Source organism: Stieleria bergensis (assembly GCA_007745635.1).
GTDB classification, from domain to species: domain Bacteria; phylum Planctomycetota; class Planctomycetia; order Pirellulales; family Pirellulaceae; genus Stieleria; species Stieleria bergensis.
In genome coordinates this window covers 3,363,184-3,459,602 of record CP036272.1, presented here as the reverse complement: position 1 = coordinate 3,459,602, position 96,419 = coordinate 3,363,184, and the positions used below count along the sequence as shown (strand labels likewise).

Annotated in this window: 71 protein-coding genes, 2 tRNA genes and 4 pseudogenes; 50 read left to right on the top strand and 27 right to left on the bottom strand. The window is 55.0% G+C overall.

Features of this window, described 5'->3' with window-relative positions:
* Positions 1-808: 808 nt before the first annotated feature.
* Positions 809-1,999, bottom strand: a complete 1,191-nt coding sequence (argJ, locus tag SV7mr_RS11965) for a bifunctional glutamate N-acetyltransferase/amino-acid acetyltransferase ArgJ (protein WP_145272269.1) — start codon at positions 1,997-1,999, stop codon at positions 809-811.
* Between the two features lie 420 nt (positions 2,000-2,419).
* On the opposite strand from argJ, the gene SV7mr_RS11960 reads away from it, so the two are divergent.
* Positions 2,420-3,502: an ABC transporter ATP-binding protein gene (locus tag SV7mr_RS11960; RefSeq protein WP_145272266.1), complete on the top strand. Its 1,083-nt coding sequence runs from the start codon at positions 2,420-2,422 to the stop codon at positions 3,500-3,502.
* Positions 3,499-4,464: an ABC transporter permease subunit gene (locus SV7mr_RS11955; protein WP_145272264.1), complete on the top strand. Its 966-nt coding sequence runs from the start codon at positions 3,499-3,501 to the stop codon at positions 4,462-4,464. The genes SV7mr_RS11960 and SV7mr_RS11955 overlap by 4 nt, the downstream gene beginning before the upstream one ends.
* Before the next feature lie 79 nt (positions 4,465-4,543).
* Here the strand turns inward: SV7mr_RS11955 and SV7mr_RS11950 are convergent, their stop codons facing one another.
* On the bottom strand, positions 4,544-5,299 hold the full coding sequence (locus tag SV7mr_RS11950) for a hypothetical protein (RefSeq protein ID WP_145272262.1): 756 nt from the start codon (positions 5,297-5,299) through the stop codon (positions 4,544-4,546).
* A gap of 412 nt (positions 5,300-5,711) precedes the next feature.
* Here SV7mr_RS11950 and SV7mr_RS11945 point away from each other — a divergent pair, with 412 nt between their 5' ends.
* Positions 5,712-6,782: a DUF4261 domain-containing protein gene (locus SV7mr_RS11945; RefSeq protein WP_145272260.1), complete on the top strand. Its 1,071-nt coding sequence runs from the start codon at positions 5,712-5,714 to the stop codon at positions 6,780-6,782.
* A 12-nt stretch (positions 6,783-6,794) separates the two neighbouring features.
* Here the strand turns inward: SV7mr_RS11945 and SV7mr_RS11940 are convergent, their stop codons facing one another.
* The 3 genes from SV7mr_RS11940 to SV7mr_RS11930 form a co-directional block, all read right to left on the bottom strand.
* On the bottom strand, positions 6,795-7,595 hold the full coding sequence (locus SV7mr_RS11940; protein ID WP_145272258.1) for a polysaccharide deacetylase family protein: 801 nt from the start codon (positions 7,593-7,595) through the stop codon (positions 6,795-6,797).
* Positions 7,596-7,677: 82 nt separating this feature from the next.
* Complete coding sequence (locus SV7mr_RS11935) at positions 7,678-8,892, bottom strand: glycosyltransferase (RefSeq protein WP_419188425.1); 1,215 nt, start codon at positions 8,890-8,892, stop codon at positions 7,678-7,680.
* Positions 8,864-10,174: a sulfotransferase gene (locus SV7mr_RS11930; protein ID WP_145272254.1), complete on the bottom strand. Its 1,311-nt coding sequence runs from the start codon at positions 10,172-10,174 to the stop codon at positions 8,864-8,866. The genes SV7mr_RS11935 and SV7mr_RS11930 overlap by 29 nt, the downstream gene beginning before the upstream one ends.
* A gap of 682 nt (positions 10,175-10,856) precedes the next feature.
* Here SV7mr_RS11930 and SV7mr_RS11925 point away from each other — a divergent pair.
* The 6 genes from SV7mr_RS11925 (at position 10,857) to sugE (ending at position 20,573) form a co-directional block, all read left to right on the top strand.
* Complete coding sequence (locus SV7mr_RS11925) at positions 10,857-13,184, top strand: tetratricopeptide repeat protein (protein WP_419188424.1); 2,328 nt, start codon at positions 10,857-10,859, stop codon at positions 13,182-13,184.
* Positions 13,185-13,747: 563 nt separating this feature from the next.
* Entirely contained in the window at positions 13,748-17,593 is a 3,846-nt protein-coding gene (locus SV7mr_RS11920; protein WP_145272250.1) for an efflux RND transporter permease subunit, read from the top strand.
* Between the two features lie 2 nt (positions 17,594-17,595).
* Positions 17,596-18,228, top strand: coding sequence for a uracil phosphoribosyltransferase (gene upp / locus SV7mr_RS11915; RefSeq protein ID WP_145272248.1), 633 nt, complete (start codon positions 17,596-17,598; stop codon positions 18,226-18,228).
* A gap of 789 nt (positions 18,229-19,017) precedes the next feature.
* Positions 19,018-19,284, top strand: coding sequence for a hypothetical protein (locus SV7mr_RS11910; RefSeq protein WP_145272246.1), 267 nt, complete (start codon positions 19,018-19,020; stop codon positions 19,282-19,284).
* A 243-nt stretch (positions 19,285-19,527) separates the two neighbouring features.
* Positions 19,528-19,926 carry a hypothetical protein gene (locus SV7mr_RS11905; RefSeq protein WP_145272244.1) on the top strand — a complete coding sequence of 133 codons (399 nt, stop codon included), beginning with the start codon at positions 19,528-19,530 and terminating at the stop codon, positions 19,924-19,926.
* Between the two features lie 233 nt (positions 19,927-20,159).
* The gene (sugE, locus tag SV7mr_RS11900; protein ID WP_145272242.1) at positions 20,160-20,573 is read left to right on the top strand and encodes a quaternary ammonium compound efflux SMR transporter SugE; all 414 of its coding nucleotides are present in this window, start codon (positions 20,160-20,162) and stop codon (positions 20,571-20,573) included.
* Between the two features lie 123 nt (positions 20,574-20,696).
* On the opposite strand, the gene SV7mr_RS11895 is transcribed toward sugE, so the two are convergent.
* Positions 20,697-21,539, bottom strand: coding sequence for a hypothetical protein (locus SV7mr_RS11895; protein WP_145272240.1), 843 nt, complete (start codon positions 21,537-21,539; stop codon positions 20,697-20,699).
* A gap of 368 nt (positions 21,540-21,907) precedes the next feature.
* Here SV7mr_RS11895 and SV7mr_RS11890 point away from each other — a divergent pair, with 368 nt between their 5' ends.
* From SV7mr_RS11890 to SV7mr_RS11880, 3 genes are all read left to right on the top strand, one after another.
* Positions 21,908-22,108, top strand: a complete 201-nt coding sequence (locus tag SV7mr_RS11890) for a hypothetical protein (protein WP_145272238.1) — start codon at positions 21,908-21,910, stop codon at positions 22,106-22,108.
* Between the two features lie 62 nt (positions 22,109-22,170).
* A complete protein-coding gene (locus SV7mr_RS11885; protein WP_419188423.1) occupies positions 22,171-23,850 on the top strand; it encodes a serine/threonine protein kinase in 1,680 nt (559 codons plus the stop codon).
* A gap of 215 nt (positions 23,851-24,065) precedes the next feature.
* A complete protein-coding gene (locus SV7mr_RS11880; protein ID WP_419188422.1) occupies positions 24,066-24,890 on the top strand; it encodes a UDP-2,3-diacylglucosamine diphosphatase in 825 nt (274 codons plus the stop codon).
* 9 nt (positions 24,891-24,899) lie between these two features.
* On the opposite strand, the gene SV7mr_RS11875 is transcribed toward SV7mr_RS11880, so the two are convergent.
* Entirely contained in the window at positions 24,900-26,231 is a 1,332-nt protein-coding gene (locus tag SV7mr_RS11875; RefSeq protein WP_145272231.1) for a sulfatase-like hydrolase/transferase, read from the bottom strand.
* Positions 26,232-26,391: 160 nt separating this feature from the next.
* Here SV7mr_RS11875 and SV7mr_RS11870 point away from each other — a divergent pair, with 160 nt between their 5' ends.
* Together SV7mr_RS11870 and SV7mr_RS11865 are read left to right on the top strand one after the other, a co-directional pair.
* Positions 26,392-27,195, top strand: a complete 804-nt coding sequence (locus tag SV7mr_RS11870) for a sugar phosphate isomerase/epimerase family protein (protein ID WP_145272228.1) — start codon at positions 26,392-26,394, stop codon at positions 27,193-27,195.
* A 232-nt stretch (positions 27,196-27,427) separates the two neighbouring features.
* Positions 27,428-28,774 carry an outer membrane protein assembly factor BamB family protein gene (locus SV7mr_RS11865; RefSeq protein WP_145272226.1) on the top strand — a complete coding sequence of 449 codons (1,347 nt, stop codon included), beginning with the start codon at positions 27,428-27,430 and terminating at the stop codon, positions 28,772-28,774.
* A gap of 266 nt (positions 28,775-29,040) precedes the next feature.
* Here the strand turns inward: SV7mr_RS11865 and SV7mr_RS11860 are convergent, their stop codons facing one another.
* Entirely contained in the window at positions 29,041-30,159 is a 1,119-nt protein-coding gene (locus SV7mr_RS11860) for a hypothetical protein (protein ID WP_145272224.1), read from the bottom strand.
* A gap of 665 nt (positions 30,160-30,824) precedes the next feature.
* Between SV7mr_RS11860 and SV7mr_RS11855 the strand changes: the two genes are divergently transcribed.
* Positions 30,825-31,700, top strand: coding sequence for a 2-dehydro-3-deoxygalactonokinase (locus tag SV7mr_RS11855; RefSeq protein WP_145272222.1), 876 nt, complete (start codon positions 30,825-30,827; stop codon positions 31,698-31,700).
* Complete coding sequence (locus SV7mr_RS11850; protein ID WP_145272220.1) at positions 31,700-32,365, top strand: 2-dehydro-3-deoxy-6-phosphogalactonate aldolase; 666 nt, start codon at positions 31,700-31,702, stop codon at positions 32,363-32,365. The genes SV7mr_RS11855 and SV7mr_RS11850 overlap by 1 nt, the downstream gene beginning before the upstream one ends.
* A gap of 123 nt (positions 32,366-32,488) precedes the next feature.
* Here SV7mr_RS11850 and SV7mr_RS11845 read toward each other — a convergent pair.
* Positions 32,489-32,571: transfer RNA gene (locus SV7mr_RS11845), tRNA-Ser, on the bottom strand.
* 1,382 nt (positions 32,572-33,953) lie between these two features.
* Here SV7mr_RS11845 and SV7mr_RS11840 point away from each other — a divergent pair.
* Positions 33,954-34,372 (top strand): annotated as a pseudogene (locus tag SV7mr_RS11840) (IS256 family transposase); the annotation flags it as partial.
* 1,103 nt (positions 34,373-35,475) lie between these two features.
* On the opposite strand, the gene SV7mr_RS11835 reads toward SV7mr_RS11840, so the two are convergent.
* Positions 35,476-35,796, bottom strand: a complete 321-nt coding sequence (locus SV7mr_RS11835; protein ID WP_145272218.1) for a hypothetical protein — start codon at positions 35,794-35,796, stop codon at positions 35,476-35,478.
* A 565-nt stretch (positions 35,797-36,361) separates the two neighbouring features.
* Here SV7mr_RS11835 and lysS point away from each other — a divergent pair.
* A complete protein-coding gene (gene lysS, locus SV7mr_RS11830) occupies positions 36,362-37,939 on the top strand; it encodes a lysine--tRNA ligase (protein WP_145272216.1) in 1,578 nt (525 codons plus the stop codon).
* A 189-nt stretch (positions 37,940-38,128) separates the two neighbouring features.
* Positions 38,129-39,097, top strand: a complete 969-nt coding sequence (locus SV7mr_RS11825; protein WP_145272214.1) for a hypothetical protein — start codon at positions 38,129-38,131, stop codon at positions 39,095-39,097.
* 6 nt (positions 39,098-39,103) lie between these two features.
* Here SV7mr_RS11825 and SV7mr_RS11820 read toward each other — a convergent pair whose 3' ends face one another.
* The 3 genes from SV7mr_RS11820 to leuB all read right to left on the bottom strand — a co-directional run bounded on the left by SV7mr_RS11820 (position 39,104) and on the right by leuB (position 42,119).
* A complete protein-coding gene (locus tag SV7mr_RS11820) occupies positions 39,104-39,886 on the bottom strand; it encodes a TatD family hydrolase (RefSeq protein WP_145272212.1) in 783 nt (260 codons plus the stop codon).
* Positions 39,883-40,899, bottom strand: a complete 1,017-nt coding sequence (locus SV7mr_RS11815) for a phosphatidate cytidylyltransferase (protein WP_145272210.1) — start codon at positions 40,897-40,899, stop codon at positions 39,883-39,885. Before SV7mr_RS11815 ends, SV7mr_RS11820 begins: the two co-directional genes overlap by 4 nt.
* Before the next feature lie 149 nt (positions 40,900-41,048).
* On the bottom strand, positions 41,049-42,119 hold the full coding sequence (leuB, locus tag SV7mr_RS11810) for a 3-isopropylmalate dehydrogenase (protein WP_145278356.1): 1,071 nt from the start codon (positions 42,117-42,119) through the stop codon (positions 41,049-41,051).
* A 317-nt stretch (positions 42,120-42,436) separates the two neighbouring features.
* On the opposite strand from leuB, the gene SV7mr_RS11805 reads away from it, so the two are divergent.
* Complete coding sequence (locus SV7mr_RS11805; RefSeq protein ID WP_419188421.1) at positions 42,437-43,765, top strand: glycosyltransferase family 4 protein; 1,329 nt, start codon at positions 42,437-42,439, stop codon at positions 43,763-43,765.
* A gap of 133 nt (positions 43,766-43,898) precedes the next feature.
* Here the strand turns inward: SV7mr_RS11805 and SV7mr_RS11800 are convergent, their stop codons facing one another.
* The gene (locus SV7mr_RS11800; RefSeq protein WP_145272208.1) at positions 43,899-44,210 is read right to left on the bottom strand and encodes a Dabb family protein; all 312 of its coding nucleotides are present in this window, start codon (positions 44,208-44,210) and stop codon (positions 43,899-43,901) included.
* Between the two features lie 335 nt (positions 44,211-44,545).
* On the opposite strand from SV7mr_RS11800, the gene ligA reads away from it, so the two are divergent.
* From ligA to SV7mr_RS11780, 4 genes are all read left to right on the top strand, one after another.
* Positions 44,546-46,597, top strand: coding sequence for an NAD-dependent DNA ligase LigA (ligA, locus tag SV7mr_RS11795; RefSeq protein WP_145272206.1), 2,052 nt, complete (start codon positions 44,546-44,548; stop codon positions 46,595-46,597).
* A gap of 174 nt (positions 46,598-46,771) precedes the next feature.
* Positions 46,772-47,209, top strand: coding sequence for a hypothetical protein (locus SV7mr_RS11790; RefSeq protein ID WP_145272204.1), 438 nt, complete (start codon positions 46,772-46,774; stop codon positions 47,207-47,209).
* Between the two features lie 240 nt (positions 47,210-47,449).
* Positions 47,450-47,523: transfer RNA gene (locus SV7mr_RS11785), tRNA-Met, on the top strand.
* Between the two features lie 381 nt (positions 47,524-47,904).
* Entirely contained in the window at positions 47,905-48,480 is a 576-nt protein-coding gene (locus SV7mr_RS11780) for a hypothetical protein (protein ID WP_145272202.1), read from the top strand.
* A 302-nt stretch (positions 48,481-48,782) separates the two neighbouring features.
* Here the strand turns inward: SV7mr_RS11780 and SV7mr_RS11775 are convergent, their stop codons facing one another.
* From SV7mr_RS11775 to SV7mr_RS11765, 3 genes and pseudogenes are all read right to left on the bottom strand, one after another.
* Positions 48,783-49,337, bottom strand: coding sequence for a hypothetical protein (locus SV7mr_RS11775; protein ID WP_145272200.1), 555 nt, complete (start codon positions 49,335-49,337; stop codon positions 48,783-48,785).
* A 16-nt stretch (positions 49,338-49,353) separates the two neighbouring features.
* Positions 49,354-49,704, bottom strand: a complete 351-nt coding sequence (locus tag SV7mr_RS11770) for a cupin domain-containing protein (protein ID WP_145272198.1) — start codon at positions 49,702-49,704, stop codon at positions 49,354-49,356.
* 624 nt (positions 49,705-50,328) lie between these two features.
* A pseudogene (locus SV7mr_RS11765) lies at positions 50,329-51,690 on the bottom strand (IS3 family transposase); the annotation flags it as partial.
* Positions 51,691-52,687: 997 nt separating this feature from the next.
* On the opposite strand from SV7mr_RS11765, the gene SV7mr_RS11760 reads away from it, so the two are divergent.
* Both SV7mr_RS11760 and SV7mr_RS11755 read left to right on the top strand, forming a co-directional pair.
* Positions 52,688-53,674 carry a MotA/TolQ/ExbB proton channel family protein gene (locus tag SV7mr_RS11760; RefSeq protein ID WP_145272196.1) on the top strand — a complete coding sequence of 329 codons (987 nt, stop codon included), beginning with the start codon at positions 52,688-52,690 and terminating at the stop codon, positions 53,672-53,674.
* Complete coding sequence (locus tag SV7mr_RS11755) at positions 53,661-54,650, top strand: SlyX family protein (protein WP_145272194.1); 990 nt, start codon at positions 53,661-53,663, stop codon at positions 54,648-54,650. Before SV7mr_RS11760 ends, SV7mr_RS11755 begins: the two co-directional genes overlap by 14 nt.
* 193 nt (positions 54,651-54,843) lie before the next feature.
* Here the strand turns inward: SV7mr_RS11755 and SV7mr_RS11750 are convergent, their stop codons facing one another.
* The 8 genes from SV7mr_RS11750 to SV7mr_RS11715 all read right to left on the bottom strand — a co-directional run bounded on the left by SV7mr_RS11750 (position 54,844) and on the right by SV7mr_RS11715 (position 63,858).
* The gene (locus SV7mr_RS11750) at positions 54,844-55,293 is read right to left on the bottom strand and encodes a hypothetical protein (protein ID WP_145272192.1); all 450 of its coding nucleotides are present in this window, start codon (positions 55,291-55,293) and stop codon (positions 54,844-54,846) included.
* A gap of 117 nt (positions 55,294-55,410) precedes the next feature.
* The gene (locus SV7mr_RS11745; RefSeq protein WP_419188420.1) at positions 55,411-55,512 is read right to left on the bottom strand and encodes an ATP-binding protein; all 102 of its coding nucleotides are present in this window, start codon (positions 55,510-55,512) and stop codon (positions 55,411-55,413) included.
* 202 nt (positions 55,513-55,714) lie between these two features.
* Entirely contained in the window at positions 55,715-57,223 is a 1,509-nt protein-coding gene (locus tag SV7mr_RS11740) for a sulfatase-like hydrolase/transferase (RefSeq protein WP_145272190.1), read from the bottom strand.
* A 435-nt stretch (positions 57,224-57,658) separates the two neighbouring features.
* Positions 57,659-58,900: a mechanosensitive ion channel family protein gene (locus SV7mr_RS11735; protein WP_145272188.1), complete on the bottom strand. Its 1,242-nt coding sequence runs from the start codon at positions 58,898-58,900 to the stop codon at positions 57,659-57,661.
* 894 nt (positions 58,901-59,794) lie between these two features.
* Positions 59,795-60,517, bottom strand: a complete 723-nt coding sequence (locus SV7mr_RS11730) for a hypothetical protein (RefSeq protein ID WP_145272186.1) — start codon at positions 60,515-60,517, stop codon at positions 59,795-59,797.
* 352 nt (positions 60,518-60,869) lie between these two features.
* Positions 60,870-61,421, bottom strand: a complete 552-nt coding sequence (locus tag SV7mr_RS11725; protein ID WP_145272184.1) for a DUF4303 domain-containing protein — start codon at positions 61,419-61,421, stop codon at positions 60,870-60,872.
* A gap of 269 nt (positions 61,422-61,690) precedes the next feature.
* A complete protein-coding gene (locus SV7mr_RS11720; RefSeq protein WP_145272182.1) occupies positions 61,691-63,454 on the bottom strand; it encodes a M56 family metallopeptidase in 1,764 nt (587 codons plus the stop codon).
* Positions 63,451-63,858, bottom strand: coding sequence for a BlaI/MecI/CopY family transcriptional regulator (locus tag SV7mr_RS11715; protein WP_145272180.1), 408 nt, complete (start codon positions 63,856-63,858; stop codon positions 63,451-63,453). Before SV7mr_RS11715 ends, SV7mr_RS11720 begins: the two co-directional genes overlap by 4 nt.
* A 264-nt stretch (positions 63,859-64,122) precedes the next feature.
* Here SV7mr_RS11715 and SV7mr_RS11710 point away from each other — a divergent pair, with 264 nt between their 5' ends.
* The 6 genes and pseudogenes from SV7mr_RS11710 to SV7mr_RS11685 all read left to right on the top strand — a co-directional run bounded on the left by SV7mr_RS11710 (position 64,123) and on the right by SV7mr_RS11685 (position 72,769).
* Complete coding sequence (locus tag SV7mr_RS11710) at positions 64,123-65,121, top strand: alpha/beta hydrolase (protein ID WP_419188419.1); 999 nt, start codon at positions 64,123-64,125, stop codon at positions 65,119-65,121.
* 77 nt (positions 65,122-65,198) lie between these two features.
* Positions 65,199-66,296 (top strand): annotated as a pseudogene (locus tag SV7mr_RS11705) (DUF1549 domain-containing protein); the annotation flags it as partial.
* Positions 66,272-67,111 carry an aldo/keto reductase gene (locus SV7mr_RS11700; RefSeq protein WP_145272174.1) on the top strand — a complete coding sequence of 280 codons (840 nt, stop codon included), beginning with the start codon at positions 66,272-66,274 and terminating at the stop codon, positions 67,109-67,111. The pseudogene SV7mr_RS11705 and the gene SV7mr_RS11700, both read left to right, overlap by 25 nt.
* 174 nt (positions 67,112-67,285) lie before the next feature.
* Positions 67,286-68,083, top strand: a complete 798-nt coding sequence (locus tag SV7mr_RS11695) for an SGNH/GDSL hydrolase family protein (RefSeq protein ID WP_145272172.1) — start codon at positions 67,286-67,288, stop codon at positions 68,081-68,083.
* A 95-nt stretch (positions 68,084-68,178) separates the two neighbouring features.
* Positions 68,179-71,091 carry a right-handed parallel beta-helix repeat-containing protein gene (locus SV7mr_RS11690; protein WP_145272170.1) on the top strand — a complete coding sequence of 971 codons (2,913 nt, stop codon included), beginning with the start codon at positions 68,179-68,181 and terminating at the stop codon, positions 71,089-71,091.
* A gap of 151 nt (positions 71,092-71,242) precedes the next feature.
* A complete protein-coding gene (locus SV7mr_RS11685; RefSeq protein WP_145272168.1) occupies positions 71,243-72,769 on the top strand; it encodes a sulfatase family protein in 1,527 nt (508 codons plus the stop codon).
* A 272-nt stretch (positions 72,770-73,041) separates the two neighbouring features.
* Here SV7mr_RS11685 and SV7mr_RS11680 read toward each other — a convergent pair whose 3' ends face one another.
* Positions 73,042-73,779, bottom strand: a complete 738-nt coding sequence (locus SV7mr_RS11680) for a PEP-CTERM sorting domain-containing protein (protein ID WP_419188418.1) — start codon at positions 73,777-73,779, stop codon at positions 73,042-73,044.
* Positions 73,780-74,113: 334 nt separating this feature from the next.
* On the opposite strand from SV7mr_RS11680, the gene SV7mr_RS11675 reads away from it, so the two are divergent.
* Together SV7mr_RS11675 and SV7mr_RS11670 are read left to right on the top strand one after the other, a co-directional pair.
* Positions 74,114-75,952: a DUF3472 domain-containing protein gene (locus SV7mr_RS11675; protein WP_145272164.1), complete on the top strand. Its 1,839-nt coding sequence runs from the start codon at positions 74,114-74,116 to the stop codon at positions 75,950-75,952.
* A gap of 153 nt (positions 75,953-76,105) precedes the next feature.
* Entirely contained in the window at positions 76,106-77,116 is a 1,011-nt protein-coding gene (locus tag SV7mr_RS11670) for a DUF6807 domain-containing protein (RefSeq protein WP_419188417.1), read from the top strand.
* Between the two features lie 62 nt (positions 77,117-77,178).
* On the opposite strand, the gene SV7mr_RS11665 is transcribed toward SV7mr_RS11670, so the two are convergent.
* Positions 77,179-78,684, bottom strand: coding sequence for a sulfatase family protein (locus SV7mr_RS11665; RefSeq protein ID WP_419188416.1), 1,506 nt, complete (start codon positions 78,682-78,684; stop codon positions 77,179-77,181).
* A gap of 292 nt (positions 78,685-78,976) precedes the next feature.
* On the opposite strand from SV7mr_RS11665, the gene SV7mr_RS11660 reads away from it, so the two are divergent.
* The 16 genes and pseudogenes from SV7mr_RS11660 to SV7mr_RS25315 form a co-directional block, all read left to right on the top strand.
* Positions 78,977-81,454: a hypothetical protein gene (locus SV7mr_RS11660; RefSeq protein WP_145272160.1), complete on the top strand. Its 2,478-nt coding sequence runs from the start codon at positions 78,977-78,979 to the stop codon at positions 81,452-81,454.
* Positions 81,455-81,498: 44 nt separating this feature from the next.
* A complete protein-coding gene (locus tag SV7mr_RS11655; protein WP_419188415.1) occupies positions 81,499-82,524 on the top strand; it encodes a lysylphosphatidylglycerol synthase transmembrane domain-containing protein in 1,026 nt (341 codons plus the stop codon).
* A 295-nt stretch (positions 82,525-82,819) separates the two neighbouring features.
* Positions 82,820-83,449: a sigma-70 family RNA polymerase sigma factor gene (locus SV7mr_RS11650; RefSeq protein WP_145278350.1), complete on the top strand. Its 630-nt coding sequence runs from the start codon at positions 82,820-82,822 to the stop codon at positions 83,447-83,449.
* On the top strand, positions 83,446-84,990 hold the full coding sequence (locus tag SV7mr_RS11645) for an anti-sigma factor family protein (protein WP_145272156.1): 1,545 nt from the start codon (positions 83,446-83,448) through the stop codon (positions 84,988-84,990). Before SV7mr_RS11650 ends, SV7mr_RS11645 begins: the two co-directional genes overlap by 4 nt.
* Positions 84,991-86,290: 1,300 nt before the next feature.
* Complete coding sequence (locus SV7mr_RS11640; protein ID WP_145272155.1) at positions 86,291-86,692, top strand: hypothetical protein; 402 nt, start codon at positions 86,291-86,293, stop codon at positions 86,690-86,692.
* Between the two features lie 63 nt (positions 86,693-86,755).
* Positions 86,756-87,808, top strand: a complete 1,053-nt coding sequence (locus tag SV7mr_RS11635; RefSeq protein WP_473163688.1) for an ATP-grasp domain-containing protein — start codon at positions 86,756-86,758, stop codon at positions 87,806-87,808.
* Between the two features lie 22 nt (positions 87,809-87,830).
* On the top strand, positions 87,831-88,385 hold the full coding sequence (locus tag SV7mr_RS11630) for a hypothetical protein (RefSeq protein ID WP_145272152.1): 555 nt from the start codon (positions 87,831-87,833) through the stop codon (positions 88,383-88,385).
* Between the two features lie 122 nt (positions 88,386-88,507).
* Positions 88,508-89,740 carry a beta-agarase gene (locus tag SV7mr_RS11625; RefSeq protein WP_145272150.1) on the top strand — a complete coding sequence of 411 codons (1,233 nt, stop codon included), beginning with the start codon at positions 88,508-88,510 and terminating at the stop codon, positions 89,738-89,740.
* Positions 89,737-89,994 (top strand): hypothetical protein, encoded by a 258-nt coding sequence (locus SV7mr_RS11620; RefSeq protein WP_145272148.1) that lies wholly within the window; start codon positions 89,737-89,739, stop codon positions 89,992-89,994. Before SV7mr_RS11625 ends, SV7mr_RS11620 begins: the two co-directional genes overlap by 4 nt.
* Positions 89,995-91,246: 1,252 nt before the next feature.
* The gene (locus tag SV7mr_RS11615; protein WP_145272147.1) at positions 91,247-91,678 is read left to right on the top strand and encodes a DUF7832 domain-containing protein; all 432 of its coding nucleotides are present in this window, start codon (positions 91,247-91,249) and stop codon (positions 91,676-91,678) included.
* 126 nt (positions 91,679-91,804) lie between these two features.
* Positions 91,805-92,200, top strand: coding sequence for a hypothetical protein (locus tag SV7mr_RS11610; protein WP_145272145.1), 396 nt, complete (start codon positions 91,805-91,807; stop codon positions 92,198-92,200).
* A gap of 146 nt (positions 92,201-92,346) precedes the next feature.
* Positions 92,347-93,012: a DUF1963 domain-containing protein gene (locus tag SV7mr_RS11605; protein ID WP_419188468.1), complete on the top strand. Its 666-nt coding sequence runs from the start codon at positions 92,347-92,349 to the stop codon at positions 93,010-93,012.
* Positions 93,013-93,374: 362 nt separating this feature from the next.
* Complete coding sequence (locus SV7mr_RS25320; RefSeq protein ID WP_419188523.1) at positions 93,375-93,755, top strand: hypothetical protein; 381 nt, start codon at positions 93,375-93,377, stop codon at positions 93,753-93,755.
* Positions 93,655-94,158, top strand: coding sequence for a hypothetical protein (locus tag SV7mr_RS11595; RefSeq protein ID WP_419188467.1), 504 nt, complete (start codon positions 93,655-93,657; stop codon positions 94,156-94,158). Before SV7mr_RS25320 ends, SV7mr_RS11595 begins: the two co-directional genes overlap by 101 nt.
* A gap of 244 nt (positions 94,159-94,402) precedes the next feature.
* A complete protein-coding gene (locus SV7mr_RS11590) occupies positions 94,403-95,383 on the top strand; it encodes a leucine-rich repeat domain-containing protein (RefSeq protein WP_419188414.1) in 981 nt (326 codons plus the stop codon).
* A gap of 760 nt (positions 95,384-96,143) precedes the next feature.
* Positions 96,144-96,419, top strand: a pseudogene (locus SV7mr_RS25315) (hypothetical protein); the annotation flags it as partial.

The following is a 96,419-nucleotide window of genomic DNA, read 5'->3' as shown; positions in this document are numbered from 1 at the left end:
CGAACTTCAACGCAGGACAGTCCCGCGCTGTTTCGCGCACACCCAGCAGCCCGCGAGAACGACGCTTGGTCCGACTCGAAGTTCGGGGTCGATCGTGCTGCGAGGTGCTTATCTTGGCTGAGTCCCTTTCCTCGACAGACTCCGCGGCCGGTTCAGTTCCGGCGTTGTTCGCCTGTGTCGGCAGTACTATGGACTCATCCGACTTCCGATCAGCGTTCATGGCAGCCTTTCCCGCTGGACGGTTCGCTGCCCGCACTGGATACTTGCCAGTGGCCGATCGGATCTCCCGGTTCTCGCGATTGAGATTTCCACGCATGCGCAGGTTCTCGTGACTCCGCCGTGTCCGATGGGTTCTCGCCTAATGACGAACCCATCGGTGTTGCCTTCCCCATAGAGGGACCAGGTCGGCACACGGAAGTTCAGATTTCGGAGCTCAATAGCTGGCCTGCGTTTCCCCCCTTGTCGGACGCTCAGCACAGATCGGTTACCCTCTCTGCACCTCCGATGGAGGCCATAGCAGTTGGCTAGACTTTCTACGTAGGACACTTTCATTCCCTATCTCAATCCGGTTTTATCCCGGCACTCCCCTCACCTCGCTTAGGCTCGACTCTCCCGCCAGCGGGAGAGTGCAGTCGCGTCTGTTAACAACACGCTCCCGCTTGCGGGACGATGATGTTTCGCGGCCTGCGGTTGGCGTTGCCACATTTTTTTGGTGCGTGCAAGTGCGGCACCCTACGGTTTTGCGATCAGCCGTTTTGGCGGTTATCTTGCGTGGGCCGGGGGAATGACGACTGCGACCGGTGTCGCTCTAGGTTGTGTATTCGCTGTTGAACGTTACATAACTGGTGGTCAGATCGCTGGTGATGTGATTCGATTTCCCAGGTCCGCTGCCGACGATCAACTGCACGTCAACCTGTTTTTGATCCTTGATCGCCTGGCTGACAGTCGCTTCGTCAAATGCGGTTGGGGCACCGTTGTGGTACAGCTGATGCCCTTCGATCGTTAAACAGGTTCGATCGGGATCAATTTTTGGGCCGGCATATCCGGCGGCGCTGACAATCCGTCCCCAATTGGGGTCACAGCCCGTCAACGCAGTTTTGACCAACGGGCTGGCACCGACGGTGCGAGCAATCAACTCCGCATCTTCATCGCTCTGTGCACCGCTGACCTGCACGTTCATGATTCGCTCGGCGCCTTCGCCATCAGCAGCCAGTGCGATCGCCAAGGGCTGCGTCACCGAAATCAAGGCCTCTTGAAATGCCTGTTCGTTGGCCTCGGTGATGGCTACTTCGCTGGCTCCGTTGGCTAATAGTAGTTGCGTGTCATTGGTGCTGGTATGGCCATCGACGCTGACTCGATTGAACGTGGCGTCTGCCACGGACTTGGCGAAGCGGCTGGCTTGCTTGGTTGTCAGTTTTGCATCGGTGATGATCAACGCCAACATGGTTGCCATGTTGGGATTGATCATGCCCGCTCCCTTGGCCATCGCTGCAATGCGAATCGTTTGGCCATCCAGTGAGACCTCGGCGCTGGCCACTTTGCGCGAAAGATCAGTCGTCAAAATAGCGTCTGCAGCGCCTAGGAAGTCTTCTTCTTGGTCGCCCAAGCTGTCGTGGGCTTTCTGGATGCCTTCGGTGACCTTGGGCATCGGCAAGTGATGGCCGATCACTCCGGTGCTCATGACCAAAACAGATTCTGGCTTACTGTCTAGCAAACCTGCGACGTGTTGGCACATTGCTAAGGCGTCTGTTTGACCTTGCTGGCCGGTGCAGGCGTTCGCGTTGCCACTGTTGGTGACGACAGCGCGAATGGTTTCGCTGGGGGTTCGTTGACGGCAGATCTGAACAGGAGCAGCGACAACTTGGTTCTGTGTGTAGACACCCGAGGCAACGGCTGGGACATCGCAGACGACCAAGGAAACGTCGGGTTTTTCGCTGGCTTTGATCCCACAGGCCACTCCGGCAAAACGGTATCCCTTGGGAAGTCGAATCGTACTCATCAGTTACTCAGTATTCCGCAGGGGTGTAAAAGGCCGTCAAGAAAGAAGCGATGGTGTGAAACGCTTGTGAACAGACGCTCGCAGGCCCTGTTTTAGCTCATTTTTATCTTGGGACAAACCCGGGCCCGTGAAGGTTCGCAGACCTCCCCGGAGCGAAAATCATTCCCTGATTCCGGGAAACCAAGCCGCCGTCCCTGCGGCGGAGGTGCTTTCAAACGAGCCACGCGTTGCCTTGTTCGGATAATCTAGGTAAGACGGTCGTGCCGGTGGCGACCGATTCCCCCGTCTTTAAAGTCCGCGTGGGGAAGCTAAACTGTTTGCTCGTGCCACACTTTGTTTTGGTTACCCCGCCTTTGATCAGCTGCGTTTTGATCATTTGGGCTTTGATCACCCGGACACCCCGTAGTCCCACGAGTCACGATGAATTCAAATCCGGCGTCCGGTGATCTTCCAACTGCTGATACATTGGCACGTGATCCAGCTGACGCGTGCTCGACAGCGAATGACGCCGATGCTTCAGCAGCAGTGGTTTGCTGTCGTCACCTGAGCAAGCATTACGGATCCTATCAAGCACTGGCGGATTGCAATCTTTCCGTCCCTGCTGGGACGGTGTTTGGTTTATTGGGCCCCAATGGAGCCGGGAAGACCACGTTGATTCGCTTGTTGCTTGGATACTTATCACGCAGCGCCGGGACGGTCACTGTTTGTGGACACGATCCCGCCATCGATTCAGTGGCCATTCGCAGTCGCACCGCTTACCTGCCTGGGGATGCTCGCTTGCCGCGGCATATGAATGGAAAAACCGTCCTCAAGTTTTTTGCTGAGATTCATCCGGGGGGAAATCTAACACGCAGCCTTGAGCTCAGTGAACGATTGGAGCTAGACACGAAACGCCGCGTGGGTTTCATGTCCACGGGCATGCGACAGAAACTGGCGCTAGCGACTGTGTTGTCCTTGGACTGTGACTTACTGATCCTTGATGAACCGACCGCGAATCTAGATCCCACCGTTCGTTCGACGGTTCTGGACTTGGTCATGGAAGCCAACGCGGACGGGCGGACGGTCATCCTCAGTTCACATGTTTTGTCCGAAATCGAAGACACCTGCCATCAAGTCGCGTTTCTTAAAGCGGGGCGTTTGGTCAAAGAATTGCAAATGGCTGACCTTTTTCAATTGCACCGCGTCAACGGGTTCGTTGCCGATCAAGACGCGTTTGACGGACTCAAGCACAGCTTGCCAGCCTCGCTGGCCGAACAGATTCAAGTGAAGCCGTTGGGGATTCGTGATGGAATGGGGATGGCAGTTCAGATTGACACCGCTGGCGACCTGAATCCTTGCTTGCAATGGCTGGCAGATCGCAGTCTCCAGCGAGTGCGCATCGAGCCCTATGGATTGCGGAACGTCTACGATTCGGTTCATGGCATCCAGCCCAAGAGTTCAACGTTGTATCAAAGCCAAACCGCTGGCACTCCTGCGACTCAGACGGCCGGAGGAACCGAATGATCAATCGCATTCTGCTGAAGAGCTACATTGGCCAAGGACGCCTGCTGCTTTGCTCGCTGGGATTGGTGCTGTTTGCCTTTGCTTGGGTCCGAGTCTGGGTGGTGAGCTTGGTCAATATGGGGCAGTTCGAAGCCATCTTGGGGCAGCTCAAAGACTTTGAACGCTTCTCTCCTGTCCCCTTCGAGATGCTGGTCACGTATCGTGGACGGGTGGGGCTGACCTATGATGAACCCATTGTGATCTTGTGCGTGGTGGTATGGGCGATCTCCCGAGGCAGTGATGTGGTCAGTGGTGAGATCGGTCGCGGCACCATGGAGATGTTGCTTGCCCAGCCCATCAGTCGTTTGAAGCTGTTATTCACCCATGCGCTGGTGTCGACTGCGGGATTGGCATTGCTGTGTGCCGCTGTTTGGGCCGGCATTGCGGTCGGAGTGAACGTGACGACGGTTGATGCAACCATTCCTCCGCCCTCGGTCCAAGTGCCGTTCTTTGGAATCAACTTGCCGGTCTCATTTGGAGAACCGCAGATCGAGTCGTTCTACCTGGTCGAGAAAGTTGACCCAGCAACGTTTGCGGCATCGACGTTCAACCTGTTTGCGTTTGGCTTCTTCTTGCTCGGACTCTCGACGCTGTTTAGTTGCTTCGACCGGTTTCGCTGGCGCACCATTGGATGTGTGATGTCTGTGTACGTGGTCCAGTTGATCATGTTTGGGCTCGGAAAAGCAGCCGAGGTCATGAGTTGGTTGGTCCGTTGCTCGTTCTTCAACTGTTATCAGCCACAGATCATGTCCATTCTGTCGTCTCCAGAGAGCGAAGTGAGTCCCTGGAGTCTGACTGAGGTGCCTGAACAGACGATGATCCCACCGTTATTTTTTCCGCTGATTCTATTGACGCTTGGGATCGTCAGTTACCTCGTTGGCGCGGTTCATTTTAAGAGGCGCGACCTTCCCGCCCCGCTGTAATCGCATCGGTTAGACGGTGTGGTGAGTGCAAGCACGGCACCCTATCGAAGGACTATGAACCTTGCAGGCACCCAGGTGTCTACTCGGCGAAGGTGCTTTGGATCTGCACGGCCATTTTTCCGGCATTGTCACTTGGATCGATATCGTACATGCGAAAGAACAGTCGACCGGTCTTGGGGGCTTTAAACTCATGTCCTGGACGGACCAGAAAGGGGCGTCCTTTGGTAAGGTCCTCTGGGCTGGTGGCAATGATGCCGATCAGGCTGCCAAGTTTGACGCGTTGGTCCGGGACGCGCATCTCGTTGGGAATCTCGATGCCTTCGGGACCGGTTTCATGAACCAGTGTCCAGGTGCCACGCACGTCTAACATGGCTGGAATGCCTTCTTGCAAGGTCACGCCGGAGTCCTGCCAACCGAGATTGGCTTGCACTTCGGTAAATTTTTTGTCCTCTGTTTTCTGAATCTGCAGCATGCGTGCCAGTCCGACTTCAGCCTCCTCCAGGTTGGGCACCAGGCGATTCATGGCTTCAAAGACTTCGCGAGCCTTGTCGTACTGTTTTTTGCGCTCGTACTGCGTGGCCAGCTTTTCCGCTTTGATGATGAATTCGCGATGCAACGAGAGCAGTTCGGGATCGTTGGGCAATACAGGCGCGTTTTCGGCCGCCTGCTTGGCTTGCTGCTCCATTCGACGCTTCATTTCCGCCTGCTGTTGCTGCAATCGCTTTAGGTTTGGCGGCTGTGCCTGACTGGTCGATTCCCAACCAAAGGTGGCAAGAAAGCATGCAGCGGCTACAAAAACGCTAAGCGAGTGAGTGGACAAGCGAGAAACGTTCATAGAAATAGCAGTGGTGAGAGAGGATTCGTTCGGTTTGGGGAAGATGATGGCGCGTCTATAGCATTCTAACTCGCCAAAATAGCGATTGGGATGATGGAAAAGAACCCACCAAAAATGGAAGAATGCCGTGGTTGGTCGTCTGGTAAATGCTGCGTCTGGTAACGATTGCCCGCCCTTTATCATCAACCGTTGGATCACCCTGGCGGGCTATGCCCACGCTAGAGGGGCGTTTCTGGGGTTAAGCATCAGAAAACCGTTGGCAGCACGTTTCCTGAACTGCAGTGTTTGCTAGGATAGATTTTGGCAGAGAATGGCTCGCCGTTCATGGGGAGCTGTCACGACACCAAGCAAACTTGTCGTCGGGACGCCACGGCTTGCACGCTGAAAAGCAACATTGGAATAACAAACAGAGATGTCGAAGGGACTTTTCACTCAAGGGATGTGCGTTCTATTTGATCGCGCCGTCTCGCTGGAACAATTGCGACAACAACTCAAGATCTTTGAGTTCGTTGGTGTGCAGGAAGCGGGTGTTGGAGAACCGACGCAGCAGACACTTGTCTATCAGTTTGCCCCGGACAGCGCTGGTCATTTACTGGTCACCATTGCCGACACGCCTTGGGTTGACCCCATTGGCGATCCCACCGCAGACCCGGATCAATTTTTGGCCTGGTCACTCGGGCAACTCGGCCCGTTGGCCTATCCCGGATGTTTGGAACGTGCTGTTGAACAAACTTGGGATTGGCCCGAGGCAGAGAGCAAAATCGCCGGTCACACCTACCACGTTCGCCTGCTGATCAGTTATCTGATCGGAAGTGACGAAGACGCCGAGGAAGGTGAATCTCTGGAGGTCGGACTGGATGATTTCGACAGTGAGTTCTCGCTGGATACGGAAGATGACGGTATTGACCTGATTCCCGCTGCCTACGACCCGTTGAAAGAGTTGCAGTTCATGATGCGCGGTATTTCGCGGATCATGCAGATCCCTGGCGCGGTTTGCTACTTCAACCCTGGCGGTGAAGTGCTGGCCGATGAAAGCACATTGCGTCGCGGGCTGAACGAGGCCTGGAACCTGGAACGACCGCCGGTGGAAATGTGGACGAATGTTCGCATCTTCAATCTGGACGGTCCCTGGATTCTGATGGATACGGTGGGGATGGGACAACTTGATTGCCCCGACTTAGAAGCGGTGTTCCATCGCGATCAGCTGCAACCGGCTCAAGTCGAAGCCTTCCTGCGATCGGGGACAGGCCTGCAGATTCAGAACGCTGCCGACTTTTCCGATGGCGATGTGGCAGAGGGTTCAGCGGGTGTCGTCTGGCGCGCAATCGAATGCGAAGAAGGACTCTCCGATCCACCTCGTGAAACCGTCCGCTGGGTGCTGAACGAAGGCCCACAACCGCCGGAAACGTTGCTGAAATCAAAAACGGTGACGGAAGACTATGACGGCTTCGATCCCGATGATCTCGGTGAAATGCCTTACTAGCGTTCTGCGGTTCTATCGCGACAACGAACGCAGTGACGTATAGCCAATGGCGTTGATCGGGCGATCCAGATCTCGCTGCAAGGATCGCTTGAGTTTTAACTGATGGTCGTTGGGATGGATCGACACTCGAATCGGTCGTCCACTGGTCTTGCTCCACAACCAATTGATGCGATTGAAACTGGACACGCTGACGGCTCGGAACAGCGTGTCCGCTTCGTAACCGGTTAACGGCAATCGCAACAGTCGTTGCTGATTGACGTCGATGACTCCGGCCAGCGTCTCGACCATTTGGAAGGGGCACTCACGCAGTGCGTTTAGGCTGATCGAACCCAACGCCCAAGCGGGCGGCACGTAGAGTTCGGGCACTGGCAGCTGATGTTTAGAGAACCAATCAGCACAGTTATCAAGCAGGCGTTGAATGCCGGCTTCGTCGAGCGCCAGATGCTCGGCCACGTCACGCGAAATCAGCTTGCTGTGTAGCCGGTGGTACAACCCTTGAATCCTGTCACAGTGATGCACCCAGCCGTGCCCGGCCAGCTGGATTCCTGAATCGGCCCAAGCCTTCAATTGAGCGATGTCCGTTTCTGCCCATTCTTTCCCGGGCACAACCAACAGGGTCATCCGCTTCACAGCACTCTGGCGGCACATCAACAGCAGCTCAGTCACCTTCGCCAATGTCTCTGGCATCACATCGTGGATCGAAACCAAAGCTAACCGATCAGCCGTGGTTTCTTCAGCGGTTTCAAAAACCAAGTCACGAGAGGCTGTTGCGTGATCTAACGCGTAGCTCGAAGAGGACTCCAGATTTACCATAATAGTACATGCTAGCTACGTGCTGTCCCAGCATCTCCATGCTGCGGACTGGATCGCGATTCGGACGACTCGGTCAGCACGATTATAGTTCACTCTGGCTGCCGACGGATTCTCCGGCGGCTGAAGAAGCGGTGACGGACTCGCCGAACGCGGTATCGGCCAGGAAACGCAGCCAAACGCGGACGGTGTAATCGTTGAAGTCCCTTGTCGCGTCCCAGCTGCGAGCGGCGATTTGGTTACGACGTTCTCCATCCATCTCCATTAGTCGGCAGATGGCGTCTGCAATGGTCTCATTTTGCTCGATGAAAAACAGTCCCTTGCTGATTGAGGGCCATTTTGCGATCCCACATTCGCGGCGAACGAGCACATAGCGGCGGCGAGTCAAGGCCTCCAAAGCCACTGTGCCGAAGGTTTCCACTTGGGAAGGCAACAGCAGAATGTCCGCTCGATCCATCTCCTTGAGTACATCTTCACGGTCCTTCCAGCCCAGAACATCCAAGTTGTCCACCTCTGCGGCACAAGCATCGACACGGCCGCGCTGAGGGCCATCACCGACTACGGTAAAATGAGCATGAGGAACTTGGCGAACACATTCTAGTAAGGATGAAATGCCTTTCTCGGCTGCCAAACGGCCAACAAAGACAACGCGATTGGGTTTCTGTTGCGGTTCGGTGGCTGGCACGTTGGCAAAGCACGGTGCGATCGGCGTCCCCATCACTCGCACGTTGTCAGCCCCCATCCATTGAGCTTGCTCAAACGCGTCGCTGTTCATCGCAGCGACGGCTGCCGATTGACGCATCACCATGGCGTACACCTTGGACAATGCCCAACCGGTTGGTCGGGCAAAGATGCTAGGCCAATACATCGACAACAGTTGCTTGAAATTCGTATGGTGCACCACGACGAAAGGGATCTTGTTGGCAACGGCGTACTTCCAGGCAAAGTAAGAAAATGGACCGATGGTTGGAATCACGATCAGGTTTGGCTGCATCGCATCCAGCTTGGCTCGCAACGTTTTCTTGACGGGGAACGAAACCCGCTGGCTGCGATCGCCCGGCATGGGAACGCTCCATGATTCCAGCTGCGGATCTTTTTCGGGGCCAGGGCCGATGACTTCAACACAGTCAACTTCTGGCTTTAGGTATTGAATCAAATCCTGGTAGTAAGTGCCAACACCATTGCGTCCCGCGATGGCGTCGGAAATGATGGCGACGCGAACGTGCTGGAACACCTTGCTGCCGGGGGACGAGTCAATGGACTGGTCCGTGCTATGAAGAGATAAGGCTGAGTCTGTCATCGTCGTTCTCATCGTGGGGAATGGTCGTCTCTGGGCTCGTTTCGCTAGCCATGGACGACCGAGGGGACAAACGGTTGGTTGCGAAAAACTGCTGCTGCAGTTCCGTCGCGTTCAATCCAAACTCTGACAATTGGTAGTGATGCTGACTACGGTATTGCCGCGCGGCCGCACAGGCGGCCTCGATCCGTTCAACATCGTTGTCGCTGATGTCGTACCCAAAGCTCTGCAACAGGGACAGCAGAGCTTCCGAGTCCGCTTGGATCAGTTCCCGGTAAGGGATCAACTGGTACTGGTCGGGATGAACGGTGTCCAGGTACTGATCCAAGAGATGCCAGTCATCACGCAACAGTTTGACAAATCCTGTGACAATGCGGGGATCGGTCACATCGTGGCCGAACAGGGCAAACCCATCTCGCAGCGAACTGAGCTGCGAGGGAACCGATTCCACAGGGTCACGGCGAAGTCCAATCAGACGCATGTCGGGAAAGGTCTCCTGCAATGAATGCACCCAACCAGTGAAGCTAGGGTTCTTCGAAAGCACGGTTAGGTCGTGGCCGCGAAAAGCAAGGTGCCGCTGCAGCAAGCCTTTGTAAGCAGCCAATAACCGTTGACGCTGCGAATGAGACGCGTGGTCGATGTTTGCCAATCGCCAAACGCTGGGGTGGAACGGCCAGATAAGCACGGCAAGGAAACAGCCACCAAACGGAAGCAGGCCCAAGTAGTCTTCTTCCGGTGATTCCAACGAAGTCGCATGAATCGCGGATTGGGTTCCGCCGAACTTTCGCTCCGCAAACCTGATTAACTTCTTAGCAGGGCTACCGATCAGTCGGTCCATCCATGCCAGTCCGGCGATCAAGTATTTCTCGCAAAGCGCCGGTGCCAACAGCAGTTCCCAGAGCGGCATCGACGTGAACCGATCACTGGCCTGAGCCATTAAACGGTGACAAAGAGTCGTCCCACTACGAGGCAACCCAACGATGAACAATGGAGATTGGACTTGGACCCGCGCTAGCCTGGGGAAAAGAATGCGATCAAACGCAAAGGCAAGCCGGTGAATCACGATCAACGGCAATAACAGGGACATGACTGCGGCAGCCATCACGCGACCGCGAAATCTCTGCCGAGACTCATTCGATGGCGCTTGGTTAACGGCCGACACGGTGTTGTTTGTGTCGTCGGTGACTTGCCGATCAGAATCAGCCAGCGCGCTGGAACTCCGGTCAGTCCCAGACGCTGACTGCGCGATTCTTGCATTGTGATCGATAAGTGAATGGTCCGTCATCTTCTTCCGCCTGTCCCGCACACCGTCGCGGCATGCTGATCGCACGCATCGCTCGAATGCTGCATTGCCGTTGGCAGTGACGTCCAGTATCGCATTTTCTCCGTCCCTTGACTACCAGGATTCAGCGTCCGAACGCCGCTGGGGCACAATATTTCAATGCTCGATGAGAGGGCACTGCGGTGCTGCCTCTGCTTGATTGTTTAACCCCATGCTGTTTAGAGCCATCTGAATCACGGATGTTGCGCTGGTTTTCATCAATCCTTGTTGGATTGCAAAGAATTTCTTCGGCAAACTGCCGGTGCAAGAGGCGTCTTCCACGCGAGTAGGCGGCAAGCGAAGCAGGCATTGTTGCGGCGGCGTCGCACCCCGATCAGTGCTGTTGACGTTGCGGTTTAGCCGGGGTCAGACTTCGGGCATCCGCTGTCACCGTGAAGTCAGTTGCCGCCGGGAACCCTCTGACTCTGAGCAGCCCGCATGGTGAGGGTCGAAACAATTTGGCCGACCGTGCGCCCTGACAAGCGAGGGTAAACAGGCAGGCGATTCCGATTAGGTAGCCTGGTTGGCGGTGATCGCCGAAAAGCTGGGCATGTCGAAAAAAAACACCCACAGCCGTCGTCGTAAAGCTACACCCCCTCCCCGACGCCAACGTTCAGCGCAACCGTGCGACGCCGATCGCCAGGACGTGATTCGTTCCCTGGAGACGATCTTACATCGTCCCAGCGACACAAACGGACAGGAGTTTCTACGCGTGGATGAAGAATCGCTGATGCCGACGGCCATTACCTTGCACCAGCAAGGTGAACTCCGTCAAGCTGCCACGCTGTACCGTCAGCAGCTTAGCCTCGATCGCGACCATGCGGATGCCTTGCACCTGCTGGGCTTGGTCGAGTATGCGTTGGGCAATATCGATGAGGGGTTCCAGTGGATGGAACGTGCTGTCCAGGTGGACCCGAACTGCTCGAATTACCACCTCAACCGCGGTTTGGCGTATTTGGAGATCGGCGAAAACCAGAAAGCCGCTGACGCCTTTCGTCGCGATCTTGCGTTGCAACCAGAGTCCAGCGAAACCATGCATGTTTTGGGGCTGGCGTTGTGCGGGCAAGGACAGGTCCAGGAAGGGGCTCATTGGATTGAACGCGCCTTGCTGAAAGACCCTACCAATGCTGGATTCTGGGTCAATCTGGCGCTTGCCGCCAGCGAGATGGGCTCGATCGAACTGGCGGAGAAAGCGGCTCTTAAAGCCCGTTCCCTGGACACCAATCTCTCCACTGCACACGAAGCTTTGGGCGGGATCGCTAAGGCACAGGGTGATTTTCAGCGTTCCCTGGAGTCCTACAATCACGCGATCGAACTCGACGATCAATTTGCTGTTGCCTGGGCCAATAAGGGTGACTTGTTAGTCCAGCAAGCCAAGTACCAAGAGGCTTTGCCGATTCTAGAGCGAGCGGTGGAGTTGGCGCCAAACCTTCCTGAAGCGCGTCGTAACTTGGCGTATTCACAGTTCTTTGTTGGCGATGCCAAAGTTGCTTTCGAGAACTTCATTGAAACCATCAAGTTGGCGCCGGAGCAATTGGCCAGTTGGAACGTGATGATTGATGCACTGAGCATCTTGGGGGATTCCGACGGAGTCCGCGCGACGCTTTGTGAACTTGCTTCACAGCGACAAGAATCCATCCACTTGTTGGCCGCCGAAGCGCATTGTCCCCCGATTTTGCAGGATGCAGATTCCACGGAACAATACGCCGAGTCCTTGCACCGAGCGATTCGGCGGGCGCGTCAACCGCGGTTGCCCAGCGATCCGATGGACCTGACAACGACAAACCTGCAATTCCCGTATTACGCGTCTTATCATGGCACGGACATCACGCAACTGCGCTGTGACTACGCAGACTTGTTTACGGATCAGATACAGCCGCTTCCCGCCCAAAAATCGCAAGGCCCGCCCAAGGTCTGTTTTTCCGTTGGCTTGGACCGCGAAGGAGTGTTTTTGAAGTTCAACCAAGGATTGATTCAGCAGTTAGCGGGCAGTGAATTGAAAGTCTTGGTGGCCGCCAATCGTCGTAGCATTCCCACGATTCGTAAACATTTGGGAGAACACGTGAAGTTCATCGCTGTCACTGAAAACGTGGCCGAAGCAGCGCAAACCATTCACGCTCACAATCCCAACGTGTTGTTTCACTTTGAACCCGGTTGTGACGGGCCCTCGTACTTTCTGCCCTTCTACCAAGCCGCTCCGGTTCAGGTGACTTCCTGGGGATTGCCAATCACTTCCGGGAACGCTGCGATGAACGACTTCCTGACCAGTGAGTTGATTGAACCCAAGAACGGCTCGGATCATTACTGTGAACAAACGGTGATGCTGCCAACGCTGCCGGTCTATTACCAACATGACTCCAAGGTCGTCGCCATCGATCAGCCGGATCGCGCTCAGTTTGGCCTGCCCGAACAGTGCCATCTGTACGGCTGTGTTCAAAGCTTGTTTAAGTACCATCCGGATTTTGATCAACACTTTGGCCAGATCTTGCAGACGGACCCTGAAGCACATCTTGTTCTCGCGGGATCGATCTATGTCTATTACAACGAGCAGATCATGCAGCGTCTGCGGCGCTCGATTCCCGACGCCGATCAACGCATCACGATGCTGCCACGTTTGCCGTACAGTCAATGTTTGCACTTGATGCAGTGCTGTGATGTGCTGCTCGATACGATCTACTTTGCCGGCGGAGCGACCTCCTATGAGGCCTTTAAACTTGGCGTCCCGATCGTCACCATGCCTGGACAATTCATGCGTGGACGTGTGACCGATGGACTGTATCAAAAGATGGGCATCGACGATTGCAGCGTGTCCGATCGCGACGCCTACGTAGCCAAGGCGGTACAGATTGCCAGCCAGTCAGACTATCGCCAGCACATCAAAGAGCAATTGCTGGAACGAAACGATTGCTTGTTTGAAGATCAATCAGCGGTCCGCTTGTTGGAAGCCTTTTTCCTTGATGCCGCTTCCCGCTGATGGTGACACAGTGTCTTGTTTGTTTTGCCGGTGGCCTATGACTGACCGAACGGATGATGAAGCCTGCGTCAAGGGCCCGCAAAATCAGAAACAGCGGTGGGATCGTCAACGAAACTGGCCCTGGCTTGTCGGGTGGATGCATGTGGCTGATAAGAGCCATCGTCGGCCAGATTGCGGAGCTTCTGTCCGCTGTTGACTTCAATTTGCCCTCCCGCACCGCACTCGCTTCGGTGACTGAAACGCCTCGTTGCCGTGTCACCGCCAGGGCCGATGACAAGATTTAACGATTTCAAGCGTCGCAACGGTCGGCGAACCCTGACAACGCCCTAGCCGTGGCGTGCGTTTTCCTTACACTTTCACCTATCGTCAAAGAGTTGATCGCGATGCGGTTCCCAGCGGATGTGCCCGCTCATTCAAGTAGACTCGCAAAGCTCGAAACGGTATGGTTCACTGCTTGCAAATCTTGCGTGGGGCACCGCAAGCAGGCAACAACGGTCTAACAGGGTTCGCGCTGCGGACACGGTTGGGGTGTTGTTTTTGATCACCCACTTTTGCAGATTGAAATGTCCAAACCCCGCCCAAGCGACGGTGCAGCCAACGAATCTTCCGCTCAGCCTCTGCTTGAGCGGATCAGTCCCGTTGGAGTGACGTACTCACTGACGATTCTGTTGGCGTTCTTCTTCTTGTTGCCCTTCGCCTTTCGAGCGGCTCGGCTCAGCCTTGGCAATCGCTCCAACGATGTCAAAGATTGGCTACCAGCTGACTTCATTGAAACCAGCGAGCTGCGTTGGTTCGGCAAGTACTACGCAGGTGAAAGCTTCGTCCTGGCGACTTGGCCGGGATGCACCGAAGAAGACCAGCGTTTGAAAATGCTCTCTTCGAAGTTGCTGCATGAATGCGAAGGCAGCGATCCCACCGAGTTCATCAGCGATCCAGCTTTGGCGGCCAGCTACGCCGCGGCGCGAGAGTTCGGCCGCAAACATGGTCTCCTACCCGCTTCACGTCAGTTTGATAACTGGGGCGGTCAAAACGAAAAGTGGTTGGCCAGTTCGTCGGGACGGTGGTATTACATTTTGCCCGATGGCAAACTGTATCGTTGGGAAGGCAAAGAGAACGGTCCGGCGGGAGCTTTGCGCGCCATCAAACGCCAAATGGGCAACATTGAAATCGAAGGCACCTTCATGGCAGCTTTCGGAAGCGACGCGCAGAGCCCGTTGGCGAACCCGTTCTATAACGATCCATCGCTATTGGCCTTGCCATTGTTTCGCACCGTCGAAACGGGGCCGGGGATCGTTGCCGAACTCTCCAAAGAGGGCGGACTGCTGTGGCCACGCGGCAATTTGGTTGAACCAAGCCGTCGCCCTATCGTCGCTCGCCGACGCGCGATGGAACGCCTGACCGGAACCATGTTCGGTCCCGCGATCCCCGCTGACTTTGATTGGTCTGCCAAAGCGTTTCGAAATCTGCTCTCCGAAGAACAACAGAGTCAGTTGCCACCGCTGTTTGACGAAACCGTTGGCGTGGCGTTGCAGAAGTATGCCGATGAACACTTTGACGGGGAGACTGACGCCCTCGCACAAAGCGAGTTAAAGCATCAGACGGACGCGATGTACGCAGTCTTTGATGCGACGCAAGTGGCTCCGCCGCCGCGTCAAACTTGTTTGATTGTGACGTTGACCGATGCTGGCAAGTCGAACTTGCCTCACGTGTTGGGACGCGGCGTGCTTGGGGGGCCAAGAGGACGGTTGCTAGAGCTGGCCGGAGATTCGGGAGTCTTTCCCGCGCCGCCACCCTCGATGGCACCGCCTCCGTTTGATCGTGTTGCCTCCGCCGAAGGCTCTGGCATGCCTCCGCTGCGTCTGGGCGGGCCTCCGGTGGACAACTTGGCGATCGATGAAGAGGGCACGATCACTCTGGTTCGACTTGTCGGCTACAGCATACTCGTTGGCGCCCTGCTTTCGTATTTTTGCTTTCGCAGCTTAAAAATCACCATCATGGTGTTCGTCGTCGGTGGTTCGGCCGCGATGTTGAGCATGGCGATCGTCAGTTGGACAGGCGGCCATGTGGACGCAATCCTGATGAGCATGCCGTCCCTGGTTTATGTCTTGGGACTTTCCGGCGCAATTCACGTCGTCAATTACTATCGAGACGAAGTCCGGACGGGCGGGCGTCGCGGTGCGGCTGGTCGCGCTCTACGCTCGGCGTTGTTTCCCTGTGCGTTGGCAGCGCTTACCACAGCCATCGGACTGGGCTCGCTGCACACCAGTAACTTGGCTCCGATTAGCAATTTTGGTGTCTACAGCGCGATCGGTGTGATTGCCACGCTGGCGATTCTGTTCTCCTATTTGCCAGCGGCTTTGCAAACCTTTGTCACGGAATCCAAGTCGGTTGCTGCCGCGGACAAGGCGGCCCAAGCGGCGCAGAAAGATGATGCGGAGGAACATGGCTGGCTTTCCAATTGCTGGGCCGGTCTGGGACACTGGATCACCTCCCATCACTGGCTGGTCAATGTGACCTGCATGATCATCCTGATTGGTGCCGCGTTTGGTTTGCCAAAGATTCGCACCTCCGTACAGCTGTTAAAACTGTTTGATTCAAAGGCGCACATCATCCGTGACTATGAGTGGCTGGAGGCAAACTTTGGCAAGCTGGTGCCCATGGAGCTGGTGTTGCGAGTTCCAGAGGATTACCAAGCATCCGTCATTGAGACCGGGGACGATTCGCAGGACTCTGCTCCCGGTGCCACTGAGTCGTCGGAACCCGTCTCGGAGATGCCACTGGATATTTTGGAACGCGTTGAAATCGTTGCTCGGATCGGCCAAGTCGTCGAGTCCACGCTCGGTGAACAGGGCTTGAACGTTGTTGGCTCCGCGATGGCGGCGAACACGTTTCTGCCACCTCTGCCGGAGGTTTCTAACAAGTACAGTCCTTCGAGAAGTTTCATGATCAAGAAACTGAACGAAGGACGCGCGGATCTACTGGAAAGCGATTACCTGCGAATCGAAGACGATAAAGCCTTCGCTGACAGCGAACTCTGGCGAATCAGTTTGCGAGTCGGCGCACTGTCGGATGTCGATTATGGCAAGTTCATCTCCACGTTGCGGACTGCGGTCGAACCAGTGCTTCGTGCCTATGACACGCGTGACCAGCTGATTCGGGTTCTCGAGACCACTGAGGAACTCGCTGATGTTCAACGCCCCCGTGTCTTATTGCTTGGCAATGCGCCGCCGGTTTCCATCCAGTCGGCGACGCTCCTAAAACCGGCGACTGGCGAGGAGCCTGAAGACGAAGCAGAATCCAATGCGCGCATTGACACGCGGCAGATCTATCTTTCGACGCTTGCCGAACTCTTGCGTGGTGAGCGAATCAATGCCACATGGATCGACCACCACGACCCCAAGAACAAGCTGGAGATTGGCAACGATAAATGGGGACGCATGGTCGATGCAGTTGATGCCATTGTCTGGGTCGACACTGTTGCTGCTCCGTTGGATGATCTGGATAAGTGCTGTGCGGTCGTGGATGGATTCGAAATCGCCAACCGAACCGTTTATCCAGTCTTAGAAGACGGCCAGATTCCCGCGGTTGCCAATGCAGGTAACTTGCAAGTCGTTTACACGGGCGTCGTGCCAGTGGTTTACAAAGCTCAGCGAACGCTGTTGGGCAGTTTGGTCGAATCCATCGGCTGGGCCTGCGTGTTGATCGCTTTGGTGATGATCATGCTGCTCAATCCAGCTGCGTCGCCTTGGTCGATGCCCCGGCCGGATAACCTGGCGTATGGATTCGCTGCCGGTGCCGTGTCGATGATCCCCAATATGTTTCCCTTGTTGCTGGTCTTTGGCATCATGGGGCACCTCGGGCGAGATGTCGACATCGGGACGATGATGACCGCGTCGGTGGCCATGGGGGTTGCGGTGGATGATACCGTTCACTTCTTGAATTGGTTCCGGACGTACCTGGACAAGGGATATGACCGAATCAAGGCAGTCGAGTTAACCTATCGACGAGTGGGACCTGCGATGACGCAGACGACCATCGTCGGTGGTTTAGGGCTGTTCGTCTTCGCGCTTTCGACGTTCACGCCGACCCAACGATTCGGCACACAGATGCTGGTGCTTCTGCTCGCCGCCTTGATTGGTGACCTGATCCTTCTGCCGGCGTTACTGGCCAGCCCGTTGGGGCGATTCTTCAAGACGCGCGTCGTCCCCGAGACAAAGTCCGGTTCGAAGCCTGATTTAGGTGGCCCGGCGGGTGATCGACCGACAGATGAAGCATCGGCTGAAGCAAACGCTTCGGATCAAAATCCAGATCGCGCGAGTGTTTCCCAGGAGGCCTCCCCAGCGATCTCATTACGCGTTCATCCTGATAACGAAGACACTCAAACCCCACCGCGAGAATTTAGGGGCTGACCATGCTGCCTGACAACATTCGCTGCCTTGCGCATCCATTGGTTCAGCATCATGTTGCGATCCTGCGTGATCAGGCAACCGATGCATCACAGTTTCGCGACGCGGTGCGACGTCTTTCGACGGTTCTCTGTGTTGAAGCAACCCGCGATCTTTCCGTCACGCGGCGAACGGTGCAAACACCGTTGTCCGACTGCGAGGGGCAACAGCTATCACAGTCGATCGCCATCGTCCCCATTTTGCGTGCGGGCTTAGGGATGGTTGATCCGCTGCTGGATCTGATTCCACAGGCGGCTGTTTGGCACTTGGGTTTGTATCGGAGTGAGGAAACGGCTCAGCCCGTTGGCTATTATGACAAGCTCGAATCGGGCAGCGTGCCGGATTTAGCCTTCGTCGTTGATCCAATGTTGGCCACCGGCGGTAGTATCGATTTGACCGTGCGTCGGTTGCAGGACTGGGGCGTCAGGGACATTCGAGTCATTGCGTTGATCGCCTCGCAAGCCGGCGTCGATCGCGTCGCAGAGGACTTTGCCGACGTCAGCTTCACGATCGCAGCGATTGATCCAGAATTGAATGATCAAGCCTACATCGTGCCCGGACTTGGCGACGCGGGCGACCGTATCTTCAACACTCAGTAGGCGCGGAATCTCGCTGCTTTTCTGTCTTGCTCTACCGTATCGGGTAGCAGGCTGCGAGTGAAAAACCGTCCGGCAATCATAAACAAATGCTTAGCCAATTGACTTTGGTCAGGTCAGGCCGATCCCAATGAGCGGTGCGAACATTGATTTCAATGTCCGATCGACTGACCGTAAGAATATTATGGGTGCCGTGCCCCAAACGGTGACGCAATCGTGCCCCTCTAGGCAAGGAAACAGTGCCCCTCTAGGCAAGGAATCAGTGCCCTTGCGGAGACCGGACGATCTGCGACGCAGTAAAACACCGTTTGCTGTCGTTGATTGGCTGACCGATCCTTCTACGGGATCTCGTCTGCAAATGTGGTCCGATGAGGCCCTGTTGTCAGCCTTTGTAACGCTTCGCGGCCCCTCGTGCTGTGACGTGCAACGACGATTTACTTATCGCGAACTGACTATTGAATCGTTGATCTCAGTCTTTTCTTTGAAATGACAGGAGCGAGGATCAGGCCACCGACCGCAAGGCCAGCAAACATCCGACCAGCGAGGGGTCCAGTCGCTCAATCGTAGACCGCTGGACTACGTAGGTCGTGACGGTGGATGGAGGCTGGAGACCGTTAAGCGTTTTATTGCCAAAGACGTGCGTGAATCACTGATGGTTCCTTATGCCATGTTTTTAGGCGTAGTAGGATGAGACTTGCGGCAACCTCAGTTGCACAACCAGTCGCCGCGTTGTGCCGATTAACACCGAGGTGTCTTTGCGGCGATGGAGACTTTAACGACATGGGGCATCAAATGAACGCCGGACGACATATTGTTGGAATTGGTTTAATCCTGATTAGCGCGCTCCTGTTTTTGGTGGATCACGCTGTCATCGTCTGCTTGCAGTTCGAAGTCTCCGAGTGGAGCGTCCCTCCTGGGCGTCTAGCAACATCCGCGGCGACCCACAGCAGCCCGTTACTCAATAATCTTTCAACGACCGCGTTATTCTTTGGCATTGTGTACCTGATTGCTGCGGAGGTTCCTGGGTTTCTCCAGAGGCGTCAGAAACGCGATGAATAGCGATTCGCTTCACTGAACGACAATTCGCGGCGAAAAGGTCGTCCAGGGCAGGGTCCGCGACTGGCCATCGTCGACCAGCCTCAGTCAAGTGTCGCTCTGTAATCCTCTTGACAGCGAATCCTTTGGTCGATGGAGGCAACGCTAGCTGGTAGAATCCTTTCGAAACGAGTTTGCAAGAAAACGCATCCGAAATGTCGTCATGGATCGCAACCTCCGCAACAGCCGAATCCCGTCACGCCTGCCATGACCAATCCCTATTCACCGCCGCAGTCCTCGCTTGAAAACGAAGTTCCATCGGACGGTCGCGTTCACCCGGACTGGCGCTGGATGGTTGGTGAGTTAATGGGGTTCAACGCATTGCTGTACCTACTTGGCTGGTGGCTCTTTCGATCCAGGTTTCAAGGCTCAGGTGCTTCGTCGGTAAACCTACTGAATTTCCAGTTGAGTGATCTACAGTATCTGATGGTCAGTTTGCTGCTGATCTTGATTCCTTGCACCGTCGTTGGTGGTCCGTTTCGTCTGCTGTATTGCCGATTTCACCATTCGCGACGCGTCGTCGGCTGGAATCGAGTCTTTCTATTTGTTGGCATAGTCGCCTCCTTTGCAATGTTCATGACATTGGCTTTTCTGTCCGTTGAATAGTGGGTGGACTGAATGTTTCATCCGGGATGGAAGCGCGAGGGAGACCGTTCAATGCAGGCAAGTGCTAGACAATGGCGAGAATGCTGTGATCGCGTGCAGAGACTTGATTGATGAGTCGCCCTAAACGGGACGCAAATCTGTTGACAGCCAATTCCGCACGCTAGACTCATTTGGCAGCACTCTGTTGCTGATCCAACGTTAGATCAAACGTCGATTCCAACGGGAGCAAACTGATGGCTTGGCTCATTCTTGTGATCGCAGGGCTGTTCGAAGTCGGTTGGGCCATTGGCTTAAAGTACACCGAGGGCTTTACCAAACTGCTTCCTTCGATTTGGACCGTCGGGGCGATCGTGGTCAGCATGACCATGCTGGCGATTGCACTGCGAACCTTGCCGGTGGGCACGGGCTATGCGGTCTGGGTTGGGATCGGCACCGTGGGGACGGTGACACTAGGGATCATTTGGTTTGACGAACCCGCCAGCGCTGGGCGACTGTTCTTTGTCACTCTGATTATCGTCGGCATTGTGGGCCTAAAGTGGGTCACTCCCATTGAACGTCCCAAGGCGGGCCACAACATCGATCCACACAATTCCCAGGCAATCGCCGGCCAGGGAACTCATCAGCCTCGCTCCAACGCGACTAACTGACAGAAGAACCATCGCGTTGCGCGGCGATCCAAGTGGCATCAACGCTCGTCACGCAATCTCCTATCCGCATGACGAGTGTACGCGGCGACGCATGGCGAGCTTTTAGAAACAGCAAGCCACAACTCACAGCGCCCCTGCTTCGCTAGGAGTCTCTTCAGCAGCTTCGTCGGGAGTCTCTTCAGCAGCTTCGCTGGGAGTCTCTTCAGTAGCTTCGCTGGGAGTCTCTTCAGTAGCTTCGCTGGGAGTCTCTTCAGTAGCTTCGTCGGGCGTCTCTTCGGAAGCCTCGTCAGTGATCTCTTCGACCGGTTTTCGAATCAGAATGACCCGATCACCTTCAATAGTGATCGATTTGAATTGCCGGAAGAACTTGGCGGTTTCGGGGTCTTTGTTGATGTCTTCGGCGAGGTTGGATGTGATCAGTGGTTGTTCAATGGATGAAGGCAGACGTTCACCGTTAACGGTGACTGCCCGCAGATTGACTTCCAGCTGATCATCTTGCAAGGAGATATCGAAAGTCACCTCCGCGTTCAGGTAGCGTCCCTCCAAGCCCGGTAATTCCTTCAGGGGTGTGTCATCGACTGGCAAGCTGACTTTGCCGGTGAGTTCGTCGTTTTCAATTTCAACGAACACATGCCCAGAGAGTCGTTTGTTATTGCTAATCAGAGCATTGATTTCTTTGGCGCTTAAAACCAGCTTCTCGGTGGGTGCCGGTCCATCATCGTCAGGCGATTCCGAAAAACGATCGACGCGTTTGCGCAACTGCTGAAGTTCCTGTTGATCAATTTCCACCGTGGGAAGATCAAGCGGTTCCGGGGACGAGTAAGCTTCGACTTGCCGATTCCAGAACCAGCCCACAGCAACGATCGCGCCAACGATCAGCAGCACAAACAGCGCCAGCACTGCCAAGCATCCATACAGGCATCCACGATTTTTTTTGGGGGGGGCGGCAGCGTATGCGTTATCCATCGGCAACTCGGCGGGGAATAAATGGGAATGAATCAAGGGCAGTCTTTGCTAAGCCAGTCTTCGCTGCGAACGAAACGGAATTGGCACCTATTTATAGGTTTTTAGCACTGCATAAATCAAGCACTGTCCGCGATTCCGCTGATTTTGTCATCACTTGAGCCCTGGTCGCTTGTCTCTGCGGCAGCACAGGGGCGTCTGATGTGGTTTCTTTTGTTGCTTGAAATGCTATATTCGGCGGTTGAATACCAGTTAGACTGATCCTTTGCCTGCCGTGCATTGGCTATCAGGGCTCATCTGTTTGCTGACTGCGGGCCGTCTTCACTGGCCTGAATGTTTTCCATCCTCGTGCCATTGATCGAGATTGCATCATGCCAAAAAAACACCTTGTGCTCCAACAGAGCGAGGGCATTGTCCTTCAGTGCGCTTCCAGAATCTATGCTGCTTACGTGGCGTCGGGGCGCGTTTCGGACGACGAACTCGAAACCTGGATGAAACGCTCCATTCGAGAAGCCATTGCGTTGGCCGTCTGTGTTGACGACGCGATCATTAGTGATGGTGAAATGAGCTAACTCGGTACGGTTTGCGGTGCAGGAAACTGGCCGTAATGCTGGAAACGGGAGACGATACGATCATGTCTAGAAGTCGAATAGGTTCACTTGCACTCGAAAACCCGTTGGGCCCAAATCCCGAGGCAACATCGGTTTATCGAGCGGTCCATGTCAAGCAACGTAAAACGGTTGCAGTCAAACTGTTTCGGATTGACTTCGGTGGGACTCCCCAAGCACGAGAGTTCCTGACTCAGGAGTGGGAGCGTCTCAAGCAGATCCAACACCCCGCGATCGCCAATTGCTTTGGCGGCGGTTTCGACGGCGGGCAAGCCTACTTGGCGTATGAGTTTATCGATGGGGAAACCTTAGCCGAACAACTTGCACGCGCTGGCAGGCTGTCTTGGGAAAGCACCTTGGAGGTTGCTCAAACGCTGACTGACGCATTGGAATACCTGCACGATCAAGGACTCGTTCACGGCGCCTTGGTGCCAGAGAAAGTCATCGTTGCTGGATTTTCGCATGTCTTGTTGGACATGCGACTCAATCGCTATGCAAGCCCGTTTCGGCACTCCAACGCTAGCGACAAAGCAGTGCTCTGCAGGCAAGCGCCAGAGTGGATACGCTCTCATGCCAGGCCCGTCAACTCCGACACTCAGCCAATCCAAACGCTGTGCTCTCCGCAACTCACGGAACTGTATTCACTGGGAGTTTTGCTTTACCAATGTGTGACAGGTCGGTTGCCAGTCCAGGGAGAAACTCCGCAACAGATTCTTGAAAACGCTGAACAGACGGTGCCTCTGTCACCCGCGTCGATCGACATGCAGTGTCCGGTTTGGCTTGACAAACTGATCATGCAGTTGCTGTCCAAAGATCCACAGCAGCGGCCCGCCAGTGCTTCGGCCGTCAAACTTGCTCTAGCGGAAGTGCGCAAGCGAGCACTTTCAAAAGCGGGTGTAGCGGAACACGTTAGCAGCGGATTTAGCCCGCTCCAAATGACCAGTCAAGATGAAAAGGACCAGGCCAGGCAACTGCTGGGCCGAGCTCCCGTTAAGGTCGACGAACCCAAGCCCAAAGAGAAGCGAAAGATTGAATTCGCGATCGCCTGGCACGACCAGCCATGGGCAATCATCGGCGGTGCGATCCTAACCCTTGCCGTGATCGCTTACGTGGCTTGGCCGGCCAGCGAAGAATCACTGCGTGCAAGAGCTGAAACGTTAATCGCCTCGGACAGCATTTTTGATCATGCAACTGCCAAGACTCGTCCGCTACGCCAGTTGGTGAATCGTTTCCCTGAAACTGAAAACGGTCGCTGGGCGAAACAGCAAATTGCCATTCTGGATGCTCAACAGTTCCTGCGGCAGATTGCCATGAGAGTCCGTCGCGACCTCGAACTCGATGAACCGGATGATCAGTTGCACCGAAAGGCACAATTGCTGGTCGAAGATGGAAAAATCAACGAAGCTCGCGATGTCTACCGATCCATTAAGCCCCTCTTGGGTAACGATCCCGAATATCAACCGGCCATCGATGCCGCCGAAATCCAGCTCGCCAAATTAGACGCTGCGACGGAAGAAGAGACCGAACTGCGGGGGCTGTTCCAGGAACGCTTGGACGAGGCGAATCAGATGCTGAGCAAAGGCAAAGAGGAACACGCTGCGTTAATCTGGGAGGGCTTGGTCGAGTTTTACGAAGGCGAGCCGGAGGTCGCTGATCTGGTTGCCATTGCCAAGGAACGCTTAGCGATGATCAACGTCAAGCCTTAACCAGAACCAAACCCTTTTCTGCTTTGTCTGATGCGGCAAAAAGGTGTAAGATAACTCTAGCTCGTGACCGGTCGATGCCCTGCATCGTCAAACGGCACAACGCTGGATGATTGTTCAATTCAAAGAGGCCTCGCGGCCAACTGAGTTTCAAGGATGTGCATTGTGCGTGAAGTTTGGCGGCAACATGTAGCAAAGGACGTGGGATGAATCACTCAGTGCCACAACCAGTTCAGACGTTGCTGGTCAGCGACCTGCATCTGGGATGCAAACATTCCCGGTCCAAAGAGTTCCTGGAATTCCTCAATCGCTACTCACCGCAAGCGATATACTTGGTCGGTGACTTTTTTGACGCTTGGAAAGTGAACGATGGCTGGCGGGACACGCCGGATTGCCAAGCGATCATTGATCATTTAATCGCACTTTCCGATTCGGGCACAACACTGCATTACACGCCCGGGAACCATGACGCGTTTCTGCGCGATCCCGGTTTCGATCGGATCATGCCTGCGGACTTCCCAGATGTCCAGATTGACGACACCTTTTATTACGAGTCACTCCGTGGTTGGCGATTCTTGATCACGCATGGTGATCTATTTGACTCCATCGAGACGCGGGCACAGTGGATCTCCAAATCGTTCTCTGCGTTCTACGATCACTGCTTAAGCCTGAATCGCTTGGTGATCGCTAACCTGTTACGCTCGCAACGTAATCCCTACGGTGTTTGCGGATTCGTCAAAGGACGAGTCAAGCGAGCCGTCAAGATGCTGAGTCGCTATGAAGACAAGATCATGAGTCATGCCGCAGAACATGATTGTGATGGCATTATCTTTGGGCACCTTCACACTCCAGCGATCAAAAAGGGAGACACGGTGCTTTACGTCAATACAGGCGATTGGGTCGAGAACTGCACCGGCTTGGTCGAACACCTTGACGGCCGATTTGAATTGGTTCGCCAATACGGCCAAAATCAGTATCTGCAACTGGAAGATCGCAACGCAGAAAACGCTGTTCTGCCGTTTGAACAAGTCGCTCCCTGCTAGTGAGTGCTGTTAGCGAGCCTCTGGAACACTTGTGTCGTCTGCCAGTTGCTCTCTTTTCAGTCGTCTCAGCATGTCTTGAACCCGATCCTTCTGTTTAGCCGCCAGGTTGTGTTGCTCGAATGGATCTCGGTCGATCCGAAACAGTTCCTGCCCACCATCGCTGTGAACGATTAGCTTCCAGACGCCGTGCCTGAGCGCGACGCTTCGTTTTCTGGGGCCGGCGAGGTAGATCGAACGCTCGGGAAGTTCCGCGCCGTTGATCAACCATTCAGACAGATCCACACCGTCCCAATTTAAGTCCTGCTCCGACTGATACCCGGCAAGATTGCAAAACGTAGGCATCCAGTCGACGATACAAACCGGTGTCGTTTGTTGATTGGGGCCGATTCGATTCGGCCAAGAGACGATGGTGGGCACGCGGACGCCGCCTTCATAAACGCTGCCCTTTTGCCCTCTTAGAGATCCATTGTTTGCCGTCAGTTTTCCGGGCGGCGAATCATCCGGCGGATAGGGCTGAGTGTTGTTGGTTGCAGTGCTGCCCCCATTGTCACTCGTAAAAACAATCAACGTGTTTTGACGGTGCCCGTTCTTATCCAGCGCACGGACGATTTGTCCAACTGCGTGATCAAGATGCATGATGCTGGCCGCGTATTGTCTGGCGATTTCAGTTTCGATGGACTGGGGAACCCTGTCCAACCAAGTTTGTGATTCATTGATTGGCAGATGCACAGCCGTGAAGGGGACGTATAAGAAAAACGGATCGTCCCTGCGCTGCGTGATCCACTGGACCGCTTCGTTGGCAATCAGGTCCGTGACGTGCCCGGTTTCGTCAATCAGTCGCTCGTTGCAGTGCCATGTTCTTGAGAACGGGCCAACTTTGTATCGGTGGCTCCACGATGTCACGCCACCGGCCAGCGAGCCATAGCTGTGGTCGAAGCCGAAGTGATTGGGGCCCCACTGGGGCTTAGAACCCAAGTGCCATTTCCCCGTCAGGCAGGTTTGGTAACCTTGTGACTGCAATGCTCGCTGTAACGTGACAGTGCCCATCGGCAACGCAAGTTCGTTCTTCGGGGTGGTGACACCGAACCGTGACCAATAACGCCCCGTTAACAAGCCAGCTCGGGTGGGGCTGCAAACCGGCGCGACGAAGTGCTGCGTTAGTTCCAAGCCATCGTCGGCCAGTTGATCCAAATTGGGAGTGGGCGCTGTCCCGCCATGAAACCCAACGTCACCCCATCCAATATCGTCCGCCAGAATAAAGACAATGTTTGGCCCAGCATCCCGGGCGAATGCAAACGGGGCAAATAATGCAACACTGAAGGCTGCTAGAAAACGTGACATTATCCACCAAGAAATGCGTCAGGAGTTCCACCGATTGAACTCGCGATTCTAACAGGACCCGCTCTGTCTCGCTGAGGTGCCAGCGGTCGCCGCACCGCTTGCTAGAAATTTTCCCGCGAGCTATCCTGGCTTCATCGACCTTTTTGCGGGATAATCCAACATGATTCGACAGTCTCTGATTCTTGCTGCCATTCTGGTTTGCTGCTGCTCCAAGGCTCCTGCCGCTGATCCGATTTCCCCACCCTTGTACGTCTTTGAGAATGGATTGGGTTTTGGCAATGTTCATGACGAAGCTGCGGCGCTCAAACAACTGGGCTATGCTGGAATCGCACAAGTTCAGGCCAGTGGAAAGCGATTGAGCCAACGAATCGCAGCCTGTGATCAGCATGGGCTTCGGGTATTAAGTGTCTATCTAAACGTCAATGATCAGGCGATTGCAGAAGATGCAATCAAGCCGCTAGCGAATCGCGACGCAATTATTGAGCTGACTGTTCAGCGGATGACCCCCAGAACGATTGAAGCTGTTCGTCAAACCGCAGAAATGGCTTCACAGCACGGGCTGAAAGTCGCTCTGTATCCGCACCATGGTCTGGCAGTCGCCACAATGCCTCAGGCAATGGACCTGATCAAAAAAGTTGATCATCCCAATCTGGGCGTCATGTTTAATCTCTGTCACTTTCTTCGCGGCCAGGAGGCAAGCGAGTTAGAAAGAACGCTTGAAGAGGCCGGTGACCGATTATTCTCTGTCAGCGTTTGTGGCGCTGACACCGATGGCAAGGGGTGGGGCGATTTGATTCAGACGCTTGATCAAGGCGATTTTCCTCAACAGCGATTGCTGAAGCAACTGCGAGAGCAAAACTTCCAAGGTCCGGTCTCGTTGCAATGTTATGCGATCCCGGGTGATAAGCGTGTTAACCTGCAGCGCTCGATCAACGCTTGGAAGTCTCTTTCCAGCGAACGCTAGGCCGCTGCCTGATCGTGATGTGAGCGGTGGACTGGTTCACAGGTGCAGCACTTTGCTTCGTTCTCGGAGATCCTTTCGCACCAATTCAGTTCAGTCAGCGGCGAATCCTTTCGATGGTGCGTGGGGATACCGAGCCGAATGATCGGGGGCGGCAAGCGGAATTTAGGAGATCTTGACGGATATCTATAGTTGATCGAGATAGATTTCATCACTCCTCCTATGAGAAGCTCTTATGTTTCGCCAATCGGTCGGACGAATTGCGGTTTTGCTCAGTCTTGCTTCCATCGGTTCGCAACTCCCACTGCAGGACTCCTCGGCTGGTGAACCGACTCAGTTTCGTGGTCCAACAGGCAATGGGGTTTATCCCGATTCACTGCCGGTCAAGTGGGGCGCTGACAAGGGAGTGAAGTGGAGTGTCGATGTTCCGGGAGGTGGCTGGTCGGCGCCGATCGAACTTGGCAACACGATCATTCTGACAACTGCCGTCAGCGACGACGGAGATCGCCCCAAGGGATTCGGCGATGGGGTGCGATCCATGGGAGCGTTTTACCTGACGCCCAAACCCAGCAAACCTCTGGACTTCCAGGTGCTTTGCTTAGAAGCCTCCACCGGCAAGACGCGCTGGGCAAGCTCTGTCGTCAAGCAGATTCCCCCACACAAGATTCACCCCTCGAACTCATATGCGACTGAATCTCCGGTCACTGATGGCAAGACCATCGTCGTTTCATTTGCTTCCATCGGTGTCGTGGCGGCATTGGATGCCAGTGGCAAAACACTTTGGCAACGCGATCTCGGCGCTTTTTCCACCGGCAATAATTTTGGCACCGGAAGCTCGCTGGCCATCGAAAAGAACTTGGTTTTTGTTCAGTCAGACAACGAAGAAAAATCTTTTGTCACCGCCTTGGACTTGGCAACAGGAAACGAGGTGTGGCGAGACTCACGCGATAGCCGAACCAGTTGGAGCTCGCCGGTCATCTGGCGTCACACGGACCGAACGGAGTTGATCGTGTGTGGAAGCGGGACCGTCACCAGTTACCAACCCCAGAGCGGTGAAAAACTGTGGACGCTGACCGGCATGGGAGGATCGTTTAGTGCCTCGCCAACGTTTGACAACGAGCGTCTCTATCTCGGTCAGAGTGGCCGTAACAGCCGCGGCCCCTTAATCGCGATCAAGGCCAACGCGAGCGGCGAACTGACCGTCAACTCGACGCCAGAGCAGGGCGTTGCCTGGATTGCTGAAAAAGCCGCGCCCGGCATGTGCTCGCCCGTGGTCTCGCAAGGCCGCGTTTATGTTCTCAGCCGTGGAATCATCCACTGCTACGACGCTGCCAGTGGGAACTTGGTCTACCGTGAAAGACTCCCTGATGCCTCCCGAGTGACTTCCTCTTTATGGGCTGTCGGTGATCGAATCTTTGCGCTCAATGAAGCCGGCCAAACCCTGGTGGTCAAAGCCGGTGACGAGTTTGAGCTGGCAGGAACAAACACAATCGATGGACTCTATTGGTCAACGCCGAGCCCGGCGAGTTCCACGTTATTGCTAAGAAGTGCTGACAAGCTGCACTGCGTTTCAAGTCAGTGACACAGATTCATCGTCAAGGCATCACGATCGAGCGACAAACGACAATGGGCAGCGTTCGCATGGATCTGAACGTCTCGCCGTCGAACTGTCCACGCGGATCGCGAAGACCTGTTCCTCCGTGCGTGTCGTGAGCCGAAAGACTTCCGTGGGATGGTACCAAGGGACTGAATCACTTTAACGGAGACGTTCCAGGATCCGGTTGCCTTTTCGACTGCGATCGCTCTTGATGGTACAAGAGACGAGAATCAACCGGTTTACAAGAGGGATTAGAGATATCCGATTGCTGACATCACTTCGTAAGTTTTTGGAAACTGGAGTCTGACCGCTTGGAGTTCACTTGAACCGATTGGAGTTCCACCGGCGATGTAGGCTGCCACACGGGGCAGTCTTCGTTCCAGCAGTTCGGCGTGATAATGATTGACAAAGAAGCGGTGGGCACGCTCCGCGTTTCGGACAATCCCGGCTCGCATCGTCGCAACACTCCACTTTTTGAAGACCTTCTTTCGATTAAAGACGCCCTTCTTTTTGAACTTGCCGTGCTGAAGTAAGATCTCCGCAAACTGCTCGAGTTCTTGATCTTCAGACATTTCCATGGGTAAAAGAAGATCGGTTCCGTGCCGCCGCAGGAAACGGTGGCAGAGGGAGATTGAAAGCCTGCCGACGGTGTTTCCAGAATTGATCTTTGCAACGTTCGAATGAGAACCTGGTAGGGGGAATTCGGTTTTCATTGGGCTGTTGCGAGAAGCACCAGTGAAATCTGGAGAGCAGTTGCGGAAGGCAGTGCCAATTGCTCCGCCGACGTTTTCAGCGAGAACCGCCTGGTACTCGTTCACGCACATCGCGAGTTCGTCTGGTGTGCCGACTCGGCCGGTCTTGTCGAAATTTCCGCTTCCAAAATCATTGACGCCGCCGGGGACGGGATCGATCGCAAAAATGTTGACTTTTAGGGACGGAATCATGGCTCGAAACCCGGCTTCTTCGATCGCATGGGCGAGCAATATGCAAGTCACAGCCCCGCGGCTCCAGCCACAAAGATTGATGGTTCCGAAGGTCGGCTTATTCTTGGCATAATACTCCATCCACAGAAACTGAATGGAGTTGATGATATTATCCTGAGTGCCGACGCCGCCAATATTCCCCTTAATTAAACTTGTATTTTTGGACTTGAAGGCTTTGTCTTTCTGAAACCAAAAATTGCCACCGCTCTCGACGGTTTTCAGGATGTGTTCGCTTTTTAGGATGTCGTAACGGCCGTTCCCAGCACCGTCGTTCATGTAGACTCGAGCGCCGTTTGTCGCGCGCCAAGTGTATGGCACGATGTTATCGAGTTTATCGCGGTGCTCACCTGTTCCGCAGCAGTAAATCGTAACGACGGTGTTGTCCACAGGATTCAGTTCCTTGGTGTTGCAAACTTGTTGAGTTGAATGATCAAATCTTCTCTACGTTCACTCGATCATCAAGATTCTTTGCTACGTAAAAGTACTCTATTTCCGATCGCTTGCACAACGTTTGTGATGACTCAGGCCAAGATTCTTCATCACCACGCACATCCATTCCGTCTAACAGGATTGCGAGGCACGAAAGCCGCGGGGGGCACTGGCACACCGCTTTGGGGACAGTGGGATCTTGGCGCTGTCGACGACTCACCACGATTGAGAGATCCAGGGTATTCCTCTACTTGAATCATCGGCGAGAACGTGACGCGGACTCCCGCTCGTGACTGTTGTCGACTGATTCTCACGTCCCCTAAACTTGAAAAAATACATTTGTGAGGTGTCGCGTTGACACGCATCTGAGTAGGCGTTCTACTGCCATCTGATGTGCGGCATCTAGCGTCCGCTGAGAACTCTGAACACTAGGTCGCAGACAATGGCTCCTGGCACGGGAGAAACACCTACGATTTGTCTTGCCTTTCAGGTGCAGTTGGTTATTGCTGGTTATGAGTTGGCGCTCTCTGGTTTACGATGGTTGGGATTGTATTGTTGCTGGTCAGCCGACCGGTTTGTGGAAGGTTCACCTGGCCTTAGCCCATTGAAACGACGGGGCATTGATGACAAAGGTTTTCTGCGACTGGGGTACCAGTAATGTGCGAGCGTACCTGTGCGATCAGGACAAGGTGCTGAATCAGTCTAGCGCCGCGACCAACCTACACGACGCAAAACGCATCGGATTCGAAAACGTCATGTTGGAGATTCTTCAGCAGTTCGACGTGCCGAAGACGGCCCCGATCCGACTTAGCGGAATGGTCAGTTCAAAGAATGGCTGGCTTGAAGTTCCCTATGTCAGCACGCTGGCCAGTTCTTCGTCTATCAGTCACAACGCCTGCCGTGTCGGAACCTTTCCGGACCTGAAGATCTACGGTGGAGTTTCACACCGATTACCCAACGGCCGGCATGATGTCATGCGTGGTGAAGAGACGCAAATCTTCGGGCTTCTGCAATTGCATCCGCACGCACAAACGATCTGCTTGCCAGGAACACACTCGAAATGGGTCACGATTGTCGATCAGTGCATTGAATCGTTTAGCACATGGATGACGGGTGACTTCTTTCATTGCCTCAGTGAACACACGATTCTTCAGGCTCAGATCGATTCGACGGATTTTGAAGAATCTGCGTTCCTCAACGGGGTCGCGGCTGCGGAGTCCTCGAGATCGCTTCTCAATGAAGCGTTTTATCTGCGGACCGATTATCTCTTTGGTCGACTTACTTCCGAAGAGTCCCATTCGTTTTTATCTGGACTGTTGATTGGACACGAGATCGCCGCGACTGCAGCAGGCCATGAAGAAGTGTACTTGTGCGGTGCCGACTCTTTGCTGCCGCTCTATTCACTTGCTTTGAAGGCCAAGGGCATCCAGACCGTCTGCGTTTCCGCAGCAGAAGCAAGTCTAAACGGCCTGCGTGCATTCGAAATGGAGGAACAGTGATGGAGAAACTTGATCTTACATCGGGTCACGGCCTGATCGCAATTCTTCGCGGAATCCAGCCGGACGAGTCAGTCGAAATTGTGCAGGCGATCTTTGATGCCGGAATACGGATCGTTGAAGTGCCACTCAACTCGCCTGATCCTTTGGATAGCATCAACAGGATTAGCCTTGCTTTCGGTGAGAGAATGCTAATCGGTGCCGGAACCGTTCTGGATGTTCATAGCGTGCGCAAGGTCGACCAAGCCGGCGGCAAGCTGATCGTTTCGCCCAACACAAACCCCGTTGTAATTGCGGAGGCGAAACAGTTGGAGATGTTATCCTGCCCCGGTGTGATGACAGTCAGCGAATGCTTTGCCGCTTTAGATGCCGGCGCCGATGGATTGAAGTTGTTCCCGGCCTCTACTATGGGCACCAGCTTTATCGGTGCCTCGCGAGCTGTTTTGCCGACAGGCACTCCGCTGATTCCGGTGGGCGGAGTGGACGAGCATTCGATCGGCAACTGGTTTGCAGCCGGCGCGGATGGCTTTGGCTTGGGCACGTCGATCTACAAACCAGGCATGACTGCCAAACAAGTTTCGGAACGTTGTGCTACGATCGTCTCCGCATTGCAATCGTGCTCCGATGAATTGGCTGGTCATCGTTCACCCGGACATGGAACCGTGTAACCGCCCAGAGAGATCTTTGAGTGACTACACAACCCCTGGGATGTCTGCGAGATATCAGCCCAAGGCGTGGGCCAATGAAAAACACCGCCTAAAACCATGGTTTCAGACGGTGTTCTGTCAGAGCGGAGGACACGGGACTCGAACCCGCAACCGGTTACCCGGCAACTGATTTCGAATCAGTCTGCTAGCCAATTCGCATATCCTCCGTAGGATTGCTCTCACCCCTTGATTTGCAGTGTTTAGAGCCCCGGTGTTTAGAACCCCGTGGGTCATTTGCTGTCGCACAAATCACTCTCGGGACACCAGAATGGCTCTTTCGACCGTGCAATGGCAAGGTCGGCCAAGCGATCACACACCGTCCAACGGCAGGGATAACGCCGCTGGCAGGCCCGCACAGAATCATTGATTAGCAACGACGCCGTGGCGGAGCCGATTTTATACCGATGGAACGCGAACCAACAGGCGATTTTCCGCTTTTCGCCCACAGCGACAACGAAAAAAGTTTTTTCTCATTCCGCTGCCCCACGCCCCGCTAAGATTTTCAGGGGACTTTTTTGCTGCCGAGGGACATTTGCCAGCCCCATACAACAGCAACCCAGTGCAACAGCAACCCCGCCACCCGCGACGCAGCCAACGTTGGTGCCGTGGGTTGTTGTCGGCCACACTTCGGGAGTGCCCGATAGCGAGCGAGCTTGCACGCACCAATCAAGCCGTAGGGCGCTGACTTTGCACGCACCAATGCATATTTCGGTTGGTACGCGCAAGCACACACCCTGCGAATCGAAACGCGCCCATCCGCGTCGCCGAATCCCCATCCGCGAACGGGACACAGCCTCCTTCGCCTTTCGCATTAACAGTGGTTCCGTTACCGAGGCTTTGACGAGTTCGAATGAGGCCGTTGAGACCTGCAACAAGCGTTGGGACATTCCCTCAAACGCACTCTCACCGCGTCAACACTTCGCCACGCCGTCAAGCGCACGTCCCTTCAAACCCAGTCGCCGATCCAAACACGTCTTGGACACCCAAATGAAACAAGGCAGCCCATTAAGTCTCAGAATCTCTTCCACATCAGAACTCAGTTCGGGCCTTGTTAAGTCAACTCAGCGACCTCGATCGCGAATGAAGGCTGTCGCTGGAGATGGAGAACGCTAATAAGCACTGATCAATGAGCGTTGATTAGAGCCTATTAGCGTTCCCGTTTCGGGACGTCAAACAATGCGTCTTCCGTGCGACGAACCTCAACTTGCTCTCGCGCTACACCGCGACCAGAAAACCGTGCCGGACGGCGGAATGTGTCAACGACTTTGAGACACTTCTGCAATCAGGATGAATGACTTGATTGTGTGATCTCGGGGGCCAGCCCCCGAACCCCGGGATTTTTTTAGGCATGGCTCGGGTGTTCAATGATGAGTCCTGTGGTATCGTTGTTGTGTCAGGTGAAACGGAAAGTGGCTCTGCGGGGACGCAACCATTCAAGGGATAACCGGATCGAGGGTGCGTCAATGACGTTGCTTCTGAAACCGCCGCAGGGGCTGTTTTCAAACAGTGGACTGCGGGGGCTTCGTGTTTCTCTTTCCGCTTCTCTTGAGGCGAGTTGTCCAAGCGTCATTGGGGTGAGGTCTCGCGGCTATTCACTCGGCTGCGTAGCGTTCAAGGGATCGACGCAGCATAGGAAGTCCTTGGTAACCTGAAGTCATTCCTGAAGCCGATCAATGCGGAAGCTACCCGGAGCCTGCAGGAGGCTGGCGAGGATCTGCTGGCACTGCATCGTCTAAATGTCCCCAATACGCTTCATCGCTCGCTGTTGAGCACCAGTGCGATTGAGACTCCTTTTTGAACACGCGTCGCAAGATCGGTCGCGTGACACGCTTTCGCGCCGAGACGGACCAAGCATCGCGTTGGCTGTCTTACGCGTTGCTGGAAGCGGAAAAGGGATTTCGCCGGATCCGTGGTCACGCGGATCTGACGTCGCTGATCTCGGCATTGAAAAAAACAAAAACTTCTCCGGCTAAAAATTTCCCTACGGGACTACCGGCTCCTTCGTGTTCTTCGTGGTATATTCCCGGCTTCCGCTACGATTGCCGTGGGGCGCACGGTTTTTGGTGGAGGCTGTTAACGGGGACATTGCCACACGACCGATCGATTTGAAAATTCGCAAGCGCCATTCCACTGCCAATGGAACGATTGATCGACAAACGTGCGCCGCGTCGGCTCAAGTGCGTGAAGTCGAAAGATTGAAACGCAGAGGAACAGAGGTCACGGAGGAAGCTCTGTGCTCTGTGTTTTTCTTCTCCCTGTTCTGTGCCAGAATCAATTGATGCCGAATGACTGGGCCGACACCAGGCGAGCGTGTTCCTGCCTGGAGACACCGGTGGTGGACTCTCCCGAACCCGTTGTAGAACACCTTCGGCGTTCGGAACTCTGGGTGCAAAAGAAAGCCACCGCCTTGGCTTTGGCAGGTTACCGAAGTGCGTTTCTCTGCCATGCGTTGTCAGCGGCGCTGGCTCATTTTGCAAGCCCTCTTAAGACGCGCAGACCAGGTGTTTACTCATGTGATCAGTGGGAGGCAAGCGGATCTTCTGGGTGTGTAACCAGTCCTTGATCCTGACGATCAAGGCCGGTCAACCTTGCTAACCGTTGGAGCAGCTTTTCGGGAGCACGCCACCTCCTCTACAGGCAGTTCGCGGCTCCCGGGCGGGGTGCGGGAACAGCCCGTCGCCGACGGGTGTCCCCGAAAAAACGGTTCGCCTGAACAGATTCGGGATCTCGATGGATCCTTGGCAACCGATCTGCTCTGTCCCTGCTGAATCAAATGGAGCATTAAGCTGAACGGGGTTTTCATCACCGCGAATGGAAGCTGGATTTGACAGCACGCGGGAAAGACAAGAAGCCAGCTAATGAGCGAGCCCCGATTCAATCAGTCGTGGGAATCTTGATTGCCGAATCAGACGGACGTCGATTCCGCACCTGCGGTAAGCCCAGTTAACAGCAGCAGAGTGGCGGGTGTTTCAGCAATCGCTGACCGACGCTCGACGAACTGTGCTTCGGCACCCAACGCTGAGTGGTGTCAGCGTTAAACGTTTCATGGCTGGGCTTCATGGTCCGCTTGGTCAGTGCGTGTGGTACGCACGAAACCCGTATTCTTTCAGCCACTTCTCCCACTTCAACGCCTCTTCGTGAGACTTGACGGGCATCTTGCGGCGTTTTGGGCAGCGGTATTTGACATCCTTGTGTCCGTTGTGATCGGCTTCTTCGACTTCACAGCCAAGATCCTTCAGGGTCTTGATGATGACTTTGGATTTCTCGGCGTCGTGAAGGTGCTTGGATTTCCATTCCTTCAATTCGTAGTGCACGATCTCGGCTGCACTGGTGACGGCGGGCATGGCGAGCGCCATGGTGAAAAACGCAAATACGGCGATTAGTTGTCTCATCTCTGTGTCGACTCAACAGAAAAAGGGAATGCAGGTCGGATTGCCAATCGGAAAGCACCGGAGGGCATCGCGACTTGCCAGGGAGTGGTTGGTTGGCGGGTGCTAGCCACGGACGGCAGTTCCGCGCTGCGATCATTCAACGATAGAACCCGAAGTGGGCTGGCAGAGCTCTGTTTATTCGATTTGATAGCAGGCGGTCAAGATTGGCTCGGCCATTTGTTGCCGGCTGTGCGGACTGTTTTCCGCAGCCGTTGGCGGCACCGAGACAGTGGCGGGAGGCCGGGGATGGCACCGAACCCTCAGTCAGGCCTGGGAAACGCGAGAAAACAGGCCACGCCAGGCCACAGCGGCGTCAGCAAAGCGTGAAAATCGCGGCACTTTTTGCGATGACGCGTCACGGATCTTGGCGAACCTTGCTCAGCCGCCCTTGGTCACCTTGTCAAAACCTCGCTGGGTTTCGACAATTCCAGCTTCTAACAGCCATCCCCGCGGTGCAGATCCCGCGTCAGGGCTCACGACATCACTTTGGCGGACCTTCCGCTATCACTCAAGCCAGTTCCAAACGATGAATCAACCAGCTGCAGGCGGCAATCAGACGGACCTCGACACCACCGATCCACGCGTTGCACGCCGTGAAAAGATGCGTCAGATCGAAGCGATGGGAATCGATCCATTTGGTCAGCGTTTCGACGACCGCACGATGATCAAAACCTGTCGCCAGCGGGCCGGTGAGGTGCAATGGAAACAGGCAGATGGGACACTGCTCGAGTTGCCAGACTTTGAATCCGAAGAGACCGAGTATCGCCAGTGGAAAGCGGACAACGGACCGGGCGAAGAAATCGGACCAACGGTTCGTGTCGCCGGACGCATCATGTTGTCGCGTCCCGCGGGAAAGCTGATCTTTCTGAACCTGAAGGATTGGACCGGCGAGATCCAGATCTTCATCGGCAAGAAACAAGTTGGCGAAGATGACTTTGCCTTGGCCAAACTGTTTGACCTTGGCGACTTGGTCGCTGTGGAAGGCCGTTTGGGGCGAACCAATACCGGTGAGCTAACTGTGTTTGCTGAGCAGTTGTTCTTCCATACCAAGATGCTTGAGCCGGCGCCTGATAAGCATGCCGGTTTGACCAATCCCGACCTCAAGCAACGCATGCGGTACGCGGACTTGGCGTTCAACGAAGGTCCCCTGGAGACCTTCATGGCGCGCACCAAGATCATTAAGTCGATCCGCAACACCTTGGATTCGCATGACTTTTGCGAAGTCGAAGGACCGACCTTGCACACCGTTGCCGGTGGCGCGGCAGCCAAGCCGTTTAACACGCACCACAATGCATTGGACATGCCCTTGACGTTGCGCATCGCACTTGAGTTGCACCTCAAGCGATTGATGGTCGGAGGGATGGAACGCGTTTATGAAATCGGCCGCGTGTACCGCAATGAGGGCTTGAGCCCACGGCACAACCCCGAGTTCACGATGCTGGAACTCTATCAGGCCTACGGTGACTACCGCAGCATGATGGACATTACCGAGCAAATGATTTGCGATGCCATCGACGCGATCGGTGGCGGCTACCAGCGAGAATTTGCCGGCAAGACTGTCGACTTCACGCCTCCGTTTGAGAGAGCCACCTATGCGGACCTGTTCCAGAAAGCCACGGGCGTTGACCCAGCCGATGACGCGGCCGTGTTAGAGCTGGCCAAAAAGATCGGGCTGGACACCGAGGGCAAGCACCTGGATGTGGTTCGCAATGAGATCTTCGAAGAGAAAGTCGAAGACTCGCTTGAAGGCCCGATCTTTGTGATCGACTATCCCGCCAGCATCTGTCCCCTTACCAAGCGTAAGCGTGACAACCCTGAAATCGCCGAACGCTTTGAATTGTTTATCTGTGGGATGGAACTGGCCAATGCCTACACGGAATTGAACGATCCCGATCTGCAACAGAAGCTGTTTGAAACACAGCTCGAAGGCCAGGACGAAGAGGATTCGATGGCCAAGATGGACCACGATTTCATTCGCGCATTGCGTCACGCGATGCCACCGGCCGGCGGATTGGGAGTCGGCATCGATCGCCTGGTCATGATTCTGACCGGACAGAAATCCATCCGTGACGTGATCCTGTTCCCAGTGTTGCGTCCGGAGTGAGTTTCCAAGCGGCAGGTCGACGCCCTGTCCTCAATGACAGGATGCGTTAGGCCGGTTGGTTCCCATTAGCCGCTGGCCGCTAGGCCCGGTTTTCCGGTGCGCCGTGTTCGTCCCGAAAGGACCGTGACTGACGCCTAAACGGCTGATCGGTGCAACAATTCAACGGATGTTGATCTTTTGCATCGTTGGATGACTTGTTCCACGACCTCCGTTCGTCTCAAACCACGAATCCCCGCGATTTTGCAGGGCAAACGCGTGTTGGCCGGTCCTGGCACAGGACGTGCATTGGGTTTCCCTTCATTCCACTCCGGGGCGAGTGGTGGACATTGGACTCCTTCTTTCCGTTCAGCGGTCACCTTCATGCACTGCATCACTCTTGCTCAATTCGCGTCGCAGATCGCCCAGCATGCGGACGTCTGGGCCCAAACTCCAGATGAGATCCCGACGGACGCGATTCACACCTATTGGATTTCAGCCAAGACGCGTCATCAACAATGGCATGAAGTGCTGTCCCAGTTCCGTGATGCTCGCAACGAGGCTGACTTCGGTGCACTACGACATTACTGGTCGTACTATCTGCCGGTTTTGCAGGAAATTGTTGTCTCCGATCAACTCTCTCGGATGATGGCGACCGTTGCTGACATGAAGCAGCAGGCGGGTGACGCACATGAATCGGCAGCCAGCTTCTTTGCGATTGCCAACGGAGTCTATTTCTCTGGGCTCGAGTGTTCAAACCGATTGGCGAACTTGCTGTTGACACCGGCAGGCGTTGAAACGCGAGACCTGGTGATGCTCAACAGGCTTCGTCGAACATGCGAACGTTGGACCGACTGGCAAATCGGATTGACGAATTTGGGGTCGCAGCGTTCTTTCCGCTTTTGTTTTGATGTCGATCGTGGCGAAACCTTCCGCGATGAGCTGAAGCTTTCCAAGGACCGGGGGCAACTGGAACTGGCCACTCAGTTGTTGACGATGTCGATGCTTGGTAGCTACCAGCGTTATCTCTCCAAACGCGACGGGCTGAAACGCAACAACCAGCAGTGGGTGGAAAGCATCATGGCGTTACTGCACCCAGCCATGTTTGACTTAACTGGGCTACCGATGTCGGTCCCCGGTTCGCAGTCGGCCCAAGAGAACGCGGGCAGCGTGTTCACCTAGACGGTCTTACGGCAACTGAAACAGGGTGCGCGCATTCAGGCTCGTTTGCTCGGCCAAGCTCTCGGCGGAAACGTTGCGAAGTTTGGCCAAGAACCGCAACGTATGCTCAACGCGAGCGGGTTCATTGGGACGCCGACCACGTAGCGGTTCTGGGCTCAAGTATGGCGAATCGGTCTCGACCAATAGTCGATCTGCGGGAACCTGCTTCGCGACCGCTTGTAAGGCGTCATTTTTCTTAAACGTCAGCATGCCTGCAAAGCTGATCATCAGGCCTTGATCCAAGCACGCCTTGGCACAATCCCAGTCCCCAGTGAAGGAGTGCATTACGCCAGGGGGAACCGCGTTCTGTTGACGCAGTTGCTGAACGATCAGGTCACCGCTTTCACGCATGTGGATCACCATTGGCAGCCCGGTGTCTCGGCACAGCTGCATGTGTCGGTCAAAGAACTCGTGCTGCATTTCGATGGGCGAATCGTCCCAGTAACAATCTAAGCCCGTTTCACCGATCCCTCGCACCCCCGGCAGACCTGCCAGTTCTTCGATCACGGCAAAATCGTCCGGCTGGCTCTCGGCAAGGCTGTTGGGCTGGATGCCAACCACAGCGTACAGGTAACCTGGGTACTGAGCGGCAAGGTCGCAAGCCACGCGACTGGTGGCCACATCGATGCCGATCACCATGATGCCTTCAACGCCGGCCTCCTGAGCTTTGCCGACAACGGCGTCCACCTGTCCATCGAACGCATCGGTGTTCAAATGAGCATGAGTATCAAACAAACGCAAAGACGTCATTGGACAGAAAAGAAGTATCGAGTGAGGTGATAAAAGACAGGGGCCGCAAAGCAGATGTTATCGATCTGATCCAAGACGCCGGCGTGCCCTTGAACCAGCGTGCCAGTGTCTTTGACGCCGCGGTCGCGTTTAATGGCACTCATCGTCATCACGCCACCGCAGGCCATCGCCGTCACGACCGCTGCCATCACACCGGCTTCCCATGGATAAAACGGCGTCGCCCAAGATAAGGCGGCTGCAATCAATCCCGTCGTCACCATCGATCCCAAGACGCCTTCCCAAGTTCGCGACGCATTGATCTTTTCCGCGATCACGTGGCGGCCGGCAAGCTTGCTCCAGCCCCTTTCTAACGCTGTCGACAACTGCGCAATGACGACCAAGAAAATAATCAGCGTCATCGGGCTGCGGTTCCATGGCTCACCGCCGGTGGAAACCAAGTTCAATGAAAGCAACGCCGGCGCGTGGCTAAGTGCGTAAACACAGATCAGCAACGCCGCCTGAATCTTGGCACAGCGTTCCAAGAATCGCTTTGAGTCGCCTGCCATTGCTGTCCGAGCGGGGATGAACAAGCTGGCGTACACGGGGATCATGATGCTGTAGAAGTCATAATACGCGTCTCCCAATCCAATCAGGATGTATTGGAAGGGCGTGAACACAAAGAACACCCAAAACAGAGTCCGGTGATCGCCGCGCCGAGTCGGCGTCATTGTGATGAACTCTCGCAACGCCCAAAACGAGACGAACGCGAACAACGCCACCACTCCGATCCGTTGGAACAGGAATCCCAGGAAAAAGATCCCGGTCATCAACCACCAAACGCGCAGTGTGCGGTTGTAACGTCCGACCAGCGCCATATCAACGCCCATCGATTCGCGACGTGAGAGCAACAGCCCAACAATGGAGGCAATCCCCAAGGCAGAAATGATCAACGCAATGAAGGACAGCGCGCGGACGGTCAGCCAGGGCGTCTCCGCGGCGACGACGTTGATCTGTTCGGCTAGCAGTCCTGGCATGAATGCACTTCGCAACTTCAATGGATGTTGAACGAGACTCTGGCAGGATCCGGGGATCTGTCAGCCTAGGGAGTGTTGCTGTTGAGCGTCAGCCCGGCGTTCTCCACTCTGCAAGGGCCGCAGAGAACGCCTCAGCAACAGGCATTAGCTTACTTGATGCTGTTGATCACTGCATCTGCCATCGCAACCGTTCCGATGGAGTCACCTCCACGAGCAATGTCGGCCGTTCGCAGTCCGTCACTAAGCACTTGCTCGACGGCTTTCTCAATCGAAGCGGCTTCAGCTTCGAGGCCCAACGAGTGGCGCAACAGCATGGCCGCAGCCAGAATGGTTGCCAGCGGGTTGGCGATGCCTTTGCCAGCAATGTCGGGAGCGGAGCCGTGAATTGGCTCATACAGCCCAGGTCCACCACTGCCCAGCGACGCACTTGGCAACATGCCCAGTGACCCCGGCAGCATGGATGCTTCATCGGTCAAGATATCGCCAAACATGTTGCCAGTCACGACGACATCGAAGTCAGCCGGGCGATTGATCAAGTGCATGGCCATCGCGTCAACCAGAACGACATCGTACTGAACGTCGGGGAACTCTTGTTCCATCACGCGGGCAGCGACTTGCCGCCACAGTCGGCTGGGCTCTAGTACGTTGGCCTTGTCAACACTGGTCAAGCGATTGTTGCGGCCTTGAGCCGCCTTGGCTGCCAAGCGAACAATCCGCTCCACTTCTGGGACGCTGTACACCATGGCTTGACTGGCTGATTCTTCGTCGCCGCTACCTTCGCGTCCCGAGGGGCCAAAATAGATGCCGCCGGTCAACTCACGCAGGAACAGAATGTCCGTGCCCTTGATGATTTCCGGACGCAATGGCGAGGCGTCGGCAAGCTGGTCAAACATTTTGATCGGACGCAGATTCGCAAACAGCCCCAGTTCCTTTCGGATCTTCAGCAGGCCTACCTCTGGGCGAGTCTTCGCAGAAGGGTCATCCCATTTCGGGCCTCCGACAGCACCCAACAAAATCGCATCACTCGAGCGACAGGCATTAACGGTTTCCTGAGGCAGCGGATCGCCGGTTTCATCGATGGCAATTCCACCGATCATCTGCGACTCAAAGGTGAATGCATGCCCAAACAACTCGGCGACTTTCTGTAAAACACGGCGACCCTGTTCAGTGATCTCGGGGCCGATTCCATCACCGGGTAACAATACGATCGAAGCGTTCAATGAAATGTCCTTGTCGTTGAAAATCGAGTAGCCTGTGGGGAAGACAATTTGAGGCCTCAATTTAGCGAATCCAACGCCGCTTCCCCAGTGGTCAACGCCGGACAACTGAACTGGCCCGGCATTCCGCTTGTCCAGCATCCGAAAGAGCCCTGCGGCGAAACGCTGTCGCAACCACGATAAGCCGCATTTCCCCACCATTTTGCGTGTGTTCCCGGATCGCTCAGAAGGTTCCACGGCGATCCCCCGGTCGGGGATTCAAAAAAAAGCAACATCTTAGGGCGTACGAGTACCAACTTCTCTCTTTTTCGAGAGCCCGCGTGGGCCAAATCTCTGCGATGCATCTCTCTAACTCACCTGCTGACTTCACGCCACTGGTGCTCGCAGCATCATCCCAAACGTCTACCGGAAATCCTCCGACGGCACTGGTCTTAAACCCGTTCTCCCAGGACGTGACCGAGCGAGGCGAGGTAGAAAACCCGACAAGCACCCAGTTGCGTGTGCTGCACTTGGTCAATGGCGAACACTTCGCTGGCGCAGAACGTGTTCAATCGCATCTCGGACGCTGCCTGCCAAAGTTTGGCGTCGCTGCTGATTTCGCTTGCCTTAAACCTGGGCTGTTTGCCAAAACCCTCGCGGCGGAAAGCGGATCCTGGGGGCAGTGCTATAACGCAGCGATGAACCACCGCTATGACCTGAGCGTTGTCCGCAAAATCTGCAAACTGATTCGCCGTCACGACTACCAACTGCTTCACGCACACACACCACGCACGGCGATGATCGCTGGCATGGCGTCATTGCTCAGCCGGGTGCCTTGGGTCTATCACGTCCACAGTCCTGCCGCTCGTGACTCCGAACGTGCGCTGGCAAACCGAGTGAACGCGCTGGTCGAAAGAGTCTCGCTCAGTCGATGTCGCCACTTGATCACCGTGTCCAACAGCCTCAAGGACGACTGTGTCGCAAGCGGCGTGAATCCCGATAAGATCACCATCGTGCACAACGGTGTGCCAACGATCTGTCCGCCGCGACAAACGCATCCACAACCGGGGCGGCTCTGGACGCTGGGGATGGTAGCGTTACAGCGCCCTCGCAAAGGTCTGGAGTTCGTGTTGCAAGCCATGGCTTTGATCCGTGACCAGCAGCGAGTGCCAGCAGAGAGTCCCCTGCGGCTACGGATTGTTGGACAATATGTCGACCAAGCGTATCAGACGTCCATCGAGCAGTTGATCGATCGCTTGCAACTAAACCAAGACATCGTGCAGGTCGGTTTTACGGACGACGTGCCAGCTCAACTCGCACAGATGGACGCAATGGTCTTGCCAAGCTTGTACGGTGAAGGCCTGCCAATGGTGGTGCTGGAAGCCATGGCTGCTGGCGTGCCCGTGATTGCGACCAAAGTCGAAGGCACACCAGAAGCGATCACCCACGGCATTGAAGGACTGCTCGCTGAGCCAGACAACCGGGAGTCACTGGCGGATGCCATCTGCGCAATGGTGACGGGACAGCACGATTGGCAACAAATGTCGTTAGCAGCCAAGCTGCGGCACGAGCAAGACTTCTCCGATGAAGCCATGGCCGCCAGAACCGCCGCCGTCTACCACAGTGTTCTATCCTCCTCCAAGAAACGTGCCGACCGGCAAAACGGCTGATGAGAGCGTGGACAATCCGTCCCCGTTAGCCGTTAGACGCTGTCCGTTTGCCGTTAGGCCCGGTTTCTTCGCTGCACCACCGCACGACCAACCAATGCGAACGCCCAAACGGCTGATGGTTTCTCTGGCTCGATCAATCATCTAGGTTGCTGTCGCAAACCATGACCGACGCCCACGACTCTTTGTTGCGTTCGATAAATTCCAGGTGTCGCGGCGCTGTCTGATAAACATCATGCGTTGCGCGATCTTGGAACACGACGTGCAACGAAACATCAAAACTCGCGTTGACGGGACGGTTCAATTCTGGGTCGCGACGTCCCACAGAGAAGTCAACCAGACCGTCATGATTGTCCAGGTATTCCTTGCACTCAGCCAACAAGTTGTCGACGGCACTGGGGCTGTTGTCTTTCAAGGTAAAGAAAACGTGGTGAGCAAGACGTGGCATGACAAAACCTGGAACATAACGAGGAAACAAGCAAAATGCAGCGGATTCATCACCCGCTTGCTTAGCATGTTAGCAGGGGACGGAGAACTGAAAAACCCTCCTCCTCCAATCGCCCGTCCCCCTGCCGAGTACCGCTGGCGAGCGGCGTTAAAAAAGCGTACAACATCGGCTTGGAGAACGGGCCCAAATCGCGACACCAGACGCTGCCGGGCAGTGCCAGGCTTCGACGTGTGTTGTCGTTCCAAACAACGGTTTGGCTGGCGTCACCGTTCGCGCTCGCTGCGTCTGTCCTCCACGCGCCATTCTGTCGTTCCTTTTTGCAGCATAGCTTATCGATGAGTGACCCCGCCCAACGTGCCGAAGAACTTCGCCAGCACCTCCGCCGGCATGACCACGCTTACTATGTGCTTGCTCAACCAACCATCTCGGACTTGGACTATGACCGACTACTTCGAGAACTGTCGGACTTAGAAGCACAGCATCCCGAGCTGTATCGTAGCGATTCGCCAACGCAGCGAGTGGGCGACGCGCCCGTTGATCACTTGACGCAAGTGGATCATGTGGTTCCCATGCTGTCGATCGACAACACCTACAGCCGCGAAGAGTTGGCCGCGTACTTCGAAAAGACCGAAAAGCAGCTGCCGGATGAGAAAATTCAATGGGTGATGGAATTCAAAATTGATGGCGTTGCCGCATCCATTGTTTACACAGAGGGCCAGTTGACCATGGGGCTCACCCGAGGCAACGGCGCGGTCGGGGATGACATCACGCACAACATTCGCACCATTCGTGACCTGCCGCTCAAACTGATTGGGGACGCAGTGCCAGGAACCCTGGAGGTTCGCGGCGAGGCCTATATGACCAACGCTGACCTGGCCGACCTGAACAAGCGTCAAGTCGCTGCAGGACAAGACCCGTACAAAAACACGCGTAACGTCACTGCAGGTTCGCTGCGGCAACTCGATCCCTCTGTCGCCGCCGACCGCAATCTTCGGTTCTTTGCCCACGGGATTGGGCAAGTGGATGGACTCAAGGCCACCAACCACATGGACTTTCTGGCCGAGATCGCCGCGATGGGGATTCCGGCCACGCCGAATGTCCAGTGCTTTGACTCCGCTGCCGACACCTTAAAAGCCGTGGCGGCACTTGAAGAAGCCATGCCTGACCTGTCGTTTGAAGTGGACGGGATTGTTTTCAAAGTCAATGACTTCGCCCAGCGTGAAAAGTTAGGCATTCGCAGTAAAAGTCCACGCTGGTTGATCGCCTATAAATTTGAACGCTATGAAGCGATCACGACGTTGGAGTCGATCAGTGTTCAAGTCGGCAAGACAGGGGCGATCACTCCCGTCGCGCATCTGGCTCCCGTTGACATCGCTGACACCACGGTCTCGCGAGCGTCACTGCACAATGCAGACGAAATTGAGCGTCTGGATGTGCGCGTTGGCGACGTCGTCGTGGTTGAAAAGGCCGGCAAAATCATTCCCAAAGTTGTCCGCGTCGAAAAGCACCGCCGCGAAAAGTCCTTGCGCAAGTTTCAGTTTCCCACCCACTGCCCTGAGTGCTCGACTGAACTGGTGCGGGACGAGGGGGGAGTCTTCATTCGTTGTCTCAATCCCGTTTGTCCGGCTCAGCTTAAACAGAAATTGATCTTCTTTGGCAGCCGTACCGGCATGGACATCGATGGACTTGGTGAAGAGGTTGTCGAACTGCTACTCGCCCGCGGTTTGGTCAAAGACTACCCCGACCTTTATCACTTGGACGCCGATCAGCTTGCCAGCCAGGATTGGCTGAAACAGCGCAAAGGCAAAGACGGCAAACTAATCGATGTGCAAGTTGGAAAACGCAACGCAAAGAAGTTGATCGACGGAATCCATGCCAGCAAGACTCGTGGGCTCGCTCAACTCCTTTCCTCTCTGACTATTCGCCAAGTTGGACGCACCGTGTCCCGTTTGGTGACCGCAAAGTACCCGACGTTGGAATCCCTGAAGTCCGCCAGCGTCGAACAGCTTGCCGATATCGACGAAATCGGGGACATCATCGCCAAAAACTTGCATGGGTTCCTGCACAGCGCGTACGGTGAACAACTGATGGACGCCTTTCAACAGGCAGGTCTGGATCTGTTTGTCGAAGTCCAGCAAACCTCGGAAGAAGACCTGCCGCTATCAGGCAAAACGCTGGTCGTGACTGGGACATTGCATCATTACAAACGAGACGAGATCAAGCAATTGATCCTCGACATGGGCGGCCGAGCCAGCGGCAGCGTCAGCAAGAACACGGATTACTTGGTGGCAGGTGAAAAGGCGGGCAGCAAACTTACCAAAGCAGAATCACTGGGCGTAAAAGTCCTGACCGAAGAGCAGTTTCGCGACTTGGTCAACAAAGACTGATCGGCAGAGAGTCTCCATCGAACGCAGACCACGTTGCGACGTTGCAATCACACCGTGACGCATCGACGCCACAGAGTCGTCTGCCGGACGCTGGAAAATCAACTGCCGTTTCGAGCCGCGAGCAACGGATGCGAGCAACCATCCGCGCCCCGACGCTTTCGAAACACTGCCCTCATGTTGGTCCACTTCATCCCAGCACCCTCACAGCGCCCCATGATTAGCGACTTTATCGATCGATACGGCTTACTGATCGCCATCGTTGTCATCGCCACGATGGTCTGCTTTCCCAGGATCTGGTCGGACGAGTTCCGATCAATGGTGGACTGGCGCGGGTTGCGGCGAACCGGGCGGGCATCGCGTCGCTATTCGCTCAAGTTCCTGATGGTCACGACGTTCTTCTCGGCGATTGCTTTTTCTCTGGTTCGTGCCGGCGTCCCCGTTTGGGACGCCAGCATCTTCTGTGTCGTATTGGTCATTCCGTTCACATTGGTATGGATGGCCATGGCAACCGTTTGGGAGCGTTATCCGGAAAGACCGCGGGAAGAGAGCATTGAAATTCCCGATCTCCCCACGTCAACCAAAGCACCACTCGTGAAGACCGAAGACAAATAACCGCAGGCGACTGGCGGAGAGGCCGAACTTTGCCTCCGGAACGTGTGTCTCACGGCAAGCAGGGCAGGGGAGAGGCCGTAAACTCGATACAGAAATGAGTTTCACGGCATGAAAATGACGACGGGGGGCGGAAACGAACCGAAGGCCAAAAAAGGTTTCTCAAAGCACCTTTGCGCCGGGCGGTGAATCCGCTAAATTCCTGCACTTCCTACGGCGAAGCAAACTGCTTCCCACACTGGAGGCGGCATAGCTCAGTTGGTTAGAGCAGCGGAATCATAATCCGCGTGTCGGGGGTTCGAGTCCCTCTGCCGCTACTTCTGGGTCAGACAGCCCAAGACAATCAAAGCCAAACCCCGCGAAAACCGGTGTTTGGCTCGTTTTTTGCGGCGGCTGTCTCGAGCCGTCTCGGCATGTCTGGCGCGCTTTTGGCTTCGCCTCCCCCACAAGGACTGGGTCGGTGTTTCTTAGCCTTCGAAGCCGGCCAGATCGGGCCTCGCTCAGGTTAAAGACGTCCGATCATAGGACGTCGCAGTTTCCTCTAGACGCAATGCACCACCGTTTGATTGCAATGGCGGCCTTTAACGCTTGGGGGATCGGCGATTTTGTCTGCTTGTCCACTCTGGCACCGTGAGACCGACATTGTTGTCTCCGATGATGATGACTGCCATTCTCTTCGGGACTTGAATTGCCGTAGAATGAAGCTCGACGCCGCCACTTCCTTTCCAGCAAAAGTCGCCACCATGTCACTGCTTCAGGCCATTGCATTATTTCTATTGCCTGCCAGCGTAGGACTGGCGCATTGCAACAGCGCTTACGGCGACGATGCACCATTCGAGATCATCACAAAGCGCGACAACGACCAAGTTGATGTCAAAGTTCTAGAGGACACCGCATGCTTTTCGATTCGAAGCCACGTCGGAATCAGTCAGGCAATCATCAAACGCCGTGACGCCAACTGGCCAACCTCCGTGACACTAAGACTGCACCTCAAGGGACTGGAGAAATTCAAAGTCACCAGTGGCAAGACGACACTGGAAGGTTCTGTCTCCACTCACAACGGCCAAACGCGACTATGGAAAGACGGACGCGAGTCCGCGAGACTGTCCCCGAAACATCCTTACTGGATGCAGATTCAAAGGGTTGGTGAGAACGGGAAACCAGACAAGCCCCTTCCGCTTGCAGACGGCTACTTCCAGATGAACCTGCCCAAGGGCCTGTTCAAAGACAATCCAAAGTCGATCACCATCGACTGGATTGACTTTTACCGCTGAACACAAACAACTCTCATGAATCAGCGTCTTCGGACGATTCCCGCAACGCGTCATGCTCTCACACACTGCATGTGAGGCACCGACACCGGGGGAATCACTTGAACGCTGCAACAAGCGAGTTCAGCGCAGAGCGTCGGCGTGACCAGTAACGGTCAACTTCCAGTCGGCACGCTCAAACCTGGCAAGCACGTGCGGACGTTTTTGGCTCAGCGATGTTCTCGATCCCCAGAGAAACATGCGTCCCGAACGACGCTGAGCCAAGTAAACGGGGCAGGGGCGCTACTGCTGGAATCGGGAACCGATCACTCATCCCCGCGAAGTGACGACACCCATTGTGCCAATTCCTTCAGATCGGCGACGTCCATCCCGACAACAATTTCCTGCCGGTGGATGTCGTGAAGAGCCAGAATGTGATCGGCATGGAAAACGATCGCGTCCCCTTTCCTCAGTCCGTGCAACCGCGATTCCGCAAGCGGGTTATCCACGGTCCCAAGGAAGTAATTGCCGGAGCGCTGTTCAACTTTCACCCAAAAGTCCTCGCCCCAACCTCGCGAAGGCATATGCTGATCGGGCAGAGGCATCAGCGATGCAGGATGGCTGTGCCGCAGAATCGGCTTTGTCATGTCCCCGTTGCAGGTCGGACAAGGGCATTCCGCTGCGGCGTCCTCATGGACGGAGAATCGTGGCGAGTCGATTCTCAGTTCCACAAACTGACCGGGCCGAATATGCCGCTTGATGACATCGGGTGGAATCTGGAAGTTCTTTGGATTCTCGGCATGTTTTACGATGCCGTTGGTCAACTGGTAGTCGTTGGGAAACTGCTGGGTGTCGAGTTGTCGCTGCAGGCTGCTGGTCATGCGTGTTACCGTCACTCTATTTTTGCGGGTCACGATTTGAATAGAACACAGCCAGCCAGACGGTTGATTCATCTGGCGTGGTCCATTCGACGCGATGGCGGCGATGGGCGGGGATCAGGACATGATCACCGGGAAGCATTGTGACCGGATCGTCCTCATTCTCAAAGAGCAGCCTAGCCTGGCCCTTGAGCACAATCACCCATTCATGTTCCTCTTGATCGTACCAAAAAACCGGCTCGCTGCACTGTCCGGTTGAGACGAGACGCTCAATCCGAACGTGCGCACTTTCGGCAAGAACACTGACCAGTTCGTCGGTCAGGTCCGTGGGTAGATTAGCAAACAAGTTCTGAGAAGTTTGGTCGGACATAGACGTCAATGTCGGGCAACGGAAAGAAGCCGAGTGATGGTGGGGGAGCGTCGGGTTTAGAGGCTCGGATTGTCGAAGGCGTTTGCGTGCGGAGTAGACAGTTTCGCACGATCACGACAAAAAGGATAGAACGCAAGGATGCTTTCGATCCGAAACGAACCTGATTTCACATGCTAATAAGGGATCAACTCGCACCGCCCCGTCCCAACCCTCTCGCCACGATCAGCGAGTCACCAGCGTGTTCAAACTCTTCGTGTTTCACGTAGCGACCGCGTAGTCACCACGCATGCAACCCCGTGGTTAAGGAGTATCGAAAGAACGCCAAGCGGAATGTGTCAACGACTTTGAGGAACTTTTGCAATCAGATTGAATGACTTGATTTTGTGATCTCGGGGGCCAGCCCCGAAACCCCGGGATTTTTTTAGGCATGGCTCGGGTGTTCAATGATGAGTCCTGTGCTATCGTTGTTGTGTCCGGTGAAACGGAAGATGGCTCTGCGGGGACGCAACCATTCAAGGGATAACCGGATCGAGGGTGCGTCAATGACGTTGCTTCTGAAGCCGCCGCAGGTTCTGTTTTCAAACAGTGGACTGCGGGGGCTTCGTGTTTCTCTTTCCGCTTCTCTTGAGGCGAGTTGATCCAAGCTGCCGATGGCAGATGGTCCGGGGGAGGCACGCCATGAACGAACCGAGTTGGATTCTTTTCCCAAGCTTGCTTAAGCGTTTTGAAATGCGCTCTGCGGAGCGCATTCCGCTCGACCATCATGCAGCATCGCTGGCGGCATCATTCCGATTCCGCTGTGATAGTGTTCGTTGTTCCAGGGAAAAATGACGACAAAATCTCAACGCATCTTCGTAGCTGCCGAATCGTTGCGGAAAATCTGGGCGATACTTCATCGTTTAGAATTGGCTTTCAGAATACGGGTGATCGTTGGAGACGTGCGGGCGACTGTGGCTTTTTGTGACTCCCAGCGAACTCAGTCATTGAGCGACGCTGTGCGACGTCATCGAAGGACCTCGGTCGCTGTGGATGATCAACTCGTTCGCTGCGACCTCTTCTTTCTCGATCGTGGTTTCGATCAGTTGCTTTGCTCACTGCGAGCACTCCCGGTGCGCCAACATCTAGCCAACGACTGACCGGCTGTAGATTTCAAGAATCACGTACAAGTAGTAATAGGTCCATTTCTGCGGCCCTTTTAACTTTGTGATGTCCCATGACCAGACTTCATTGGGGCCGGTGGCGAGCAGTTCGGTCTTCTTGCATTTCGGGTGCGTTAACTGGTTGCGTCGTTCGCGAGTGCTTTGGTTTTCTTCCAGGATTCGATACATGGTTCGCACGCTACAAAGGTAGCTCCCTTCATCGAGCAACTTGGAGTAAACCTAACGCGGTGATTGATCGGCAAACCGTTCACTGTTGAGCTGATCAAGCACCGCTTTGCGTTCCTTTGTCGAAAGCGCCCGAGCAGATGTGGGTCGCGGCTTCGTTTGCGTCTTTATTTCACGGCGACGATAAAACGTCGCTCGCGAAACGTTCATCGCGCGACAGGCCGCCACGACACCGATTTCCTTGCTAAGCGTTCTAGCGGCATTCAGACGTCCTTCTCGTGTGACCGTGTCTGGATCATCTCCGAGACTTTTTTTTGGACGTCAATGATCAACTCCGCCTGGCGGAGTTTTTCCTTGAGCCGTTCATTGTCGCGTTTGAGCTTTTCAAGCTCTTGGTTGGACGATCGTTTCGGGCGGCGTTTACTGCGCGGCGTTTACTGGGCGATGTCATGGTTTCCTGGTGTAGTTGGCGACGCCATCGTGCGAGCATGGACGAATAGAGGCCCTCGCGTCGAAGCAACGCTCCGATCTCGCCAGGCTGTGAGCACTGTTCTGCTTCACGAGCAATCCACTGTTTGTACTCGGCGATGAAGCGACGACGAGCCGTTTTCTCAATGACTTCAGGATCTTTTTCAGACTTTTTTCCAGGCGTGTCGGCCATCGGGATACACCATGCCCTCAACTCTTAAAACAACATGAAAAGTGTCTCACGTATGTTGGCACAGAGGGCGTCGCCGCGGTGACCGGATGGTTCGTTTTCGCTTGTTCAACAATCCTTATCACGATCTGGACGATCGTCTTGATCATCGGGGCGGTCATGTCGGTGATCGCGGTCCAGGAAGCGGAACGGGAACGGATCGAAGTCGAGCGGATCCTAGAAAAAGAACAGACAGAAGCGGCGAGCCGCGCGAGGGTTCGCGTTTCGCTGCACCGGCGTCTTCGGGGCTTCTCTGAGTTTTGGAATTCGCCGTCGTCACTTGTACGAATCTTTGCTTGCGCAAGCGCTGGCGACTGGAGGTGGTCACTGAGTTTCTGCATGGCCGCTTTATCGAACTGGGGATCCTGCAGCGGTCTTTCTAACGCGTTCATGTGATCTGTCCACGTTGCTGAACTCTTGAAAAGCTTGGCTGCGGAACAGTTTGTCGCGGCGATTCTTGTCTTGTCAGTCACTTAGGGAAGCTGTGGCAGCGGCAACGGACAAGGGCTTCAGGCAGGCCAATGGGCGTTGAACCTTTCTCTTGGGGCCTGGTATTCCCCTCGCGGCCAGCGGATTGGATTCGGCGTCTGAGTTCTCCTTATCAGGCGCCGTGAACCGCCGTTGGCTGTACTCCCTCCAGGCGACTCCCAAGACACGTGATGCTTTGTGCGATCCTGAAAAACGGAGGTCGGTCTTTCCGTTTGACCAGACGTGTCAAAACGGTGTGCACAATGAACGTCTTGTTGCGAACTCGCAGGCGATTGCAGGGGAAACATTGTCTTGCATCCGCCTCGTGAACCGCCACGTCCATTCAGCGGACCCTTGGTGCTCTGCCGCCAAGGGTCCGGTCACTCCTGTTGGAGATTCCTTTCTAAATGAGTCAAAATCCCACTATCAATCTTCCTACAATCAAGTCCTATCACGTCAAACCGAGCATCACTGGTTCAAGTGTTAAGTACCAATGCCCCGTTTGCGAGGCACGTTTGCGTTCTTCCTTGATGGACGCGGACAAACAGGATTACTGCCCCGATTGTGGCGCAGCGTTCATCGTCCCCGGCAGCCCGGAAAAGCTGGCCGAAGCGGAACGACGCCTGCAGATGGAGGACGCGAAAACCGAAGCAGTCTCACACGCAAAGAATTGGCTGCAAAAGCGGCAACGGAACGAATCAGTGAGCAAGCGAGACGTGCGAAGGGATTGCACTTGGATTGGGACCCATTGCGTGACTGGATGATCTATGCGAGCGTCATCGCGACATTGCTGTGTGTCGCCGCTGGCATTCACCTCATTCGTGCGTTGGTCAGTGATCGCAGCGGCCTGTGCCTGATGATCTTTGTCCTGTTTGCTTTGGCGGTGGTGATTAACTTCCGTTCCATTCGCACGCTGCGTAACGAGTATGTTTGTGCCGCGTTCCTGGTCCGGAAATTGACCTCAGGTCACGGTTTTACGGACATCGTTCAATCTGACGCCGCGGGACCGTTTCATCAACACATCAAGGATCTGGTAAAGATTGCCAAGCATGACCCGTCGGTTTCTCAGGACAGCCTGATCACACTTCTGTACAGTCGGCTGATGGCAAGGTCGAGAATGGTCGACGTCCTCTCGGGAGTCTTGGTCTCTCTGGGGCTGATCGGAACGATAGTCGGTTTGGTTTCAATGACCAACGGATTAAGTGGGACACTTGAGGCGCTAGGTGAATCCTCTGACGCAAGTATGCTGATGAGTGGCATGCGGAGCACCATGCAGGGGCTTGGAACCGCGTTCTACACCACGCTGGTGGGAGCCATTCTCGGAAGTGTTGTGCTGCGAGTTTTGAATAACGTGTACACCTCCAACGTCGACCACTTCGTCTCCTACATTGCATCACTGACTGAGGTTCGGATCATTCCACGACTCCGGAAGCGTTCGCGAACCGAACAAATGGAGGGCTCGACTCATGAAGTCGCTTAATGAACGCTACCACGCCGCAGGGACAAACGTTCACGAGACCTTCGCAGACCTGATCTTCTGTGCGCTCGTTGTCCTGGTTCTCTTTGTCATGATGCTGGCAATCGAGGTCAGCCAGCGCGTTCGCACGAGCCTTGCTGAAGTTCCTGAAGTGCCAGAGGTGGCGACCGAGATCCCGGAAGTCCATGAAATCAAGCTGCTTTCGGCGGAGGAGATCAAGGAACTCTCTCTCGAAGTCATGCAGCAGGAAAAGGAACTCCAACAGCTTCGCCGCCAAATGGCCGCTCAAGCCGACAAGGTCGCCAACCAAGCAGCTGCTCTTGATGGTGAGCAGCGATTCACCGGGGCCACCGAACCGGCCGCGATTTTGGTGGCCTACGATTATGACCGGGACAGGTTCCTATTCATTCGCCAGAAGGAATTTGAGCGTGCCACGACAAAGAGATCAGGGGAATCGATCTTTGAGTTCAACCGCCGAAGTACCAAGGAGCTTGTTGAGCTTGCTTTAGCAACTCGCGAGCAGAGATACTTTTCTAGAAGCGAGGCCGCAGCTCTCTACTCTGCGTTCTCTGGTTATCAGCAAATCAACCCAACGAATACCAGTTACACGATCTCCGAAGAGACTCTTGGAGTCACCTATTCACTCGGTTTGTCGGCCTATATCGCCGGCGATACCGACATCTCCGATCGCCATGTCGAGGAAGTCGAAGCAGCTATCCATAGTTGCCTCAGATCACGTCCTTCAAAAGCCAAGGACATGTATCCATCGGTCACCGTTTCGGTGAACACGAGGACACGGACAGTGGATATGAACGGCGTGAAACTCTCGGCAAGGAATTTCAAGGATCTGTTGCTTGCCGTCGGCGGTCGAGGCGTGATGCTGGACTTCGAGGGCTATGAAGGCAAGGCTCCAGATTGGTTAAAACGCCAAGTGCTAGAGCCAGCAGGCTACATCGGCAAAATGCCAAAACTGCCCTAGCTCAAGAGTTGCAGCAAGTCACCGCTGGATACACAACAATTGAGACGCCGATGACCAGATGCACTGAAACCCATCTCGGCTACGTCGGTGAACGGCGTCTGATTTCGTTCGCCATCGACGCGGCCAATGAACTGGCGTGACTCTGACACACTCAAGTAAATTTCCGCGTTGGCGAGCGTCCAACGGTCTGAGGTCACTTGACTGTGAACTGGAGAACGGCGGATGTTTTCGGGATGTTCCGACTGAACGGTTGTAGATCGATGTAGTAACGATACTGCCCGGCAGGGAATCCTTCCGTTTTCACTTTCTTCTGAGTTACCGCTGACTTACCTGGCTCCAATTTGGAGGCAAAATTGACAGAGGGGAATCCCCCAGCGGCATAGCGGTTGCCTGTCCTGACGATCTGGGCGGGAATGGCAGCTATCTCGGTTTCTGGTCCGAGGCGTTCGATCCAACATTGAAGACCCCCTAAAGCGTTTCTTTCAAAATTACTATACTCCTGTAGGGGAGTCGCGAGTGGATCATCGGAAGCGTTTGTCGCGCAAACCGTAATCAGGACAGTGTCACCTGCAACGATCTCTCCCTTTGGCAGTTTGATAACCGCCGTCATTGCGAAACCCGATTTGTCTGTCTGTTCATCCAACTCAGATCCACCTGGAGATGGCAGTCTAAAAGTGAGCCACTGTGGCAGCTGAAAATGATTGCTTTGGCAGTCGAAAAGGGAGCCACTTGGTGGCGTTAGTTTACGTTTTGAAGTTGTTTAACGGTTTGCCTTTTGACTTTGTTTGAGCCGATAGCTGTCGCCATCGATTGCCAGAATCTCCACCCGATGGGTCAAGCGATCCAGCAACGCGCCGGTCATGCGATCGTAGCCACCGATCGTCTCAGGCCCCCCGGTTCGAAAGGGGACGGTTTCCGGTGAGCGTTCCTTCGATGTTCCCTTTGCGTCAAACGGAAGAATCCCACCACCGGCTACACATTTGCGGTGGTCAAAGACGCGACCGGGGCTGGAAGACCACTGGCTGTCGGTGATTCAAGTCCCGATCGGTGAAGCTGTTTGCTGATCAGCGTGGGCTGTTCGGTTTGCCAGCTTGGTTGTAGTCGGCTTCCATCAGACTGTTCAGAACCGAACTCTGCCAGGTGCGCAACTGTTTGGAAAGTTCCTGGACACGCTCTGGGTTCGCCTTGGCAAGGTTCTTGGACTCAGAGACATCCTGCTTAAGATTAAACAGCTCCACTCCGGAGTTCTGGCCACCGTCGATGACCAATTTGTAATCACCAGAGAGTATGGCCCGTGCGCCTCGATAGTCTTTTTCGGTGATTCCAGGATGATGGTTGTTGCGAAAGTTTCGGGTAAAGAGACCCGCGCTCTGCTTGGCTAGCAGTGTTGTCCCCTTTTGAAGCTCCGGATCGATGTAGGGCTTGGCGGCGTCACCGCTGCTGACGGGGAAATTCCAAAAAGCGATCGGTGTGGAACGTGTTTTCATCTTCCCTTGTATCAGTGGCATTAGGTCAATCCCGTCCAACGGAACGCTGGGAACTTCGGTGCCTGCAAGTGTACAGAGCGTCGGAAGGATATCGGATGTCACCGCACTGACTGTCGAGACACGCGGTTTGGGAATGCCTGCGGGCCATTCGATCACACCGGGAACCCGAATGCCGTTTTCGTAAACCTTGCCCTTGAGCCCTCGGAAACGCGACTCCCGGTAGCCACTCGGTGGAATGCCATTGTCACCGCAGTACCAGAGCAACGTATTCTGTTTCAGTCCGTGCGTTTGGAGCGAATGACGCAGTTTCCCAATCGCCCGATCCATCGCAGTGATCTCGGCATAGCGTTCAATCAAGACATCGCGCAACGGACGTTTGATCCTCTGGCCGGTTTCGTTGGATGTTAAGCTCACTTGCCTGTCCGCATACTTCTGCGGCAGATCGCGATAAAGAGCCAGGTCAGTCGTCAAACCGCTGTAAGGTTCGTGAGGCGATCCAAACCAGATGACGGTCAAGAAGGGCTGCTCCGATTGCTTCTGCGCCCTGATGTAGTCGATCGCTTCATCGACAAGGATCTCTGAACTCTCACCGTAGTACTTTTCAGGCGGCGCACCATTTAGCGACAACACTGGATCCATTTCAAAAAAGTTGTCATGGGAAAGCCAGTGGTCATAGCCCATCGCGCCGGGATTGGTGGGCGAGGTCGCCTTCACGGGGCCGACATGCCATTTCCCAAAATGCGCCGTCGCATACCCGGCTTCTTTAAGCCTTTGTGCGAGGGTAACTTCTTCTGGGCGAATGGAATAACCGGGACGGAAGATCCCGTAACGATTCGGATGCCGCCCGGTCAGCACACTGCCGCGAGTAGGCGAACACGTCGGATGGGCATAGAAATGATCCAGACGCAGACCGGACGCGGCCATTTCATCCAAAAACGGTGTCTGGACGTAGGGATGGCCGTTGTACCCTGTCTCTTCCCAGCCATGGTCATCTCCCATTAACAAGATGATGTTTGGCAGAGGCTGCTTAGCCCATGCTGGGAGTTGCAGAATGAGCAAGATTAGAAGGAACCCGATGCGTCTCATGTTTTGTCTCCTGTCTTTTGCCGAACCGCCAAACTCAGCCGTTGCCTCCTGGCAACGAGCCCCGACTTCGAGCCTATCTTAGATCGTTCAATGAACACGTCAATCACCGCGCGAGTCGCTCACCCAAACGGAACGAGCATGCCTGGGGGGCGTACCGCTTGGCATTCGATGCTTGGCACTGAAGAGCTGCTGCTGCCGCTGGTCCCTCGTCGACTGACAGATCAATCGATGACACAGGCACGTCGATGTGGCTGCTTGGCTGGTCGTCTGTGGGGCGGTACGTTGAAGGAACGTGAGCACCAGGGAAACCACAGGGCACCAACCATTCCCTGGCTGGCCAGCAAGTCACCGAGCCAAGAGAATCGCGTCCCCGGAACTGAGACACGACCGAGAGGTAATCAGGCCCGGAAACTGGGACAGAAGCAGTATTGCAGGTTAAACATTGGGGGATGTCTTTGACTCGATCATGCGAACATCGATGGGAGCCTGTTCACTGTCGAGTGAAGTGTGTGTGACTCGCTGCGGCAGGGAGAACTTGATTCCACGCTCTTCGAACGCTCGAAAGATGGCGAAGTTCAGCTTCTCGCTGAAGGCCAGGAAGTCCCAGTAGTTGGGCGGGTGATACCAGTACATGACGCGAATGGTGAAGGAATCTGGCATGAAGTCCACGAAAAAGACTCTTGGCGGGAAGTCCTCGTGCATCCCTTCGTGCTCGTCCAACAACTCTCGAATCAAATCGACCGCGGATTCCAGAGAATCAGAGGGCGTGTTGTTGGGGATCTGAAAGTCGATCAATCGACGGATTCGCTCCCGGCGTCCCACGTTCTCGATGTCGCTGCCAGCCAATTGATCGTTGGGAACGGTGACTTGATGGCTGGTCAGCAAACGGATCCGTGTCGATCGCAGCCCGATGTCTTCAACCACCCCGTCGTAGCCTTTGAAGATGATTCGCTCGCCCACGCGAAACGGTTTGTCGGCCATCAACATGATCGTTCCAAACAGCGTCTTCAGCGTGTCCTGGGCTCCAAGTGCTAATGCAATGCCACCGATCCCGGCACTGGCTAGCAGCGTCGCAATGGGGATTCCCAGGTACTGGCCGCCGACCATGAACGCAGCTGAGGCCAGAACAACACTGATCAATTTTGACGCAATGCGAATCAGCTGCGCATTGATGCCCCGCCGATTCACTCGCGGCGACGAAATAATGGTCTCGGCGACCCGGTTGGTGACTGCGAACACAACCACGATGGATGCCATCGTCACGACCACCGTCGCAGCGAAACCAATGACGTAAAGCGCATTGCCTCGTACCGTCAGAAAACGCTCGGCAAAGATCGCAAACAGGATCGGAATCACCACTGCCAAGAGCGGCAGCAAAAGTGTCAACCAGTACAGAAAGATGTTGCGCGTGCGACTCCGCCCAGCTGTCGAAAGATGCAAACGATAAATCACTACCATCAAAACACCGGACATCAATAACGCGACAAGAATGCCGGGCCATTTCCAGTTCGCCAGCCCCAGTGTCCGTCCAAATCGAAGACCATCTGGCAGGTGCTCAACAATCTTGGCGATCCCAGGATGCCCCGGGGCCGAAAGGTACCATTTGTAAAGTCCCGGTGACGTCTGAGGCAGGCCTTTTCGGTAAGGCCTTGCTTGCACGCTGTGAAAATACTTCACCGCGCGATCCACCGTGCCTGCCGAGAACAGGAACTCGTGCTTCTGTGGCCCTTCCTCGATTCTGGCGATGGTCAGACGAGTGCCCGGAATTCGCCAACGAGAGAACTCGTCGAGCCCACCCGGTGTATCGATGGCTTCGAGGTCCGGGATCTCATCCCATGTTGGTAGCTCTTGGCGATCCAGATTTTCTTGATGCTGACGGCGACCTCTAACGCACGTTGCTCCGCCGCGAATGCAGGCAACTTGCTCGTATCAATGCAGTCGATAACCCGCTGCGCTATCGGTTGGAATCGAGGATTCGAGCGGTCGACGAAGGCCTGACTCTTGACGATCCTGTCGATCGCGTTGCAGGCATCAATGAAACTTCGAAGCGTTGCGCGCGGACTGGATGTATCCGCAACAGCAGCATCCCATTCGGACTCAGCGAGCGCGGGACTCGATAAGAGAGCGATGCAAACGAGCAGTGCCAAGAGGTGGCGAGGGTTTGGAATCCGCATGTTTCAACTAAGTGTGCCAATAGCAACGATCAAGGTTCAAGCACGTAACGACATGCCGCAGACTGATTGCAATCGAAATCTGCTGCAAGTCAAGCGGACAGACGGCAACATCGGCAATCCTGGGCAGCACGTGTTCCGGATCCGCCAGGCCGTCACTTCGACAGTTTCTCCCGCTTGGCAGCACCGGATGAACATGGCGTCGTGAGACATTGGAACGCAATGTTGCAATCAGTTTACCGTCATTGTGAACCCGCTGGAGCAGAGCAGGGCAGAGCGGGGACGCGTTTTGCCGGAAGCCGACAGCCACACCAGCGTGCAACACCCCACCAATCAGTGTTTGCAGACCCTCTGCCTTCTCAGTCGCCGCAACACGCTGGTGTCGTCAACAGAGTGACTTCTAGTGTTTGCTTGCCATTTGCACGAAACCCTTGATCATGGAGACCAGTCCCAAAATCAAAAGGATCGGCGGATAGAAAAAGATGATCCCGTTGAACAGGCCAACCACAAACCAAACGACCGCACCGAGCATCATCAAAATGCCAACACCCACTTGCCCCATGCCACCTGAGCCGCCTCCACCTCCGCCACCGGAACTTGCGACGTCGCCAGCCGCTTGAGCCAACAGGCGATTCGTCGCCTCTGAACTCGATGGCTCCGCAGCCTGAGCGCCGGCCATGTTCATCATTGCCGGGTTCGCTGGTAAAGCCTGTTGACCGGCGTTCGCATCAGGTAAATCGTCCCACAGACCGCCGTCGGCTTGTGCAGCAGGTGCCGCCGCCTGAACAGGCACGGCTTGAATCGGGGCTGCCTGGAGAGGAGCCGGTTGAACGGGAACCGCTTGAATCGGCGCTGCCTGAGGTGCCGCTCCACCAGGAACCAACACTGGTTGCTGGCAGGCCGAGCAACGAACCCGCTTTCCAGCTAATTCAGGCTTGACTCGCAACTGCTGTCCACACTGACACGAGATCACCATTCGGTCAGCGGAACTGGCATCGGCTGCCGGTTGCTGCTGTGGCACTGCTAACACGGCGGAGCAACCGGGACACCGGACTTGCTTGCCTGCTAGATCAGCGGAGACCTTTAAACGCTTACCGCACTGACAACCGAATTCGATACTCATAGTCTGATACGTTAATGATGACAGAGGCTCCCACGCGACAGAGCTGGTCGGGTTTCGGCACTCGCAGAAATGAATGGGCAGGCGTTTTGTGCGGGGAATAAGAATGGATAAGCCTCTCAGTAACAAAGAGGCGACACCTGCAACGACGACTGTAATCGGTACTGGTGCCGATTGTCAAGCAGATCAAAGCCACTGCACTGCTGTACTGCTACGCAGGGTTTTACTGGCTCGTTACAGGCGAGCAACCTGAACGGCAAACTCCTGGTCACAGCCCTTTTCTAACGGCAGCGCAAGAACCGGAATTGCCACCGCACTCGGCCGCCGCCAAGTGCACGCGTTGCGACGCGGCTTCTCAACCATAATCCCAATCAAGGAATCGCTGAGCAACATCTTCTGGATTCAATGCCTCCACCCATTCGTCAACCGTTTCATCCGAAAGATGGCCGACGACTAACAGCGTGATCTTTGACCGCGCATCACCTTCACCAAAGAAACCCTCTTCATTGAGCAGACTGAACCCCTTTAGCAGTGCTTTCCACAAAGACTCAATCTGAGCCTCAAACACGTCTTCTTCGGCAGTGAAGTTGTCTTGCAAAACAAGATTGACTGGGGCCAAGTGCTCTTCGGCTTCAATCGGAAAGAACTGCCAGTCGCCGTATGCCCATCGCATGTTATTGGACGTCACTGGTTCATCGTCGTCTCGGTCCGCGTTGTAACGTTCCAGCGTCTTAACCAAACCTTCTTCTGAGTTGGCGGCAGCATGGGCAAACTGTAGCGAGTCGTCGGTAAAGAGGGCAAAGGTGTAAAACGAGAGATCGGGATTCTCAGCCATTAGCTCCGTGAACGTCGCACGCAGTCCGTCGCGGAGATGCTCCGCCAGTTTGTTACAGTCGATCGAGGTCATCAGTCCTATACAGAAGCGTCGAAACGTGCCTACAGCGTCGAGTATGGACCGTGCAGACCCAGCACCGTTGTCCCTCGGTCACTCGTCAGGCCATTAGAACGCAAAAGCCTCAGCGGCGGAAGCCAGCAGCGTCATTAGCGTAAGCTGATTCGATAAATCATGGACGGGCCAAAGATCATACGGACTGGGGAAAGTTGATGCATCAAAAGCAACACGGCGTCTGGCTGGACGCTGACGCCGTGAGTTTGCTCATTACGGTTGCAGAAGATCTATTCCTGTTCAAACAACCGTTCCATCTCTTCCACCATCATCTGAAACGCCGGATTGTTTTGCAGGTCGGGTTCGTTCTGAAGCGATTGCAGGTGGCGTCGAAGCATCTGTTCAGCGTTTCCGCTGGGAACAATGTTGATGTCCATGTTATTCATGGCCGCTTGCTCGTCGAACAGAGGAATCTTCCCTTGATTCAGCACAGCTTTGGCGTTCATCTTCCCTGAGCCGCATAGCTTGCGATAAAGTGACGCGGCTTTTTCGGACGTCTTCTCCAGCCCTTGGACATCGGTGGCCGCATAAACTTTTTCGCCACCGTCGGGGTTGACCAACGTCACCTTGATCAAGTCCTTCGTCTCCTCGATCCGCACCTGTTGACCATCGAGCAGGGCTTCGGTGCTGCGTTTCCAACTGTCACCCTTTTCACTGCTGTTTGATGACATCGTCTGACGTACCTTCGAAAAGGAACGTTGTTGTTTGATCGGTGAACGGGAGGCGGAGCTTGTTCGTTGTCCTGGGCTCGATGTTTGCTTCGGCTGCTGTTTCCCGCCGATGCTCGCCGACGCTTGTGCTTGGACGGCGCCCATGGCCTGGGCTCGGTTGAACGCGTTGCCAAACTGATTCGCTGCACGACCTGACTGCACCCCGCGGGCTCCTTGCATTCCGCGTGCAAATCCACCGGCGGAACCGAACGCTGAAGCGGATGCTCTGCTACTGGCGGACGCAGGCGATTGAGTGCTTTTCTGGGACGATGACTGTTCTTGAGAGCCAGGTGATTGAGCTGAAAGCGAAAACGGGATCAGCAGGACGATGCCAGCGACCGCGAGGGTTCGCGAAACGAGACGGGACGGCAGGTTCGACGTCTGATACATAGCTTTAATCCGTGCTTTAAGAGTAGAGGACTGTCCCGTCAAAGCAGCCACCGACAAGGGGGCCGCCGGTTGTTCAACGAGACGAAGAAGTATTCCGGCGTATTCCGAAGCAGCACTCTTGGTTTGACGCAAGGCGATCTCGTCACACGCGATCTCTTGCGCCAACGCATACCGCTGCGTCGCCAACCAAACCAAAGGGTGAAAGAACAACAACGATCGAATCACGTAGACAAACCGATTCCAAGGCAAATCGCACCTCGCGTCGTGAGCCAATTCATGAGCCAAAGCGAGCTTCAGCGGGCCGATCGCCCCAGACCTGAGCCAGGACGAAGGCAGGACCAGCGTTGGCCGCGCGCCAATGCCGAACAGACGGATGCTGATGAGGCGGGTGCTCATCAAACAGGGACTGCTGACGTTGCTGGATTGTCTTAATTCAGGTAGCCGGCTAAGTTGCAAACGCGAAGCAATGGTTGCCAGCAGGTCATGCACACGAACGTCCTTGACGGTGCTCCAGCGTTTCGCGATTCGTCTGGCCTTGCAGACATCAACCAGCATCGAAAATGCAGCGTAGATGATTCCAATTGCCCATGTCCCGATCAGGACGGTGCCCCAGGAAACACTGCGAGAGGCTTGGGCAGTAACACTGACACCGTTATCAACAACGAATTGAGTGACGACCACTTCCTGCGTTGTTTCCTGGATGGATCCCTCGGCGGGTAAAACAGGGATTCCAAAACTAACAGGGAGCATCGCAATCGCCAGTTTCAAAAACACCAATCGCCACAGCCAGCTGCGCCACTGCGGCGGCATCGATTTCCAACCGCAATCAATCAGCAGTGCAGCGGTGACGACGAAGATCGCCTGCCAAGACGCTTGTTGAAGCACTTCCATCATCGCTCAATGCCTCCCTCGTGATGGGCATCGGCTGACTCAAGCTCATTCACCAAGGCTTTCAGCTCCTGGATCTCCTCCCGCGACAAGCTTTCCTTGTTCTGCAGGTACGCGACCACCGGCGACACCGCTCCACCGAGAGTCCGCTGGACGAAGTCAGCGACCAGTTGCGGCAGAATGTCTTTCATTGCCACTCGCGTCGAGTAGTGGTTAACGTTGTTGATCTTCTTGCGAGACAAGTAGCCCTTGGTGCGTAAACGTTCTAGCATCGTCAGCACCGTGGTACGGGCTTGGCCGGTGGATTCCGCAACATGCTCGGCCAGAGCACGGACCGAGACGGGTTGCAAGTGTTCAACCGCCTTCAGCAGTTCCATCTCAACTTGACCCAGTGGTTTTCGTTTCGCCATTCCGCTCTCCAGATCCCTGACTAGTCATGTAGTCACATCCTATCGCCTGACTACATCGCTAGTCAACAACGAATTCCAAAAAATGATGGAAAGCCAACATCAGCCGCTGTGTGGTTTGCCACGGTTCTGGGATGGTTTCCCAGGTGGCAAAAAGCGGGCCCAGCGGTGTGCGGCTAATGCGGACGAACTGTTGTGATTAGACTTTACCGATTCATATCCACTCGACCGCCTCAATGCGGTTTGCTCTCCATGGGAGACATCCTGATGCTTACAACGAAACCCGCCTGTGCATGGGTCTGCATGTTCATTGGCACCCTGGTCGCCAGCCCAGCCCTGGGGCAGCAAAACACGCCTCGGCAGACCAAACCCCAGCAACAAAAACGAGCGTCATCGAAGTACTTGCAGAGCGACGGCAAGAAAAGACTTGAAGTCACTTACAAGACGGTTGGTAACAGAGCGTTAAAGCTGGACCTTTATTACCCCAAGACGCCGGACAACTCCAAGGTCCCTGTTGTCCTCTTCACGCACGGCGGTGGCTGGGCTGCCGGCAGTCGTTACAAGGTGGCCAGTGGTCTGTTTGCCAGCGTCTTTCGTCAACTGCTCGACGAAGGCTTTGCGGTTGCCCCCGTCTCCTATCGGTTAGCGAAGAAAGACAGAAACGTGGCGATGCGTGACTGCGTGATTGACTGCAAAGACGCGATTCGGTTTCTGGCTAAACAGAGCGACGAACTGGGGATCAATCCCAACCAGGTTTTCGTCATGGGCGACTCAGCTGGAGGACACCTAGCGCAGATGCTGCTGCTGACCTCTCCCGAGCAATTGACCGGTGATCCCGACCTGAAAGACGCAACGTATCAAATGGTCGCCGGGGTCTCCTGGTACGGCCCAGCAGATTTTGAAACGGTTGAACTGTTCAATCACGATGATCGCGAAAATTTCCGAGATCGCTTTGGGCCACGCATCATGCAATCCAACACCGGGGACACGGACAAACTGACTCGCTATCGTGAAGTCAGCCCAGTGAACTACCTCACCAAGGACTGTCCGCCGCTATTGATGATTCAAGGCGACAAAGACACAACCATTCCTGTCAAGCATGCCTATTTCATGCAGGACAAAGCGCAAGCGTTGGGGGCATCCGTTGAGATCATGATCATCAAGAACTCAGGTCACAATTGGCGAGCGGTTGAAGGTAGTGTCAATCCAACCAAAGACGAGATTGTCCGCCGTACGGTGCAGTTTTTTGTCGATCAGAGACAATAGCCGTTGACACACCCATCAGCTGTTTTGGTGTTCGCCAGGGGAGCCAATAGCAACACCGTCCCGTTCTCGGCACGGTTTTTTGGTACTTGGGTGAATGGGTCCACTCTCCGGTAGACAATCGCAAAGACGAAGCCGATCGCTTTGACAACATGATTGACGTGATGTCCAAAACATTCCTGGGTGTCACAGTCGCGTGCGCTCGCTGTCATGATCACAAGTTCGATGCGATCTCGACGGCCGACTACTACGCGCTCTCCGGTTACCTGCAGAGTAGCAACTATCGCCAAGTTCGATTCGAATCACTGGAACAGAATCGTCAGGTCGCCAATCAACTTGCTAACCTAGACGCAAGGTATCAGACACTGATTCTGGAGCGACTGAAACAAGCCGGCTTGCAACCTCCATCGCAAGTCAGCTATCTGACCGACGAGAGCGTTCTGTTCGACTACAGCCGAATGCCGCAAAGCCAGTACTTGCAAGAGGGCTATGTCTATGGACCGTCTGCCCGCCAGCAAGGCCTTGCATACATGGACGCGAAAACTGGCGAAGTGACGGTGGAAACCGGTGGCTGGTCGACCAATGTCCCCATTTGGGACGGCATCGAATCGATCACGGAAGGATCCGTCCGAAACCAAAACGCCTTGGCGAAACTCCCCAAAAGCGGTCGGACGCTGCGTTCACCAACCTTTGAACTCGAAAACGGCAGAATCAGCTGTCTGGTCAAGGGCACGGGGCACGTGGGCGCTTGTGTAGATTCGCATCGCCTGATTGTGGGCCCTTTGCACAACCAAACCATCGTTCCAGTCCATGAAGGCCAGCGCTGGGTCACACTGAACCTCCAGCGCTACGTCGGACATCGCCTGCACTTGGAATTCATCCCTGCCAGCGACGCTCAACTTTCCGTGCGATTGGTGACACAGGGACTTACGGACCAACAGCTGGGCGAGATCGATCATAGACTCGCGAATCTGGACAAGCCATTCCAAGAATACGCCAACAGAGCCAATGAGTTTCTCAAGCGGGTCGACCAAGCCAACATCAAGTCCCTCGTGTTTGAGGACTTTGAATCCGGAAGCTATGACGGCTGGACGGTGACCGGTGAAGCGTTTGGCAAGATCCCGCGGACAGCGAAAAAACTGTCGGCGAAGCTATCGCTGGGATCGAGGCGCCGCTAATCGTCACAACCAAGTTGGGCGGCCGCCCACAGCCCTTCGACCCACGGGACATCAAAGCGCTGCGTCAGTCAGTCGAGGAAAGCCTTCGTCTACTAGGGCGAGAGCAAATCGATATTCTTATGGTTCACGAACCCGATCGGCCGCAGCAATACCCCTGGTGGGACAGCTATGACCCGCTGGACGGTCCCGCGCTGCAACTGATCGAGGAACTGAAGACTGCAGGGACCATCGGGCATTGCGGTTTAGCCGGAACAACTGTGACGGAGATGACGGGGCTGATTCAAAGCGATCGCTTCGACGTAGTATTGACCGCCTTCAATTACAATGTTCTGTTTCGTGAAGCCACTGACACGGTCTTTCCCGCCGCCCTGGAACATGACATGGGAATCGTGATGGGATCGGCTTTCGGACAAGGCTTTTTAACCCGCCGTGCCGATGCCGAAGTCCAAGCGAAACCCCTCTGGCTGGCCGAGACGCGGCGCCAGCAGTTGCTCGCCTACTATGACTTGCTCGATCAAGCCGGCATGCCAGCTTATGAATTGTGTTTGCGTTTCTTGCTCTCCAATCCCGCCGTTTCGACGGTTCCCATTGGTTGCAAGACGGTCGAACACTTGGAGGCCAGTGTTGCGACAGCAGAAAAAGGGCCATTGTCAGCGGACATGCTAACACGCATCGATCAGATCGCTGCAATGATGCCGCTGCGTCCGTGGGGGGAACCGATGATCCTGCCATTTGGAAAGAATTATGTTGGACCTGGGATCGCCAACATGGGTGCGGCCGTTCAAGTTGGTAAACTGGAGCTAGAATCGAACTAGACAAACGCAGAATGCCAAGCCCGGGCGACCAGTTTGGTGGACACGCCGCCGGACCGATGGGATGGCAACATTGCAATACCCCGGTACCAGGGCCCCCGCACCAAAGGCCTCGCGGTTGATTCTGCCAGTACCAATTGACCTCCCCCTGACACCCCTCCCCAGAACGCTACAGCCATGAGACCGTTGCACCCCTTGATTTGCCTTCTATTGCTGGCTCTCCCGTCTTGGTTCGTTGCCGCGCCCGCCCAATCGTTTCTCGCCGATCCGCCTGCAGCGCAGAGTCAAGCAGGGGACAACAACCAATTAGCGAGCAAGCAAGAACTGTACCTTGGTCGCAAGATGGCTTTTGCGAATCCCAAGACAGACGATCCAGACTTGCCAAATGTTCTGTTGATCGGTGATTCCATCTCGATCGGCTACACCGCCTATGTCCGGCGACAACTGCATGGCAAGGCCGATGTGTACCGGATTGCTACCAACGGCAGGAACTCCGCCTACGGCGTGCAAATGATCGACCGTTGGCTAACACTGCCCCCCGGTCAATGGGATGTCATTCATTTCAACTGGGGCTTGTGGGACCTCTGCTATCGCCACCCTCAGTCCAAGACTCAGGGAAACCGTGACAAGGTCAATGGTACGCTCACCGAATCGCTTGCTGGGTATCAAGCAAACCTTGAAAAGATCGTCAAGCGACTCAAGCAGACCGACGCCACGTTAATCTGGTGTGCAACGACACCGGTCCCCAAAGACGAAGCCGGTCGAAAACTGGGAGACGATCTGAAGTACAATGCTGCCGCAGCAAAGATCATGCAAGCGAATGAAATTTTGATCAACGACTTGCACACTCATGCGCTCAAGCGACTGCCTGCAACCATGGTTCGCCCCGGCGATGTCCATTTCACGGAATCGGGCTACATCCATCTGGCAAAGCAAGTGGCTGAAACAGTCGCCAACGCCATCGCGGAAAAATAGACCATCGTGTCATTGATCAATCCGGCAGTGAACAGGGTTCAGTGCCGCGCTACGCCGCGTCTCCCTTCACAGAACTCTTCAACTGACGATTATTGATGGCCACGTTCAAAATCAGCTTTGTTGTGGTGCTTGTCTGCTGTGCTTCGACAGCCCTGCAAGCAGCCGACCTCTACGTTTCGACCACAGGCTCTGACACGAATCCTGGGACGGTGCAAGCGCCACTGGCATCGATCGATGGTGCGCGACAGGCGATCGCCTCGCAAGGGCTTGCCGGACAAGAACCCGTCACCGTTCATGTGGCCGATGGAGTGTACTACCTGCCGGAAACCGTCGTCTTCACGGCCAAGGACTCCGGCAAGAAAGAGGGCTCCGTTGTGTATCGGGCACAGAATGAAGGCCGGGCAATCTTAAGTGGCGGCAGCAAGCTGAAACTGTCCTGGACCCCGTGGCGAGACGGAATCTACCAAGCGAAAACGCCCGCCGGACTGAAGATCGATCAAGTCTTTGTCAATGGCCAGAACCAGCGAATGGCTCGCTATCCCAACTATGATCCCGCCAAGAAGGCCTCTCCCTATCAGGGCTTTGCTGCTGACGCTTTCGCAATCGAACGGGCCAAAACTTGGCAGGACCCGACAGGTGGTTACATCCACGCGATGCACCGTGCAGGCTGGGGCGGGTACCACTATCGCATCACGGGCAAAGACTCCACCGGCGCTGTGACGTATGAAGGCGGTTGGCAGAACAATCGTCGCATGGGAATGCACAAGGACCACCGCATGGTGGAAAACATCTTCGAAGAACTGGACGCTCCGGGCGAGTGGTACCACAACGCCGAGACCTCAACGCTGTATTACCTGCCAGCCCCCAACGTCGATCTGGCAAACACCCAAGTCGAAGTGGTTCGCCTAGCCCATCTGATTGAATTCAATGGCAGCCAACAAGCGCCCGTTCAGTTCATCAGGCTGGAAGGGTTCACCATCAGGCATGCAGCAAGAACGTTCATGGATTGCAAAGAACCGCTGCTGAGATCCGATTGGGCCATTTATCGTGGCGGTGCCATCGTGCTCAATGGAACCCAAGAAATCAGCATCTTGGACTGTGAGTTTGATCAAGTCGGTGGCAACGCGATTTTCGTCAACCACTACAACCGCGGCGTCCTTGTCCAAGGATGCCACATCCACGATACCGGGGCCAGTGGTGTCTGCTTCGTCGGTGACCCCAACGCTGTCCGCGACCCGCTATTTGAATATGGACAGAAAAATGATCTGGCAACCATCGATCGAACTCCAGGCCCCAAAACGAACAACTACCCAGCCGAGTCAGCCGTTGCCGATAGTTTGATTCATGGCGTTGGACGAGTCGAACGCCAACCCGCTGGCGTGCTGATTGAAATGGCCGCCAAGATCACCGTCAGTGACTGTTCGATCTACGACACCGCTCGGGCCGGCATCAACATCGGCGATGGAGCCTGGGGCGGGCATGTGATTCAGCGCTGCGACGTCTTTGACACCGTACTAGAGACTCATGACCACGGGTCCTTCAACTCCTGGGGAAGAGACCGGTACTGGCGAAGCGATCACCTGACAGCGTCTCAGCAGGCCGTCGACGCAGATCCCAAATTGCCGTTCCTGGACGCAATCCACACCACCGTGATCCGTGATAGTCGCTGGCGCTGCGAACATGGCTGGGACATTGACCTAGACGATGGCTCCAGCAATTACGATATCTACAACAACCTGATGCTGTGTGGGGGCCTCAAACTTCGCGAGGGATTTCGGCGTCAAGCATGGAATAACGTGATCGTCGATAACGGCCTCAGTTCCCACGTCTGGTTCCAAAACAGCCACGATCAGGTCACGGGAAACATCATGGCACGAGCCTACACACCGCTGATCAGAAACAACGTGACCGTCGACGGTTTGGTCGACAAGAACTTTTACTATCAATCCGATCAAGCTCAGCTTGACAAGAACGCAGCCAAGTACGGTTGGGACGGCGAGTCACTCTCTGGCGATCCAATGTTCGTCGATCCAGAGAACGGGGACTTTTCCGTCCAGGATGCATCCCCGGCGCTAAAGATCGGCTTCAAAAATTTTCCCATGGATCAGTTTGGCGTGAAGAAGTCATCGTTAAAGGCTCTCGCACTGACCCCAAGCTTTCTACCGAAATCCGGTCGCCGCGCGAAACCAGTGGCAGCGCCGATGCCGTTGGTCAAAGTTTGGTTGGGGGCCGTCGTCCAGGACCTCACGGGCAATCAGTTCAGCGCCTTTGGCGTCAGCAAGGACGAAGCCGGCGTCGTCATGTCCCAAATCCCTGATCACTCCGTCGCAGCCCGCAGCGGACTCAAGCCGGGCGACCTCATTCAGGGTCTCGCTGATCAACGCATCACCAACACCCAGCAACTGTTCATAGCACTGACGCGGTTACAAGCCGAGACGATCAAACTGACGTTGGTTCGCAATCAGCAGACGCTTGAACTGTCCGTTAAACCGGCAGTCACCGTCCACTTGGAGACCGCAAACGCATCAGCGGACTTCAAAACATTGCTCCCCCAAGCGACCATCGGCGGCAAGGTAAGCACCAACATTGGCACGTTGAATGATCCAGTCCAAGTGTTGACCGATCGCAAACTTGGCAAGGGCTATGGCCCCGTTTTTGGCAACGCGACCGCCAACGGCGCCTATAAGCTGGATTTGGGTGAAGTCAAACCGATTGCAGCAGTGAACAGTTGGTCCTATCGAATGGGGCCGGCTCGCGTGTCGCAGAAATTCACGCTCTACGCCAGTCGCGCAGAAACCGATCCGGGTTGGGATTTGAAGAAATGCACGCCTCTGGCAACGATCGTGACGGGGACACTGCCGGACACTTATGCGGCGACCTCCGTTCGAGCCGCCGACGGCGGGTCCTTAGGCAAATTCCGTTGGATCATTTGGCGCACCTCGCCCGTGTCCGCTCAGGGCGGCGGCGAGAACACTTCGTTTCAAGAGCTTGGCGTTCAAACGCACTGAGCCCTTGAAACTCACCGAGCCCCTCCTGATTGCGGCCTGATTGCGGCAAGTTCTTTCCGTCTTGTAACCGTTCACTTCCGGTCTCAATGCCCCTCTCGGAAGGCTCGACTCCCCGACCATTCATTTCAACCAACCGGTGAAGGCCACTCCAATGAGAACCGCTGTCCTGGCAAGCGTGGTGCTGTTAACGTTGTTTTGGAACGCGTCCGCGGAGATCGCAGCGCAGCCCTCATCCCAGCAACCGGCGCCACCCCACTCGCAACGCCCCAATCTCATTTTCATGCTCACCGACGACTTGGGTTACGCCGACGTGGGGTGTTATGGAGCGACCAAGGTGAAGACACCGCAGATTGATCAGCTCGCCGCAAGCGGGGTTCGATTCACGAACTTCGTCACCGCCGCTTCAATCTGCTCTCCTTCGCGGGCGGCTTTCCTGACCGGTGCGTATCCGCAGCGAGCAGGCCTGTACATGGGCATCAATCCAAACCGCACTGCGCACTGGCACCTTGGCCTGAACCCCGATGAAATCACCATCGCAGAACTGTGTCAACAACACGGCTATGAAACGCACATGGTGGGCAAATGGCACCTGGGGACGGAGCCTGAGTTTCTGCCACGTCAACAGGGTTTCGATCATTACTATGGCATGCCCTGCAATCATGCGCATTCACCGAAATTCTTTGATGATCACAAGGAAATCTTTGCGCAGACGCCGCTACAGCGTTTGACCGAGCTCTATACCGACCGCGTCACATCGATCATCCGCAATCATGGTCAATCCGGGAAACCCTTCTTCCTGTACTACGCGCACAACTATCCACACACACCCTACCGAGCGGGCGCGGCATTCAAAAACCACTCCCAGGACGGCGTTCGCGGTGATGTGATCGAGGAACTGGACTGGAGCGTCGGCCAGCTGATCAAGGCACTCAAAGACACGGGCACCCTGGACAACACCATTGTCATCTTCACCTCTGACAACGGCCCCACAGCGAACCAGTACGCCAAACCCTTTCGAGGCACCAAGTACGTCAGTTTTGAAGGCGGACACCGTGTACCGTTTATCTTCTACGGCCCCGCTTGGATCGACAAACCAATGGTCTGCGACCGTCAAATCAATGCCATGGACGTGTTCCCCACGCTGGCCTCGGCGATGGGTGCCTCGTTACCGAAAGATCGCGTCTACGATGGCGTCAGCCTCTTGCCGTTGATGCGAGGCGAAGCGTTCTCCCGCCCTGAACAAGCACCTTTCTACTATTACAACTGCGAGAATTTGCAAGCGATTCGTCGCGGGGCTTGGAAACTGCATCTCCCGCGCAGCAAGAGTCAAATTCCGTTCTGGGATAAGAACAAGCCCTTTACGGATCTTCAAGCACCGGTCTTATACAACCTAGACCGCGACGAAAAGGAGAGCCACAACGTTGCCGCCGATCATCCCTTGGTCGTCAAGGATCTGATGCAGCATGCGACCAATGTTCGAAACGAACTGGGCGAGTTCATGCAGCGCGGTGAACAACAGCGTCCAACAGGTTCCGTGTTCCCTGACGTCTCGGTCATCAGCCACCCTAAGGACTGGACCTCGCTCGGCCAAGAGACCATTGATAGGATTGATGCCGAACGCCAACGGAGACATGCGTCCCCAAAACCATCAAAGCGGCGAAAACTGAAGGCCAATTGACCGTGTCGTGAACGAAGGAAGCGTCTGGAAACGGCATCGACCATGCGCTGTAGCCTCTCTGAACGGGGGCCAGCACGCGACTGCCTTACGCCTAGTTGCCGCGACACGTCTAAGCCAACGCGGGTCTCCGATGGAGTCATCCCTATCGCAGGCTTGATGAAGCAGAACGCCCCCAGTGCAGAACGCACCGTCGACGGACATCGTTGGGCGATCCGGAGCTTGCTCCAGTATCCAACGAGTCCGAATCAACCGAATCAAGGACAGGCGAGTATCTACTTCTGCCGTCGTCGACGAATCCCGGCTGTTCCCATCAGGATCGCCATGCAAAGCACGGTCCCGGTACCGGGTTCTGGAACCGACTCGATCACGATCCCCGCCAGACTACCGCGACTTGACCCGCTGCGGCCCAAGCCTTCGATGGTAAGATCACCGTTCAATTCATCGCTCAGCCAGTAATTCCCAATCTGATCGGTGGTCACTTGCCGCCAAGGGTCACTTCCGAAATTGTTCTGCGCGTAGTCATAATCTCCGGCGGCGCTTGCATTGCCGCCCAGAACAGCGGATCCATTGACGCTAAAATCCCGAGTGGTGTACGTTGAAAGATTCCCGTTCTGACCGCTCGACAGGACTCCGTAAACGCGATACCTGAGGTAAGGGATGTTCTCAATCACCACTTCAAGCCCACCGTTTCCATCGTCCAGATAGGGGTGCAGCAGGCGGCGATCGGCGTATCCATTTAAATCACCGTTCGTCCAAGTATTGCTAGAATTCCAGCTCAGAACCGCACCTGTCAGATTTCCATCGTCGTCGACCAACGAGACGCCACTACCAGAGGCCGTCGAGGTATTATTCCAGTTAATGGAATCAAGCGGACCGGCGGCGACTCCAGGGCCAATCACCCACGCAGCAGATTCCGTATTGTTGAAGTTAATGGAAATCAGGCCAGCATGCGATGCAGAACCTAAAGTGAAGCTGATCGCCAGGGCCACCCAGCAAGTCCATGAGCGCATTCGTAGAGACTCCGTCGTCGAGTGAATTGTGTGGGGACAGTGGCGGTTTCCGCCAAACATCGCATCGGTGCGTGCTCGAACAAACCCCAAGACCACAATGCCGGTCCGAGGGGGAACGGCGTCGGCCAGCCCAACATTAAATCGTTGCTTAACTGCTGACGGTAATTGCTAGATGCAACCGAGCAACCGAAAATGCGAATCCGCAACCTTCCGCCTCACACCGCAGAGGGAAACCCTAGCCCTCACTGACCCATTTTGTCGGCCGTTCGCCAACACCCTTAGATCCACGCTGTCACTCAACCGACCAACCCTTCACCTGCCACTGATGATGCTGATGCCATTCACAAACCGCTCTCAACGGGTCCACTCGCGATTCGCTGCTCACTGCATGTTGCCTGTGACACTCGCCTGGCTTGCCTTGACACTCGTTGGGACCGCTGAGAGGAGCGTTGCGCAAGTTCCAAAAGGCGACGGCCAATTAGCCACGCCACCCGAGAAGTTTCTGGCTGGCAAAGACATCACAGGCGATGCTTATTACTTGCTGGGCCAGCCCGCACAGGGCAACAAAATTGTCTTAACGGCAAGCAACGGTTTCTTCGATCCAGGGGTGTGCCGCGCCAGTGGTGATTCCCATCGCCCCAAGGTAGGCGACGAAGCCTTGATCAAACCCAATTTCGCTGTACTGGACCGTTGGCTTCGAACCGACGGAACCATGCGCTGGCACCTTTGGATTTCCCAGCCGGGAACCCTAACGTTTAACGTCCATCTTTCCGTTGGCCCTTCGCAGGCCGGCTCCAAAATCATTGCCAGACTGGGCGATCAGTCGCAAACACTGAACACAGCGCCCCGTGATTCGAGCACTGCACAACCTTGGCGGCTAACGTTCAGCCCCAGTCAACCGGGACAATACGAATTCTCTTTGCAAGCACAGACCATCACTGCGAAAGGCCAGGGCGTCGGCAGCCTGTCTCACGTGGATGTCTACGGCCCTGCCGTCCAGGAGGCACAACTGTTGCGAGCGAGATGGCGACCGGCTGCTGTTCACGGCGGGTACGCATGTTCCAAGGTTGAAAAAAGTCGGCTGTGGGTGATGACGACTCGCAGTGTCAGCGACACATCCAGCTACTCACCGATCACCACGCCGTTTGGTTACTTTGGCACATCATTCGACGCCGATCGACGTTCCAACGGTCATTTCAACTTCTCAATGTGGGCGGCCCGAGCCGGTGGCAAGGTACCACCGCTGAAACAAATGCCTCACCTCTTGGCCGCGGGATCACCCGCGGCGGAGTTCAGCGGATTTGGACACGAAGGATCAGGCGTCAAACTACGCAACTGGCACCCCATGCCGGATCGACCGAGCACCTGTGTTCAAGCGCTGCGTGTTGAATCCGACGGCATGTACGACACTTACTACGGATACTTCTGGGACCATCCCACTGAACGTTGGAAACTGTACGCCGTGGGCCGAAAATGGAACCAAGGCAAACCCAGAGACAACCTTTTGCCTGGCTCGTTCTGCGAGGTTCCCGGGCCTCCACACCTGCAGCGCACAGGAGATCTAATCCGTGAGGTTCGCCGTCGCGGATGGCTGCTCGACCAAGGCGGACGTTGGCAGGCGATGGACACCTTCAACTGCAAGTCCAAAGAGATCGCTAACAAAACTTGGCGGGTGACTACCGGGGGTGAGTTTACGATGGGCACAGGCGGCATGAAATTCTACGAGTTCAAGCAACCGCCACGTATCTCCAAGCCAACCCCGTTGCCAAACTTTCTCTCCCCTTCAGCAACCGAACAGTTGTTTCGATTGCCGATCGCAATCCGTGACATCCGCGTCTCCAGCACCACGGATTCCCAAGCAACGATCAACGTCTCACTTGACCACGCCGGCCAGGACGCGACGGCGACAATTTACTACGGCCCTTCGGACTGCCTAACCTTTGCCAACCGGAAACTGCACGGGACAGAACGGAACTCTGCCGTCAGCCAGTCCACCCAGGACAGTGATCGCGCCTGGGCAAATACGTCGAAGCCACTGGCAGTCAAGCGCGGTGACAACCAACTTCGCTTGGAAAAGCTCACCCCAAACACCAATTACTTCTACCGTGTGCTGGTCACCAATCGCGAAGGCAAGGTTTGGTCGTTTACAACCGGTAAGTTTCACACCCGGTGAGTCGGCTCAGTCGAGAGCAAGCATTTTGCGGCTAGCCGTTCAGCGATCTCGGCGGTGCGGGAGGATACAATGGATAGCAGCGACTGCCCCCATCGGGGCAAAGTCACGTGCGTGTCCCCGTTTGTTCCCATGTCCCACATTCTGCCCAAGATCATGCCCAGTTTCGTTGCACGCTCGGTGCTCTTCATTTCAATTCTGCTCGGGTTCGCTGTTCCTGCACTCGGCCAAGCCCTCCAACGCTGCGAAGTTGTTCCTCAAGATGGACACAGAGCGTCCTTTCAAGTCGATGGAATCGAAAAGACCTGTTGGCACTTCGGACGCCAGTATGAGCGTCCGTTCCTGTATCCCTTCCATGGACCGCAACAGAGCCAGCTGACTCGGATTGGACATCCGGGAGCCGGCAACCACGACCACCATCGTTCGATTTGGTTTGCTCATCACGATGTTGCCGGCAGCGACTTCTGGAGCAACACCTCCGGCACTCAGATCCGCCAGAAACAATGGTATTGCTATCAAGATGGCCCCGATCAGGCGACGATGGCTGTCCAGCTAGGCTGGTATGACAATCAAGATGTTGAGCTGCTCGAAAGCGATGTGGTCGCGCAAATGACGCCGCTCTCAAACGACGAACAACTCGTCGAATTTCAGCTAACCGTTCGACCGGCCGGTTCGGCACAGAAAGTTGAGCTGGGCAAAACGAATTTTGGCTTTTTAGCCGTTCGTGTTGCCAAATCTCTCTCCGGACACTTCGGCGATGGCCGGTTGACGGACAGCAAAGGTCGGGTCGGAGAAAAAGCGATCTTCGCTAATGCCGCTGCATGGATGGACTATTCAGGCAGCGTTGCAATTGGTAGCGGAGCCGACCGCAAGCCCCAGCGCCAGGGCATCACCTACTTCGATAACGCCGACAATCCACGTTATCCGACGCACTGGCATGTTCGCCAAGATGGCTGGATGGGCGCTTCGTTTTGCATGAACGATGGTTACACGATCAGCCAATCCAATCCGCTGCGATTACGGTACCTGTTGCATGCTCACGGTGGTGACTTGGACACCAAACAGGCCGCCGAGATCGCGGCGGCGTTTGATCAACGCGCCGCCTTTGTCATCCAACGGTCGAAGAAGCCACACGTGCATTCCGAAGTCATTCGAGTCACTGAATGAAAAGCCGTGTGCCAGCCTGACGCGCGCCCAATCGACACGCGTCCTGAGACTCAAAACCAGACTTAGCGAATGTCTTTGTCGGGTAGTGCGGTGCCAATGCCTTGATCAAGCGGCATCTTGTCGGTCGCTTCGGTCAAGCCGACGCGTTTCAGTGCGTTGACGTACCGCTTCTGCATCTCCACCACCGTTTGCTTGAAGTCTGGATTGTTGATCAAGTTCGTGCTTTCCGACGGATCGTTTTGAAGATCGTACAGTTCTGCCATGTGTTTGTCCGCGCTGCCGTCGCCATGCGGATAACGAATGTACTTGAAGCGATCGCCACGAACCGAGCGAACGTTTGGCGTGTAAGGAAACTGCTTTTCATAATTGTAATGGTACAGCCACTCGGTACGCCACTTCGCGTTGGGATTGCCGACGATTGGCTTGATCGATGACCCGTGAATGCCCGACATTGGCTCAGCCCCTGCAGCATCCAAGATTGTTGGCGCGACGTCTGTTGTCAGCACTTGCTGTGCAACGCGCTGGGGACCGCTCTTATTGGTCCACTTTGGATAGCGAATGATCATCGGCACGCGGAGGCTCGCCTCGTGAGCGGTCCGTTTGTCGACCATCCCATGTTCACCTTCCAGCAAGCCATTGTCGCCCAGAAAGACAATCATCGTCGTATCGTACTGGTCGGTTTCCTTCAGATAGGCAATCAAGCGTCCCATGCTGTCGTCGACAGACAAGATCGTGCCCCAATAGGCACGCACCATCCGAGCAAAGTCAACGACGCTCGAGGCCCTATCATCGGGGAACTCTTTGCGCCAATCAAAGATCGGCCCATAAATGCCATGCCAAGTCTTGAGTCGCTTCGTAATCCACTCCGGCTTGTCTTCGAGATGGAACGCGCTGTGGGGGTAGTTGACTTCAACGTCATCAAAGACGTGCTGATACTTGGGTTCGGGAAAGTAGAAACTGTGTGGCGCTTTCTGACCAATCATCAGCATGAACGGCTTGTCACTTTTCTTGCCCTGTTCCTTCATCCAGTCTAGCGACATGTCGGTGACAACCGTGGTGTAATAGCCGGGAACCACACGGCGGCCGTTACCGTTGAAATTAAACTCGGTGTCAAAGTACTTCCCCTGACCCTTGTGAGTCACAAAGTAATCAAAGCCCGGACGTGGCTCGTCACTCTTCTCACCCATATGCCACTTTCCGATATAGGCCGTTTCATAACCAGCCTGCTGCAAACGACGTGGAAAGCTATCCAACTGAGCGGGATAGTCGGTGAAGTTATTCGTTACACCATGCGCGTGAGCATACAAACCGCTCAAAATCGTCGCCCGGCTGGGTGAGCACAGGCTGGTGGTGCAAAACATGTTCTCGAAATACAGCCCCTCGGACGCCAAAGAATCAATGTGCGGGGTCTTCAAATGCGGGTGCCCAGCACAGGAAAGAGCGTTCCAGCGAATGTCATCGCATAACACCACAATGACATTGGGACGCTCTTCGGCGTGAGTCGTCTTGGCAGCTTGCAGCGCCAAGGCAAGGAACATACAGAACAAGGCAGGGAATCGGAGTCGCATCAGGTTCGATCTCGGCAAGGGAATAGAGCAGGGCGTTTTCATTGGCGCTGCCTGGCCGCACCCGGTGAGGCAGCAGCAACCAATTCCGCCTAGTTTAGCAGGAAAACCGCCGTTTGCATGCTGATGCCAGCCATTTGAATCGCGTAACAAATCGTGAAAATCTCTGGAATGCTGCACGGAATTCCCCGGCCGCTGCCACTAAACATGAAGAACCGCTGCACTCCCCGCCATTCGCTAACACCAGTGATGCGGGTCTCGCCGCCTTTTTCAACTCGATTTTGATGCCATCGCCATGCGGATTACTCTCAGAACACTGCTAGCCTTCGTGGACCAAACGCTCGCGTCGGACGACATGCAGGACATGCAGAAGCGGATTGACGAAAGTCCCTTCGCCACCCAGGTCGTTCGGCAACTGAGAGTGCTGGTGGCGGCCTCAGGCGTCTCTGCCCCCGATCCCAGCGCTGCGGATTCGATGCGCGACGCCAACTGGATGAGCTGCTACCTGGACAGCGAACTCTCGTCGGAACTGGTCGCCAAATTTGAAGCAGCCTGCCTGGACTCGACGGAACTTCTGGCGGAGGCCGCAGCGTGCCACCAAGTGCTGCCCATCGCTTTGAATGAACCCGCAGAAATCTCAGACAGCCTGCGTCAGCGAATCGTTGACTTGGAACATTCAGGCGGCAACGCAACGCCTGCAAAACAGCCGCAACGACCACCGGCGTCAAACCCCACCACCGAATCGGAACCCTCTGAATCGGGACCGAACTTTGACATCTCCGGTCTGTCGGTTCCCAGTGACCCTGACCTGCCCCAGTTATCAGCGCCCTCACCGTCCCAGTTCGACGAACTGGCCAATGCAGCGCCGCCAGCGGCGAACTCTCCGACTGTCAAACCCAAATCGGCCTCCGACGAAAAACTGGCGCAGCGAATCGCGTCTAGACAGCGCTCACAAAAGACACTGATCATCGGTCTTTCACTGACCATCGTTGTGTTGCTGGCAATTGGCGGGTGGGTGCTCTTCAATCCTCCTGGTAGACGAACCGTCGCTGACGGCAACAGCGATACGAACACTACCAACAACGAACCGCAACCGGAATCCGCCCCGCCAACGCAGAAGCCAGCAGACCAGAGTCCGGCTGACAACGGCGAATCGGATCAGCAGAAAAGCACCGACACGCCCAACGACAAGAATGCACAGCAGGACAATCAAACGGGGACCGGCGACGACACGCCCCCACAGCCAATGCCGAATCAGACGGAACCAGCACAGACACAGCCAGCTGCCCCCGCCACCGACGACTCGCCCGCTGTCCCCGTTCCGCCTCCAGTGATTCCACCCGACCCAGTGGTAGAGCCAGTCCCACCAGACGCCGCTCCAAAGACGACCGGGCCAGATGCAGCCGTGGCGATGACGGACCTCACAGCCGACAAAACGTTACCTGGCTTGCCTGTCGACACACCAGCCCCGGTCATGCCAAGCCCGGTCATGCCAAGCCCGGTCATGCCAAGCCCGGTCATGCCAGCCCCGGATACGGACGTGCCTCCAATCGCTGATCCATCTCAGGCGGCCCTGGGCACCTTGTTGACCACCGGCGCACTGGTCGCCACTCGCAAGGAAAACGAGCCTTGGCAACTGATTCGTGAAGCGGCGATCCTGACCGCAGGCACTCGGATTGCCTGCGCCCCCTTTACCGCGGCGGCAATGGTGACTGAGAAGCGTGACCAGCGCTTGCTAACTTTATATGGGCCATCACAAGTACGGATTGCCGACGCCCAAGATCTATTTGACTTCGACCTCGCCTTGGGCCGCGTGACCTTTCAGTTTGACAACGAATCCGACACGGCCTCCGTCACTGTTTCCGGTCAGCGATTTGAATTCAGCGCCGTCGCGGGCCGTCCCCTGGTCGGACTGCAAATGCGTGGACAGTTGGCCGAAGGCGAGGACCCCCTGCTTGCTCAGAATCACAACTTCCTCCTGGAGATCTCGGTGATCGGCGGGACCGTTGATGTTCGGGCCGACGAGAAGCTGGCAACGCTGGAATCACAGCAAGGTTGCGAATTTCGGTCCGCGACGGCTGCCTTTAGTCCCCCATCTGCGATCAACCAGATTGAATGGGCCAAACCAGGTGCAGGCGCCAGCAAGCTTGACCTCGCGGCCGCCAAGGAACTCTATCGCTTGCTCGATAAAACGCCGGCAGAGAATCTGAATCTGGGTTTACTCAGCGTCATGAGCTACCGCCGTCCCGAAGTGGTGGCACAAGCCGGCCTGGCAATGATTTGTCTGGACGATCCCTCGGCCTACTTCGGCGTTCAAGGCTTGCTCTCCATGCCTCGCCAACGCCTTTATTGGGGCCGACACTTGCGTTCCCTGCGTGGCATGCTGGCTCGTAGCGTGGACGGAGCCAAACAACTGCAACTGGCGATCAGCGGTGGCGATCCGACAATGGAGAACCCAGAAGCCAAACGCATGTTCCGCTTGATTCGCGGATATACACAACAAGAACTCAAACAAGGTGGCGACAAAGACCTGGTGTCTGCTTTAGAATCATCCACCGTTGCAGTTCGCGTGCTCGCCAGCGAGAATCTGAGACAAATCGACCAGAATGCACCCTACTTTGCACCTGAAGAAGAATCCGAAGCACGCCGTGAGGGCGCGATCAAAATATGGAACACGAGACTCAGTCGCGGCCTGATTCGCTATCCGGAACCAGAAACTCAACCGGTGCAAAACAACCCACAGGAAAGCAAACCGCAACCCGAGGAAGGCTAAAGCAAATCGTACGCGCGCTCATCCTGCTGGTCGTCATTGTTGGCTTGGCTTTAACCGGCCGCGACAGCTATCGAAAATGGAACCAACAGCAGCAGGATCTCCAAACGCAGATCGATGATCTTGCCCTGGACATCCAGAGCGCGAGCAACGCCGATGAAGCACAACCGTTCATCGTCCGGCGACAGCAATTGATCGCGTCCAAACCGTCATTGGAAAAGATTCGCTGGGGATGGTTGGTGGCCGCCAGCCTCTTGTACGGCGGGTCCTTGATTCCAGGCGGGCTGGTGCTGCATGAAGCCAGTCGCTTGATGGGTTACCGATTGCCTCTCGGACCCACCATGGGTGCTCAAGTGCTAGGGCATCTAGGCAAGTATGTGCCCGGCAAGGCCGTGGTGGTCGTGATCCGAGCCGGCAAACTGCACGACCTAGGTGTACCGCTACTACGCGGTTCGGTCGCCGTTTTTCTGGAAACGATTTTCATGATGGCGGTCGGCGCCGCTTTAGCGGGCGGTTTAATCTTTGCCTTACCAGTGTCCCGCTGGATTGCCTGGGCTGCACTGCTTGGTGGCTTATCGGTCACCCTACCAACCATCCCGCGATTCCTGCGTTTGCTTGTCGATCGCGTCGTTCGCAAGCAACGATCCAAACAAACCGCCGGGACCGAAAATGGCAAGGACTCTCAATTACCTCCCATCGAACCAAGCTGGCGCTTCTTCATCGCCGCTTGGTGCTGGCAACTGTTGGCCTGGCTAATGATTGGTGCTTGCTTTGCCATGGTGGTTCGTAGCCTGCCCGGTTGGGACCTGCTTGGCTACCCAGAAACCACAGTGCTAGCCGCCTCAATGGCGGCGATTGCTCTGGCGATGGTGGTAGGCTTTGTTTCGCTGCTGCCGGGTGGTGCTGGTATTCGCGAGTTAGTCTTAGCGATCATTTTGGCTCCTGTGGTCGGACAACCCGTCGCCTTGGTGGCCGCGATCTCGGCACGCGTGATCTTTATCGTCGTCGAAGTCCTGGCTGCAGGGCTGGTTTGGGCTGTCAATCGTCACTCATCGCCCCCAAAAACGGCCTGATCCACACGCTTCAACTCCAAAAACGCCGCCTTTGCCGTGGGACTGGTGGCGAAACCTTTGCTGATTCGGTGTGTTAAATCATGGTAGACTAACTCCAACAGCCGCTGAAACCCCGGCGGTGTGGCGGAATCCCTTTGAACACCAGGCATAAGATGACATGGCCATTGGCGGGTCGGGCGTGCCCTCTGCAACCCTGGCCATCTCACAAAAGTGCAACCCGTGATAGCTCTGCTTGTTTCTCTGATCTCCCCATAAAAAGGATGGTGTTGGTTTGGCGGTAAGTCAGTCCACTGCGATGCGATTTCAGCAGTCGGATCCCGATGTCCGTTTGATGCTGCGCGTCAAGGAAGATGATGCGGTTGCCTACGAGGAATTGGTACGGAAGTACCATCCTCGATTGGTGCGTTTAATGCGCAGCATTGGTCCTTCACCTGATCTTGCCGAAGACTTGGCCCAAGAGACCTTTCTACGCGTTTTTCGAGCTCGACATCGCTATGAACCTGGCGCCAAGTTTTCGACTTGGTTGTTTACCATTGCAGCTAACGTCGGGCGCAACGCCGCCAGACGCTTGGGACGCCGCAAGGAAGTCAACGAAGTCGACGCCCCCCGCAACCAAGACGCCTCCCACGCCGGACTACTGGCCGCCTCTGCACTCGAAGCCAGCGGGCTAATGCCTACCCGACTTGCCGAAGGCAAAGAACGTGGCGAACTGGTTCGCATGGCGGTGCAATCATTGGGCGAGCGGCAACGTACCGCACTGATGTTGTCGCGCTTCGAAAACATGAGCTACATCGAAATCGCCGAAGCGATGGACATGACCACTCCTGCGGTCAAGTCCCTGCTCAGTCGGGCGCGAGTGAATTTGCGTGAACTTCTGCAACCCTACATTGATACCGGTGTGGTTCCAGATGAGGTGCGATCATGAATACCACTGCACTGTTAAACGATGACCAACCGATCGATCCAGATGATGAGCTCCTGGTAGGCTACCTGGATGACGAACTCGATGATGCCACGCGAAACAAGGTCGAAAAACGCCTCTTCGATGACGAAGCTTTTCGCTCACGCTTGCAGTCGCTGCAAACCGGATGGGAATGGCTGGACGAAATGCCCGCCGAACTACCGGACGAGAAACTCGTCGAATCCACCATCGAAATCGTCATCGGCGACCTAACCAGCGCACTGCCGTCTCAGAACCCCAAGAAACTCCCCCGCCAATTGGCCTGGGTCGCCGGACTGGCAGTCACTGCCTTGATTCTCACCGGGATCGGCATCGTCGCCGGACGCAGCGGTTGGCGCAACGAACTGGATGACCTCGCAACCGCACAACATCTTGATCTCTACAGCTTAGAACCAAACTACCAGCTGTACCTCGAACTCGCACAGTACCCACGCTGGGTTGACATGGCTTCCACATTGCAATCGATCAAAGGAGCGCCGCTTGTTCCGTCGGTCGATCTGGACACCGTGCCTGTTTACGAACGGTCAGAAGCAATCAACAAACTCAGCCAGACCGAGAAGGACCACCTGCTTGCCAATCTCGACCGTTTCGAATTATTGGACCAACAAGATCGCGACAAGATTCGCCAGAACGCCATCAACTTGAAAAAGCACCCTCAGGCCAAAACCCTGATCCCAACGATGGAAATCGCCGAAGTCTGGATGGAATACCTAGATTCTGATACAAGAGACAAACTGTTTTCAAGTGACCCAGATGTGCGTCAAACCGCCATCGAACAAAGCATTGACGAAACACTCAGCCGTTTGGCAATGAACTGCGGTGAAATGATTAGTGATGAGTCAAGCGACCGCATCTACTTGTACCTGAAACTCTTGCTTTCCGACCGCCTCAAAGAGTTGCCGCCAGAATACATGTCACGCCGCCAAGCCTTGATTGACGAAGGCAACGGAGACATCATCAAACGGATCGATAACGCCGCAATGTTCTGGATGGTCGCCGGCCGATTGGCCTTCGGTCGAGGCCGACTGGGCTCCACGATGCGGAACCGAATGCCACCGCCACCGCCACCCGAAGGCTCGGCAAGGCTTGAACCTGCTAACGCTGGGCCGGCCAAGGGCCCCACTAGAGTCGGCGAGCGAATCCCACGCGGCGGGAATGGAAAACCAAGTGATTCACCCTCATCGCGGCGCGGAGGAATGCTGATCCGCGAGATCACTGAAGATGAACTCTACGGAATCTTGACCATCCTACCCGATGAAGCCCTTCAACAGCTTGAAGATATCGCCTCCTGGGCAACACCCTCGTTTCAAACACTGGCCACCGAAGAAGTGCTCAGGCGGTGGGCTCTCGAATCAATCAAGCGACAGCGTCTTGCCGTCTCGGGCGACAAAAGCGTGATCAAACGGTACCTCGATCAAAAAAATAGCGACGCAATGGACATGCAAAAACCAGATCAGTTTCTACAGGATCTCGAAAACCTGTTCAGCAGCGGCGCCATGCCGTAACGCAAAAAGCCACACTGCGATCCACACACAACACCCAAGCAACCCTTCCCGCAAGCGTGACGAAGGTGGACAAAGCTTCAAAGGCTTCGACGGATCTTTCGTAAGACGAACGCGGCAGCGTTTCAAGACGTCCGGAAGACGCAAGCCATAACTCGCTGCGATGAAGTCGTCTCTCCGGGGCACAAGCGATGTTGCTCACTGGGGTGAACGGACTCTTCACTCCGCATCCACGCGGCCAACGCTTCAAACAGGCATGCGAAGCACGGAGTCTCTGCGGTCAAATCTTCTCCGAAGGAGCATCGCATTGATCTCCGATCACGCCTCCGACTCTAAGAGGCCCGCCGGTGACACGATCATGCACCGCCAGCGGTTCGATGTCAATCCATGCCGCACCAAGTCAGCCTCTGGGCCAAATTCGAAGGGAGTCTCCACAAAGACAGCGTCGGCAGTGAACGCACGATCCCAGCGAGTCGCAAGGGGAGAACCACAAATTCCCGCCCCCGCTCACACACGCTCACACACGCTCACACACGCTCACACACGCTCACACACGCTCACACACGCTCACGGCAAGCCGCAATCTCAAGCGGGCACGCCGGTATCTCCACCTGTTGACACCGACCGCACATCCTAGTACATTCGGGTGGCCGGTGATATTTCGGACTGCAGCCGTGCAATATCCAGGATTCCGAGATATTCCCGGTTTCCAACCAACGTTAATTACTAGTTATGCGGCGCGGATGGGCCCTTTCTTTGGATGCGTTGTTCGCGGATCATTGGCGTAGACTGTTGCATTCGTTTGGGACGCCGCTGGTCAATTCTCGATCAACCTCGATTGGTTCAAATTGGAGCCGATCTTTGGTGCAAACTTTGGGATGCCCGAATTGCGACCGCTGGACTTTTCTGATCGCTTGACAACTCAAGTGCGAAGTGGGACACTGGGATCGGAGAACACAGGCTACTGATCCCAACGCTGGTCACTCGCGCTACTTGGTGCGAACTCGTCTAGCGGATCTGTGGATTGTTGGTTGCTCCAACAACAAAGCCGTGTCCCCGACCCGGCATAACAGAACGATGCACACGGAGCGGGGAAGGGGCGCGCGGCTTCGCTTCGCTCAACAAACTCATTCCTTCCCCGCCCGGTGATCTCGGGCCGTTATCCGACTCAGATGTATCTTGCTGGAGCTTTCAAATCCCGTTCATAGACATCACTCTAACGGACTGCTTTCGCTGCTCATTGAGCCGCGCGTTTTCCGCACCGATACTGGGTGACGCAACGCTGTATCTCAATGGATATCGCATGCAGCCCGCCATAGTTTCGTTTGATGATGACTCCACATGGGGTCAACCAAATGGCTTGCGATATCCAGTAACAAATGGGAACTTCTTAATCCCCAAGGGTCGTTTGCTAACGGATGTGATTCTGGATCGCGTAGAGAACTCAATGTGGCAATGGCAGATATCCGATTTCCGCGCGAAGAGCTTGTTCTTTACTAGCCACGCGATTGCGAAATGGAACGTAACTGAATCAACTGAGGGCACTGTTGATGTAGTGTTCTCTTACAGATATTTTGCTTCTCATTGGTCGGTATTTCCGGTGCTTTGGGGTTTTGCCGTCATTCAGGTTCGCGGCATGTTGCAGAACGCATTGACGGCCATCAAGCAGTATGCAGAATCAGACAAGCCGATGGTTTACACTTGATCGTCACTGTCGGATAACAATGTGATGCACGCGAAGCCGGTCTTGCGCGTCTTTTGAAAATGGATGATCAACCGTCCCGGCTCGGTGATCACGGACGTTCTGTGGCAAACAAAAAGGGTTCCTCTGTTGAAAGCATGGCTACTTTACAAAGACTCCGCGACCAGTCTCCATCCGGAGGCCTATGAGGTTCAACGGTTCGTTGAGACCGCGAGAGAGGATGGCATCGACTTGCAGGTCCTGCGACCCGAGCAATTCGATCTCACTGTGACACGCGAGGACAAGCGAAGCATCCTGATCGATGGCGAATCTGCCGCTTTGCCAGATGTACTCATCCCTCGAATGGGAGCAGGAACAACATATTTCGCCCTTGCCGTTATTCGACACCTAGAGCGATTGGGCGTCTACACCCTGAATTCCTCTCAATCCATTGAGACAGTCCGGGACAAACTCTTCACTCAACAGATCCTGGCGCAGAATAACCTTCCTGTGCCGAAAACCATGCTAGTGAAGTTTCCCATCGATGTTACGCTTGTTGAACAGCAAATCGGATTTCCCGTGGTTGTGAAAACCCTCGCGGGTTCACAGGGCAGCGGAGTTTTCCTTTCGGAATCAAAGTCTTCCTTTCGCGACCTGATGCAACTTATCGAAGCAACAAACAAGACTGCGAACATCATTCTTCAAGAATTCATTGAGCCGACTCGGGGACGGGATCTTCGGGTCTTCACGCTAGGCGGCCGTGTCGTTGCCTGTATGCAACGAACGGCTGCAGAGGGAGACTTCAAGGCGAATTTTTCCAACGGTGGATCTGTTGCAGAATTCGATGTTACACCGGAGATTGAATGGCTGGCAACACAAACGAGCCAGTTACTCAATCTTGATATGGCTGGGATCGACCTATTGTTCGCCGGTGATCACTTTAAAGTCTGTGAAGCGAATTCCTCTCCGGGGTTTGAGGGAATGGAATCCTGCTGCGACTTGAATGTGGCAGAAGCTGTTTTTCACTTCCTTCGTATCCGTCGCGGCGTGTTCCGCAAGGAAACCACAGAACAAAATGATGCACCCGAGTTGCCGTCGGGGCCGAATCAGAGTCCACCGTCACTCGCGGCAACCGGGTGATCATAGCCGTTCGTCGTATCAAATGAATCGCCACTTCTATCTTCTGGTCCTTTTTGCAACTACCGGATGCTTAGACAACGAAAACACGGACTCCCATGCTGATGAAACTGTGATGTTCTCCGTTCTAAACAAACCTGAATTCAAAGCGGCGTACGAACGCGCATTTACGCCGCTCAATTTCACCTCCGAGCAGGAGAAAGACGACTTCAGTGCTCGATTAGCGGAGGTCCGATCCGCCATTGCTGACTCACTCGCAACGAAATGGTTAACACCCAACGACTTCCAAGTATCTGGAGACTTTGACTACTGTTTCCATACCTGCGGTGGTGTCTACAGCAAGCGAATCTTCTGCGAGGAATACGTTTCCACCATCCTTGATTCCCTTGGCAAGGTGGATCCGGACGGAGAATGGACATATCACACAACTTGCGAAATCGCGACTAATCACCCGAATCCCAAGACTGCCGGTGATGCGCTCGAAATGCGCGGCGAGATGTTTTTTAGGGATGGGACTTGTTACATTAACGGTGATCGAATGAGACGCGACCATCGCACGCAGCTAGGGTGCCCGGACTGACTGAAACCGACGAACCATGGGATGCAACGGAGCGGCGGTGGTGCGGTTTCTCGTGAGATCAATGTCAACTCCCGCCGCCCGCTGATCCCGGACGTTCCCCGACTTAAGATTGCACATCGCAAATGAAGCTACTTCTTCCCTTCATCATGGCGCTCCTTGTAGCGACTCATCTCATCGCACAAGACAACGCGACGGATCAACGCAGCAAGACTGCGGCACATTCTGACGGTGGACTGTCGCAACGAGAGCCTAGTGAATCAGGTCTTCCAAATATTCGCCTGTCAAAAATTGACGGTCGACATTGGTTGATTGGTTCGGACGGAAAACCGTTTTTCGCGCATGGCATCACCCATGTTGGTAACGCTCGGTCGAAACATGACGCTATGGATGTTGCCACGGCCTGCAAACGACTCGGCTTCAACGCCTACGGTTATGGATGTCCACCGGAACTCCGGTCTGACATGCCCTATCTGGAAGGCTGGAATGACCTTGTGCCTATTTCGATGTACCGTGGCAAAGGTGGTCGCGGCGAGGGTGCCCACAAGTTTGTCGATATCTTTGATCCCAAAGAACAAACTCGTATCGCAGCCGGCGTGCAGGCAAACTGCGAGAAAAACAAAGACAACCCAAACTGCATTGGTTATTGCTGGACCGACTTGGCCACTTGGCCGCTGGAAAACCAAGCAAAAAGGAACTGGGTCGACTTCACTCGAAGCCTACCGCAAGATGCGCCTGGCCAGAAAGCGTACCAGAGGTTTCTCAACACTTGGGACGGTGAAGACGACAAGTCTCGCGATCAGGCCTTTCTTCGACTAATCGCTCGCGAGTACTTTCGCGTCATCGGTGAAGCAAACCGGAAGTACGATTCCGAGCACATTGTGTTCGGCGACCGGCTTTCATTTTACACTTATGATGCTGATGTCTTGAAAGAGATGCTTCCGTGGGTAGATGCGATCGCCTTCCAGCCACATTTCTGGGGACCTTACCCAAAGAAACAACTCGACGCGATCTATAAACTTTCGGGCAAGCCCATTTTGCTCTGCGATTTTTCGATCCGATTTAAGGACGGCGAAAAGGACGTTCGTAACTGGAAGCTGTCCGAAGATTCCATCGCCGCCGGAAAAGCCTACGCCGAATACGTGAAAGCAGCGATCGACACCGACTACATCCTCGGCGTATTTTGGTGCAACCCAATTGATAGTTCAAAAGGATTCGGCAAAACCGGCGTCAAGCAGGGATTCTTTGGCAACGGCCTTAGCGAGCGACCCGGTTTGCACGAGGCAGTGAGAAAACTGAATGCCTACCGCGACAAAGTTACGCCAGAAAGTTCAGCTGGACCTCCCGAGCTTAGATGAAACTCGGGGAACAAAGCGATGCACACGGAGCCGCCGACAGCGCGGTTTGCCAATGGAGAGCGTTCTCCGGCGGCCCGGTGATCGCAGGCGTTATGCGGCGCGGACGGGCCCTGTCTCTGGATGCGTTGTACTCTGGTCATTGGAATAGGCTGATGCAGGATTTTGGGATGCTGCTGGTCATTCGTGGGGCAATCTCGATTCGCTTAGGTTTGTGCTCGATCTCTGGTGCAAACTTTGGGATGCCCGAATTGTGACCGCTGGTCTTCACTGATCACTTGACAACTCTCCTGCGAAGTGGGACACTGTGATCCGAGACACCAGACTGCTGATCCCAACGCTGGTGCCTCGCGGTAACTGGTGCGAACGTGCCTAGCGGATCTGTGGGGTGTTGGCTGTTCCAACTCACCCGACGTGTCCCATACTCGCATAACCGAACGATGCACACGGAGCGGGGAAGGGGCGCACGGCTTCGCTTCGCTCAACAAACTTATTCCTTCCCCGCCCGGTGATCTCGGGGCGTTATGCGGCGCGGACGGACCCTGTCTTTGGGTGCGTTGTTCTCTGATCAATGGAATAGGCTAGTGCATACCTTTGGGATGCCGCTGGTCAATTCTCGATCAACCTCGATTGGTTCAAATTGGAGCCGATCTTTGGTGCAAACTTTGGGATGCCCGAATTGCGACCGCTGGACTTTTCTGATCGCTTGACAACTCAAGTGCGAAGTGGGACACTGCGATCGGAGAACACAGGCTACTGATCCCAACGCTGGTCACTCGCGCTACTTGGTGCGAACTCGTCTAGCGGATCTGTGGATTGTTGGTTGCTCCAACAACACAGCCGTGTCCCCGACCCGGCATAACAGAACGATGCACACGGAGCGGGGAAGGGGCGCGCGGCTTCGCTTCGCTCAACAAACTCATTCCTTCCCCGCCCGGTGATCTCGGGCCGTTATGCGACAAGATGATTCGTGAATGACTCCCCCCGACTAAATCCCGAATCCGTCCGCATCCCGGATGAAGATGGATGGTGCGACCTTTGGCACACACACTTTGATTGGAGCGGTGACGGGAATTGTGGAACCGCGGAGCGAAGACCGTTCATTCAACAACTTATGCAGTTCTTTCACGACGTTGAAACGCACACATCGACCTGGACGAAGCCGAATCAACAATGGATCGTGATCGACGAAAACGATTCAAGCCAAGACGCCGTATATTTGCACACACCAAACCCAAACCGAGATAATTTCCCATACACTTTTGATGCTGTTGAATGGGGTGTTGATGTCCCGGATTGGCTGAACGACCTCATCGACACCCAGACTCACGAATTTGGTCGCTGCATCTTCAACGATGCTACGACGTTCTGGGTTCGCCGTCGAAGTGTCGCATAACAATTGCGTGAACCCGCGTTGTGGTCGGGCCGTTTCGGAATTTAGCGTCACTCGCCACAACCGGGTTACGCAATTCGTTATCCGCAACAACAAATGTCACCGATAGGTTTGCGATGTCAGAAGTGCAAGTTTACGACAAGGCGAAGTGGCACATCGAAGGTCGATATCCCAAAGGGCTTCCTGAATCATGCGCGTATACCCATGGAGGATTCCTGATCGCGTGGCTCCTGCGGCAAAACTTTGTCAGCGAACGTTGCCTTCGCGATCATTCTGAAGCGTTCAGTGACTTCACTACCTGCCAAAAATCTGCTGGGGAACTCAACCAGTCTCTCGACGGCGTACTCGATAGTGGTATGTTGACTGACCAAGGCAATCGTTTCGCATCAGACTACATTGACGAGTCGTATCTTGAGGATTACACGCTGCTCTTCGAGTTTACGTTCCCTAACGTCTACGATGTGACTGATAACGAAGAGCATCTTGAAATGGTGTGCGAGATGCTCGACACCATCTATTCCGAATGGTTAGAAGAGAACCAACACTGACGAATTGCGGATAACAAAAAAATGCACCCGAGTCGCGAAGTCGGGCGTTTCGACAATTGAGAATCTCTCGTCGCGACCGGGTGATTTTAGACGTTCTGCCATAAAACACTCTGACACGAGTCTCTCATGATCGAATTCATTCGCCGCTTGTTTGGTAATGACGTCGCTAGCGAGGTTGGGCCGCCCACTGGCAAAACCGGAAACGAATGGGACGAAAGTGACTTCGACGGCCACGATACTCCGCTTGCCGTATCCGGGGGACCGGAGTTCGTCGCATTCTGTGTTCAACAAGGCACATGCGAATTGAATGGCAAAGTTCTCGACAAGTTCAAAGAGATCATGAAGAAGTATCCGCTTCCAGAGGAAGATAACGACGACGAGCTCGATGACGATTACGATGCTCAAGATCATTTCGCCGTTGTGGTGCGACAGGGGCTTATCGCTGCTGGGCTGGTTCCCCCTGGCGATCCAGAGCGGTACCAATACAAGATTGCAATGGGTTTCATCCACTACGCTGAATAATCAGAGCAAGGGGCAGAACAAAAAAATGCACCCGAGTCGCCGAATCGGGCGTTTTGACAATTGAAGATTCCTCGCGGCGACCGGGGGATCGGTAGCGTTATGCGGACAGAGCGTTGAGCAACTATCGAGAATTTATCCGTAGCGAAATGCCAGATTGCTTTGACGAACTTGTCAACGCCGTCGTGCCATTCGTTGGCGCAGAAACGCAACGTTGCGAGGAAGAATCGATCCCTATTGGTGATTCCAAATTTTGTGGTGAACCAGACCTTCCTCCGAATTTTCAATGGCCGCAGTCATCCGATGGCCCATGTCACTTTGTTTGTCAATTGAATCTTGCGCAGCTTTCATCGTTTGAATCAATCCACCCATTACCACCGTTGGGTTTGTTGTCATTCTTCTATCACGATGCCGAAGGGCATCCAGAGGGAGCCGATTCCGTTGTTCACTACTTTAGTGACACCCAGCTTCTAGTACGCACTCCCGTGGTTCCTGACATTCGATTCGGCATGCAATTCCACCGCGACCACCAGTATGCACGGAACTTAAGTTTCGGCCAGAGATACGTGATCGAAGAAGATGAATTTTCCAACGATGATCGACTGGCCGATTTCGTTGACAGATTCAACAACCGATTCGCTCGAGCAACACATCGATTGTTCGGCCTCCCCAGATATTGGACGAAACCGGATTGCGAGCACATCACACTTGGTAGTTTTGGCGAATGGGCGGATCGGATCAATTTCTCCGTTCCGCTTTCCGGTCTTAACGAGCTGAACTTTTCGGCATTGGAAGTTGACTACTACTGCACATAGTCGATAACAAAGCCGTGAACCGGGGCACTCAAAAACGCGGCAGCTGAAATCAGAGTCTTCTGTTCGTGCTCGGTTACGGCAGGCGTTGAACTTAATCGCAGTCGTCTTTGCTGTTGGCTTGTTTGATTGCGTTGCGTTGCATCGTTGTTGATGATGGCGTTGGTTTCTTCTGTTTGCTCTTTTGAACTGTCTGGTTGGGTTGCCCGTTTGTAGGCGCGAGGCTCCTTCACCAACCGTCTTTCTTGGCTGTTTTCGCAGTTCCAACTTGCGCATTTTCAGGCCCGCAGCACCCTTGTTCTGAACGCAACAAGCATGTCGCTTGATGGTTCATTGAGCCCCCTTCAGAACAAGGATCGCACCTCATGATGTCGCACAAAAAACGCTCTTGCCCAGTCACCAAACGCTTGGCAGAAGACATGACCATTCGAAACATGGCCCAAAACACAATCGACGCCTACACCTACCATGTGCGCTGCTTCGGCAACTTTATCCAAAAACCTCTCGACAGCGTACTAGACGGGGACGCACCCTATGCTGCCCACCCTATGCTGCCCGCGCGCTCGGCAAGGCAATCGTACGGGACGATCGCGCGAGCAGGTACCGTTGACGCTTTCGACCGACGAGTTCGTTCGCCGCTGGTGCTTGCATATCCAACCGCGGCAGTTGACCAAATCACGATGTTTTGGCGGCTGGAATCATTCGAAGCGAAAGCGTTACCAAGCGGTGATGGCGGCTTGCATTGAAGTGGATGAATGTTCGCGGGAGAACGACTTGCAGTCGACTGATTCGAGCATCGATTCAGCGACACAGGCCGATCTTGGGAAGCTCAGTTGTGAGTCCTGTGGCAGTGAATCGTTGACACTCAGTGCGTTGTCTCCCAAGCCGAGTTGGTCCAAGGTATTGGGCTTAGATTCGCCGTGTAGCCCATGGTGGTGGGACGAGAGTCAAGAAAGGCATGAAAAACAGCAATGGGATGCAGCGATGGGTGCAGGCTTTTACGACTGGTACGTCGCGGAGGTATTAAGGCCGCCTGAAAGTGCAAAGGAAACCGCACCGCCGATCACAGCAGCGGTCACACAACTTTTTCTGCCAGGTCTCAACTGGCAACCAGAATCGACTGGCAATTATTTCGCCGACTCGTTCTAATCAGTCCTTCCACGTCGCAACACGAAAGCGACAAACTTCAACGCACGATCTATCCCGGCACACTCCGTGCCCGGATAGATCGCATTTCGTTAGCCAGCTCATTTGAGCATAGCCACTACATGGAGTCTTACAAATGCATTCACGACGTATAGTCTACATGGTTTGTCCCCTTGTCTGGCTCACTTGTTACTCAGCTGCCGAATGCGCCGAGCAAAATCCGACTGAAGCGTCAGCGATTGCGTGGGTGAAACAGAATAAAGGTACAATCGTCCGAGATGAGAGACATCCCGATCGTCCAGTCGTTGAAGTCGACGTCTGCCGGCAGGACTATGGTCGTGAGCAGAATGTCGACGACAAGGGTCTGGAGCAGTTGACCGCGTTTCCGAATCTTAAGATCCTGAACCTCACTGGCTCAAAAGTCACAGACGAGGGCATGGCGATACTGACCATGTTCAAGAAGCTGGAAAAACTGGATCTGAAGAACACGAAAATCACCGACGAGGGGATCAGGAAACTGGCTCCACTGACGTCGTTGCGTATTCTTTCTCTCGGTGACACGCAAATAACCGACGCAACGCTTGAATTGCTCGCACGGAATCAGCAACTGGTCAAATTGGAACTTCCGAGCACGAAAATCACCGACGCCGGGTTAAGACATCTGGAGTCAATGCCGAATCTTACTTCATTGTCGGTGTATCACACAGAAGTGACCGACGCTGGTGTCAAGACTCTGGCACGCCTCAAGTCGCTGCGCAAACTAGACCTCGGCTGGAACGACATCACGGACGAGGGGGTGAAAGAAATGGTCGCTTTGCCGCAATTACGATATCTCTCACTTTATTATACGGCCACCACCGGCACGGGCCTGAAGCATGTTGCCAGGCTCAAGACGTTACGCCATCTGGATCTTGAAGGCACAAACGTGACCGACGTTGGCCTTAAAGAATTGATCGGCCTTACTGAGTTAGAATCCCTGACTCTCCGCTCCACGAAGATTACCGATGACGGCATGCGGCACCTAACGCAACTAAAGAGCTTGCAGCGTCTAAATCTTTACGAAACGGCGATCTCGGATGTTGGAGTCAGCGAATTGGCTTCCAGCGGGGACGTGCGGAAGAGTCTTGAGTGGCTGGCATTGGGGAGGACCAAAGTCAGCATTCACGGGCTCACACTGCTCAATCGTAAGATGGGTGAATGCGGAGTCTCGACTGGATTCATTTATTGAGCAATAGAATTGAAACTGGCTAACCATCGCATGCACCGGAGCGGCGGTGGCCAGCGGGTTCTGAAATCGCAATCAACTCCCACCCCCCGGTGATACGGGTCGTTGAACTTAATCGCAGTCGTCTTTGCTGTTGGCTTGTTTGATTGGGTTGCGTTGCATCGTTGTTGATGATGGCGTTGGTTTCTTCTGTTTGCTCTTTTGAACTGTCTGGTTGGATTGCCCGTTTGTAGGCGCGAAGCTCCTTCACCAACCGTCTTTTCGGGCTGTTTTCGCTGTTCCAACTTGCGCTTTTTCAGGCCCATCGCCCCCTTGTTTTGAACGCAACAAGCATGTCGCTTGATGGTTCATTGAGCCCTCTTCAGAACAAGGATCGCATCTCATGATGTCGCACAAAAATCGCTCTTGCCCAGTCACCAAACCCTTGGCAGACAACATGACCTAGGCAGCCATCGACGCCTACACCTACCAGGTTTCAGGGGACGGTTTCAGGGGACAGTCCCGGTCAGGCAAGATTGCTTGATAGCAAATGGGATTGATTCGTCATTTATAAGCGGAAGCGTATTGGCGATTCTAGAGATTGGCTCTTCGAGTTGTAGGAATTTCAAGGTCGAGAGTCGGTAGACGCTTGACTGCTGTTCGCTTGGTTCTTAGAACAATCTAGATGTTTCAGGGTGTGAAGATCCGCCCTTTGATTAAACGCATGGTACTGGCAGGTACGCGTGGCTTGGTCCTGCTGCTTTTCCTTAGGAACCTTGCGTTTATGTGTCGTGACCCTCGTTCAGAGGTGCTCGATCCTCATCAGGTCGAAGCGGTGCACCTCTATAATCGGACCATTGATGGCCTTTATCTCTTAGGCAAAAATCCAGACACCGGCGAGGACTTTTCCTATCGCCAGGGCTGGCTGGTGGACAAAATGAACCAGCTGTTTGCACACCTGTGCATTGAGCTGCTCAGTTATGGCGTGCTGTCGAATCACTATCACCTCAACGTTCGCACTCGGCCCGACATTGCTGCGTCTTTGACCGATCGCCAGGTA

Excerpts from the sequence above, each read along its gene's own strand:
- argJ (WP_145272269.1), bottom strand. The coding sequence starts at position 1,999 with ATGAGTACGATTCGACTTCCCAAGGGATACCGTTTTGCCGGAGTGGCC.
- SV7mr_RS11960 (WP_145272266.1), top strand. The coding sequence starts at position 2,420 with ATGAATTCAAATCCGGCGTCCGGTGATCTTCCAACTGCTGATACATTG.
- SV7mr_RS11955 (WP_145272264.1), top strand. The coding sequence starts at position 3,499 with ATGATCAATCGCATTCTGCTGAAGAGCTACATTGGCCAAGGACGCCTG.
- SV7mr_RS11950 (WP_145272262.1), bottom strand. The coding sequence starts at position 5,299 with ATGAACGTTTCTCGCTTGTCCACTCACTCGCTTAGCGTTTTTGTAGCC.
- SV7mr_RS11945 (WP_145272260.1), top strand. The coding sequence starts at position 5,712 with ATGTCGAAGGGACTTTTCACTCAAGGGATGTGCGTTCTATTTGATCGC.
- SV7mr_RS11940 (WP_145272258.1), bottom strand. The coding sequence starts at position 7,595 with ATGGTAAATCTGGAGTCCTCTTCGAGCTACGCGTTAGATCACGCAACA.
- SV7mr_RS11935 (WP_419188425.1), bottom strand. The coding sequence starts at position 8,892 with ATGACAGACTCAGCCTTATCTCTTCATAGCACGGACCAGTCCATTGAC.
- SV7mr_RS11930 (WP_145272254.1), bottom strand. The coding sequence starts at position 10,174 with ATGACGGACCATTCACTTATCGATCACAATGCAAGAATCGCGCAGTCA.
- SV7mr_RS11920 (WP_145272250.1), top strand. The coding sequence starts at position 13,748 with ATGTCCAAACCCCGCCCAAGCGACGGTGCAGCCAACGAATCTTCCGCT.
- upp (WP_145272248.1), top strand. The coding sequence starts at position 17,596 with ATGCTGCCTGACAACATTCGCTGCCTTGCGCATCCATTGGTTCAGCAT.
- SV7mr_RS11910 (WP_145272246.1), top strand. The coding sequence starts at position 19,018 with ATGAACGCCGGACGACATATTGTTGGAATTGGTTTAATCCTGATTAGC.
- SV7mr_RS11905 (WP_145272244.1), top strand. The coding sequence starts at position 19,528 with ATGACCAATCCCTATTCACCGCCGCAGTCCTCGCTTGAAAACGAAGTT.
- sugE (WP_145272242.1), top strand. The coding sequence starts at position 20,160 with ATGGCTTGGCTCATTCTTGTGATCGCAGGGCTGTTCGAAGTCGGTTGG.
- SV7mr_RS11895 (WP_145272240.1), bottom strand. The coding sequence starts at position 21,539 with ATGGATAACGCATACGCTGCCGCCCCCCCCAAAAAAAATCGTGGATGC.
- SV7mr_RS11890 (WP_145272238.1), top strand. The coding sequence starts at position 21,908 with ATGCCAAAAAAACACCTTGTGCTCCAACAGAGCGAGGGCATTGTCCTT.
- SV7mr_RS11885 (WP_419188423.1), top strand. The coding sequence starts at position 22,171 with ATGTCTAGAAGTCGAATAGGTTCACTTGCACTCGAAAACCCGTTGGGC.
- SV7mr_RS11875 (WP_145272231.1), bottom strand. The coding sequence starts at position 26,231 with ATGTCACGTTTTCTAGCAGCCTTCAGTGTTGCATTATTTGCCCCGTTT.
- SV7mr_RS11870 (WP_145272228.1), top strand. The coding sequence starts at position 26,392 with ATGATTCGACAGTCTCTGATTCTTGCTGCCATTCTGGTTTGCTGCTGC.
- SV7mr_RS11865 (WP_145272226.1), top strand. The coding sequence starts at position 27,428 with ATGTTTCGCCAATCGGTCGGACGAATTGCGGTTTTGCTCAGTCTTGCT.
- SV7mr_RS11855 (WP_145272222.1), top strand. The coding sequence starts at position 30,825 with ATGACAAAGGTTTTCTGCGACTGGGGTACCAGTAATGTGCGAGCGTAC.
- SV7mr_RS11850 (WP_145272220.1), top strand. The coding sequence starts at position 31,700 with ATGGAGAAACTTGATCTTACATCGGGTCACGGCCTGATCGCAATTCTT.
- SV7mr_RS11835 (WP_145272218.1), bottom strand. The coding sequence starts at position 35,796 with ATGAGACAACTAATCGCCGTATTTGCGTTTTTCACCATGGCGCTCGCC.
- lysS (WP_145272216.1), top strand. The coding sequence starts at position 36,362 with ATGAATCAACCAGCTGCAGGCGGCAATCAGACGGACCTCGACACCACC.
- SV7mr_RS11825 (WP_145272214.1), top strand. The coding sequence starts at position 38,129 with ATGACTTGTTCCACGACCTCCGTTCGTCTCAAACCACGAATCCCCGCG.
- SV7mr_RS11820 (WP_145272212.1), bottom strand. The coding sequence starts at position 39,886 with ATGACGTCTTTGCGTTTGTTTGATACTCATGCTCATTTGAACACCGAT.
- SV7mr_RS11815 (WP_145272210.1), bottom strand. The coding sequence starts at position 40,899 with ATGCCAGGACTGCTAGCCGAACAGATCAACGTCGTCGCCGCGGAGACG.
- SV7mr_RS11800 (WP_145272208.1), bottom strand. The coding sequence starts at position 44,210 with ATGCCACGTCTTGCTCACCACGTTTTCTTTACCTTGAAAGACAACAGC.
- ligA (WP_145272206.1), top strand. The coding sequence starts at position 44,546 with ATGAGTGACCCCGCCCAACGTGCCGAAGAACTTCGCCAGCACCTCCGC.
- SV7mr_RS11790 (WP_145272204.1), top strand. The coding sequence starts at position 46,772 with ATGTTGGTCCACTTCATCCCAGCACCCTCACAGCGCCCCATGATTAGC.
- SV7mr_RS11780 (WP_145272202.1), top strand. The coding sequence starts at position 47,905 with ATGAAGCTCGACGCCGCCACTTCCTTTCCAGCAAAAGTCGCCACCATG.
- SV7mr_RS11775 (WP_145272200.1), bottom strand. The coding sequence starts at position 49,337 with ATGACCAGCAGCCTGCAGCGACAACTCGACACCCAGCAGTTTCCCAAC.
- SV7mr_RS11770 (WP_145272198.1), bottom strand. The coding sequence starts at position 49,704 with ATGTCCGACCAAACTTCTCAGAACTTGTTTGCTAATCTACCCACGGAC.
- SV7mr_RS11760 (WP_145272196.1), top strand. The coding sequence starts at position 52,688 with ATGCCCCGTTTGCGAGGCACGTTTGCGTTCTTCCTTGATGGACGCGGA.
- SV7mr_RS11755 (WP_145272194.1), top strand. The coding sequence starts at position 53,661 with ATGAAGTCGCTTAATGAACGCTACCACGCCGCAGGGACAAACGTTCAC.
- SV7mr_RS11745 (WP_419188420.1), bottom strand. The coding sequence starts at position 55,512 with ATGACCGGCGCGTTGCTGGATCGCTTGACCCATCGGGTGGAGATTCTG.
- SV7mr_RS11740 (WP_145272190.1), bottom strand. The coding sequence starts at position 57,223 with ATGAGACGCATCGGGTTCCTTCTAATCTTGCTCATTCTGCAACTCCCA.
- SV7mr_RS11730 (WP_145272186.1), bottom strand. The coding sequence starts at position 60,517 with ATGAGTATCGAATTCGGTTGTCAGTGCGGTAAGCGTTTAAAGGTCTCC.
- SV7mr_RS11725 (WP_145272184.1), bottom strand. The coding sequence starts at position 61,421 with ATGACCTCGATCGACTGTAACAAACTGGCGGAGCATCTCCGCGACGGA.
- SV7mr_RS11720 (WP_145272182.1), bottom strand. The coding sequence starts at position 63,454 with ATGATGGAAGTGCTTCAACAAGCGTCTTGGCAGGCGATCTTCGTCGTC.
- SV7mr_RS11715 (WP_145272180.1), bottom strand. The coding sequence starts at position 63,858 with ATGGCGAAACGAAAACCACTGGGTCAAGTTGAGATGGAACTGCTGAAG.
- SV7mr_RS11710 (WP_419188419.1), top strand. The coding sequence starts at position 64,123 with ATGCTTACAACGAAACCCGCCTGTGCATGGGTCTGCATGTTCATTGGC.
- SV7mr_RS11695 (WP_145272172.1), top strand. The coding sequence starts at position 67,286 with ATGAGACCGTTGCACCCCTTGATTTGCCTTCTATTGCTGGCTCTCCCG.
- SV7mr_RS11690 (WP_145272170.1), top strand. The coding sequence starts at position 68,179 with ATGGCCACGTTCAAAATCAGCTTTGTTGTGGTGCTTGTCTGCTGTGCT.
- SV7mr_RS11685 (WP_145272168.1), top strand. The coding sequence starts at position 71,243 with ATGAGAACCGCTGTCCTGGCAAGCGTGGTGCTGTTAACGTTGTTTTGG.
- SV7mr_RS11680 (WP_419188418.1), bottom strand. The coding sequence starts at position 73,779 with ATGCGCTCATGGACTTGCTGGGTGGCCCTGGCGATCAGCTTCACTTTA.
- SV7mr_RS11675 (WP_145272164.1), top strand. The coding sequence starts at position 74,114 with ATGCCATTCACAAACCGCTCTCAACGGGTCCACTCGCGATTCGCTGCT.
- SV7mr_RS11670 (WP_419188417.1), top strand. The coding sequence starts at position 76,106 with ATGCCCAGTTTCGTTGCACGCTCGGTGCTCTTCATTTCAATTCTGCTC.
- SV7mr_RS11665 (WP_419188416.1), bottom strand. The coding sequence starts at position 78,684 with ATGCGACTCCGATTCCCTGCCTTGTTCTGTATGTTCCTTGCCTTGGCG.
- SV7mr_RS11660 (WP_145272160.1), top strand. The coding sequence starts at position 78,977 with ATGCGGATTACTCTCAGAACACTGCTAGCCTTCGTGGACCAAACGCTC.
- SV7mr_RS11650 (WP_145278350.1), top strand. The coding sequence starts at position 82,820 with ATGCGATTTCAGCAGTCGGATCCCGATGTCCGTTTGATGCTGCGCGTC.
- SV7mr_RS11645 (WP_145272156.1), top strand. The coding sequence starts at position 83,446 with ATGAATACCACTGCACTGTTAAACGATGACCAACCGATCGATCCAGAT.
- SV7mr_RS11640 (WP_145272155.1), top strand. The coding sequence starts at position 86,291 with ATGCAGCCCGCCATAGTTTCGTTTGATGATGACTCCACATGGGGTCAA.
- SV7mr_RS11635 (WP_473163688.1), top strand. The coding sequence starts at position 86,756 with ATGATCAACCGTCCCGGCTCGGTGATCACGGACGTTCTGTGGCAAACA.
- SV7mr_RS11630 (WP_145272152.1), top strand. The coding sequence starts at position 87,831 with ATGAATCGCCACTTCTATCTTCTGGTCCTTTTTGCAACTACCGGATGC.
- SV7mr_RS11625 (WP_145272150.1), top strand. The coding sequence starts at position 88,508 with ATGAAGCTACTTCTTCCCTTCATCATGGCGCTCCTTGTAGCGACTCAT.
- SV7mr_RS11620 (WP_145272148.1), top strand. The coding sequence starts at position 89,737 with ATGAAACTCGGGGAACAAAGCGATGCACACGGAGCCGCCGACAGCGCG.
- SV7mr_RS11615 (WP_145272147.1), top strand. The coding sequence starts at position 91,247 with ATGTCAGAAGTGCAAGTTTACGACAAGGCGAAGTGGCACATCGAAGGT.
- SV7mr_RS11610 (WP_145272145.1), top strand. The coding sequence starts at position 91,805 with ATGATCGAATTCATTCGCCGCTTGTTTGGTAATGACGTCGCTAGCGAG.
- SV7mr_RS11605 (WP_419188468.1), top strand. The coding sequence starts at position 92,347 with ATGCCAGATTGCTTTGACGAACTTGTCAACGCCGTCGTGCCATTCGTT.
- SV7mr_RS25320 (WP_419188523.1), top strand. The coding sequence starts at position 93,375 with ATGATGTCGCACAAAAAACGCTCTTGCCCAGTCACCAAACGCTTGGCA.